Consider the following 88315-nt stretch of genomic DNA (forward strand, 5'->3'; position numbering starts at 1 on the left):
CGACGAGTCGCCGCAGGACGCACTGCTCGACCGGCTGGCCGGCTTGGCGCCGCGCGAGATGCGGCGGGCGCTGATGGTCGCCTTCGGCAATGCGCGGCTCGACGGCCGGCCGGAACTGCGGGTGGACGACCTGCCGCGCGCGGCCCAGGGGCGGGGACGGGTCGGATTTATTCAGTAGCCCCCCGGCTTTTCACGCCGCTGCCCCGGCGTGAAAAGCCACCCCCGGAGGGGGAGGCTGCCCCGGGCCTTGGGGCGGCCCGGCGGCCGGGGCGGCTGGAACAGGCGCTGCGCTGAATAGGCGGGGTAAGGCGCCGACGCTGCGCTTGGCGCTGGCGCTGGCGCTGGCGCTGGCGCTGGCGCTTAGTGTGCGGAGATTGCGGTTGGCGTTTGGCATATGAGCCTCGGGTGGAGCCGCCGCGCGTAAAAGCCGCTCACCGACGCACCGCAGCGCCCGGCGAGAATCGTGCGGCCATGTCCCTGCCTTCCAGTCTTTTCCTCATCGCGCTGCTGATCGCGGCGAGTGCGTTCTTCTCGGTGTCCGAGATCTCGCTGGCCGCCTCGCGCCGGCTGCGGCTGCGGCAGCTGGCCGACGAGGGCGAGGCGCGGGCCGAGCGGGTGATGCGCCTGCAGGAGCAGCCGGGCCCCTACTTCACCGTGGTGCAGGTCGGGCAGAACGCGATCGCGATCCTGGGCGGCATCGTCGGCGAAGGCGCGCTCAGCCCGTTCTTTGAATCCGCCTTCGCGCTCTGGCCGGCCGCGGCGCCGCGGGCGGCGACCTGGGGCTTTCTCTGCTCGTTCGTGCTGGTCACCTCGCTCTTCATCCTGTTCGCCGACCTGGTGCCGAAGCGGCTCGGCATGAGCGATCCCGAACGCATCGCCGTGCGGGTGGCGCGGCCGATGCTCGCGCTGATGCGCATCCTGCAGCCGCTCGCCTGGATCTACGGACGCGCCGCCGACGGCCTGTTCCGCCTGTTCGGCCTACCGACCCAGCGCGACGACCGCATCACCTCCGAGGACATCCTCGCGATGACCGAGGCCGGAGCGCTCGCCGGCGTGCTGGCCGCGAGCGAGCAGCAGGTGATCGCCAACGTGTTCTCGCTCGATACCCGGACCATCGCCAGCGCCATGACGCAGCGCGACCGGATCGCCTATTTCCTGCAGGACGACCCCGACAGCGTGGTGCGGGCCCGCATCGCGGCCGAGCCGTTCTCGACCTATCCGGTCTGCGACGGCGACATCGACCATGTGCTCGGATACGTCGATGCCAAGGACCTGTTCCAGCGCGCGCTCAACGACCAGCCGATCGCCCTGTCCGACCCGGGCCTGGTGCACAAGGCGCTGATCGTGCCCGACCGGCTGACGCTCGCCGAGGTGCTGGACCAGTTCCGGCTGGTCGGCGAGGACTTCGCCGTCATCGTCAACGAATACAGCCTCGTCGTCGGCGTGGTGACGCTCAACGACGTGATGAGCACGGTGATGGGCGACCTGATCTCGCCGCTCGACGAGGACCAGATCGTGCGGCGCGACGCGGATTCCTGGCTGATCGACGGCGTGACGCCGATCCAGGACGTGCGCCACGCGCTCGGCCTGGAGGATCTGCCGCATCCCGACGACTATGAGACGCTCGCCGGCTTCCTGATGGTGATGCTGCGCCGGGTGCCGCGCCGCACCGACAGCGTGACCTGGGGCGGCTACAAGTTCGAGGTGATGGACGTGGACAGCTACCGGATCGACCAGGTGCTGGTCTCGCGCACGACCGCCGGCGCGACCGCGGTGCCGCCCGCGCCCTGACCGGCGGCGCCCTGCGCCCTCATCCAGGCGTCGATGGCCTCCGGCTCGGTCTCGGTGCGCAGCCGCTGGAAGGCGGCCTCTGCCTCGGGGTGGCGGCGGCGCAGCAGGTTGAGCCACTGCTTCAGCCGGCCGACCCGCTGGCGCCCGGGAAACGCGGCGCTCACCAGCGCCCAGAAGTTCTGCAGCTGCGGCAGCACCGCCTCCCATCCGGTCGCCGCCGGCACGCCGGCCTCGCCGTCGGCCGCCCGGATCGCCCAGGCCAGACCGGGGTCGGCGACGATGCCGCGGCCGAGCATCAGCGCGGTGCCTTCGGATCGCTCGCGGCAGAGCTGCGCATCGGCCACGGTCCAGATCTCGCCGTTGGCGACCACCGGCACCGCGACGGCGGCGCGGATCGCGGGGATCTGCTCCCAGTACGCCGGCGGCCGGTAGCCGTCGGTCTTGGTGCGGGCATGCACCACGATCTCGCAGGCGCCGGCCTCGGCCAGCGCCTGGGCGCATTCCACCGCCCGGCGGCCGTCGCGTACGCCGAGCCGCATCTTGGCCGAGACCGGCAGCGCGTCCGGCACGGCACGGCGGACCGCCGACACGATGGCCGACAGGGCTTCCGGCGTGTCGAGCAGCGCCGCGCCGCCGCCGTGGCGGTTGACGACGTTGGCGGGGCAGCCGAAGTTCAGGTCGATCCCTTCGGGCTGCAGCCGCGCGAGCGCCGCCGCGTTGTCGGCGATGCAGGCCGGGTCGGAGCCGAGCAGCTGCGGCCGCACCGGCGTGCCGGCCGTGGTCCGGCTGCCATTGCGCAACTCGGGCACGTAGCGGTAGAACACCCGGTCGGGCAGGACGGTGTCGGTGATCCGGATGAATTCCGAGACGCACCGGTCCACGCCGCCTACGCGGGTCAGGATGTCGCGCAGGACGAAATCGAGCAACCCCTCCATCGGGGCGAGCAGCAGGGGCGCGCGGGTATGCATCGGGCCGCCATTGTGCCCGGCCGCCTTCGCTATCCTTTTGATAGCTTCATGCGCAGGCGGCACCTGCGCGAAACACCGATTTACGCCTGAAACCGGCCCTCAGCCCTTGCGGTGCCGCGAGCGTGCGCGGCGGCTGCGGTGGTGGCGGGTGGACTTGTTGCGGGGCTTGGCGGTCTTCGCCGACTGCTCGAATGCCTTTTCGCTCGGCGCGCCTTCGCTGCCGGGCTTGCGCATCTTCTCGCCGCTGCCGCGGGCGATGCGATGGCGCTTGGCCTGGATGTTGGCGTACAGCCCGGGGCGGGAGGATTTGGATTTCTTGGAGCCGGAAGATTGGCGGGCCATGGCGGTGGTCGTGCAGTGTGCGTGGATGAAGCCTGCAGTCTGCGCGGGTGCGCCCGGCGGCCTGTCAGCCTGCGTCATCCCGCACGGTCGGCGAATGCCCAGTTCCGCTGCGCCGCGAAGACGCTGTTCGGATACGGCGCGCGGCCCCGGCTGCCGTTGTACCGGCCGAGCGCCATGAACGCATCGCCGCGCTCGCGCTCCAGGTAGTGCCGCAGGATCACGCAGCCGAAGCGCAGGTTGGTCTGCAGGTGGAACAGCCGTTCCGGCTCGCCCTGGCCGATGGTGCGCATCCAGAACGGCATCACCTGCATATAGCCGCGCGCGCCGACGCTGGAGACGGCGAACTTGCGGAAGGCGCTCTCGACCTGGATCAGCCCAAGCACCATCGACACGTCGAGCCCGGCGCGGCGCGACTCGTACCAGACGGTGCGCAGGAATTCGACCCGGCTGTCGCGGTCCGGCATGCGGCGCCGCAGCCGTTCGGCCATCTCCGAGAGCCAGCGCATGTGCTGAATGCGCGAGGCGGTATCGGCGAATTCGGGGATCGGTGGTGCGCTGGCGGCGATCGCGGCACTGAGCGCGGTGCGGACCGCGTCGGCCAGCGGCTCCTCCAGCTGGGCGCCGGCATGGGCGATCCCGGGCAGGCCGAGCCACGGCACGGCGCCCGTGACAGCCGCGGTCGTCGATGCCAGCCACGCGCGGCGCGGCACACCGGCCGCGCGCCCGTTCATGCGGCGAGCCGGCCCTTCAGATGGGCCAGGATGTCGGCGGCCGCGACCTTGGTGGCGGCGGTGTCGCGGCGGTGCTGGTATTCGACCTGGCCTTCCTTCAAGCCGCGGTCCGACAGCACCACCCGGTGCGGCACGCCGATCAGCTCCCAGTCGGCGAACATGGCGCCCGGCCGCTCGCCGCGGTCGTCCAGCAGCACGTCCACCCCGGCGGCCAGCAGGTCCGCGTACAGCGATTCGGCGGCGGCCTTCACCGCCTCGCTGCGGTCCATGCCGATCGGGCAGACGACCACGGTGAAGGGCGCGATCGCGTCGGGCCAGATGATCCCGCGCTCGTCATGGTTCTGCTCGATGGCCGCAGCCGGCAGGCGGGTGATGCCGATGCCGTAGCAGCCCATCTCGAAGTGGCGCGGCTTGCCGTCCTCGTCGAGGAAGGTCGCGTTCATCGCCCGGCTGTACTTGGTGCCGAGGTAGAACACGTGTCCGACCTCGATGCCCCGCTCGATCGCCAGCACGCCGCGGCCGTCCGGCGACGGGTCGCCCGCCACCACGTTGCGGATGTCGGCCACCAGGTCCGGCTCGGGCAGGTCCCGGCCCCAGTTGACGCCGGTGATGTGCGCATCGGGCTCGTTGGCGCCGCAGATCCAGTCGGCCATCAGCGCGACCTCGCGGTCGGCCACGATCTTCAGCGGCTGGCGCAGCCCGACCGGGCCGAGGTAGCCCGGCTTGCAGCCGAAATGCGCGTCGATCTCGCCGGCGGTCGCGAAGCGGAAGCCTCCCTCGAAGCCCGGCAGCTTGCCGACCTTGACTTCGTTCAGGTCGTGGTCGCCGCGCAGCAGCAGCAGCCAGACCTGGATCTTGGCCACTTCGCCCGGCTCGTTCAGGGTGTCGGTCGCCAGCACCAGGGACTTGACGGTGGTGGCCAGCGGCACGCCGAGCAGGGCCGCGACGTCGGCGCAGGTGCTCTTGCCGGGCGTCCGCACGCGGGCGAGCGGCTGCGAGGCAGCGCTGCGCCCGCCGGTGGGCGCCAGCGCTTCAGCTTTCTCCATGTTGGCCGCGTAGTCGCTGTCGGGCGCGTAGACGATCGCGTCCTCGCCGGTGGCGGCGATCACCTGGAATTCCTGGCTCAGGTCGCCGCCGATCGCGCCGCTGTCCGCCGCCACCGCGCGGTAGCGCAAGCCGAAGCGGTCGAAGATGCGGCGGTAGGCGTCCGTCATCACCTGGTAGCTCGCCTGGGCCGCCTCGGGGCTGCGGTCGAAGCTGTAGGCGTCCTTCATCGTGAACTCGCGGCCGCGCATCAGCCCGAAGCGCGGACGGCGCTCGTCGCGGAACTTGGTCTGGATCTGGTAGAGGTTCTTCGGCAGCTGCTTGTAGCTGCGCAGCTCCTGGCGGGCGATGTCGGTCACCACCTCCTCGCTGGTCGGCTGCACGACGAAGTCCCGGCCGTGGCGGTCGCGGATGCGCAGCAGTTCCGGACCCATCTTGTCGAAGCGGCCGGTTTCCTGCCAGAGCTCGGCCGGCTGGACGACGGGCATCGTGATCTCGACCGCACCGGCGCGGTCCATCTCCTCGCGCACGATCGCCTCGACCTTGCGGATCACCCGCAGCCCCATCGGCATGTAGCTGTAGATGCCGGCGCCGAGCTTCTTGATCATGCCGGCGCGCATCATCAGCCGGTGGCTCGCCACCTCGGCGTCGGCGGGTGCTTCCTTGAGGGTGGAGACGAAGAATCGGGACGCTTTCATGGGCGGCAGCAACAGGGTTCGAAGGGGGGCGCACCGGGGGTGCGGAACGCCTGGAAACCGCGCGGAATCAGGGGATTCCCGGCCTTGCAGGCGGTGTCCTTGCCGGGCCGAAAGCCGCGTGCATAATGGACTCAGTTCAAAAAATTGGGGTTTGATTATGCTCGACCGGGACGGCTTCAGGCCCAACGTCGGCATCGTCCTGCTCAACCAGAGAAATCAGGTGTTCTGGGGCAAGCGCATCCGGACCCACAGCTGGCAGTTTCCGCAAGGCGGCATAGACCGCGGAGAAACGCCCGAGCAGGCGATGTTCCGCGAGCTCCACGAGGAAGTGGGCTTGCAACCGGACCATGTGCGCATCGTCGCGCGCACCCGGGACTGGTTGCGCTACGAGGTGCCCGACCGCTACATCCGGCGCGACGCGCGCGGCCATTACAAGGGCCAGAAGCAGATCTGGTATCTGCTGCAGCTCACCGGCCACGACTGGGACCTGAACCTGCGCGCGACCAACCATCCCGAATTCGACGCCTGGCGCTGGAACGACTACTGGGTGCCGCTCGACGTGGTCGTGGAATTCAAGCGCGGCGTCTACGAGATGGCGCTGACCGAACTCGCCCGCTTCCTGCCGCGCCCCGAACAGCGCAACCGCTACCTGCGCAGCAGCATGCGACCGCCGCGCGACAACGACGCGCCCGGACACGCCCACCACGCGCAGCCGATCGGCCCGCTAGAACTGCCGCCGGGCGCCACCTTCGATCCCGATCCGTCCACGGCCACCGCGTCGATCCTGAAAGACCAGCCGCATGCGTCTCGCTGACAACCGGCACCGGCTCCTGCGCCGCGCCGCCTGTACCGCCGCCGGCCTGCTGCTCGCCGGCAGCGCCCTCGCCGCCAACATGCTCGTCCCGCCGCCCGAGGGCGGCTATCCCGAGGATGCGGCCCCGCCGCCGCCCGCCTTCGACATCGGCCGCGCAATCGTCGTCGGCCTGCCCAACGCCACGTCGGTGGTGATCGCGGTCGATCCCGACACCATCACCCTCGGCCGCGATGGCGTGGTGCGCTATGTGGCCATCGCCCGCAGCGTGACCGGCGGCGCGGTCACCGCGATGTACGAAGGCGTGCGCTGCGCGACGGCCGAAGTGAAGGTCTATGCGCGGCATTTCGCCGACGGCGGCTGGAAGCCGATCGGGGAGCCGACCTGGCAATCGCTCCACGATGCCGGCCCGTCGCGCTATTCGCTGCCGATCGCCAAGGCCGGCGTCTGTCGCGAGTCCGCCCCCAACGGCAGCCCGCGGCAGATCGCCGCCGACCTGCGCAATCCGCTCACCCTCCGGTCGCCCTGACGGCGGCCGGGCCGGCCATCACCGCACCACGATCAGGTTGTCGCGGTGCACCATCTCCGGCTCGGCGGCATAGCCGAGCAGCTTCTCGATATCGGCGGAGGCGCGCCGGCACAGCAGACGAGCTTCGGCGCTCGCGTAGTTCGCGAGGCCGCGGGCGATCTCGGTGCCCGCCGGATCGCGCACCGCGATCACCTCGCCGCGCGAGAAATCGCCCTCCACCGCCACCATGCCGATCGGCAGCAGGCTCTTGCCCTCGTCGCGCAGCTTGGCGACGGCGCCGGTGTCCACCGTGACTGCGCCGCGCAGCTGCAGGTGGTCGGCGATCCACTGCTTGCGGGCCTGCTGCTTCTGCGTCGGCGCGACCAGCAGCGTGCCGATCGACTCGCCCGCCACCAGGCGCAGCAGCGCGTTCGGCTCGCGCCCCCAGGCGATGACCGTGGAGGCGCCCGAGCCTGCCGCCCGCTTGGCGGCCAGGATCTTGGTCAGCATGCCGCCGCGCCCGATCGAGGAGCCGGCGCCGCCGGCCATCGCCTCCAGCGCCGGATCGCCGGCGCGGGCCTGATGCACAAATTCCGCTGCCGGGTCCTTGCGCGGGTCGGCGGTGTAGAGGCCGCGCTGGTCGGTCAGGATGATCAGCACGTCGGCCTCGACCAGGTTGGCGACGAGCGCGCCCAGCGTGTCGTTGTCGCCGAACTTGATCTCGTCGTTGACGACCGTGTCGTTCTCGTTGATGACCGGCACCACGCCCATCCGCAGCAGCGTCAGCAGCGTGGAGCGCGCATTCAGGTAGCGCTCTCGGTCGGCCAGGTCGGCGTGGGTCAGCAGCACCTGGGCGCTGCCGATGCCGCAGGCGCTGAGCTGCGACTCGTACATCTGCGCCAGGCCCATCTGGCCGACGGCGGCCGCCGCCTGCAGTTCGTGCACCGCATGCGGCCGGGTGCTCCAGCCGAGCCGCTTCATGCCCTCGGCGATGGCGCCGCTCGACACCATCACCATCTCGCGCCGCTCGCCGTCCGCCGTGCCGCCGACCAGCGCGGCCAGCTGCCGGCACCATTCGCCGATCGCCGCGGCATCGAGCCCGCGGCCCTCGTTGGTCACCAGACTGGACCCGACCTTGACGACGATGCGCCGTGCGGAGCGCAGCGCGGAAACAGCGTTTTCATTCAGCATATCGGCCTTCGGCGCCCGTCCCTCGGGCACAGACAGCTATGAAATTAGGAGCATTACCGGCACCGTCCGGCAGCGTCAGCCCGCGTCGGTCCCGCCGGCGAAGCGCGGATCGATTTCGGCCGGCGGCTGCTCGGCCACCTGCTCGGCCTGCACGTGGCGGAAGATCGCCTGGATCAGCGGCTCGCAGCCCTCGCGCGTGAGCGCCGAGATCTCGAACACCGGACCCTTCCAGCGGAAGCGCTTGACGAAGTCCTTGACCTTCGTCGCACGCTCCTCGGCCGGCACCATGTCGAGCTTGTTCAGCACCAGCCACCGCGGCTTGTCGTACAGAGCCGCGTCGTATTTCTTCAGCTCGCCGACGATCGCCTTGGCCTGCGCGACCGGGTCCACGCCCTCGTCGAACGGCGCCAGGTCGACGATGTGCAGCAGCAGCCGGGTGCGCTGCAGATGGCGCAGAAACTGGTGGCCGAGCCCGGCGCCTTCGGAGGCGCCCTCGATCAGCCCGGGAATGTCGGCGATCACGAAGCTCTGCTCCGGACCCACCCGCACCACGCCCAGGTTGGGATGCAGCGTCGTGAACGGATAGTCGGCGATCTTCGGACGGGCGTTCGATACCGCGCTGATGAAGGTCGACTTGCCCGCGTTGGGCATGCCCAGCAGGCCGACGTCGGCCAGCACCTTCAGTTCGAGTTTCAGACTCTTGCGCTCGCCCGGCCAGCCCGGTGTCTTCTGGCGGGGCGCGCGGTTGATCGCACTCTTGAAGCGCAGGTTGCCGAAGCCGCCGTCGCCGCCCTTGGCGATCGTGACGATCTCGCCCGGGACCAGCATCTCGTAGAGCACGTCGCCAGTTTCCGCGTCGGTGATGATCGTGCCGACCGGCATCTTGAGCGTGATGTCGTCGCCCGCGGCGCCGAACATGTCCGAGCCCATGCCGTGCTGGCCGCGCTTGGCCTCGTGGCGGCGGGAGAAGCGAAAGTCGACCAGCGTGTTCAGGCTCGGGTCCGCCACCGCGAATACATGACCGCCCCGGCCACCGTCGCCGCCGTTGGGTCCGCCAAATTCCTTATATTTTTCGTGCCGGAACGACACGCAGCCGTTGCCGCCGTCGCCCGCGGCGATGTCGATATAGGCCTCGTCTACGAATTTCATGGTCGTTCCAGTCTACCGAAGGGGCCGCCGAACGGCCGGCCCGAAAAGCACGAAGCCCCGACCAGGCGGGGCTTCGCGGATCGATCGGGGTGCGGCGTCAGGCCGGGGTCACCGTGATCGTGTGCTTGTTCATCGCACCCTTCACGCCGAACGACACGCGGCCGTCGACCAGTGCGAAGATCGTGTGGTCCTTGCCCACGCCGGTGTTCGGGCCGGCATGGAAGCGCGTACCGCGCTGGCGCACGATGATCGAGCCGGCGGTGATCAGTTCACCACCGAAAGCCTTCACGCCGAGCATCTTGGGCTTGGAATCGCGCCCGTTTCGCGTAGAGCCGCCGCCTTTTTTCTGTGCCATGACCTGTGCTCCTTAACCGGCGATCGCGCCGATTTGCAGTTCGGTGAACTGCTGGCGATGGCCTTGACGTTTCTGGTAGTGCTTGCGACGGCGCATCTTGAAGATGCGAACCTTGTCGTGCTTGCCGTGCGACAGCACGGTAACCGTCACAGATGCGCCGGACACCAGGGGCGTGCCGACCTTGAGTTCCGAGCCGTTGCCGACTGCCAGAACCTGGTCGATCACGATTTCCTGGCCTACGTCCGCAGCAATCTGTTCTACTTTGATTTTTTCGCCGGAAGCAACGCGATACTGCTTGCCACCGGTTTTTATGACCGCGTACATGTAAACCTCTTGAAATGAGTCCTGCAGACGGATTTCCGCAGAGCCTGCGATTATAGCATTCTGTCTCCACCTGCGCCGTCCAGCGCCCCGCCCTTCAGGGTCGTTTCTATAATTTGCGCGGTCCCAGACCCGCCCCTGCCTCCCTTGACCGTCCTCACCGCACCTCCGGCCGAACCGACCACTGCCGACATCCTCGCCCTGATCGCCGACGACATGCGGGAGGTCGACGCCGTCATCGCGCAGCGCCTGGACTCCAGCGTCCCGCTCGTCGGCGAAGTGGCCCGCTACATCATCGCCGCCGGGGGCAAGCGGCTCCGCCCCGCCCTGCTGCTGCTCACCTGCGGCGCCCTCGGGTGCCGCGACGGTCAGCGCTTCCAACTCGCCGCCGTCGTCGAGTTCATCCACACCGCGACCCTGCTGCACGACGACGTCGTCGACGATTCCACGCTGCGCCGCGGCCGCGCCACCGCCAACGAGGTGTTCGGCAATCCCGCGAGCGTGCTGGTCGGCGACTTCCTCTATTCGCGTGCATTCCAGATGATGGTCGACACCGGCCGCATGCCGGTCATGCAGATCCTGTCGGAAGCCACGAACGTCATCGCCGAGGGCGAAGTGCTGCAGCTGATGAACATGCACGACGCCGGCCTCGACCAGGAAGGCTATCTGCGCGTCATCCGCTCCAAGACCGCCAAGCTGTTCGAGGCCAGCGCCCGGCTCGGCGCGATCGTCGCCGACGCGCCGCCTTCCCTGGAAGGCGCTTGCGCCGCCTACGGCCAGGCGCTCGGGACCGCCTTCCAGGTGATCGACGATGTGCTCGACTACGACGGCACGTCGGAAGAACTGGGCAAGAACCTGGGAGACGACTTGCGCGAAGGCAAGGTGACATTGCCGCTGATCATCGCGATGCAGCGCGGCACCCCCGCACAGTCCGCCCTGATCCGCAGTGCCATCGAAAACGGAGAAGGATCGCTCGACGACGTGCTGTCCATCGTGCGCGACACCGGCGCGATCGACGCCACGCGCGAAGCGGCGGCGGCAGAGGCTCAACGCGCGATCGATGCGATTGCAGATCTGCCGTCCAATCCACACACAAAAGGTTTGCTACAATTAGCGGCTCAGCTGCTGACGCGCCGCTCCTGATCACGGGAACGACGATGACAGCCAGCCACAATCACACGGGGTGTAGCTTAGCCTGGTAGAGCGCTACGTTCGGGACGTAGAGGCCGGAGGTTCGAATCCTCTCACCCCGACCAGATTTCAGAGCAGAAATCCGGTCATCCTGCCGCCATGCAGCGTGCGCAGGGGCCACACAGCGGGCAGCGCGCCCGATGGTAGGATGCACCTCCCCAAGCTCCTCCCGCACTCTCCTCTTCATGGCTGCAGCCGATCCTGCCTCGCGCGATTCCGGCACTCTGGCACTTCCGGGTCTGGGCAGAACCTTGGTGGCGGCCGGTGTCATTGCACAAAAGACCGCCGAAGATCTGTTCCGGAAATCGCAGGGCGCACGCACCAGCTTCATCGCTGAACTCACCGGCTCCGGCGTCGTGTCCCCTCCGGACCTAGCGCACGCGATGTCGGTCGCATTCGGTGCACCGCTGCTGGATCTGTCGGCGATCGATCCGATGCGATTGCCCAAGGACCTGCTGGATCCGAAGATCTGCCAGAACTACCGTGTGGTAGTGCTCAGCAAGCGCAACAACCGGCTGATCGTCGCGACCGCCGATCCGACCGACCAGGAAGCTGCCGAAAAGATCAAGTTTTCCACTCAGCTCGGCATCGACTGGGTGATCGCCGAGTTCGACAAGCTGACACGGCTGCTCGAAGCCAGCGGCCCCTCATCGGCAGAACAGCTCGACTCGATGCTGGCTTCGGAATTCCAGTTCGACCTGGAGCCTACCCCGGAAGAAACGCCCGACACGCTCGCAGCCGAAGTCGAAGACGCGCCGATCGTCAAGTTCCTGCAGAAGATGCTGCTCGACGCCTTCGCGCTGCGGGCGTCCGACCTGCATTTCGAGCCCTACGAACACAACTACCGCGTCCGTTTCCGCATCGACGGCGAACTGCGCGAGTTCGCCTCGCCGCCAGTCGCGATCAAGGACAAGCTCGCTTCGCGCATCAAGGTGATTTCCCGTCTGGACATTTCCGAGAAGCGGGTGCCGCAGGACGGCCGGATGAAGCTGAAGATCGGCGACCGCGTGATCGACTTCCGAGTCAGCACCTTGCCCACGCTGTTCGGCGAAAAGATCGTGATCCGGATCCTGGACCCGAGCAGCGCGCAGATGGGCATCGAGGCCCTCGGCTACGAGCCCGAGGAGAAGGAACGCCTGCTCAACGCGATCTCGCGGCCGTACGGCATGATCCTAGTGACCGGGCCGACCGGTTCCGGCAAGACCGTTTCGCTCTACACCTGCCTGAACCTGCTCAACAAGCCGGGCGTGAACATCGCGACCGCGGAAGACCCGTCGGAAATCAATCTGCCGGGCGTCAACCAGGTCAACGTGAACGAGAAGGCCGGCCTGAACTTCGCCGCTGCGCTGCGTTCGTTCCTGCGGCAGGATCCCGACATCATCATGGTCGGCGAAATCCGCGACATCGAAACCGCCGACATCTCGATCAAGGCAGCCCAGACCGGTCACCTGGTGCTGTCCACGCTGCACACCAACGATGCGCCGACGACACTGACCCGGATGCGCAACATGGGCATCGCGCCGTTCAACATCGCGTCGAGCGTGATCCTCATCACGGCGCAGCGGCTGACGCGACGGCTGTGTCCGCAGTGCAAGCAGCCTGCCGACATCCCCGACAAGGCCCTCCGCCAGGCAGGCTTCACGGCCGAGCAGCTCGACGGCACCTGGAAGCCCTACAAGCCGGTGGGCTGCAGTGCCTGCAACAACGGCTACAAGGGCCGGGTCGGCATCTACCAGGTCATGCCGATTTCCGAAGCGATCCAGGCGATCATCCTGCGCGACGGCAATGCGACGGAGATCGCGGCACAGGCGCGGGCCGAAGGCATCCGCTCGCTGCGGGAAGCAGGGCTGCACAAGGTACGGCAGGGCGTGACCTCGCTCGAGGAAATCCTGGCGGTCACCAACGAATAGCCCTCGGGGCAGTCACACAGGACGGATCATGGCAACGGCTGCGGCACGAGGCATCAAGGAATACGTCTTCGAGTGGGAAGGCAAGGACCGGCAGGGCAAGCCGGTGCGCGGCGAACTGCGCGCCAGCGGCGAGAACCAGGTCACCGCGACCCTGCGCCGGCAGGGCGTCTTCCCGACCAAGATCAAGAAGCGGCGAACCCGTTCGGGCAAAAAGATCAAGCCGGCCCACATCGCCGTCTTCACCCGTCAGCTCGCGACGATGATGAAGGCCGGGGTGCCGCTGCTGCAGTCCTTCGACATCGTCGGCCGCGGCAATGCGAATCCCAACGTGACGCGGCTGCTGAACGACATCCGGGCCGACGTCGAGACCGGCACCTCCCTCTCCAGCGCTTTTCGCAAGCATCCGCTGTACTTCGACAGCTTGTACTGCAACCTGGTCGAGGCCGGCGAATCGGCCGGTATTCTGGAATCACTGCTCGACCGCCTGGCCACCTACATGGAGAAGACCGAGGCGATCAAGGCGAAGATCAAGTCGGCCCTGATGTATCCGACCTCGGTGCTGATCGTCGCCTTTGTCGTGGTGGCGATCATCATGATCTTCGTGATCCCGGCATTCAAGGAGGTGTTCTCCTCCTTTGGTGCGGACCTGCCGGCCCCCACGCTGTTCGTGATCGCGATGAGCGAATTCTTCGTCAGCTACTGGTGGCTGATCTTCGGATCGATCGGCGGCGGCCTGTACTTCTTCTTCCAGGCCTGGAAGCGCAACGCGAAGATGCAGCGCACCATGGACCGGCTGTTGCTGAAGGTACCGATCTTCGGCGCGCTGATTGAGAAGGCCTGCGTGGCGCGGTGGACCCGCACGCTGTCGACGATGTTCGCGGCCGGCGTGCCGCTGGTCGAGGCGCTCGACTCCGTAGGCGGGGCGGCCGGCAACTCGATCTACGAGGATGCGACCGAGAAGATCCAGCAGGAAGTCTCCACCGGCGTCAGCCTGACGGCTGCGATGAGCAACGTCAACCTGTTTCCCAACATGGTGCTGCAGATGTGCGCGATCGGCGAGGAATCGGGCTCGATTGACCACATGCTCGGCAAGGCGGCGGACATCTACGAAGGCGAGGTCGACGAGATGGTCGCGGGCCTGTCCAGCCTGATGGAGCCGATCATCATCGTGTTCCTCGGCACCCTGATCGGCGGCATCGTCGTGTCGATGTACCTGCCGATCTTCAAGCTCGGGCAGGTGGTGTAGTGGTGCTGATCTCGCCTGCCGCGGATATCGCGGTCGCCGCCCTGTTCGGCCTGCTGCTGGGCAGTTTTCTCAATGTGGTGGTGCACCGGCTACCGGCGATGATGGAACGCCAGTGGCGCGCCGAGTGCATCGCCTTCATGGCGGACAAGGGCATCGGCACCGCTCCGGCGCCGACGGAGACCGCGCCCGCACCGCCGGCGGAGCGTTTCGACCTGATCGCACCGCGCTCGCGCTGCCCGTCCTGCGGCCATGCGATCCGCTGGTACGAGAACCTGCCGGTGGTGAGCTGGATCGCGCTGCGCGGCAAATGCTCGCAGTGCCGTGCCCCGATCGGCCTGCGCTATCCGGCGGTCGAGCTGGCGACGGCCGGCCTTTTCGCCTTCTGCGCCTACCGCTGGGGCATCACGCCGGCCGGTGTCGCCTGGAGCGGCTTCGCAGCCGCCCTGCTCACGCTCGCGCTGATCGATTGGGACACGACGCTGCTGCCCGACGACATCACGCTGCCGCTGCTCTGGGCGGGGCTGATCGCCGCAGCGCTGCATTGGACGCCGGTGCCGTTGCTGGCAGCCCTGTGGGGCGCCGTGGCCGGCTATCTGTCGCTTTGGAGCATCTACTGGGTCTTCAAGCTGCTGACCGGCAAGGAAGGCATGGGCTACGGCGATTTCAAGCTGTTCGCCGCCCTCGGTGCCTGGTTCGGCTGGGAGGCGCTGGTTCCGCTCATCCTCGTGGCGTCGATCGTCGGCGCGGTGGTGGGCATCGGCATGAAGCTGCGCAGTTCGCTGCGCGAAGGCGGCTACGTGCCTTTCGGCCCGTTCCTCGCGGCAGCCGGCCTGGCCGGCATGGCTTTCGAGCCGGCCTGGGTGCTGCGGATCGCGGGCTTCTGACGCACCGCATGCGTACGCTGGGCCTGACGGGCGGCATCGGCAGCGGCAAGAGCACGGTCGCCGGCCTGCTCGCCGAACACGGTGCCGCGGTGGTGGATGCCGACGCCCTGTCGCGCGGCCTGACGGCACCCGGCGGCGCGGCGATCGATGCGATCCGCACCGTGTTCGGCCCGGCGTTCATCACGCCCGACGGCGCCCTGGACCGCGATCGGATGCGGCAGACGATCTTCGCCGAGCCTGCCGCCCGCCAGCGGCTCGAGGCCATCGTGCATCCGCTGGTACGCCAAGCCACCGAACAGCGGCTCGACGCAGCCCGCCGCCAGGGCGCTGCCTGCGCGGTGTTGGACATTCCGCTGCTGGTCGAGTCCGGGCAATGGGCGGCGCGGGTCGACCGGGTGCTGGTGGTCGACTGCAGCGTCGCCACCCAGGTCGAGCGGGTGCAGCGCCGCAGCGGGCTCGACGAGGCGGCGGTCCTGCGCATCGTCGCCGCACAGGCGAGCCGCGCGCAGCGCCGCGCCGCGGCCGATGCGGTGGTCTTCAACGATGGCTGCACCCTGGCACAACTCCGGTGCATGCTGTCCCGGATCGCCCGGTACTTGGGACTATGATGACCAGCGTGATTCTGTACGAGTACCCCTTCAACGAGCGCATCCGGACTTACCTGCGGCTGGAGCAGCTGTTCCGCCGCCTCGGCGAACTGGCATCGCGCGAACATCCGCTGGACCACCACTTCGCGCTGGTCTCGATCTTCGAGATCATGGACGTATCGGCCCGTGCCGACCTGCGCTCGGACGTGCTCAAGGACCTGGAAAAGCAGAAGCAGTTGCTCGACGGCTACCGCGGCAATCCGTCGATTTCCGAGAAGGTGCTCGACGGCGTGATCGCGCAGATCACCCACTGCTTTGACACGCTCAACCAGCAGACCGGGCGTGCCGGACAGGCGCTCACCGAGAACGATTTCCTGATGGGTATCCGCAGCCGGATCGGGATTCCCGGCGGCACCTGCGGCTTCGACCTGCCGGCCTACTACGCCTGGCAGCACCGCAGCGGCGCCCAGCGGCGCCACGACATCGGCGAATGGGCCTCGACACTCGCGCCGCTGGCCGAATCGATCTATCTGCTGCTGAAGATGCTGCGCGACACCGGCATGCCGCAGAAGGTGATGACCCAGAACGGCCAGTTCCAGCAGACCCTGCCGCAGGGCCGCAGCTTCCAGCTGCTGCGCCTCAGGCTCGACCCGGCGACCGGTTTCGTGCCGGAGATCAGCGGCAACCGGCTGATGGTGTCGGTCCGCCTGATGCGGCCGGAAGAAGACGGCCGGCTGCATGCCGCCACCGAAGACGCGGGCTTCGAACTCACGCTCTGCGCCTGACCGGCCGGCGCGCGACAATCCGCGCCATGTCTGCCGGATCCGACCCGCGGGGCGACGCGCCCCCTCCCCTCACACCGCGCACCGTCGCCTGCCCCGCCTGCGGCGGCGACAGCGTCTACAGCCTCGACAACCCGCACCGACCGTTCTGCAGCGCCCGCTGCCGCGGCATCGATTTCGGCCAATGGGCCAGCGAGGAATTTCGGGTACCGACCGAAGGGCCGCCCGACGACGAACCGTTCGGCGACCCTCGGCATCAGCACTGAATAGGGCTTTTGCGCCCGCCCTGCCTGCCTAGCCAGCTACAGAATGTGTAGCACCGCGGAAACCCTGCTCCTCGGCCATCCAGGCCAGGACCGGGAAGGCGCCGGGCAGCACCGGCGTGACCTGCAGCGGTAGCGTCTGCCAGGCCATCGACTGGCCTTCGCGCATCTCGAAATCGCCGTCCCATGTGCGGACCTTGCACCAGTGCAGCCGGACCAGCGCATGCGGGTAGTCGTGCTCGGTCACCTTCCAGACCTCGGCCGCACCGATGGTGATGCCGAGCTCTTCCTGCAGTTCGCGGCGCAGCGCCTGCTCGACCGTTTCGCCCGCCTCCAGCTTGCCGCCCGGAAACTCCCAATACCCGGCGTAGGGCTTGCCTTCGGGCCGGCTGGTCAGCAACAAGGCACCGTCGGCGCGGATCAGGATGCCGACGGCGACCTCGGTGTGCCGGCGCGATTCGGGCGTCGCCTCAGGCATCGCGACGCCCGGTGTGGTCGCGCGCGAACTGGTAGGCGACCCGGCCGCTACGCGACCCGCGTTCCAGCGCCCAGACCAGCGCTTCCGGCCGGGCGGCTGCGATCTGCTCCGGCGTGGCGCCGAAGGCCGCCAGCCACTGCGCGGCGATGGCGAGGTACTCGTCCTGGCTGAACGGATAGAAGCTGACCCACAGACCGAAGCGTTCGGACAGCGAGATCTTCTCCTCGACTACCTCGCCCGGATGGATCTCGCCATCGTCCGACGTCGTGTAGCCCAGGTTGTCCTTCATGTGCTCGGGCAGCAGGTGCCGGCGGTTGCTGGTCGCATAGACCAGCACGTTCGGCGTGGCGGCGGCGACCGATCCGTCGAGGATCGACTTCATCGCCTTGTAACCCGGCTCGCCGTCCTCGAAGCTCAGGTCGTCGCAGTAGACGATGAATTTCTCCGGCCGGCCCGACACCGCCTCCACGATGTCCGGCAGGTCGGTCAGGTCGGCCTTGTCGACCTCGACCAGCCGCAGACCCTGCGGGGCGAAGGTATGCAGGCAGGCGCGGATCAGCGAGGACTTGCCGGTGCCGCGGGCGCCGGTCAGCAGCACGTTGTTGGCCGGCCGGCCCTCGACGAACTGACGGGTGTTGCGCTCGATCTTTTCCTTCTGCGCATCGATCTCGCGCAGGTCCGCCAGCCGCATCTCCGCGACATGCCGGACCGGCTCCAGCCGGCCGACACCGGTCCCGCGCTTGCGGTAGCGCCAGGCGATCGAGGCGCCCCAGTCGGGCGGCGACAGCGGCTGCGGCAGCACCGCTTCCAGCCGGGTCAGCACCCGTTCGGCCTGGGCGAGCAGTTGTTCGAATCGGTCGTTCATCGGCGGGCGGTGCGGCGTAGCAGCATCAGGACCGGTAGTCGGCGTTGATCGTCACGTAGTCGTGGCTGAAGTCGCAGGTCCAGACCGTGTCGGCCGCATCGCCGCGGCCGAGCCCGACGCGTACCGTGATCTCGGCCTGCTTCATCACGCGCTGGCCGTCTTCCTCGCGGTAGTCCGGATGCCGGCCGCCGCGGGTCGCGACATGCACGTCGTCCAGATGCAGTTCGATGCCGGCCTGGTCCAGATCCGCGATGCCGGCGTAGCCGACCGCCGCCAGGATGCGGCCGAGGTTCGGGTCGCTGGCGTAGAAGGCCGTCTTCACCAGCGGCGAATGGGCGATGGCATAGGCCACCGTGCGGCATTCCTCGGCCGTGCGGCCGCCCTCGACCTGTACCGTGATGAACTTGGTGGCGCCCTCGCCGTCGCGCACGATCGCCTGCGCCAGTTGCCGCGCCACGCCGAGCAGCGCCTGCTGCAGCGCGCGCCCGTCGGGGCTGTCGAGCGATTCGACCACCGGGTGATCGGCTTTGTGCGTCGCGATGACGATGAACGAGTCGTTGGTCGACGTGTCGCCATCCACCGTCACCCGGTTGAACGAGCCTTCGGCCAGTTCGCGGGCGAGCCGCTGCAGCACGGCCGGCGCCACGCGGGCGTCGGTGGCGAGAAAGCCCAGCATCGTCGCCATGTTCGGCCGGATCATGCCGGCGCCCTTGCTGATGCCGGTGATGCGGACCGTGGCGCCGCCGACGGTCGCCTGGGCGCTGAACGCCTTCGGCACCGTGTCGGTGGTCATGATGCCTTCGGCGGCACGGCCCCAGTGGTCGGGCTGCGCGTCGGCGATCGCGGCGGGCAGGCCGGCGGCGATGCGGTCGACCGGCAGCGGCTCCATGATCACGCCGGTCGAGAACGGCAGCACCGCGACGGACGGCACGCCCAGCAGCGTTGCCGCCGCGTCGCAGGTCGCGCGGGCGCGGGCCAGACCGTCGGCGCCGGTGCCGGCGTTGGCATTGCCGGTGTTGATGACCAGCGCGCGGATCGGTGTGCCCGCCGCGAGGTGCTCGCGCCCAACCTGCACCGGTGCCGCGCAGAAACGGTTCTGGGTGAACACGCCGGCGACGCTCGCGCCGTCGTCCAGCAGGAAGACGGTCAGGTCCTTGCGGCCGGCCTTGCGGACGCCGGCCTCGGTCACGCCGATGCGCACACCGTCGATCGCCAGCAGGGACGCCGCATCGGGCGCCGACAGATTCACGGGCATGGAAGCTCCTTGGATGACGGCGCCGCGCTCAAACGAGCTGGCCGTGGCAGTTCTTGTACTTCTTGCCGCTGCCGCAGGGGCAGGGGTCGTTGCGGCCGACCCGCGGCACCTCGTCCGCCAGCGCGTGGCGGTCGCCACCCGTGGCCGATTCGACCTCCACGTCGCCGCTGTCGGAGGGCGCCTGGTAGGTCACATGGCTGATGTTTTCCGCGCGGCTTTCCATCGCCTCGGCGGCTTCGCCGATCTGTTCGGACGACTGCACCTGCACGGTCATCAGCACGCGCGTGACCTCGGCCTTGACCGCATCGAGCAGCTGCCCGAAGAGTTCGAAGGCTTCGCGCTTGTACTCCTGCTTCGGCTGCTTCTGCGCATAGCCGCGCAGGTGGATGCCCTGGCGCAGGTAGTCCAGCGCCGCCAGATGCTCGCGCCAGTGCGAGTCGATGCTCTGCAGCAGGATCACCCGCTCGAACTGGGTGAACTGCTCGCCGCCGACCATCGCGATCTTGGCGCGGAAGGCTTCGTCAGCCGCGGCCAGCACCTTCTCCAGGATGTCCTCGTCGCTGATGGCGCTCGATGCCTCCACCTGCTTGCGCAGCTGCAGCGCCAGCTGCCACTCTTCGGCCAGCGTCTTCTCCAGGCCCGCCAGGTCCCACTGCTCTTCGACCGACTCGGCCGGCACGTACTGGCGCACGACGTCGGTGAAGGTGCTGGTGCGCAGGCCGTCGATCTGCGCCGTTAGGTCCTGCGCGTCGAGGATCTCGTTGCGCTGCTGGTAGATCACCTTGCGCTGGTCGTTGGAGACGTCGTCGTACTCGAGCAGCTGCTTGCGCATGTCGAAGTTGCGGGCTTCCACCTTGCGCTGCGCGCTCTCGATGCTGCGGGTGACGATGCCGGCCTCGATCGCCTCGCCGTCGGGCATCTTGAGCCGCTCCATGATGGACCGCACCCGGTCGCCGGCGAAGATGCGCATCAGCGCATCGTCCAGGCTCAGGTAGAAGCGCGAGGAGCCCGGATCGCCCTGCCGGCCCGACCGGCCGCGCAGCTGGTTGTCGATGCGCCGGCTCTCGTGGCGTTCGGTCGCGATGATGCGCAGGCCGCCCTGTGCGGTGACGAACGCATGGTCCTTCTCCCACTGCGCGCGCGCTTCGGCGAGGCGCTGCTGCTTCGTCGCGTCGTCGAGGGTCTCGTCGGCCTCGATCGCCTTGGTGGTGTTCTCCAGGCTGCCGCCCAGCACGATGTCGGTGCCGCGACCGGCCATGTTGGTCGCGATCGTGATCATCTTCGGCCGGCCGGCCTGGGCCACGATGTCGGCTTCGCGGGCGTGTTGCTTGGCGTTGAGCACCTGGTGCGGCAGCCCTTCCTTGTTGAGCAGCTCGTCGATGATTTCGGAGTTCTCGATCGAGGTCGTGCCCACCAGCACCGGCTGGCCACGTTCATAGCATTCGCGGATGTCCTGGATCGCCGCCTCGTACTTCTCCCGCGTGGTCTTGTAGACGCGGTCGAGCTGATCCTGGCGCTTGCTCGGCCGATTCGGCGGGATGACGATGGTCTCCAGGCCGTAGATTTCCTGGAACTCGTAGGCCTCGGTATCGGCGGTGCCGGTCATGCCGGCGAGCTTGCCATACAGGCGGAAATAGTTCTGGAAGGTGATCGAGGCGAGCGTCTGGTTCTCGGCCTGAATCTGCACGCCTTCCTTGGCTTCGACGGCCTGGTGCAGCCCTTCGCTCCAGCGGCGGCCGGCCATCAGGCGACCGGTGAATTCGTCGACGATGACGATCTCGCCGCCCTGCACCACGTAGTGCTGGTCGCGGTGGTACAGGTGGTGCGCCCGCAGCGATGCGTACAGGTGGTGCATCAGGGAGATGTTGGACGGATCGTAGAGCGACGCGCCTTCCGGCAGCAGGCCCTGCGCCGCGAGGATGCGCTCGGCGGTCTCGTGGCCCTGTTCGGTGAGGAAGACCTGGCGGGTCTTCTCGTCGAGCGTGAAGTCGCCGGGCTTGGTCACGCCTTCCCCGGTGCGCGGATCGGCCTCGCCTTCCTGGCGGGTCAGCAGCGGCGCGACGGCGTTCATCGCGATGTAGGTGGCGGTGTGGTCCTCGGCCTGGCCGCTGATGATCAGGGGCGTGCGGGCCTCGTCGATCAGGATCGAGTCCACTTCGTCGACGATCGCGTACGACAGGCCGCGCTGCACCCGGTCGCCGGTCTCGTAGACCATGTTGTCGCGTAGGTAGTCGAAGCCGTATTCGTTGTTGGTACCGTAGGTGATGTCGGCGCCGTACGCGGCCTGCTTTTCCTCGCGCGGGATGTGCGGCAGGTTGATGCCGACGGTCAGGCCGAGGAAGTTGTAGAGCCGGGCCATCCACTGCGCATCGCGCTGGGCGAGGTAGTCGTTGACCGTGACGACGTGCACGCCCTTGCCGGTGAGGGCGTTCAGGTACACCGGCAGCGTCGCGGTGAGGGTCTTGCCTTCGCCGGTCCGCATCTCGGCGATCTTGCCGTTGTGCAGCGCCATGCCGCCGAGCATCTGCACGTCGAAATGGCGCATCTTCATTACGCGCTTGGAGCCCTCGCGCACCACCGCGAAGGCCTCGGGCAACAGCTTGTCCAGGGTTTCGCCCTTGGCCAGGCGCTGCCGGAACTCTTCCGTCTTGGCCCGCAGCTGCGTGTCGTCGAGCTTCTCGAGCGCGGGCTCCATCGCATTGATGCGCGACACGACACCGCGGTACTGCTTGAGCAGACGATCGTTGCGGCTGCCGAAGAGGGAAGTGAGAAAGTTGGCCATGCATACGGAGCGCCCGGCCGCGATCGCTGCGCGCGGAGCACTCCATCCTCAGAAGGTAAAAGGAATCCGGTCACCACCCGGCGCACCATGCGCCGACAGGACGCACGGCCCGGCCGTACTGCCGCCGAACAAACCCCAAATTTTAGCGCCCGTCCATACGGCCGCCCGGGTGCGGAATAATCGTGGACCGGGGCGCCGCCCTCGTTGCGCCATGTATCGCCGTCACCATCCCGTCACTCTCCTGCAGGCCAGCCGCGCGTCGCCCGGGCTCTCGCGTCTGCTCGACCTCGCACGCGAGTCAGGGGAGCGGCTGCGGGAAGCGGAAACCTTGATCCCGCCGATGCTGCGGCCATCCGTGCAGGCCGGCCCGATCGAAGGCCAGGTGTGGTGCCTGCTGGTGGATACCCCGTCGGCCGCGGCGAAGCTGCGCCAGCTGCTGCCGGCATTGCAGGCGCATCTGCGGACACGGGGACGGGATGTGGAGACGATCCGGCTCAAGGTGCAGGGCCGGCGGCGCTGACGGTGGACGTCGCGCAGGAATGGTGCCGCTTGTCGGAATCGAACTGACGACCTACCGCTTACAAGGCGGGTGCTCTACCAACTGAGCTAAAGCGGCACGGGAAAAACGTATTCTAGCGACGATGCTGGGGGCCTATTTGACGCGCTTGAGCGCCGGGCGCGCACCGCCGGGCGACGGCGGACGCGGCGGCTGGGTGTCGTCCCCGGCCTCGTCCAGGGCTTCGGCGGGCACCGGCGCCGCATCGTCGTCCGCCGGCAGCAGCGAGACGACGCGGTTGTCCGCACCAGCGTCCGCGGCCGGTGCCCTCGCGGCGGCAACAGGCGCATTGCCCGGGACCGCCGCTTCGGCATCGAACAGCGGAAAAGCCATGCCCTGCCCGTTTTCACGCGCATAGATGGCCATGACCCGCCCGATAGGGACCAGGATGTCGCGCGGCGTGCCGCCGAAGCGGGCCTTGAACTCGATGAAGTCGTTGCCGATCTGCAGCGCGCTCGTCGCGTCGTAGCTCACGTTCAGCACGATCTCGCCGTTCTTCACGTATTCGCGCGGCACCTGGACCGAGTCGTCCACCCGCACGGCCACGTACGGGGTGAGTCCGTTGTCCGTGCACCATTCGTACAGGGCACGGATCAGGTACGGCCGGGTCGAGGTCGATTCGAGTGCGTTCATGCCAACCGCCGGGGGGTTACTTGCGCATCACCTTCTCGGACGGCGTCAGCGCCTCGATGTAGGCCGGACGCGAGAAGATGCGTTCGGCGTACTTCAGGAGCGGCGCTGCGTTCTTGCTGAGGTCGATGCCGTAGTAGTCGAGGCGCCAGAGCAGCGGCGCGATCGCGACGTCGAGCATCGAGAAGTTGTCGCCCAGCATGAACTTGTTTTTCAGGAAGACGGGAGCGAGCTGCGTCAGGCGGTCGCGGATGTGGGCGCGGGCCTTCTCCAGCGTCTTCTCGTTGCCCTTGGTGACACGCGATTCCAGTGCGTTGACGTGCACGAAGAGTTCCTTCTCGAAGTTGAGCAGGAACAGGCGCACGCGGGCGCGGTCGACCGGGTCGCCCGGCATCAGCTGCGGATGCGGGAAACGCTCGTCGATGTACTCGTTGATGATGTTCGACTCGTACAGGATCAGGTCACGTTCGACCAGGATCGGCACCTGGCCGTACGGGTTCATCACGTTGATGTCTTCGGGCTTGTTGTAGAGATCGACGTCGCGGATCTCGAAGTCCATGCCCTTCTCGAACAGCACGAAACGGCAGCGGTGGGAGAAGGGACAGGTCGTTCCCGAATAAAGCACCATCATGGCGAGAAGCTCCTAAAGTCAAAAAGAGCGGGCCGTGTCGTGCACACCCGCTCTGTCGAAAAATGCAGCGCGCGACCGCCGCCGCGCGCGATACGGCCGGACCCGTCGGTCAGCGGACGTTCTTCCAGTACGCCGCGTTCAGGCGCCAGGCGAAGATGGTCAGCACGCCGAGGAACAGCAGCACCATCACGCCGACACGGACCCGGGTGTTCTGCGCCGGCTCGGCCATCCACTGCAGGTAGTTGACCAGGTCGCCGATCGACTGCTCGTACTGCAGCGGCGTGAGCGTGCCCGGCGTGACCTGCTGCCAACCGGTGAAGACCTGGGTCTTGTGGCCGTGCGATTCGCGCTCTTCGAACACCGGGCGGCGGTCGCCCTGCAGTTCCCAGAACGGGTTGGGCATACCGACGCTGGGGAACGCGAGGTTATTCCAGCCGGTGGCCTTTGTGTCGTCGCGGTAGAACGTGCGCAGGAAGGTGTAGAGGTAGTCCGGTCCGGTGCCGCCGTGGCCGGCGCGCGAGCGCGAGATCACGGTCAGGTCCGGCGGGTTGGCGCCGAACCATTCCTTGGCCTGGCGCGGGTCGATCGACGACTTCATCGTCTCGCCGACCTTGTCGGTGGTGAACAGCAGGTTGTCCTTGATCTGCTGCTCGGTCAGGCCGATGTCGGTCAGGCGGTTGTAGCGCATGAAGGCAGCCGAATGGCAGCCGATGCAGTAGTTGACGAACAGCTTGGCGCCGTTCTGCAGCGACGCCATGTCGTTGGTGCTGTTCGGCGCCTTGTCCCAGGCGATACCGCCTTCGGCCGCATGGCCCGCGCCCGCCAGCAGGCCGGCGGCTGCGGCCAGGGCCAGCAGCATCTTCTTGATGGTTCCCGTGGTGTTCATCGTGGTTCTTTCTCGGCCGGACTCAGTGCGCGGAGAAGGTGACGCGGTCGGGGACCGGCTTGAACCGGCCTATCCGGCTCCACCAGGGCATCAGCAGGAAGAAGCCGAAGTAGAACAGCGTGCCGACCTGCGAGATGCGCTCGCCGATGGGCGACGGCGGCTGCACGCCCAGATAGGCGAGCACGACGAAGTTCACGACGAAGATGCCGTACATGTACCAGTGCCAATCCGGGCGGTAGCGGATCGAGCGTACCGGGCTGTGGTCCAGCCACGGCAGGAAGAACAGGATCACGACCGCGCCGCCCATGACGACCACGCCCCAGAACTTGGCATCGATCGACAGCATCATGGCGGTCACGCCGAGCGCGACCAGCACGATCAGGCCCTTCAGGAAACCGGCCAGACGGCTCTTGACCGCGGCGAAGACGGCGGCACCCAGCACGCAGGCGATCAGGGCGTACATCATCTCGCTGGTGATCGCGCGCAGCATCGAATAGAACGGCGTGAAGTACCAGACCGGCGCGATGTGGTTCGGCGTCTTCAGCGGATCGGCCGGGATGAAGTTGTTGTACTCGAGGAAGTAGCCGCCGGCTTCCGGTGCGAAGAAGATGACCGCGGTGAAGGCCATCAGGAACACGCAGACGCCGAAGAAGTCGTGCACCGAGTAATACGGGTGGAACGGGATGCCGTCGCGCGGGATGCCGTTGGCGTCCAGGTCCTTCTTGATCTCGACGCCGTCGGGGTTGTTGGAGCCGACTTCGTGCAGCGCGATGATGTGCGCGACCACCAGGCCGAGCAGGACCAGCGGCACGGCGATGACGTGGAAGCTGAAGAAGCGGTTGAGCGTCGCGTCGGACACCACGTAGTCGCCGCGGATCAGCAGGGCCAGGTCCGGACCGACGAAGGGGATGGCCGCGAACAGGTTCACGATCACCTGGGCGCCCCAATAGGACATCTGGCCCCAGGGCAGCAGGTAGCCCATGAAGGCTTCGGCCATCAGGCACAGGAAGATCGCGCAGCCGAACACCCAGACCAGTTCGCGCGGCTTGCGGTAGCTGCCGTAGATCAGGCCGCGGAACATGTGCAGGTACACCACCACGAAGAACGCCGAGGCGCCGGTGGAGTGCATGTAGCGGATCAGCCAGCCCCAGGGCACGTCGCGCATGATGTACTCGACCGACGCGAACGCGAGGTTGGCGTCGGGCTTGTAGTGCATCACCAGGAAGATGCCGGTGACGATCTGGATGACCAGCACCAGCAGCGCGAGCGATCCGAAGATGTACCAGATGTTGAAGTTCTTCGGAGCGTAGTACTCGCTCATGTGCTCCCGGTAGAGCTTCGATGCCGGGAACCGGTTGTTCACCCAGTTGCCGAGCTTCGCGCCCATCGGCGCGTTCGGCGAGATTTCCTTGAATTCGGCCATGTCCGTCGTCTCCTCAGGCGCTCTTCTTGTCTTCGCCGATCAGCAGGCGGGTATCGGAGAGGTACATGTGCGGCGGAACCGGCAGGTTGTCCGGCGCGGGCTTGTTCTTGAAGACGCGGCCGGCCATGTCGAAGGTCGAGCCGTGGCACGGGCAGAGGAAGCCGCCCTGCCAGTCGTCCGGCAGCGAGGGCTGAGGGCCGGCGACGAACTTGTCGATCGGGGAGCAGCCAAGGTGGGTGCAGATGCCGACCACGACCAGCACGTCCTTCTTGATGGAACGGCCTTCGTTGCGGGCGTATTCGGGGGTGAACTCGTCCGGATGGCGCTCGGACTTCGGATCGGCGAGCTGGCCGTCGAGCTTGGGCAGTTCGGCGATCTGGGCGGCGGTGCGCTTCAGGATCCAGACGGGCTTGCCCCGCCATTCCACGGTGATCTTCTCGCCCGGCTGCAGCGCCGAGATGTCGACCTCCACCGCAGCACCGGCGGCCTTGGCGCGTTCGGACGGCTGGAAGGTACTGACGAACGGGATGGCGGTCGCCACGCCGCCGACTGCGCCCGCACAGCTCGACGCGATGAGCCACGTTCTTTTGCTGCTGTCGATGCGGGAAGCGCCGACTAGAGATTCACTCATGGAAATCCTCGATGATCATCGCTTGATTGGGGTCAACCGGCGATTGTAGCGGACCGTATCCGGCGCCTCCAAGGGTCTCGGGGCGGGCGGCAGGCGCGATACTGCGGACCCTTCATCACTCGATCCGGGACCGTCCATGGGCATGCTGCAGGAATTCAAGACCTTCGCCATGAAGGGCAACGTCATCGACCTGGCGGTCGGCGTGATCATCGGCGGCGCCTTCGGCAAGATCGTCGATTCGCTGGTGAACGACGTGATCATGCCGGTGGTGGGACTGGTGTTCGGCAAGCTGGATTTCTCCAGCCTGTTCCTCGTGCTCGGCACGATCCCGGCCGGCGTGCCGCGCACGCTGGCGGACCTGAAGAAGGCCGGCGTCCCGGTGCTGGCGTACGGCAACTTCATCACCGTCGCAGTCAATTTCGCGATCCTGGCGTTCGTGATCTTCCTGATGGTGAAGCAGATCAACCGGCTGCGGCGCAAGGACGATGCGGCACCGCCGCCCGCCCCGGCGGCGACGCCCGAGGACATCGTGCTGCTGCGCGAGATCCGCGACAGCCTGCAGAAGCCGCGCGTGCTCTGACGCTCCTCTTTTCATAGCTGCCAGCGCAGGCGGGACGGGCGCTGGCGCCCGAAAACCTCACGCACCTGCCAGCCGGCGCGCCATCTTCACCGCCGCCAGCAGGCTCGCCGGATCGGCGCGACCGCTGCCGGCGAGGTCGAACGCAGTGCCGTGGTCCGGACTGGTGCGGACCAGCGGCAGGCCGAGCGTCACGTTCACGCCCTGCTCCACGCCCAGGTACTTGACCGGGATCAGCCCCTGGTCGTGGTACATCGCGATCACCGCGTCGAAGGCGCCGGGCAGACCGCCGGCTGGCGCGCGGGCCCGCATGAAGACCGTGTCGGGCGCATAGGGGCCGCGGGCGTCGATGCCCTCGGCCTGCGCCGCGGCGATCGCCGGCGCGATGACCTCGATCTCCTCGCGACCGAACAGGCCGCCCTCCCCCGCATGCGGATTGAGCCCGGCCACCGCCAGCCGCGGCGGGTGGCCGAGCAGCGGGGTGAGCGCGGCATGCGCGATGCGCAGCGTGCCCAGCAGCCGCGGCACGGTCAGCGCGTCGATCGCGTCGCGCAGCGCCATGTGGATGCTGACCAGCACGGTGCGCAGTTCGTCGTTGGCCAGCATCATGCGGACCGGCACCTCCGCCACCGGCCGGCCGAGGAAGGCCGCCGCCTCGGCCTGCAGCAGTTCGGTGTGGCCGGGAAAGTCGACGCCGGCGGCGGCCAGCGCCTCCTTGTGCAGCGGCGCGGTGACCACCGCCGCCACCTCCCGGCGCAGCGCGGCACGCGCGGCCCAAACCACCGCCTCAGCCGCCTGCCGGCCGCCTTCGGCCGAAATCCGGCCCCAGGGCACCTCTTCGCGGGCCTGTACCACCGGCAGCACCGGGATACAGCGCGGCGGCACGTCCGCCGCCTCGGCGGGCGCGCCGAGCACCGCGACCGGGATCGACGGCCCGCGCCCGGCGATGCAGGCGGCCGCGCGGCGCATCACCGCCACGTCGCCGACCACTACGCAGTGGCGCAGGTCGTCGGGCGCGTCGCGGAACAGGCGGGCGACGATCTCGGGGCCGATGCCGGCCGGATCGCCGGCGGTGATCGCCAGCGGCAGCGGAGCGGGTGCGCGGCTCATGCCGGGTTGTCGATGTCGACGAAGGTATGCCGCAGCCCGCAGTCGGCCGCCACCCGGCCCGCCACTGCCGGCGCGCCGTAGCGTTCGCTGGCATGGTGGCCGCAGGCGACGAAGGCGACGCCCAGTTCGCGGGCGTAGTGGGCCTGCGGCTCCGAGATTTCGCCGGTGACGAACGCATCGGCACCGGCCGCGATCGCGGCCTCGAAGAAGCCCTGTGCGCCGCCGGTGCACCACGCTACTCTTTTAATAGCACCTCGCGCAGGATCCACCAGCGTCACCGGCCGATCCACGCCCGATTCGACATGCCGCGCGAGCGCCGCCGCATCGGGAAAGTCGGCGTCGCCGATGCAGCCCAGGTCCTGCTCGCCGAAATGCGCGTCGGCGGTCCAGCCCAGGCGGGCGCCGAGCTGTGCGTTGTTGCCCAGCTCGGGGTGCGCGTCCAGCGGCAGGTGGTAGGCGAACAGGCTGATGTCGTGCGCCAGCAGCAGCGCGAGCCGCTGCTTGAGCCAGCCGGTGACGCGCCCGTCGTGGCCGCGCCAGAACAGGCCGTGGTGGACGAACAGCGCATCGGCCCGCAGGTCGATCGCCGCCTCGATCAGCGCGCGGCTGGCGGTGACGCCGGAGACGATGTGGCCGATGCGCTCGCGCCCCTCCACCTGCAGGCCGTTCGGGCCGTAGTCCTTGAAGCGGGCGGGCGACAGCAGCGCGTCGAAGCGGCGCAGCAGCGCATCGCGGTCGGTGGTGGGAGGGGTGGCGACATCCATGTGTCGATTGTTGTCCAGCTGCCGCGCGGCGCGGACGCTGGGGGACAATCGTCCGCATCTCCCCACGATACCTGCCCGCCCCCTCATGAAGCGCACCTGGCTGCTGTTCTCGCAAACCGTCACCGTCGTCCTCGCGGCGTATTTCGTCGTCGCCGTGCTCAAGCCCGACTGGGTCGGCCGGCCGAGCTTCCGCGGCGGCGTGGTGTCGCTGCTGGAGGCGCCGTCCACGCCGGCGGCCGTGCCGGAGCCGGGCAGCCTGTCGGGCGCGGCGAAGAAGGCTTCGCCCGCGGTGGTGAGCATCACGACCAGCAAGGCCGCGCCGCGCCATCCGCGCAGCAACGACCCGTGGTTCCGCTTCTTCTTCGGCGACCAAGACCAGGCCCAGCCGCAGGCCGGCCTCGGCAGCGGCGTGATCGTCAGCCCCGACGGCTACATCCTGACCAACAACCACGTCGTGGAGGGTGCCGACGAGATCGAGGTGCTGCTCAACGACAGCCGCCGCGCCCAGGCCAAGGTGATCGGCACCGACCCGGAAACCGACTTGGCGATCCTGCGCATCCAGCTCGACAAGCTACCGATCATCGTGCTGGGCGACTCCGACAAGATCGAGGTCGGCGACAAGGTGCTCGCGATCGGCAACCCGTTCGGCGTCGGCCAGACGGTGACCAGCGGCATCGTCAGCGCGCTCGGCCGCAACCAGCTCGGCATCAACACCTTCGAGAACTTCATCCAGACCGACGCGGCGATCAACCCGGGCAATTCGGGCGGCGCGCTGGTGGACGTGCACGGCAACCTGCTGGGCATCAACACCGCGATCTATTCGCGCTCGGGCGGCAGCATGGGCATCGGCTTCGCGATTCCCGTCTCCACCGCCAAGCGGGTGCTGGAGAGCATCGTGCAGGACGGCCGCGTCACCTACGGCTGGATCGGCGTCGAGCCGGGCGAGCTGACGCCCGAGCTGGCCGAGACCTTCGGGGTGAAGGCGACGCAGGGCGTAATCATCACCGGTGTGCTGCAGTCGGGCCCGGCCGCGCAGGCCGGCATCCGGCCGGGCGACGTGATCGTGCAGGTCGGCGACAAGAAGACGACCAACGTGTCGGAGCTGCTGTCGGCGGTCGCGGCGCTGAAGCCGGGCACGCCGGCACCGTTCTCGCTGGTGCGCGGCGACGGCCCGCTGACGGTACAGCTCACCCCCGGTGTGCGGCCGCCGCGGGCGCGCACTCCGCGGATGCAGCAGGAGTGACAAGCGCGTGCCCCGCGCCCCGAATAAAATCCGCGGCACTTCAGCTCTCGTGTCCAAGGATTTTTTCGTCATGAACGCATTTCCCTTCCAGCGCCGCGCCCTCGTCGCCCTGATGGCCGCCGCCGGCTTCGCCACCGCCGCCCAGGCCGCCGACGTCAAGATCGGCGTCGCCGAAGCCCTGTCCGGCGGTGCCGCGCAGTACGGCGTCGCGATCCGCAACGGCTTCCAGCTGGCGGCCGACGAGATCAATGCCGCCGGCGGTATCAACGGCGACAAGATCGCGCTGGTGATCGAGGACGAGCAGGGCAAGAAGGAAGAGGCGATCAACGTCTTCAAGAAGCTGATCTTCCAGGACAAGGTGCTGATGGTCTTCGGCCCGACGCTGTCGAACTCCGCCCAGGCCGCCGACCCGGTCGCCCAGGCCGCCAAGACGGTCGCCTTCGGTACATCCAACACCGCCGACGGCATCACCTCGATCGGCGACTACGTGTTCCGCAATTCCGTCACCGAGGCCGACGTGCTGCCCGAGACGATCAAGATGGCGGTGAAGAAGGCCGGCGTGAAGAAGGTCGCGGTGCTCTACGGCAACGACGACGTGTTCACCAAGAGCGGCTACGACAACTTCAAGAAGGCCCTCGATGACCTGAAGATCCCGGTCACCACGACCGAGACCTTCGCCAAGGGCGACGTGGACTTCAAGGCCCAGCTGACCAAGATCAAGGCCACCAACCCGGACGCGATCGTGCTGTCGGCCCTGCTCGCCGAAGGCGCGCCGATCATGGTGCAGGCCCGCCAGGTCGGCCTGAACGTGCCGGTGATCGGCGGCAACGGCATGAACTCGACCAAGATCTTCGATCTGGCCAAGGACAAGTCCGACGGCCTGTACGTCGGCAGCCCCTGGTCGGCCTCCAACGACACGCCCGAGAACACCAAGTTCATCAAGGCCTACAGCGCCAAGTACAACATCGCGCCCGACCAGTTCGCCGCCCAGGCCTACGACGCGCTCTACATCGCGGCCCAGGCGATGAAGACGGTGAAGTTCACCGGCAAGCTGCCGGCCGACCGCACCGCGCTGCGCGACGCGCTGCCGAAGGTCAAGTGGACCGGCGCCACCGGCGCGTTCGAGTTCCGCCGCGCCAACGACAAGGCCGGCAAGCCCGCCGGCTACGACGCGCAGCAGAAGCCGATCGTCAGCGTGACGAAGGGCAACCAGTTCGTCATCGAGAAGTAAGCAGGCTCTCGCCATCGCAGGCGGCGCGGTTCTCCGCGCCGCCTTTTGTCTTTTTGCCGGAGCCCCTTCGTGCTTGAACAGCAACTCTTCAATGCCCTGTCGCTCGGGTGCGTCTACGCACTCTTCGCGCTCGGCTTCACCCTCATCTTCGGCGTGCTCGGCGTCATCAACCTGTCGCACGGCGCGGTCTTCATGGTCGGCGCCTACGCGGCGGTCGAGGCGATCACGCTGCTGTCGCTGCCGCTCTGGGCCGGCCTGCTCTTCGCCTTCGTCTTCTGCGGCCTGCTCGGGCTGCTGATCGACGTGCTGGTGCTGCGGCCGCTGCGGGCCCGCAACGCGCCCCACCTGATCCCGATGATCGCGACGATCGGCGTGGCGATCATCCTGAACAACGGCGTGCAGGGCATCTTCGGTGCGCAGAACCTGCGCTTCCCGTCGGGCACCGTGTCGGACGACGCGATCACCTTCGCCGGCCTGCACCTGACCTCGATCGAGCTCGGCATCATCCTGCTGTCGTTCGCGATGATGGCGGTGCTCATGGTGGCGCTGAAGCGCACCCAGCTCGGCCGGGCGCTGCGCGCCATCGCCGAGTCGCCGAAGGCGGCCTACCTGCTGGGCATCAACGTCGAAGGGCTGTTCTTCCTGACCTCGTTCGTCGCGGCGGGCCTCGGCGGCGTGGCGGGCGTGCTGATCGGGCTGTATTCCAACGCGGTGTTCCCGCTGATGGGCCAGCCGATCCTGCACAAGGGCATCGCCGTGATCATCCTGGGCGGCATGGGCGACATCCGCGGCGCGATGCTGGGTGGCCTGTTCCTGGGCTTCGCCGAAGTGCTGTCGGTCGCATACATCGGCTCCAACATGCGCGACGCGGTGGCCTTCGGCCTGCTGTTCCTGGTGCTGCTGGTGCGGCCGAAGGGGCTGTTCGGCACGCTGCAAGAGCGGAAAGTCTGAGGCGCGCCGACATGGAATGGTTCGACAACTTCTGGTCGGTCTACAGCAACCTGGTGCTGACGCTCGGCACCAACGCGCTGCTGGCGCTTTCGATCTGGCTGACGCTCTCCTGCGGCATGCTGGCGATGGCCAACGCCGCCTTCATGGGCATCGGTGCCTATACCTCGGCGCTCGTCACGATGAACGCCGGCCTGCCCTATCCCGTAGCGCTCGTGGTCGGCATGGCGGCCCCGGCGGCGATGGCCTTCGTCATCGGCAAGCCGACGCTGCGGCTGTCGGGCGTGTACCTAGCGATGGCGACGCTCGCCTTCGGCGAGGTGGTGCGCATCGTCGTGCTGAACGCCGAGACCTGGACCGGCGGCGCACTGGGCCTGAACGGCATTCCGCAATCGACCGAGTGGTGGCACGTCGGCCTGGCGCTGGTGCTGGTGCTGGCACTGCTCTGGCGGCTGCGGCATTCGCGCGTCGGCCGCGCCTTCGAGGCGATCAAGGAAGACGAGACCGCCGCCGGCTTGATGGGCATCGACGTGGGCGCGCACAAGATGCTGGCCTTCGTGCTGGGCGCGGCGATCGCCGGCCTGGCGGGCACGCTCAACGCCCACCTGACCTTCTTCATCGGCCCGAACGAATACGGCTTCGACCGCGGCGTGGACATCCTGACGATGGCGATCCTGGGCGGCATCAACAGCCTGTTCGGCCCGGTGCTGGGCGGCATCATCCTGACGGTGCTGCCCGAAGTGCTGCGCGGCTTCAAGGACTTCCGCCTGGTGGTCAACGGCTTCATCCTGGTGCTGATCGTGCTGTTCCTGCCCAAGGGCATCTGGGATCCGGCGCGGGTGCGCCAGTGGTTCAGCGGCGCACGTTCCGCGCAGAAGGGAGCCGCGGCATGAGCGCATCCCTGCAACTGCAATCCGTCTCCCGCCACTTCGGCGGCCTGAAGGTGCTGCAGGACGTCAACCTGACGATCCCGCAGGGCGGCATCTTCGGCCTGATTGGGCCGAACGGCGCCGGCAAGACGACGGTGTTCAACCTGATCACCGGTCTGCTGCCGGTCTCGGGCGGCACCATCACCTTCGACGGGCAGGACCTGGCCGGCCGCAAGCCGCACGAGATCACCCGGCTCGGGCTCGGCCGCACCTTCCAGAACATCCGGCTCTTCAAGGAAATGAGCCTGCTGCAGAACGTGATGGTCGGCATGCACGCCCACCTGCGCTACGGCGCGGGCGGCCTGCTGGCGAGCAGCGGCCGGTTCCGGTCCGAGGAGCAGCGGGCCCGCGACCGGGCACGCGAACTGCTGTCGTGGATGAAGCTCGACCACAAGGCCGAGGAGACCGCCGACAACCTGTCGTACGGCGAGCAGCGCAAGCTGGAGCTCGCGCGGGCGCTGGCCACCGAGCCGAAGCTGCTGCTGCTCGACGAGCCGGTGGCCGGCATGAACAGCAGCGAGAAGACCGAGCTGATGCGCGAGATCCAGGCGATCAGTGCACGCGGCTACACCATTTTCATGATCGAGCACGACATGCGATTCGTCATGGGCCTGTGCCAGGAGATAGCCGTGCTGAACTTCGGCCGCATCATCGCGCAGGGCGGACCCGACGCGATCCGCAACGACCCGCAGGTGATCGAGGCCTACCTGGGCCGCGAGGACGACGAGCCGGAGGCCGCCGGCCCGCACGGCATCGTCACCGACGGCCAGCCGTCGGCGGTGGCGGCCGGCACGGTGCCGACCTCGGTGCCGCAACCGGGAGCGCCGTCATGAGCACTACCCCGTTGCTGAAGGTCGAGGGTCTGCAGGTCAATTTCGGCCATGTCCAGGCGGTCAAGGGCATCGACTTCGCCCTGCACGAAGGCCGGATCACCACGCTGGTCGGGGCCAACGGCGCCGGCAAGTCGACCACGCTGCTGGCGCTGTCGGGCCTGGTGAAGAAGGCGGCCGGCACGGTCACCTTCGACGGCCGCGACCTCACCGGCCTGGCGCCGCACCGCATCGTGCAGAGCGGCGTGGTGCAGGTCGCCGAGGGCCGCGCCACGCTCACTACCCTCACGGTGCGCGAGAACCTGGAGCTCGGCGCCTACACCCGCAGCGACCGCGGCGAGCGGGCGAAGGACCTGGACTATGTCTACGGCCTGTTCCCACGGCTCGCCGAACGGGCCGACGGCCTGGCCGGCAACCTGTCGGGCGGCGAGCAGCAGATGCTCGCGATCGGCCGGGCGCTGATGGCGCGGCCGCGGGTGCTGCTGCTCGACGAGCCGTCGATGGGCCTGGCGCCGATCATCGTGCAGGACATCTTCCGCACGCTGCGCACCATCAACCAGGCCGGCCTGACGATCTTCCTGGTCGAGCAGAACGTACGGCAGGCGCTGAAGATCGCCGACTACGGCTACGTGATCGAGACCGGCAGGATCGTGCTGGCCGACAGCGGTGCGGCCCTGCTCGGCAATCCGAAGGTGCAGGAGGCGTACCTGGGCAGCGGCCACTGACGCTCCCAAAACCATAGCGGCTCACGCAGGTCCCGCCTGCGTGAGCCGCTTTTTTTATGCCTGGAATTAGGTTCAGGAAGCGCTGTCGGCCGGTGCCGCCGCGTCCTCGGGCGCCTTGGTGTGCTTGATGAAGATCCGCGCCGCCCAGATGCCCACCTCGTACAGGATGCACATCGGGATCGCCAGCGACAGCTGCGACACCACGTCCGGCGGCGTGACGATCGCCGCGATGATGAAGGCGCCGACGATGAAATAGCCGCGGAACGCCTTCAGCTTCTCGATGCTGACGATGCCGAGTCGTGCCAGCACCACCACCGCGATCGGCACCTCGAACGCGATGCCGAAGGCGAGGAACATGGTCAGCACGAAGCTCAGGTATTCCTCGATGTCCGGCGCCGGCGTGATGCTCTTGGGCGCGAAGCTCTGGATGAAGGCGAACACCTTGCCGAAGACGAAGAAGTAGCAGAACGCCACGCCGATGAAGAACAGCACGGTGGACGACACCACCAGCGGCATCACCAGCTTCTTCTCGTGCGAATACAGGCCCGGCGCGACGAAGGCCCAGACCTGGTAGAGCACCACCGGCAGCGCCATCAGGAAGGCCGCCATGAACAGGATCTTCAGCGGCACCATGAACGGCGAGATCACCGAGGTGGCGATCAGCGTGGCGCCGGCTGGCAGGTGCTGGACCAGCGGTGCGGCCAGCAGGTCGTAGAGCGGCCCGGGGCCGGGGTAGAAGAACAGGGCACCGGCGCAGACGGCCACGGCGATCAGCGCCTTGACCAGCCGGTCGCGCAGCTCCATGAGGTGCTCGACGAAAGGCTGTTCGGTGCCGGCGAGTTCGTCGTCGCGTGAGGATTCGGACATGGGGCGGGAGGTGCGCGCGGCGTGGCCACGGGGCCCGCGCCGATGGGAAAAAGGATCAGGAGGCCTTGCGGGGGCGGTAGCGGGCCACGCGGGCGGCGCCCGACAGGGCCTTGGTGCGGATGCCGTTGCGGGCCTTGTACCACTGCGGCGTGGCGCCCTGCTTCAGCCGCCAATTCTTCCGCGGATGGCGGTATTCAGGATAGGTCACCGGCGCCACGAAGGATTCGCCGGCCGTCGTGGTCGATTCCGAAGCGCCAACGTCGGTGGACGACCAGCTCTTCTCGAAGTCGCTCGCATGGGTCTGGACCGAGGCGTGCACGTCGCGTGCGGCGCCTTCCATCGTGTCCTTCATCTTGCGCAGCTCGTCGAGCTCCATCGACCGGTTGACTTCGGCCTTGACGTCGGCGACGTAGCGCTGCGCCTTGCCAAGCAGCGTGCCGACCGTGCGGGCGACCTTCGGCAGCTTCTCCGGGCCGATGACGATCAGCGCCACCGCGCCGATCAGCGCCATCTTCGAGAGACCGATGTCGATCACGTGCCGGACTCCGCCTGGGTCTGCCGCATCACGAGCGGTTCTTGGCCTCGACGTCGATCGGCGCCTTGTCCACCGTCGCCTGCGTGTGGGCGACCGGTGCGACCGGCACTTCGGGCTTGGCATCGGCCGAACCGTCCTTCATGCCGTCCTTGAAGCCCTTCACGGCGCCGCCCAGGTCGGAACCCATGTTCTTGAGCTTCTTGGTGCCGAACACCATGACCACGATCAGCAGCACGATCAGCCAGTGCCAGATGGAAAACGAACCCATGGATCTCTCCTAACGTAGGGGTGGTGATTCTAGGGCGCCGCCATGCCGCGGCCGCCCGTCCGGGCAGTATTACCCCTTGGCCCAGGGGCGCGGGCCGCCCATGACATGCACATGGAGATGGTGGACCTCCTGCCCGCCCTCGTCGCCGGTGTTCACCACGACCCGGAAGCCGCCGTGGGGATAGGGGTTGCAGCCCTGCTCCAGCGCCAGCTTCGGCGCCAGCACCAGGATGCGGCCGAGCAGCGCCTGGTGCGCCTCGGTCGCCTGCGCGAGGGACGGGATGTGCGCCTTCGGCACGATCAGGAAATGCACCGGCGCATGCGGGTGGATGTCGTGGAAGGCGTAGAGCTCGTCGTCCTCGTAGACCTTGCGCGACGGGATCTGCCCCGCTATGAGCTTGCAGAAGATGCAGTTCGGATCAGAGGACACGCGACGCCTCCACGGGCTGGTGGCGGTTCATCCGCACCATGCCGAGCACGATGCGATAGAGGAACCAGATCGAGATGACCCCCCAGGCGATCCAGCCGGGGGCGATGAGCAGCAGCCACAGCGGCGCGGTCAGGATGTAGAGCACCGCGGCCCAGAGCACCGACCGGATCCGCCAGCGGAAGTGCGAGGCCTGCCAAGTGCCTTCGGCATCGCCGCGCTTGACCAGGTCGAGCACCAGCGCCACCAGCAGCACCGCGATGGAGACCTGTGCACCCGGAATGACGGCTGCGACGGCCACGACGAGGTGCAGCAGGTAGCTGATCCAGCCGACGGTCAGCAGCGACTGGTCGGCAGCGGCATAGGGCGGCGGCACCTGCGGCGGTGCGGCGAGCGGCGGGCGGTCGTCGGGGTGCATCGGTGCGGGCTCCTTTCGGCGGTTGATCAAGCGCTGAGGCGGGATGTGCGGATTCAGCGCGGCGTTTCGGCGGCGGCACGCTCCTGCGCCTTGCGCAGGGCCTTTTCCTCGATGCCGCTGGTGCCGGCACGGCGCTCCAGTTCGGCGATCACGTCGGCCGGCGACAGCCCGTAATGGGCCAGCGCGACCATCGAGTGGAACCACAGGTCGGCGACCTCGTAGACGATCTTGCCGGCGTCGCCGCCGTGGTCGGCGTCCTTGGCGGCCATCACCACCTCGGTCGCCTCCTCGCCGATCTTCTTCAGGAACGCGTCCGGGCCCTTGTGCAGCAGGCGGGCGACATAGCTGCTGTCGGGGTCGCCGCCGCGGCCGGGCTTGCGGCTCTCGATCGTCGCGGCCAAGCGCGCCAGCGCATCCTGGGACAGGGGGGAAACATCGCTCATGCCGGTCATTTGTAGATGGATTCGGGATCTTTCAACACCGGATCGACCGGCGTCCAGGCGCCATCCTGCAGCACGCTGTAGAAACAGCTGTGACGGCCGGTATGGCAGGCGATGCCGGGCGTGTGCCCCTGCTGGGTCACTTTGAGCAGCACCACGTCGTTGTCGCAGTCGAGCCGGATCTCGTGCACCGTCTGCACATGGCCCGAGTCCTCGCCCTTGAACCACAGCCGGTTGCGCGACCGGCTGAAATAAACCGCCCGCTGCAGCTCCGCGGTCTTCGCGAGCGCCTCGCGGTTCATCCAGGCGAACATCAGGACATCGTTGCTGCCCTGCTCCTGCGCGATCACGGGCACCAGCCCCTGCGCATCCCATTTCACGTCGTCGAGCCAAGTCATGCGGCGATTGTCCGCGAACTGGAACAGGCGGCCCGCTGACCCTGCCTTCCCGCGAGATGCCGCGGATCCGGCTGTGCCGGGCCGCCCCGGCCGGGGGCGAGTTAAAGCCTGACGGGGATGCCCCGCTCCGCCATGCGGGCCTTGGCCTCGCCGACCGTGTGCTGGCCATAGTGGAAGATGCTGGCCGCCAGCACCGCGTCGGCGCCGCCCTGCTGCACGCCGTCGGCCAGATGGTCGACGTTGCCGACGCCGCCGGAGGCGATCACCGGCACCGGCACCGCATCGGCCACCGCCCGGGTGAGGGCCAGGTCGAAGCCGATCTTGGTGCCGTCGCGGTCCATGCTGGTTAGCAGGATCTCGCCGGCGCCCATCTGCGCCATGCGCGTGGCCCAGGCGACCGCATCGAGGCCGGTGTTCTTGCGGCCGCCGTGGCTGTAGACGTCCCAGCCCGCGCCGCGGGCTTCGGCATCCTCGCCGGTGCGGCGCTTGGCGTCGATCGCGACGACGATGCACTGCGCGCCGTAGCGGGCCGATGCGTCGGCGATCACCTGCGGGTTCGCGATCGCGGCCGAATTGAAGCGGGTCTTGTCGGCGCCGGCGTTCAGCAGCCGGCGCACGTCCTCGACCGTGCGCACGCCGCCGGCGACGGTCAGCGGGATGAACACTTTCGACGCGACCGCCTCGATGATCGGCAGGATCAGGTCGCGCTCGTCGCTGGTGGCGGTGATGTCGAGGAAGGTGAGTTCGTCGGCGCCCTGGTCGTTGTAGCGGGCGGCGATCTCCACCGGATCGCCGGCGTCGCGCAGTTCGAGGAAGTTGACGCCCTTGACGACGCGGCCGCCGGTGACGTCGAGGCAGGGAATGATGCGTTTGGCGAGCATGGCGGTCGGGCCGGAGGGCCGGTCGGTGTCGGTGGAAAAGAAAAGGAACGCGCCGCGGCCGGCGTCAGGCGGGCAGCACCCGCAGCCGCTGGGCGCCCTGCCAGGCGTCGCCGGGTGCGAGCCGGGCCGGCGTGTCGATCGCCGCGGCCTCGACGCAAAGCATGTCCCGCCAGCCGTCGGGCGGCATGTCGGCCAGGCGCGCGCAGAGGTCGGGGCCGGGATTCCAGACGACGGTTTCGGTGAAGACCGGGTCCTGCGCGATCTCCAGCGTGCCACGCGGCTCGGCCATGCGCAGCGGTGCGCGGCGGGCAGCGTGGACGCGGTCGGTCTCGGTGCCGAAGCCGAGCGGCTCGGCGGCGCGGGCCGGTTCGGCCGCATGGCGCACGTCGCGCACCGCATCCCAGAAGGCTGCGCCGCCCAGGCCGTGCAGCCGGGTTGCGCAGACGTCGGCGGTGCGCAGGTAGCTGTGCAGCGCGAGGGTGAAATCGAACGCATCGGCGCCGGTGTTGCACACGTGGAAGGCGATCTCGAGGCTGCTGGGCGCGAGCGTGACCGTCAGCCGAGCTGCGAAGCCGTGCGGCCACAGGGCGCGGGTGGCGTCGCTGTCGTGCAGGACGAAGACGGCGCGGGCGGCATCGTCCGGCAGGTCGGCCACCGCATCCTCGGGCGCCAGCGTCCACGGCAGGTTGCGTGCAAAGCCGTGCTTCGGCAGCGGGCCGCGCTGATTGAACTGCGGGAAGCACACCGGCACGCCGCCGCGGATCGCGGCCTGGCCGTCGAACACCGCGCGCGGGCTGAGGTACAGGCGCTCGGCGCCGTCGGCGGTGGTCCAGGACAGCACCTGGGCGCCGTGCAATGCGACGGTGGCGGTGTCGCCTGCGGGCAGCGCGAGCCGGATGCAGGGCTGGCCGTGCAGCGTGACGGCCGTCGGGGTCGTCGAGGGGGGCGGCACCGACGCCGCCTAGCCGGCGAGTTCGTCGGCGCGCGCCTGGGCGGCCGCGAAATCCAGGTCGCCCGAGTAGATCGCGCGGCCGCAGATCACGCCTTCGACGCCTTCCGATTCGACCGCGCACAGGCCGTCGATGTCGGCCATGTTGGACAGGCCGCCCGAGGCGATCACCGGAATGGTGAGTGCCTGCGCGAGCTTGACGGTCGCGTCGATGTTGATGCCCGACAGCATGCCGTCGCGGCCGATGTCGGTGTAGATGATCGACTCGACGCCCCAGTCCTCGAACTTCTTGGCCAGGTCGACCACCTCGTGGCCGGTGAGCTTGCTCCAGCCGTCGGTGGCGACCTTGCCGTCCTTGGCGTCGAGGCCGACGATGATGTGGCCGCCGAAGGCGCTGCAGGCGTCCTTCAGGAAGCCGGGGTTCTTCACCGCGGCGGTGCCGATGATCACGTAGCGCAGGCCGCCGTCGATGTACTTCTCGATCGTGTCGAGGTCGCGGATGCCGCCGCCGAGCTGTACCGGGATGTCGTCGCCGACGGCCTTCAGGATCGACTTGATCGCCGCGGCGTTCTGGGGCTTGCCGGCGAAGGCGCCGTTCAGGTCCACCAGGTGCAGGCGGCGGGCGCCCTGCTCCACCCACTTCAGGGCCATCGCGGCCGGGTCTTCGCCGAAGGTGGTCGATTGGTCCATGTCGCCTTGCTTGAGGCGGACGCAGTGACCGTCTTTCAGGTCGATCGCAGGAATGAGGAGCATGGTTGCCGAAGCCAGCAGTGGAACGGGTGGGGAGAAAGAATCAGGGATTCCAGGAGAGGAAATTGCGGTAGAGCGCGAGGCCCTGCGCGGCGCTCTTTTCCGGGTGGAACTGCGTCGCAAAAATGTTATCGCGGGCGATGGCCGCGGTAAAGCGCGCACCGTAGTCGGCTTCGCCCACGCTGTGGCGGGTGTGGGTCGGGCGCGCGTAGAAGCTGTGCACGAAATAGAAGTACGCGTCGTCGGGCACGCCCTGCCAGACCGGGTGGGGCTGCGCCTGGCGCACCTGGTTCCAGCCCATCTGCGGCACCTTGAACCGGCTGCCGTCGGCCTGCGTGCGGCCGGCGAGGTCGAACTTCACCACCTCGCCGGGGATCAGGCCGAGGCCGTCGGTCGGGCCTTCGGCGCTGCGGTCGAGCAGCATCTGCATGCCGACGCAGACGCCGAAGAGCGGCTTCTGCGCCGCGGCTTCCAGCACCGAGGCCTGCAGGCCGGAGTCGGCCAGCTCGCGCATGCAGTCGGGCATGGCGCCCTGGCCGGGCAGCACCACGCGGTCGGCGGCGCGCACGTCCTCGGGATTGCCGGTGACGACCACGGTCCAGCCGGTGCCGGCGGCAGCGGCCTGCACCGCCTGCGAGACCGAGCGCAGGTTGCCCATGCCGTAGTCGACCACGGCGACGATCTTTGCTCCGTTATTCATAGCTGACTGCGCAGGCGGGACGGGCGCTGGAGACGTTTTTTCGCATGATCTCTACAGCGAGCCCTTGGTGGACGGGATCACCCCGGCCGAACGCGGGTCGCGCTCCAGCGCGGCGCGCAGCGCGCGGGCAAAGGCCTTGAACACCGTCTCGCACTGGTGGTGGGCGTTGATGCCCTTCAGGTTGTCGATGTGCAGCGTCACGCCGGCGTGGTTGGAGAAGCCCTGGAAGAACTTGTAGACCAGCTGGGTGTCCAGCGTGCCGATCATCCCGGCGGTGAACGGGATGTGCAGGTGCAGGCCGGGCCGGCCGGAGAAGTCGATCACCACCCGCGACAGCGCCTCGTCGAGCGGCACGTAGGCATGGCCGTAGCGGCGGATGCCCTTCTTGTCGCCGACCGCCTTGGCGAAGGCCTGGCCGAGCGTGATGCCGACATCTTCCACCGTGTGGTGGCCGTCGATGTAGAGGTCGCCGTCGGCGCGGATGTCGAGGTCGATCAGCCCGTGGCGGGCGATCTGGTCGAGCATGTGGTCGAAGAACCCGATGCCGGTCGCGAGCGTCGCGCGGCCGGTGCCGTCCAAGTTGATCCGGACGGTGATCTTGGTTTCGGCGGTGTTGCGGCTGACCTCGGCGGTGCGGTCGGCGTTCGGGTCAGCCGGGGCATCGCTGCCGGCGGGAAGGGCGGTGGTCATGCGGCGGTGGGGGCGGCGGGAACGGGGGAAGCGGCGAGGACATCGGCCAGCGCGGCGAGCATCTGCGCGTTCTCGGCGGCGGTGCCGACCGTCAGGCGCAGGCATCCGGCCAGCAAGGGATGCATTGTAGAAACGTTCTTGACAAGCACCTTGCGGGTGCGCAGCGCATCGAACGCCGCCTTCGCGCCGGCGGTGCCGCCCGGCAGCCGCACCAGCACCATGTTGGCGTCGCTAGGGAACGGCTCGGCGCCCGGCAGTTCGGCCAAGGCGGCCAGCAGCCGGTCACGTTCGGCGCGGATGTCGGCGGCCTGCGCTTCGAACACCGGAGCGTGCTCCAGCGCGAACAGCGCACATTCGGTGTTCAGGCTGCTGATGTTGTAGGGCGGGCGGACCTTGTCGATCTCGGCGATCAGGGCGGCCGGCCCCATCAGGTAGCCGATGCGGGCGCCGGCGAGGCCGAACTTGCTTAGGGTGCGCAGCAGCAGCACGTGGCCATGGCGCGCCGGCTCGGCACGGATGCGGCCCTGCCAGCTGCGGGAGGCGAACGGCTGGTAGGCCTCGTCCACCACCACCAGGCCGCCGGCCTCGGCCGCGGCGGCGATGACACGGTCCATCGCCGCGTCGTCCCAGAGGTTGGCGGTCGGGTTGTTGGGGAACGCGAGGTAGGTGACGGCCGGCCGTTCGCGGGCGATGGCGGCGCACATCGCCTCGGCGTCGAGCGCGAAGTCGGCCGCGAGCGGCACGCCGACGAAGCGTAGGCCCTGCAGCTGGGCGCTCATCGCGTACATCACGAAGCCCGGCAGCGGCGCGAGGATCGCGGGCGCGCGGCCGTCGGGCGTCTCGTCGGCCGGCACGTCGCAGGCCATCGCGACCAGCGAAATCAGCTCGTCCGAGCCGTTGCCGACGATCAGCGCATGCCCGTCGGGCAGGCCGGCATGCGCGGCGAGGGCCGCCCGCAGGTCGTCGATGCGCGGGCCGGGATAGCGGTGCAGCGCGACCGCGCCGAGCCGCGCGCCGAGCGCCGCCTGCAGGTCCGCCGGCAACGGATGCGGGTTCTCCATCGCGTCGAGCTTCAGCATGCCGGCGGCGTCCTGCACCGCGTAGGCATGCATGGAGCGCACGTCGCGCCGGATGCGGTCGAGCGGGGACGGTGCGGCCGCGGTCACGGTGCGGGCTTCAGGCGCAGCTCGGCCGCCCGGGCGTGGGCCTGCAGGCCCTCGCCGTAGGCCAGCGTGGCGGCGATGGTGCCGAGGGTCTGGGCGCCCTGCTCGCTCACCTCGATCAGGCTGCTGCGCTTCTGGAAGTCGTACACGCCGAGCGGCGACGAGAAGCGCGCGGTACCGCTGGTCGGCAGCACGTGGTTCGGCCCGGCGCAGTAGTCGCCCAGGCTCTCGGAGGTGAAGGCGCCGAGGAAGATCGCGCCGGCGTGTCGCAGCAGCGGCTCCCAGCGGTGCGGGTCGCGGCTGGAGACTTCCAGGTGCTCGGGCGCGATCCGGTTGCTGATGTCGCAGGCCTCTTCCATGCTGCGGGTCAGGATCAGCGCGCCGCGGCCGGTGAGGCTCTTGGCGATGATCGCGGCGCGCGGCATCGTCGGCAGCAGCCGGTCGATGGCATCCTGCACTGCGTCGAGGTAGGCGGCGTCGGGGCACAGCAGGATCGACTGCGCCAGCTCGTCGTGCTCGGCCTGGCTGAACAGGTCCATCGCCACCCAGTCGGCCGGCGTGCTGCCGTCGGCCAGCACCAGGATCTCGCTCGGGCCGGCGATCATGTCGATGCCGACGGTGCCGAAGACCCGCTTCTTGGCGCTCGCCACATAGGCGTTGCCGGGGCCGGTGATCTTGTCCACCTTCGGCACCGTGGCCGTCCCGTAGGCGAGCGCCGCCACCGCCTGCGCGCCGCCGATGGTGAAGGCGCGGGTGACGCCTGCCACGTGGGCCGCCGCCAGCACCAACGGGTTCTTCTCGCCCTTCGGTGTGGGCACCACCATCACGATCTCGCCGACGCCCGCGACGTGGGCCGGAATCGCGTTCATCAGCACCGACGACGGGTAGGCCGCCTTGCCGCCCGGCACGTAGATGCCGACCCGGTCGAGCGGCGTCACCTTCTGGCCGAGCAGCGTGCCGTCTTCGTCGCGGTAGCTCCAGCTCTCGCCGCTCGCCCGCTTCTGGGCCTCGTGGTAGGTGCGCACCCGGCGTGCAGCGGCTTCGAGCGCCTCGCGCTGCACGGCGGGCAACCCGTCGAAGGCGGCTTTCAATTCGGCCTGGGTCAGTTCCAGTTCCGCCACGCCGGCCGCGGCCAAGCCGTCGAACCGGGCGGTGTAGTCGAGGACCGCCGCATCGCCGCGCGCCTGCACGTCGGCCAGGATGTCGGCCACGCGCTGCTCGATGCCGGCGTCGGTCTCGGCCGACCAGTGCAGCCGGGCCTGGAAATCGGCCTCGAAAGTGGCATCTGCGCAGGACAGGCGGGCGGGTCTAGCTATCAAATCCATAGTATCGGGTGCAAAACCGTCAGGCGGGGCGGACGGCCGAGGCGAAGGCATCGACGATGCGGCGGATCGGCTCGCGCTTGAGTTTCATCGCGGCCTGGTTGACCACCAGCCGCGAGCTGATGTCCATGATCCGCTCGACCTCGACCAGCTGGTTGGCCTTCAGCGTGTTGCCGGTGGAGACCAGATCGACGATCGCGTCGGCCAGGCCGGTGAGCGGCGCGAGCTCCATGCTGCCGTAGAGCTTGATCAGGTCCACGTGCACGCCCTTGGCGGCGAAGAACTCGCGGGCGATGCCGACGTACTTGGTCGCGACCTTCAGCCGGGCGCCCTGGCGCACCGCCTGGGCGTAATCGAAGTCGGCACGCACCGCGACGCTGACCCGGCAGCGGGCGATCTGCAGGTCCAGCGGCTGGTAGAGCCGGCTGCCGCCGCCCGCATGGTCCATGTTGTGCTCGATCAACGTATCGAAGCCGGTCACGCCGAGATCGGCGCCGCCGTATTCGACATAGGTCGGCACGTCGCTCGCGCGGACCAGCACCACCCGCACCTCGGGCCGGTTGGTCGGCAGGATCAGCTTGCGGGACTTCTCGGGATCCTCCAGCACCTCGATACCGGCGGCCGCGAGCAGCGGCAGGGTCTCGTCGAAGATGCGGCCCTTGGACAAAGCAAGCGTGATCACGATTGCGACTCCTGTTTATCGAGCGTGATCACCGCGCACCTCCCTGCGCCGCCCACTCGGCCGGCGTGAAGGTCTTCATCGACAGCGCATGCACCTCGTCGGTCTGCATCCGGCTGCCCAGCGTCGCGTAGACACGCTGGTGGCGCTGGATCGGGCGCTTGCCCTCGAATTCAGGGGACACGATGGTCGCGTACCAGTGGCGGCCGTCGCCTTCGAGCCCGATGTGCTCGCAGGGAAGGCCGGCGCGGATGATGGAGATCAGCTCGTCGGCGGTCATGGCAGGTGGGATGCAGGAATTCAGTGGCGGATCTTGTAGCCGATGCGCAGCAGGTGCAGCGCCAGCGCGCTGGTCGCCGCCCAGGCGCCGCCGACGATCGCCAGGCTCAGCCAGGGCGAGGCATCGCTGATACCGAAGAAGCCGTAGCGGAAGCCGTCGATCATGTAGAAGAACGGGTTGAGGTGGCTCACCGCCTGCCACACCGGCGGCAGCGAGCCGATCGAATAGAACACGCCGGAGAGGAACGTCATCGGCATGATCAGGAAGTTCTGGAACAGCGCCATCTGGTCGAACTTCTCGGCCCAGAGCCCGGCGATCAGCCCGAGCGTGCCGAGCAGCGCCGCGCCCAGAAAAGCAAAGACGAAGATCCACAGCGGTGCGACGAAGCTCAGCTTCGCGAAGAACAGCGCCGTGACCGCGAACACGCCGAGCCCGACCGCCAGCCCGCGCACCACCGACGACCCGACGTAGGCTAGGAACAGCCCGCGGTGCGACAGCGGCGTGAGCAGCACGAAGACCAGGCTGCCCATGATCTTGCTCTGGATGATCGAGGACGAGCTGTTGGCGAAGGCGTTCTGCAGCACGCTCATCATCACCAGGCCCGGCACCAAGAACGCGGTGTAGGCGACCTGGCCGTAGACCTTCACATGGTCTTCCAGCGTGTGGCCGAAGACCAGCAGATAGAGCACCGCCGTCAGCACCGGTGCGCCGACGGTCTGGAAGCCGACCTTCCAGAACCGCAGGACTTCTTTGTAGAACAGCGCGCGCCAGCCGAGAAGATTCGTCATACCGCCATCTGCCACTTGTGGCCCTGTTCTGCTGCCATCACCTCGAGGAACACGTCCTCCAGGTCGGCCTTGCGGATCTCCACGTCCTCGACGGTCAGACCGGCCTGCCGCACCGCGGCGAGGTAGTTCTCGATCTCCAGCGCGCCGTGGGCCGGCAGCTGCACGATGCGGCCGGTGACCCGCGCCTCGGCGGCCAGCGCCGGCGGCAGCTCGCCGTCGATCTTGAAGCGCAGCACGTTGCCCGACGCCATGCGGATCAGGTCGCTGGTGCGGTTGAGCGCGACCAGCTTGCCGCGCTTGAGCATCGCGATGCGGTGGCAGAGCGCTTCCGCCTCTTCCAGGTAATGCGTGGTCAGCAGCACGGTGCTGCCTTCGCGGTTGAGCCGGGCGATGAACTGCCAGAGCGTCTGGCGCAGTTCCACGTCCACGCCGGCGGTCGGCTCGTCGAGCACGATGATCGGCGGCTTGTGCACCAGCGCCTGCGCCACCAGCACCCGGCGCTTCATGCCGCCCGACAGCTGCCGCATGTTGGCGGTCGCTTTGTCGGCGAGGCCGAGGCTTTCGAGCAGTTCGTCGATCCAGGCCTCGTTGCCGCGCACGCCGAAGTAGCCGGACTGGATGCGCAGCGTCTCGCGCACGTTGAAGAAGGGGTCGAACACCAGCTCCTGCGGCACCACGCCCAGCTTGCGGCGGGCGGCGGCGAAGTCGGCCTGCACGTCGCTGCCGTCGACCAGCACCCGGCCGCCGGTGGCACGGGCCAGGCCTGCGAGGATACTGATCAGGGTGGTCTTGCCGGCGCCGTTCGGGCCGAGCAGCCCGAAGAATTCGCCCGGCTGGATGTCGAAGCCGACACCATCGAGTGCCTGGAAGGGCCCGCGCGGTGTGGAGTAGGTCTTGGAGACGGACTGGAAGGAAATGGCGGGCATGAGCCCGCGATTTTAAGTCGGCGCCTGTCGCCGCGTCGGGCGGGGGCCTCAGGCGGCCGGCAGCAGGCCGGCCACGCCGTAGAGGCCGGCCAGCCCCCGCAGCCGCGGATGCAACCCGCGCACCGCGAACGCACGCCCCAGCGCCACCGCTTCGCGGCGGCAGGCGAGCAGGACCGCGAGTGCGGAGGAGTCGAAGCGCTCCAGCGCACTCGCATCGGCCACCACCGGCTCCCGGCTGGTGGCGAGCCCCTGGGTCAGCATGCGCAGGCAGGTGCGCGCCTGGGCATGGGTGAGTTCGGCGGGCAGCACCAGCACCTGCGCGGCGGCGCCTTCCGACGGGATCACGGCGGTGTCGGTGGCGCCCATCCGGTCAGCTCCGCTGGCCGCTGTTGGAGCGGTTGCGCGCGGCGAGCGTCGCGATCAGGCCGTCCACGCCCTTCGCGTTGATTTCCTGCGCGAACTGGCTGCGGTAGGTCTCGACCAGCCAGACGCCCAACACGTTGAGGTTGTAGATCTTCCAGCCGGCGCCCTGACCCGGCGTCTTCTCAAGCCGGTAGTCGAGCTGGATCGGGTCGCCGCGGCCAACGACCTCGGTGCGGACCACGACTTCCTTGTCGTCGGGCGACGCACGCAGCGGCTTCACGTTGACACTCTGGTCGCTGACCTGCGCCAGCGCGCCGGAGTAGGTGCGCACCAGCAGCGTCTTGAATTCGTCTTGCAGCCGCTTCTGCTGGTCGGGTGTGGCCTGGCGCCACTGCGGGCCGACCGCCGCCGCGGTCATGCGCGGGAAGTCGACGTTCGGGATGATGCGGGTGTCGACCAGCTGCATCACCTTGTTGACGTCGCCGCCGCGCAGCGCCGGATCGGCCTTGATCGCGTCGAGCGTCTCGGCCGACAGCCGCTTGATGAAGGCGTCGGGCGCTTCGTCGGCCGCGTGCGAGGCCAGGGGCAGCGCCAATGCGCCGAGCGCCGCGAGACCGAGTGCCCAATGGGCGAGGAATCGTCTTTTCATATCGTGTCCTTGGATGGTGCCGGACGGCCGGAACTGGCCGCCCCTCTTGGCAGATTGGAGTCGCAGGCGGGATTCAGTTCCAGCCGGGTCTGTTGCCGATGCAACAGGCTGCAACCCCTGTCAACGGAAGCGCCCGATCGGCGGCACGCCGATGGGGTTCTGGTTGCCCTCGTCACTGTCGTTGAGGTCGCCATCGCTATCGCCTGCATTTCGCGGCTGGTTCCGCCGGAGCTGCAGATAGGAGTCGCGCGTGAAGCTGTACTTGTCGAGCGCAGCCTGTTCGATGACCGATGTCGCACCCAGGAGGCTGGCACGGATATCGACCACGCGCAGCGCGAACAACGAGTTGCGCACGCTGTTGTCGTCGATCTCGGACAACAGGTTGCCCTTGAAATCGACGGGCAACGCAGCGGTGTCGCGTACCGTGGAAGGACCGAGGATCGGCAGCACCACGTACGGACCGGTCGGCACGCCATAGTGTGCGAGCGTCTGGCCGAAGTCCTGGCGACGGTACGGGATGCGGGCGGCGCCGGCGATGTCGATCAGCCCGCCGAAGCCCAGGAACGTGTTTACGCCGAACCGGATCGCGGTTTCCCCGGCGGCCTGCGGCTTCAACTGCAGGACGTGGTTCACGAAGGACCATGGCTCGGTCAGATTGCGGAAGAAATTGCCGACACCCGCCCGCACCGGATAGGGCGTCGCATCGCGATAGACGGTCGCGACGGGCCTGAGCACCGCGCGGTCCACCGCTTCGTTGAACTCGAACACCCCTCGGTTGAAGGGCTCGAACGGGTCGCGGGGATTGCGGTCCGGTCCCGTCGCGCAGCCGCCGAGCAGTGCCGCCGTCGCGATCAGCCCGGCGGAGGTGGAGATGCGGAGGAATGTCGTTGTCATTTCTTGGTTCCCGGTGCCGGGGTCGTCGGGCCCTCGGCCGCCTTGTTGTAGAGGAATTGGCTGATCAGGTTCTCGAGCACCACCGCCGACTGGGTGGTGGTGATCAGGTCGCCGGCCGCGAGGTTCTTCGCGTCGGCGCCGGCTTCGATGCCGATGTACTGTTCGCCGAGCAGGCCGCTGGTCAGGATCTTGAGCGAGCTGTCTTTCGGGAACTGGAAGCGGTCCTGCAGCGACAGGCCGACGGAAGCCTGGAAGGTCTTGTCGTCGAAGGTGATCGATTCCACCCGGCCGACCACCACGCCGGCGCTCTTCACCGCAGCCTGCGGCTTAAGCCCGCCGATGTTGTCGAAGCGCGCCGTGACGCGGTAGGTCGACTGGAAATTCAGCCGCAGCAGGTTGGCCGACTGCAGCGCGAGGAACAGCACCGCCGCTGCCCCGAGCAGCACGAACAGGCCGACCCACACATCGCTTCTGGAACGTTCCATGGCGCGCTTTCCTTCTCTCTTGTCTATCTTGGTCAGATGCTGAACATCATCGCGGTCAGGATGAAATCCAGGCCGAGCACGGCGAGCGACGACACCACGACGGTGCGGGTGGTCGCACGCGATACGCCCTCGGGCGTCGGCCGGGCGGTGTAGCCCTGCAGCAGCGCGACGAACGACACGGTGAAGCCGAAGACGATGCTCTTGACCACGCCGTTACCGACGTCGCGCAGCACGTCGACGCCGCCCTGCATCTGGCTCCAGAAGGCGCCGCCGTCGATTCCGATCATCACCACGCCGACCAGCCAGCCGCCGACGATGCCGACGGCGCTGAACACCGCCGACAGCAGCGGCAGCGCGATCACGCCGGCCCAGAAGCGCGGCGCCAGGATGCGGCGCACCGGGTCGATCGCCATCATCTCCATCGCGCTGATCTGCTCGCCGGCCCGCATCAGACCGATCTCGGCGGTGAGCGAGGTGCCGGCGCGGCCGGCGAAGAGCAGCGCGCTCACCACCGGCCCGAGTTCGCGCACCAGCGACAGCGCCACCAGCAGCCCCAGCGCGTCCGACGCGCCGTAGCGCTGCAGCGTATAGTAGCCCTGCAGGCCGAGCACGAAGCCGACGAACAGGCCCGAGACGGCGATGATCGCGAGCGAATAGTTGCCGAGGAAGTGGATCTGTTCCGACACCAGCCGGAACCGCCGCAACACCGGTCCGGCCAGCAGCACCAGCCGCGCGAACAGCCGTGCGCCCATGCCCAGGTCGGACAGCTTGCCGCGCACCGCGAAGCCGATGTCGGCCGGATGCCACCATCTCATGGGTTCGCCCCCGGCAGGGCACCGCCGAAGTCGGCATCGACCGGCGGCGCGGGATAGTGGAACCGCACCGGGCCGTCGGCCTCGGCGTGGATGAACTGGTGCACCAGCGGGTCGGTGCTGGCGCGGATCGTGTCGGGCGGGCCTTCGGCGGCGATGCGGCCGTTGGCGAGCACGATCACGTGGTCGGCGATCTGTAGCGTCTCTTCGACGTCGTGCGACACCACGATGCTGGTGAGCCCCATCGCATCGTTCAACTGGCGGATCAGCCGGGCCGCGATGCCGAGCGAGATCGGGTCGAGCCCGGCGAAGGGCTCGTCGTACATGACGAGTTCCGGGTCCAGCGCGATCGCACGGGCCAGCGCCACCCGGCGGCTCATCCCGCCGGAAATCTCGCTGGTGCGCAGATCGCGCGCGCCGCGCAGGCCGACCGCGTCGAGCTTCATCAGCACGATGTCGCGGATGAGTTCGTCCGGCAGGTCGGTGTGCTCGCGCAGCGGGAAGGCCACGTTCTCGAACACATCGAGGTCGGTGAACAGCGCGCCGAACTGGAACAGCATGCCCATGCGCCGCCGCGCGGCGAACAGGCCGGCCGCGTCCAGCGTGCCGATGTCGCTGCCGTCGAACAGCACCGCGCCGCGCTGCGCCCGCACCTGGCCACCGATCAGCCGCAGCACGGTGGTCTTGCCGCCGCCGGACGCGCCCATCAGCGCAGTGACCTTGCCGCGCGGCACCGCGAGCGTCACGCCTTCGAGGATCGACCGCCCGCCATAGCCGAAGGTGACGTCGCGCAGTTCGACGAACGCGGCAGGCGGAGCGGCGGGAAGGTCGTGATCGATGTTGCCCATGGAAACGAAAAAAGCCGGACGGCGCCCGGCTCTTTCGATGATAAGGGATGCAGGGATTACCCGATCCGGCGGCGCTTCATCGGGGAAGATCGCTGAAGCCCATCAGGAACTCGTCGACCGCGCGCGCGGCCTGCCGGCCTTCGCGGATCGCCCACACCACCAGCGACTGGCCGCGGCGCACGTCGCCGGCGGCGAACACCTTCGGCACGTTGGTGGCGTAGCCGCCGGTGAAATCGGTCGTGGCCTTGGCGTTGCCGCGGGCGTCCTTGTCGATACCGAAGGCGTCGAGCAGCGGCGAAACCGGGCTCACGAAGCCCATCGCCAGCAGCACCAGGTCGGCCTTCAGCACTTGCTCGGAGCCGGCGACCTCGACCATCTTGCCGTCCTTCCATTCGACCCGCACCGTCTTCAGGCCGGTCACCTTGCCGCCTTCGCCGATGAATTCCTTGGTCGAGATGGCGAACTCGCGGTCGCAGCCTTCCTCGTGGCTGGAGCTGGTGCGCAGCTTGTACGGCCAGTAGGGCCAGGTCATCGGCCGGTTTTCCTCTTCCGGCGGCTGCGGCATCAGCTCGAACTGGGTGACGCTGACTGCACCGTGCCGGTTGCTGGTGCCGACGCAGTCGCTGCCGGTGTCGCCGCCGCCGATCACGATGACGTGCTTGCCGTCGGCGCGCAGCTGGCTCTTCAGCTTGTCGCCGGCGTTGACCTTGTTCTGCTGCGGCAGGAACTCCATCGCGAAATGCACGCCGTCTAGCTCCCGGCCGGACACCGGCAGGTCGCGCGACTGCTCGGCGCCGGCGGTCAGCAGCACCGCGTCGAATTCCTTCTGCAGCTGCTCGGGCGTCACGCTCTCCTTGGCCCAGTTGGTGACCTTCGAGCCCTTGCCCAGCGGGTCCTTGGCGGCGCCGACGACGACGCCGGTGCGGATCGTCACGCCTTCGGCCTTCATCTGCTCGGCGCGGCGGTCGATGTGGGTCTTCTCCATCTTGAAGTCGGGAATGCCGTAGCGCAGCAGGCCGCCGACCCGGTCGTTCTTCTCGAACAGCGTCACGTCATGGCCGGCGCGGGCCAGCTGCTGGGCGGCCGCCAGACCGGCGGGGCCGGAGCCGACCACCGCGACCTTCTTGCCGGTCTTGTGCTTGGCGACGCGCGGCTTGACCCAGCCTTCCTTCCAGGCGCGATCGATGATCGCGTGCTCGATCGACTTGATGCCGACCGCGTCGTCGTTCACGTTGAGCACGCAGGCCGCCTCGCAGGGCGCGGGGCAGATGCGGCCGGTGAACTCGGGGAAGTTGTTGGTCGAATCCAGCACCGCCCAGGCGTTCTTCCAGTCCTGCTGGTACACCAGGTCGTTGAAGTCCGGGATGATGTTGTTGACCGGGCAGCCGCTGTTGCAGAACGGCGTGCCGCAGTCCATGCAGCGCGCGCCCTGCACCTTCGCCTGCTGGTCGTCGAGGCCGACGACGAATTCCTTGTAGTGCTTCAGGCGCTCGTCGACCGGGCGGTAGCCCTCCTCGAGGCGCTCGAATTCCATGAAGCCGGTGGTCTTTCCCATAGCCGTGTTCCTTGCGATGTCGTGGGTTTCCGGACAGGCCTTACTTGGCCGGGACCGCTTCTTTTTTCATAGCAGTCGGCGCAGGCGTGTCGGGCGCCATCACCGCTTTCTTGTCGAAAATCTCGGCCAGGGCACGCTTGTACTCGGTCGGGAAGACCTTGACGAACTTGCCGCGGGCCTCGGCCCAGTTGTCGAGCAGTTCGCGGGCGCGCTTGCTGCCGGTCCAGCGGTTGTGGTCCTCCAGCAGCTTCTTCAGCGTGGCCTCGTCGGTCTGGTCGCGGTGCCAGGTCTTGCGGTCGCCCGCGGCGGTCTGCTCGGCGGTGGTCGCGATCTTCTCGAGCGTGACCATCGACAGGTTGCAGCGCGAGGCGAACTGGCCGTCCTCGTCGTAGACATAGGCGATGCCGCCCGACATGCCGGCCGCGAAGTTGCGGCCGGTCTTGCCGAGCACCGCCACCGTGCCGCCGGTCATGTATTCGCAGCCGTGGTCGCCGGTGCCTTCCACCACGGTGGTGGCGCCCGACAGGCGGACCGCGAAGCGCTCGCCGGCGACGCCGGCGAAGTAGGACTCGCCGGCCGTCGCGCCGTACATCACCGTGTTGCCGACGATGATGTTCTTCGCCGCCTCGCCGCGGAAGTCCAGGCTCGGGCGCACCACGATCCGGCCGCCCGACAGGCCCTTGCCGGTGTAGTCGTTGGCTTCGCCGATCAGGTACAGCGTGATGCCGTTGGTCAGGAACGCGCCGAACGACTGGCCGCCGGTGCCTTCGAGCTGGATGTGGATCGTGTCGTCCGGCAGGCCCTCGGGATGCACCCGCGTCACCGCGCCCGACAGCATCGCGCCGACGGTGCGGTTGACGTTCTTCGCGGCTTCCATGAAGCGCACCCGCTCGCCGCGCTCGATCGCGGCCTTCGACTTCTCGATCAGCCGGCGGTCGAGCGTGTCGCCCAGGCCGTGGTCCTGCTGGTCCATGTGGCGGCGGGCCACGTCGGCCGGCACCTGCGGGTAGGCGAACAGCCGGCCGAAGTCCAGACCGCGGGCCTTCCAGTGCTCCACGCCCTGCTTCATGTCGAGCAGGTCCGCGCGGCCGACCATGTCGTCGAACTTGCGGATGCCCAGCTGGGCCATGATCTGGCGCACTTCCTCGGCAATGAAGAAGAAGAAGTTGACGACGTGCTCGGGCTTGCCCGAGAACTTCTTGCGCAGCACCGGGTCCTGCGTGGCCACGCCCACCGGGCAGGTGTTCAGGTGGCACTTGCGCATCATGATGCAGCCCTCGACCACCAGCGGCGCAGTGGCGAAGCCGAACTCGTCGGCGCCCAGCAGCGCGCCGATGGCGACGTCGCGGCCGGTCTTCATCTGGCCGTCGGCCTGCACCCGGATGCGGCTGCGCAGCCGGTTGAGCACCAGCGTCTGCTGGGTCTCGGCCAGGCCGATCTCCCACGGGCCGCCGGCATGCTTGATCGACGACCACGGCGATGCGCCGGTGCCGCCGTCGTGGCCGGCGATCACCACATGGTCGCTCTTGCACTTGGCGACGCCCGCGGCGATGGTGCCCACGCCCACCTCGGACACCAGCTTGACGCTGATGCCGGCGTGGGGCGCGACGTTCTTCAGGTCGTGGATCAGCTGGGCCAGATCCTCGATCGAGTAGATGTCGTGGTGCGGCGGTGGGCTGATCAGGCCGACGCCCGGCACGCTATGGCGGAGCTTGCCGATGTAGTCGGACACCTTGCCGCCCGGCAGCTGGCCGCCCTCGCCGGGCTTGGCGCCCTGGGCCATCTTGATCTGGATCTGGTCCGCGCTGCTCAGGTACTCGGCGGTGACACCGAAGCGGCCCGAGGCGACCTGCTTGATCTTGGAGCGCAGCGAGTCGCCGTCCTGCAGCGGCAGGTCGACTTCCACGTTGGCCGCGCCGATCACGCTCTTGAGCGTGTCGCCCTGCTTGATCGGGATGCCCTTCAGCTCGTTGCGGTAGCGGTGCTCGTCCTCGCCGCCCTCGCCGGTGTTGCTCTTGCCGCCGATGCGGTTCATCGCGACGGCGAGCGTGGCGTGCGCTTCGGTCGAGATCGAGCCGAGCGACATCGCGCCGGTGGCGAAGCGCTTGACGATCTCCTTGGCCGGCTCGACTTCCTCGACGGGAATCGCCTTCGACGGGTCGATCCTGAATTCGAACAGGCCGCGCAGCGTCATGTGGCGGCGGCTCTGGTCGTTGATCAGCTGGGCGTACTCCTTGTACGTGTTCCAGTTGTTCGCGCGGGTCGAGTGCTGCAGCTTCGCGATCGCGTCGGGCGTCCACATGTGCTCTTCGCCGCGGGTGCGCCAGGCGTATTCGCCGCCGGCGTCCAGCATGTTCTCGAGCACCGGGTCGTCGCCGAAGGCGGCCTTGTGCATGCGCAGCGCTTCCTCGGCGATCTCGAACACGCCGATGCCTTCCACGCGGCTGGCGGTGCCGGTGAAGTACTTCTGCACCGTGGCGCTGTTCAGGCCGATCGCCTCGAACAGCTGGGCGCCGCAGTAGCTCATGTACGTCGACACGCCCATCTTGGACATGATCTTCGACAGGCCCTTGCCGATCGCCTTGACGTAGTTGTAGATCGCCTTGTCGGCCGACAGGTCCGACGGCATGTCCTTGTGCATCGCTGCCAGGGTTTCCATCGCCAGATAGGGATGAACCGCCTCGGCGCCGTAGCCGGCGAGCACCGCGAAGTGGTGCACCTCGCGGGCGGTACCGGTCTCGACCACCAGGCCGGCGGTCGTGCGCAGGCCCTCGCGCACCAGATGCTGGTGGATCGCCGACAGCGCCAGCAGCGCGGGGATCGCGACCTTCTCGGCACTGACGCCGCGGTCGCTGATGATCAGGATGTTGTGTCCGCCCTTGATCGCGTCCACCGCTTCGGCGCAAAGCGAGGCGAGCTTGGCTTCGACACCCTCGCGGCCCCAGGCGAACGGATAGGTGATGTCGAGCGTGGCGCTGCGGAACTTGCCCTGGGTGAACTGCGCGATGTCGCGCAGCTTGACCATGTCGTTGAAGTCGAGCACCGGCTGGCTCAGTTCCAGCCGCATCGGCGGGTTGACCTGGTTGATGTCGAGCAGGTTCGGCTTCGGGCCGACGAAGCTCACCAGCGACATGACGATCGCCTCGCGGATCGGATCGATCGGCGGGTTCGTCACCTGGGCGAACATCTGCTTGAAGTAGTTGTAGAGCGGCTTGTCCTTGGACGACAGCACGGCCAGCGGGCTGTCGTTGCCCATCGAGCCGATGCCCTCCTCGCCGTTCTTGGCCATCGGCTGCATCAGGAACTTGATGTCTTCCTGGGTGTAGCCGAAGGCCTGCTGGCGGTCGAGCAGCGCCACGTCGCTGGCGGGCGCCTCGCCGCTGCCTTCGACGTCGTCGAGCTTGATGCGCAGGTTCTCGATCCACTGCTTGTACGGCTTGCTGTTGGCGAGGTTCGCCTTCAGCTCGTCGTCGTCGATCATGCGGCCCTGCTCGAGGTCGATCAGCAGCATCTTGCCGGGCTGCAGACGCCACTTGCGGATGATCTTGTTCTCGGGCACCGGCAGCACGCCGGCTTCGGAACCCAGGATCACGATGTCGTCGTCGGTCACGCAGAAGCGCGAGGGGCGCAGGCCGTTGCGGTCGAGCGTGGCGCCGATCTGGCGGCCGTCGGTGAAGACCAGCGACGCCGGGCCGTCCCACGGCTCCATCATCGCGGCGTGGTATTCGTAGAAGGCCTTGCGGCGGCCGTCCATCGTGGTGTGCTGCTCCCACGGCTCGGGGATCATCATCATCACCGCGTGGCTGATCGGGTAGCCGGCCATCGTAAGCAGCTCGAGGCAGTTGTCGAAGGTTGCGGTGTCGGACTGGCCGGCGAAGCTGATCGGATAGAGCTTCTGCAGGTCGGCGCCGAGCACCGGGGACGACATCACGCCCTCGCGCGCCAGCATCCAGTTGTAGTTGCCGCGCACCGTGTTGATCTCGCCGTTGTGGGCGACGTAGCGGTACGGGTGGGCCAGCGGCCACTCGGGGAAGGTGTTGGTCGAGAAGCGCTGGTGCACCAGGCCGATCGCCGAGACGCAGCGGGTGTCCTGCAGGTCGAAGTAGTAGGTGCCGACCTGGTCGGCCAGCAGCAGGCCCTTGTAGACCACCGTGCGGCTCGACATGCTCGGAACGTAGTATTCCTTGCTGTGCTTCAGGCCGAGCGCCTGGATGTTGGCGCTGGCGGTTTTGCGGATGACGTAGAGCTTGCGTTCCAGCGCGTCCTGCACGATCACGTCGGCGCCGCGGCCGATGAAGACCTGGCGCAGGATCGGCTCGGTCTTCTTCACCTGCGGCGACATCGGCATCTCGCGGTTGACCGGCACGTCGCGCCAGCCGAGCACCACCTGGCCTTCGGCCTTGATCGCACGCTCCAGCTCCTGCTCGCAGGCGAGGCGCGAGGCATGCTCCTTCGGCAGGAATACCATGCCGACGCCGTACTCGCCCGCGGGCGGCAGGGCGACGCCCTGCTTCGCCATTTCCTCGCGGTAGAGCGCATCCGGGATCTGGATCAGGATACCGGCGCCGTCGCCCATCAGCTTGTCGGCTCCCACCGCGCCCCGGTGGTCGATGTTCTCCAGGATCTTGAGCGCGTTGGTCACGATGTCGTGACGCTTCTCGCCCTTGATGTGAGCGACGAAGCCGAGGCCGCAGGCGTCGTGCTCGTTGCTCTTGGAATACAGACCGTGTTGTTGGAGATACTCGATCTCGGCAGCCGTCGTCATGGCGTGCTCCTTCATGTCGCAGGGATTCGCGGGGAACCGGAGCATAGTTCACAGCAACTCCGGTGCCAAGATGAACAATAGGGGTCAGATTCCCATTAATCGCCGACTGAATTTATCGGGATTAAAAAGGGGACATATCAGAAACGATAGCGCACAGTGCAGGTACGGCGGGCACTAGAGAGCTAAACGGTGCTAAACCGATTGCGATTTTCGCGGTCGCCCCGCTTTCACGCGGTGGAGCCGCCGCTCCGTCTGCCCCTGCAGCGTCTGCAAAAACGCTTCCGAACCCAGCGCCCAACCGTTCCGCGTGGCATCCACCAGAGCGGCTTCGGTCGCTCCGCCGATGCCCCGGTGCACCAGTTCGGCGTATGCCGCCTCGCGGGCGAACGGCGTGTTGCCCAGCGCCCAGTACTCCGCCGGCGGCGTCACCAGCCGGTCGAAGGCGGCGCCCGCGTAGTGGGCATGGCTCGACCAGCGATGGTCTGCCGGCCGCGCCACCAAGCCGGAAGCCACCGGCTGCAGGTCCATGTGGACCATGCAGGCGAGCAGATACCGTTCGCGCTCCAGCACGGTCGAGCGGTAGCGCCCTTCCCAGAGCGTGCCGGTGCGGCCGTGGCGGTCATTGAAATAACGCACATAGCGACGGCCGATCGCCTGCACCCACTGCGACAGCGCATCATCCTCGGGCGTGGCGAGCAGCTGCACCTGGTCGTCCAGCAGCACCCAGGCGTGCAGCGCCACCCGGTACGCCTGCGCATATTCGCCCCACAGTTGCAGCAGCAGCGACCGGTCGGCATCGTCGCGCACGATCGGCTGGCCGGCGTTGCCGCGCAGCAGGATGTGGTGGGGATGGCCGGGAACGGCGAGGCGCGGAAGGCGGGCCATGGTCGGTGGGATGCGCCGTGCGCGGTGGGCCTAACGGGCGGTGCGGGGAAGCGGCGATGCTATCCGCTCGCGCGGCCGGCGGACGCGTGTCAGGCAGCGACGACGGCCGCCGGCAGGCCGGGGAAGCGGGTCGCCTCCAGGTCCTGCAGTCCGAACTCCGCCAGGATCGCCCGCAACCGCTCAGCGGCGCTGCGCTTCTTCTGGCCGGTGCGGCGCGCCACGATCAGCTCGTTCTTTAGGCTGTGCTCCCAGCCGACCAGCTCGGTCACGGTCACCTGGTAGCCGCAGGCCTCTAGGTATAGGCAGCGCAATACGTTGGTGAGCTGGCTGCCCATCTCGCGGGTGTGCAGCGGATGGCGCCAGAGTTCGGCCAGCGGCGTGCGCGACAGCGCCAGCGCCTTGTGCTGGCGCAGGCAGGCGGCGACCTCGGCCTGGCAGCAGGGCACCAGCACCATGCAGCGCGCCTCCTTCTGCAGGCCGAAGGCGATCGCGTCGTCGGTCGCGGTGTCGCAGGCATGCAACGCGGTGACGATGTCGATCTGCGCCGGCAGCGCCTCGGACCGGGCCGATTCGGCGACCGACAGGTTCAGGAACGACATGCGGTCGAAGCCGAGCCGCTCGGCCAGCGCACGCGACTTCTCCACCAGTTCCGGCCGGGTCTCGATGCCGTAGATGTGGCCGCCCGGCAGCGCCTTGAAGAACAGGTCGTAGACGATGAAGCCGAGGTACGACTTGCCCGCGCCGTGGTCGGCCAGAGTCGCGTGCGCACCGCCCTCGGGCAGTTCGCGCAGCAGCGTCTCGATGAAATGGAACAGGTGGTAGACCTGCTTCAGCTTGCGGCGCGAATCCTGGTTGAGCTTGCCGTCGCGGGTCAGGATGTGCAGTTCCTGCAGTAGCGCGACCGACTGGCCCGGCCGGATCTCGGGCGCCTGGATGGCGGCGGGCGCCGGAGCCGGCGTGGCGGTCTTGGATTTTTTCATGGGTCGGTCGGCGGATGGCGCCGTGCGCTGCCCGGTCCGACGTCGAGCGCGGCCCAGCCGGCGGCGCCCAGGTCTTCGAGCAGCGCCATGTTGCGGCCGAAGATGTCCTCGGCATCGGGGAAAGCCTCGACCGCCCGGTCGATGCTCGCCTCGCGCAGCAGGTGCAGCGTCGGCCAGGGCGCGCGGTTGGTGGCGTTGGTGATGTCGTCCGCCTCGGTGCCGGCGAACTGGTAGCGCGGATGGAAGCTCGCGAGCTGCAGTTCGCCGTCGTAGCCGAGGCGGGACAGGCGCTTCTCCGCGCGGGCGGCAAAGGCGTGGAAGTCGAGGAAATCGCCGAGCAGCCGCGTTGCTATCAAAAGCGTAGTGTCTCGCGCAGACGGGGCGTGCGCCAGCAGCGTTTTCGCTTCGGATTCCAGCGCGTCGAGCAGATCCTGCTCCTCCTCCGCATCGCAGACGGCGTAGTGCACCTGGCCCTTGACCTGCACCGCCTTGGCGAAAGGGCAGAGGTTGAGCCCGATCACCGCCCGGTCGACCCAGCGGCGGGTGTCGGCGATGGCCTGGGCGGCGGTGTCGTCCGGGAAAAGGGAATGGGCGGGCATGCGGTGCGACGCCGGCGGGCGGCGAAGGGGCGCGATTCTACCGACGCCCCCTGTCTCCCTCGCTTTTCAGGGCCACGCCGGCATCGTCCGCTCCGCCGGCGGGCACCCGCTGCAGCGGACCCGCGGCGTGCATCAGGCCCGGGCCGGGTGCCCCGGGCTCAGCCGAACACGCGCTGGCCGGTCAGCCGCTCGTGCTCCCGGGCGGCGAAGCGGTCGGTCATGCCGGCGATGTAGTCCGCCACCACCCGGTGCGGCGACGGCCCCGTGCCATCGCCCGCAGCGGCAGCGGCGGCCTTGTCGGCATAGCCGCCGCGCATTTCGGCAGGCGCCGCGCGGTAAGCATCGAACAGTTCGCGCACCACCCGGCGGGCCCGGCCGGTCATGTCCATCACCTGCGGATGGCGGTACAGGTTGTGCATGAGGAAACGCTTGAGCACCGCCGATTCGGCGCGCATCGTGTCGCCGAAGCACACCAGCGCCGGGCCGCGGCGGGCGGCGTCGGCATCCTGCGGCGCGGCGGCCGCGAGGCGCGCGCCGGTCGCGGCGATCACGTCGTAGACCTGCGCACTCAGCATCCGGCGGATCGCCTCGTGCAGCAGGCGGCGCGGGCCGCGGCCTTGCGCCAGTCCGGGATGGTCGGCGAGCGCCTCGCGCCGGTAGCGGTCGAACAGCGGCACCGCCTCCATCTGCTCCAGCGTCACCAGGCCGGAGCGCACGCCGTCGTCGATGTCATGGGCGTTGTAGGCGATCTCGTCGGCCAGGTTGCAGAGCTGCGCCTCCAGGCTCGGCTGGGTGCGGTCCAGGAAGCGCCGCCCTACTCCGCCCGGCTCGGCCGCCTCCAGCGCGACGGCGTGGGCGCGCGAGCAGTGTTTCAGGATGCCCTCGCGCGTCTCGAAGGTCAGGTTCAGGCCGTCGTACTGCGGATAGCGCTCTTCCAGCCGGTCCACCACCCGCAGGCTCTGCAGGTTGTGCTCGAAGCCGCCGTGCGCCGCCATGCAGGCGTGCAGTTCGTCCTGTCCGGCATGGCCGAACGGCGTGTGGCCCAGGTCGTGCGCCAGCGCGATCGCCTCGACCAGGTCCTCCTCCAGCTCGAGCGAGCGCGCGATCGATCGGCCGAGCTGCGCCACCTCCAGCGAATGCGTCAGCCGCGTGCGGAACAGGTCGCCCTCGTGATTCAGGAACACCTGGGTCTTGTAGACCAGGCGCCGGAACGCGGTGGAATGGACGATCCGGTCGCGGTCGCGCTGGTAGTCGCTGCGGGTCGGCGCCGGCGACTCGGGATGGCGGCGGCCCCGGGTGCGCTGCGGATCGCAGGCATAGGCCGCACGAGGCGTGGAATTCACAAGGAAAAGCGGGTTCTGCGCCGGTGCAGCGAGCGCCGGCAGCTATGCATTAAATAGCATCACCCCGGCAGCAGGCGTCGATCACCGTGCGCACCAGCGCGTCGGGCGCCGCCCGCACCACCGCCCGGCCGGGCCCGTCGATCAGCACGAAGCGGATCTCGCCGCCTTCGGACTTCTTGTCCACCCGCATCAGCTGCAGGTAGCGGCCCGCGTTGTCGGCAGTGTCCAGCACCGGCCCGACCACCGGCAGGCCGGCGCGGCGCACCAGCGCGGTCAGCCGCGCGACGAAGGCCGCGTCGACCAGGCCCAGCCGCTGCGACAGCGTCGCCGCCATGACCATGCCGCAGCCGACCCCCTCGCCGTGCAGCCAAGCACCGTACCCCAGGCCCGCCTCGATCGCATGGCCGAAGGTGTGGCCGAAGTTCAGGATCGCGCGCAGGCCGGCCTCGCGCTCGTCGGCACCGACCACCTCGGCCTTGATCTCGCAGCTGCGGCGCACCGCATGGGCCAGCGCCGCGACGTCGCCGGCACGCAGGGCGTCGATGTGCTCCTCGATCCAGCCGAGGAAGGCCATGTCGTGGATCGGGCCGTACTTGATGATCTCGGCCAGCCCCGCGCTCACCTCGCGCGGCGGCAGCGTGGCGATGGTGCCGAGGTCGCACACCACCAGCCTCGGCTGGTAGAACGCGCCGATCATGTTCTTGCCGAGCGGATGGTTGATCGCGGTCTTGCCGCCGACCGAGGAATCGACCTGCGCCAGCAGCGTCGTCGGCACCTGCACGAACGGTACGCCGCGCATGTAGCTGGCGGCGGCGAACCCGGTCATGTCGCCCACCACGCCGCCGCCAAGCGCGAACAGCACGGTCTTGCGGTCGCAGCCGTTCTCTAGCAGCACGTCGAAGATGCGGTTGAGCGTCGCCCAGTCCTTGTGCGCCTCGCCGTCGGGCAGGACGACGGTGTGCACACTGCGAAAGCGCACGGCCAGCGCGGCGCGCAGACGGTCGCCGCAGAGCGGATCGACGGTAGTGTTGGTGACGACGACCGCGGCGGCGGCAGACGGCAGGTCGGCGTAGGTGGTGGGGTCGGCCAGCAGGTTCTGGCCGATGGTGATCGGGTAGCTGCGGTCGCCGAAGGCGATGGGGACCTGTGTGGCGGGTGCGAAAGCAGAAGAGGGTGCCATGAGCGAAAGAGCCAAAGCGGCCCAGGTGAAGTGGGCGTGGGACGGGACGATGCACGTTGCCCGCGTGGCCCGGGGCAGGCGGGTGCGACGGCGAGTGTATTGCCCACCGCATGGTGCCAGGCACGCCGCCGCCGCCGATCAGCGCAGCGATGGCTTCTCATCGACCGTCGCCGCCGCAGAGTCTTGGGTAGCGGCGTCGGTGCCGATCAGGCCGGCGAGTTCCAGTTGCATCAGCACCGTGCCGACCAGCATCGGAACCGACCGTCGGGCGTTCTCGACGACGAAGTCCGCCACCTCGCGGTAGAGCGGATCGCGGACCGCATGCAGCTCACGCAGTTTGGCAAGCGGATCCTGCACCTGCAGCAGCGGCCGCTGCACGTCGTGGCGCAGGCGACGCGCCAGCTCCTCCGGTGCGGACCGCAGGTAGACCACCCAGCCGGTCGCACGCAGCACGTTGCGATTGGCCTCCCGCAGCACGATGCCGCCGCCGGTGGCGAGCACACCTCGCGGACGGCGGCACAGCTCCGCAAGCACCGCCTGCTCGACGTCGCGGAAAGCCGCTTCGCCTTCGCGGTCGAAATAGTCGCGGATGCTGCAGCCGAGGTGCTGCTCAATGACTTGGTCCGAATCGAGAAAGGGCTGCTGCAGCCGGCGCGCCAGATGGCGACCGACCGTCGACTTGCCCGAACCCGGAAGGCCGACCAGGATCACTTGGCCCGCCCGACCGGTAATCGGGGCAGTCGCGTCTGCAGACGGTGCCATGAAGGGAGACCGCGACCTGGCCGTCACTGGATCGTCTTGATGACGGTCTTGGCGATGGTGTCGGACTTGAAGGTGATTTCGATAGGGACCCTGACCGCCGAACAGTCGGCCGCCGTGCCTTTGGCGTTCGTCGCGTCGACGGACAGCACCAGCGGGGTGCGCAATCCGATCGGACGTGCATCGAGGACCGGCGTACCGGAGACTACGGTCACCGTCGCATCGGAGTTCAAGGACTTCACTTCGACCGTGGTGTTGGCGGGCGCCGCGAAGCCGGCGGGAGTTCCGACGTAGACGATGCCTAAGGTCTGTTTGCACACGCCACCCAGACTGAATCCGTTGACAATTTGGCCTCCGGTACGAGCGTTGTAGAGATCGAGCCGGCTCGGCGCCGTGACGGCCAATTGCAAGGAACCGCTGATCTGCGTCCCGTCGCCCAGGCGGGTCGATGCCGCAACGGTGGCAGGCGTGCCGTCCGCAGGCCGCGGCTCCTGCACGATGTACGGCACGGTACAGCCGCCGCCCGACGTCACACAACCGCCGCGGCTGGATGTGCCGACGGCACCGTAGTCAGTAGTGAACACTACAGGGACGCCGTCGGCGACAGGATTTCCATTGCTATCGACGATCCGAACCGTCAGGTCGCTACGATCGCCCGTGATTTCGGAATTCAAGTTGAACTTGGTCGCAGCCAAGTCGAAACCGCGCTGCGTGGCCTGTCCGGTGGTCACGGTCAATTGATCGGACTGCGACGTGATCGCACGTCCCTCGACCTGCGCGCGGATCACCACGGTGGTCGCGACCGACTTGGACGACACGCTGGTCACCACTACTCCGTCACTGTCGCTCGTTGCCTTGACGATGTTGAGCGCCACGTCGCCGCTGCCGGTGCTCACGTCACTGGACCGGACCGCACTGAAGACGACACTTACACCCTTGACGGGTGTATTGGCCGCATCCACCACGCGAAAGCGTAGCGCAGCCGATTCCGACCGACCGTTGCCTCCGGAACCGGCGATGACGATTGAACGGTCCGCCGGCACCACGTCCAGGAAATTGAGTGCTGTTGCCAACGTCTGCGGGTCGATCTGCGCGGCAGGGGGTGCACTGGTGATTGCCAAATTGGCCGTACCGGTGATCGTTTGCGCCGTCGTCCCGTTCGCGGGGGTGAGGCTGACGCTGCCCTGCACGGCGGTAGCGCCGGTCGCGCTCGTGCTGGTCGCACGCGCTTCGACGACTGCACGCCCGGAAGCATCGGTCAGGGCCGTAGCTGCCGCAGGTGAAATCGTGAGCAACGAACCGCCGGCTTCGCTGAACCTGACGATGCTGCCTGCTACCGGCGCGCCAGCAGCGTTGCGCACAGTAGCGCGCAGTTGGGCTACCTCGGAAGCGGTGATTGCATTGGTTGCGGCGCCGGAGCCATTGAGCACTTCGACCGTCAACGTTCCGGCAACCTGCGTAGCCGCTCCGCTGCCGGGCCCCGCTATCGGCGTGCCCGCACCACCGCCGCCGCCGCCGCAGGCAGCCACCAATCCCACGGTGCAACTTAATACCAAACTCTTCAAAAAACGCATCGTATTTCCTTCTCGAACGTCACTTCAGCGGGTGGCAGTTGCCCGGTCCGCAATCATCTTCGGCGTGATGAATACCAGCATCTCCTGCTTGTTCGAGATCCGGTTGCGGCTTTTGAACAGGTTGCCCGCGACGGGGATGTCGCCCAGGAAAGGCACCTTGTTCTCGTCGTTGGTCTCGGTCAGTTCGAAGATGCCGCCGATCACCACGGTGCCGCCGTTCTCGACCAGAACCTGCGTCTTGATGTGCTTGGTGTTGATCGCGATGCCGGCGATCGTAGTTTCGCCGCGCGAGTCCTTGTTGATGTCCAGGTCCAGGATGATGTTGCCTTCCGGCGTGATCTGCGGCGTGACTTCCAGCTTGAGGTTGGCTTTCCGGAAGGCGATCGAGGTGGCGCCGCTGGCCGTCGCCTGCTGGTAGGGAAACTCGGTGCCCTGCTCGATCAACGCCTTGGTCTGGTCGGCCGTCACGATACGCGGACTTGATACCAGCTTGCCCTTGCCGTCGGCTTCGAGGGCGGAGAGTTCGAGGTTCAGGAAACGGTTGGCCGACGCGTTGAAGATCGACAGCGCAAATGTGGCAGCACTGACCCCCGTCGGTGTAGTGGCCGGCAGATTGACGAAGTTGCTGGTTGTGTCGATCACGCCGCCGGCACCGGTCGTTGCCACCGCATTGCTGTAGTTGGTACCGAGCGCCAAGCGGTTGTTGCCGCTGAGCGTATAGCCTGCGTTGCCCCCCTGCTGCGTACGCAGATCGACGCCCCCGAGCCTGACGCCCAAAGACCGGCTGAAGGTATCGGAAGCTTCGACGATCCGCGCTTCGATCAGCACCTGCCGCACCGCCCGGTCGAGCCGTGCGATCAGTTCCTGAACCTGGGCCAGCTTGGCAGGGGTGTCGGTCACGAACAGTTGGTTGGTCCGCGGCTCGGCGATCGCACTGCCGCGCGGAGACAGGAAACGTGCGTTGTTCACGCCACCCGGCACGACAGGCAGGGCTCCGACGCCTCCGGCTCCCGGCAACGCGACGCCCAGCAACTGGCCGACGATCTCGTTGGCTTTCGCATAGTTCAGCTGGAATGCCTGCGTACGTGTCGGCTCGAGCAGTTGCAGTGCCGCCTCGGCCTCCAGATCCTTCTTGGTACGCGCATCGATCTCGTCCTTGGGCGCGATCCACAGCACCGAGCCGTTCTTGCGCATGCCCAGGCCCTTGGCATCCATGATGATCTGCAATGCTTGGTCCCACGGCACGTCTTTCAGCCGCAGGGTGAGCGATCCATTGACCGTATCGGAGGTGACGATATTGAAGTTGGTGAAGTCGGCGATCACCTGCAGCAGAGACCGCACGTCGATGCTCTGGAAATTGAGCGACAGCCGTTCGCCGGAATAACCCGGGCCCTGCGACAGCTTGTTGAGATCGACTTTCTTCGGCCGCACCTCGACCACGAACTGGTTGTCGCTCTGGTAGGCCGAATGCTCCCACTCGCCCCGGGGCTCGATCGTCATGCGGACGCGGTCCCCGACCTGGGTCGAGGTGATGGTCTGCACCGGTGTACCGAAGTCCGCGACGTCGAGACGGCGACGCAGCCCTTCCGGAAGCGACGACTTGAGGAACTCGACCACCAGAGCCGGCCCCTGCTGACGCAGGTCCACGCCGACCTGATTGCTGGGCAGGGACACGATGACGCGGCCTGCCGCGTCTCCGGCCCGCCGAAAGTCGATATCGCGCAAGGCAGCGACATCGGACGTCGTGCTTTCGGCAAACACGGGCCGCGCCGCCGTGGTCGGCGCAGTGACCGGCGCGGGGTCCAGCGTCACGACGACCGATCGACCGTCGATCCGGGTCCGATAGGCCGTCGGCTGTCGCAGATTGAGCACCACCCGCGTACGGTCGCCCGCCTCCACCACGGTGGCTGAACGAAGGTTGCCTTGATTGAGCTCGACCGACGGCCGGCTCAAGGTACTGCTGGTCGCGGGAAAGTCCAACGCGATCCGCGCAGGAGACTGGATGGTGAAGCCGGTCGGAAGCGCCGTCGGCGCCTGGCTGAAATCGATGCGCAGAACCTCGGCACCACCCTGGGTGAATCCGCTCACCGCCTCGATCGCACCCTGCGCCCAACCCGCAGCCGACACCATCAGGCCTGCTGCCAATGCCACGACGCGGGCGGCGGCGCGTGCGGGAAAACCGTCGCACTTGATCATTTCGTTGTTTCCTGGAGCTGCAGGCTGGTCGAACGCTCGACCCAGTCGCCCGACGGGTCTTCGACGATCTCGCGCAGCGTGATTTCGGTTTCGGTGATGCGCATGACCCGCCCAAAATTCTGCCCAAGGTGGTCGCCGACCCGGACCTGGTAGAGCAACGTGCCGACACGCACCAGCGCCACCGGTTGCCCCGCCTTGACCAGGCTGCCGACCATGCTCATCGTATCTAGGGGGAAGGCTTCCAACGGCTCCTTGCGCCGCGCCATTTCCGGCGCGATCAGCGCCGCATTGGACGACACACGCGACGAGTCGCGGCGAAGCGCCTGGGTGAGTTTCTCGGCGGTATAGGGATCCACCGCGCTTTGCTGCAGGTAATCCTGCGGTACGAACTGCTTGGGCTCCGTCAGCGGGACGATCTTCGGCCGGACCTGACTGCGTTGTTCCGTCATCCAGGTCCGCAATTCGTCGTCACGCGCATTGTCGCAGCCGAGCAGCATCAGTAGCGGCAGCGCGACGATCCATATCGAGGGCCTTCGACTCATTTCTTGGCCCCTGCAGCCGCCTTGCGTTGCGCAGCGATCTCGTCGGCATCCAGGTAGCGGAAGGTGCGGGCGGTGGCATCCATCACCAGATTGCCGTCCTTGTTTGGCGCGATGGCAATGTTGTTCAACGTCACGATACGCGACAGGTGTGCGACATCGGCCACGAAGGCCCCCATGTCGTGGTACCGACCCGTCACGCGCACCGCGATCGGCAATTCGGCGTAGTAATCACGGACCTGCACATCGCCGGGCCGGAACAGTTCGAACTGCAAGCTGCGGCCCAGACCGGCCTGATTCACGTCCGACAACAGCGCAGCCATCTCGGCTTTGCTCGGCAGCTGCTTTTCCAGCTGGGTAACGTAGAGTTGCACCTGCTCGCGCTGCTTTTTCAACGCCTGCAGGTTGGTGGCCTTGATCACCTTGGCCTGGTAGTCAGCTTTCAGGGTCACTTCTCGATCGGTTTCCGTCACCAGTTCGGTGTCCACATCGCTCAACCATACGTACCAGAGCACACCCAAAACCATCAATGCCGCCAACAGGCACAGGCCGATCCGAGGCACCGTAGGCCAAAGGGACGGATCTTTCGGGTCGAGACCTTGGAACTGCCGGTTCAACCGGCTTTGCAGATCGGCGAAATCGATCTTGCGTCGCGCTTTGCGGGTGGCCATCTTCGAAGTCCTCAACGCGCGGCCGCGGGAGCCGCGACCACCGGTACCGGATTGGCGGACGACGTGGCCGGTGTGGCGGCCTGCAGGTCGCTCGACCGCTGCAGGCGCAGGGTGATCGTGAAACTGGCGACGCGGCGCTGGTCGCGGGGCGACAGGTTGACCGTCGCGGTCACGATTTCCACCAGTTGCGGCCTAGTGAACCAAGGCGTGTTGTTGCCGAGATTGCGCAACAGTTCGGACACCCGCTCGTTGGACTGCGCCATGCCCTTGAGCGTGACCGTCTGGTCGGTCTGGCGCATGTCCGTCAGATAGACGCCGTCGGGCAGCTGGCGTACCAGTTCATTGAGCAGGTGGACCGGCAGATTGCGGTCGGACTGCAGGTCTTCGACGGCCTTCTGGCGTGCGCGCAGCGAGGCGATCTCGGTCTCGATCGTGGCGATCTCCTTGATCTGGGATTCCAGCTGGGTGATCTCCGACTGCAGCATCTGGTTGCGACCGCGCTGCGACTCCAGCTCGCCCTGGTACCAGAGGTAGATGACGCCCGCGATCAGGCCGCCGGCCAGCGCGGACGCCACCAGAGCGACATTGAAGGCCTCGCGACGCTTCTTGCGGGCCGCCTCACGGTGCGGCAGCAGGTTGATCAGGATCACTGCAGGAACCTCCGCATCGCCAGTCCGCACGCCGTCAGGTAGGACGGTGCATCGCGCGCGATGCGCGTCGCGCGGACACTGGAGGCCAGCGTCATGCCCTGAAAAGGATTGGCCAGCACACACGGGAATCCGGCTTGTCGCGCCACGGCCTCCGCCAGCCCTTGCAAGGAGGCCGAGCCACCCGCCAGGAGGATCTGGTCGACCCGGTTGTAGGGTGTGCTGGTGAAGAAGAACTGCAGCGACCGACTGACTTCGGCCGCCATGCTGTCGACGAACGGGGCCAGCACCGCCGTAGCGTAGTCCTCAGGCAGTTCGCCGCTGCGCTTCTTGGATTCGGCCTCTTCCGCCGAAAAACCGTATTGCCGCACGATCAGTTGGGTCAGTTGGCCACCGCCGAAGGCTTGGTCGCGCTCGTATAGCACTTCGTCGTGGCGGATCACCTGGAGACTGCTGGTCACCGCACCGATCTTCAGCAGGGCGACCATCGCATCGTCGCCGAGGCGCGGCAGGCCCTCGATGATCCGGCCGGCCGCCACGCGGGCCGCGTACGACTCGACATCCACCACCACCGGTCGCAGGCCTGCGGCTTCCGCCAGACCCTGCCGGTCCTGCACCTTTTCTTTCCGCGAGGCAGCGATCAGCACGTCGACATCCTCCGACGACTGCGCACTCGGACCGATCACGCAGAAATCGAGGCTGACCTCGTCGAGCGAAAACGGGATGTACTGGCTGGCCTCGGATTCCACCTGCACTTCCAGTTCCAGTTCGGACAGCCCGGCCGGCAGCATGATCCGCTTGGTGATCACCGCCGATGGCGGCAGCGCCATCGCGACATTGCGGGTACGCGTGCCGCTTTTCTTGACCAGCCGGCGCATCGCCTCGGCGACTTCGTCGAATTTCTCGATGTTGCCGTCGACGATCCAGCCGCGCTCGATCAACTCGATCGCGCAGTGCTCCAGCACCAGGGTGCCGTCCTTGGCGCGGCCGAGTTCCACCAACTTCACGCTCGACGTGCTCACATCAATGCCCAGCAGGGGTGCGGACTGGCGGCTGAACAAGGACCGCGGCGACATCGGGCTCTCCCTGGGGTTGGACAAACGACGGATATGTGCGCAACAAAAGCTAACACTTCGTGGGATGCTATCAGGACCGGCAAATCCACCGTAGGCGGAAAAGCCCCTGCATTGCCCGTCTCGTTGCCAAAACGACACGCCACGGCACTTGCAGCCGAAGTGGACGCCCACGCATGTAACGCACTTCAGTAAACGCCGGGTTTTTATAATGGTGGGTTGCCTCGACGCGAGCCCTGCCGCCATGCCTGCCCACTCTTCTTCACCCGACCCGTCCTCCCCGAAGCCTGGACGGAAAACGCCGGCACGTCCTGCGTGGTGGGCCTGGACTCTGCGGATCCTGCTCGGCCTGGTGGGCGTAGTCGTCGCGGCGGTGGTGGCCGGCGTGCTGACTGTCTGTGTTGCACTGGCCGTCGCTTATCCCAACCTGCCCGATATTTCCGATCTGGCCGACTACCGGCCCAAGCTCCCGCTGCGGGTGTTCTCGACCGAAGGTGCGCTTCTGGGCGAGTTCGGCGAGGAGCGACGCAACCTGACGCCGATCCGGGAGATCCCCAAGGTCATGAAGGACGCCGTGCTGGCGGCAGAGGATACGAGCTTCTACAGCCACGGCGGCGTCGACTACAAGGGCGTGGTGCGGGCGGGCCTCGCCAACCTGAACCGCGCCAAGAGCCAGGGTGCCTCGACCATCACGATGCAGGTGGCCCGCAACGTCTACCTGTCGTCCGAGAAGACCTTCACCCGCAAGATCTACGAGATTCTGCTGACCTTCAAGCTGGAGCACCTGCTGTCGAAGGACCAGATCCTCGAGATCTACATGAACCAGATTTACCTGGGCAACCGGGCCTACGGCTTCGCGGCTGCATCGGAGACTTATTTCGGCAAGCCGCTGCAGAAGATCAGCATCGCCGAGGCCGCCATGCTCGCCGGCCTGCCGAAGGCGCCGACGGCCAACAATCCGATCAGCAATCCGCGCCGCGCACGCGCGCGCCAGCTCTACATCATCGACCGGATGGAGGAAGCCGGCTTCATCACGCACGAGCAGGCAGCGGCCGCCAAGGCGGAGGATTTAAAGCTGCGCACCGGGCCCGACACCACCCGGGTGCATGCGGAATACATCGCCGAGATGGTACGCCAGCTTGTGTTCGCCCAGTACGGCAACGAGGCCTACACCCGCGGCCTGAACGTGTACACCACGGTAAACGCCGGCGACCAGGACGCCGCATACAAGGCGCTGCGCAAGGGCCTGATGGACTACGAGCGCCGGCAGATCTACCGAGGTCCGGAGAAATTCATCGACCTGCCCAGCGATCCGAAGGAGCTCGACGAGGCGGTGGACAACGCCCTCGGCGAGCACCCGGACAACGGCGACGTACTGTCGGCGGTGGTGCTGGAGGCCAGCGCCAAGCGCATCGTCGCGATCCGCGCAGACGGCGACCGGGTCGAGATCACCGGCGAAGGCCTGCGGCCGGCGCAGTCGGGCCTGATCGACAAGGCATCGCCTAACGTGCGCATCCGCCGCGGCGCGGTGATCCGGGTGGTGCGCACGACCAAGGGAACCTGGGAGATCACGCAGATCCCGGAGATCGAGGGCGCGTTCGTCGCGGTCGATCCACGCAGCGGCGCGATCAAGGCACTGGTCGGCGGCTTCGACTTCGGCAAGAACAAGTTCAACCACGTGACCCAGGCATGGCGCCAGCCGGGCTCGAGCTTCAAGCCGTTCATCTACTCGGCGGCGCTCGAGAAGGGTTTCACGCCCGCCACGGTGGTCAACGACGGACCGCTGTTCTTCGACGCCGGCACCACCGGCGGCCAGCCCTGGGAACCGAAGAACTATGACGGCCGTTTCGAGGGCCCGATGTCGCTGCGCCGTGCGCTGGCGGCGTCGAAGAACATGGTGTCGATCCGCATCCTGCAGTCGATCGGCACCAAGTACGCGCAGGACTGGATAACCCGCTTCGGCTTCGAGGCCGACAAGCACCCCGCCTACCTGCCGATGGCGCTGGGCGCAGGCTCGGTCACGCCGATGCAGATGGCAACCGCTTACGCCGTGTTCGCCAACGGCGGCCACCGGCTCAACCCCTGGCTGATCGCCAAGGTGGTCGACCAGAAGGGCCGCGTCCTGCTGGAAACCAAGCCGCCGGTGCCCGACGCCTCCAACCAGGTGATCGACCCGCGCAACGCCTTCATCATGGACAGCCTGTTGCAGACGATCACCCGGTCGGGCACTGCCGCCAAGGCGCAGGCGATGCTCAAGCGCACCGATGTCTACGGCAAGACCGGCACCACCAACGATTCGATGGATGCCTGGTTCGCCGGCTTCCAGCCGACGCTCGCAGCCGTGACCTGGATCGGCTACGACACGCCGAAAAACATGGGCGACCGCGAAACCGGCGGCGGCCTGAGCCTGCCGGTGTGGATCAGCTTCATGGACTACGCGCTGAAGGGCGTGCCGGTGCAGGAGTACGAACCGCCAGCCGGCATCGTCAACAACGGCGGCGAATGGTTCTACGAGGAGTACGCCCGCTCGGGCGGCATCCCGAGCCTGGGCGGCGAATCCGCGGCGCCGGCCGGCACCAATGCGCCCGACGCGGTCACGCCGCAGGCACCGCCGCCGGCCGAAGAACGCAACCGGATCCTGGACCTGTTCCGGAACTGAGGCGGCCGACGCAGCGGGCGGCACGGGGGAGGTGCCTGCCCTGTCCCGGACCCTGCATCGCCTCAGGCGCCGAAGCGCAGCGGCATCCCGGCCTGCGCCGACGCTTCCCGCGACAACAGCACCAGCAGTTCGCCGGCACCCTTGGTGTCCTGCCAGGCACCGTCCTGGTACTTGAAGTGGTAGCCGCCCGACTTGGTGGCCAGCCAGAGTTCGTGCAGCGGCTTCTGCTGGTTCAGCACGATCTGCGTGCGGTTGGGGAACGTCAGCGTCACCATGCCGCCCGAGCGCTGCGCGTCGATGTCGGCATCGGTGTCCTCGTCGATGCGGTCGCAGCTTTCCTCCACCGTCTGCAGCAGGCGCTCGGCCAGGTCGAGGAATTCGATGTCGGTCATTACTACAATCCGCGGATGTTGAACGTCCCGCAAATTCTAGTCAGGGCGATCGCCCTCGGCGGGAGTGTGGCGGTGCTCGCCGGTTGCGGCCAGAAGGGTCCGCTCTTCCTGCCGACCGGCCAGGCCGCGGTCGGCCGGGCGACCCTGCCGCAGACGCTGCGACCGCGCCTGCCGGGCAGCGCCCCGGCAACGCCGGCTGCGGCGGCGGGCGCGACCGCCCCGACGCCTGCCTCGCCCCCCCAGGCCATCCCGAGCGGCAGCGGCGGACCGTTCCTGTCGCCGGCCGAACTGGTGCCGGAATCGACCTTCGAACCGGTCACCTCCTCCCCCTCTTCTCCCGTCATTCCATGATGCCTTCCTCCCTGCCGGGACAGCCGCACGTCGGCTACCGGGGCGATGCCCTGTTCGTCGAAGACGTGGCGCTCGCCGACCTGGCGGCCGCCCACGGGACGCCGCTCTATGTGTATTCGCGCGGCGCGATGCTCGCGGCGCTCGATGCCTACCGGCGCGGCTTCGCCGGCCGGCAGGTGCAGATCTGCTATGCGATGAAGGCCAATTCGACGCTGGCCGTGCTGCAGGTGTTCGCCCAGGCGGGCTGCGGTTTCGACATCGTCTCGGGCGGCGAACTGCAGCGGGTGCTGGCCGCCGGCGGCGATCCGAAGAAGGTGATCTTCTCGGGCGTCGGCAAGACGCCGGCGGAGATGCGCGACGCCCTCGCGTCAGGCATCGGCTGCTTCAACGTCGAGAGCGATGCCGAACTGGACGTGCTGAACGCCGTCGCCGTGGCCGGCGGATGGCGGGCGCCGGTGAGCATCCGGGTCAATCCGAACGTCGATCCGAAGACCCATCCCTACATCTCCACCGGCCTCAAGGGCAACAAGTTCGGCATCGCCCACGAACACGCGGTCGCTGCCTATCGCCATGCGGCCAGCCTGCCCGGCTTGGAAGTTGTCGGCATCGACTGCCACATCGGCTCGCAGATCACCGAAGAGACGCCTTATCTCGACGCGATGGATCGCGTGCTCGACATGGTGGAAGCGATTGAAGCCGCCGGCATCCGGCTGCACCACATCGACTTCGGCGGCGGCCTGGGCATCGACTACCAGGGCGACACGCCGCCCGCGGCCGACGACCTGTGGAAACAACTGCTCGCGAAGATCGACGCCCGCGGTTTCGGCGACCGGCAGCTGATGGTCGAGCCCGGCCGGTCGCTGGTCGGCAACGCCGGCGTCTGCCTGACCGAAGTGCTGTACCTCAAGCCGGGCGAGCAGAAGAACTTCTGCATCGTCGACGCCGCGATGAACGACCTGCCCCGGCCGGCGATGTACCAGGCCTTCCATGCGATCGTGCCGCTCGACCGCAGCCGGCCGACGGACGACGCACCGATCTACGACGTGGTGGGCCCGGTCTGCGAGAGCGGCGACTGGATCGGCCGCGACCGCACGCTGGCGGTGGAGGCGGGCGACCGGCTGGCGGTGCTGTCCGCCGGTGCCTACTGCATGAGCATGGCGAGCAACTACAACACCCGCGGCCGGGCGGCCGAGGTGCTGGTGGACGGTGCCACGGCCCACCTGGTGCGCGAGCGCGAGACGGCTGCCGACCAGATGCGGGCCGAACGGCTCGTCGGCTGACCCGCTCCTTTTTCGATAGCTAGTTGCGCCCGCCGGGCGGGCGCACAATCGGCTTTTTCGTCGCAAACCGCCGCCACACCCGCCAGCCGAGCAGCACGGCGATGATGGCGGCGTAGACGTACACCTCAGCAAAATTATTCTTGCCGGCGCGCATCCAGAAGAAGTGCAGCAGGCCCAGTCCGGCGATCAGGTACACCAGCCGGTGCAGCGCCTGCCAGCGCTTCGCTCCCAGCGCCTTGATCGCGCGGTTGAACGAGGTCGCGGCCAGCGGCGTCAGCAGCACGAAGGCCGCGAAGCCGACGAGGATGAACGGCCGCTTGGCGATGTCGCGGGCGATCTCCGCCACGTCGAATCCCATGTCGAACCAGGCGTAGCACAGCAGGTGCACCACCACGTAGAAGTAGGCGAACAGGCCCAGCATGCGGCGGTAGCGGGCGAGGCCTGTCCAGCCGGTGGCGGTGCGCAGCGGCGTGACCGCCAGCACGATGCAGAGGAAGCGCAGCGTCCAGTCGCCGGTAGCGCGGATCAGCGTCTCGGCCGGATTGGCCCCCAGCGTGTTGGCGAAGGCGCCGTAGAAGAGCGAGGCGAAGGGCGCCAGGCACAGCAGGAACACCGCCGGCTTCGCCGCCGGGTGCAGCAGCAGGCGGTTGACCGGCGATCCGGCGGTCGTGGCCACCTCAGTAGTTCTTCTTCAGGTCCATGCCGGCGTAGAGCTGGCCGACCTGGGCTTCGTAGCCGTTGAACATCTCGGTCTTGCGCCGCTTGGCGAACAGGCCGCCCGGGTCGCCGATGCGGCGCTCGGTCGCCTGGCTCCAGCGCGGATGGTCCACGTTCGGGTTGACGTTGGAATAGAAGCCGTATTCGTTGGCCGCCGACTTGTTCCAGGCGGTGGCCGGTTGCTTGTCGGTGAAGCGGATCTTCACCAGCGACTTGGCCGACTTGAAGCCGTACTTCCAGGGCACCACCAGCCGCACCGGCGCGCCGTTCTGGTTGGGCAGCACCTCGCCGTACATGCCGAAGGTCAGCAGCGTGAGCGGATGCATCGCCTCGTCCATCCGCAGGCCCTCGGTGTAGGGCCAGTCCAGCACGCCGGAGCCGACGAAGGGCATCGTCTTCTTGTCGGCGAGCGTCACGAACTCGACGAACTTGGCACCCGGCTGCGGCTCGACCTTATTGATCAGGTCGGACAGCGAATAGCCGACCCAGGGGATGACCATCGACCAGCCCTCGACGCAGCGCAGGCGGTAGATGCGCTCCTCCATCGCGGAGAGCTTCAGCAGGTCCTCGATCGCGTACTTGCCGGGCTTCTTCACCAGCCCCTCGACCTCGACCGTCCAGGGCCGGGTCTGCAGCGTGTGGGCGTTCTTCGCCGGGTCGGACTTGTCGGTGCCGAACTCGTAGAAGTTGTTGTAGGTGCTCGCGTCCTTGTAGTCGGTCGGCTTGTCCATCGCGATGGCGCCGGGCACGGCGCTCTTCGCACCGGGCAGGGCCGCCAGCTTGTTCGGCCGGGCCGTCTGGGCGAACGCCTCGCGGCCGGCCCAGGTGGCGAGCGCCGCACCGGCCGCGCCGGTCGCCATCCACTGCAGGATGGCACGGCGGTCCTCGTAGACCGCGCGGGGCGTGATCTCGCTGGAGTGGGGATGGATGAAGCCACGGTCGCGGGGGGTAATCGGCATGGTCGGTCCTTCTACGGGAGGGGGGACTGTCGCCCGGATCGGGCGGCACGATGGTTACGCGGCGTGAACGGCTCCGGTTTCAGCCGCGGGCGGCTACAGCGTCCCGTAGCTGTGCAGGCCGCTCAGGAACATGTTGACGCCCAGGAAGGCGAAGGTGGTGACGGCCAGACCCACCAGCGCCCACCAGGCGGAGATCGCCCCGCGCAGGCCCTTCATCAGCCGCATGTGCAGCCAGGCCGCGTAGTTGAGCCAGACGATCAGTGCCCAAGTCTCCTTCGGGTCCCAGCTCCAGTAGCCGCCCCAGGCCTCGGCGGCCCAGAGCGCACCCAGGACCGTCGCGATGGTGAAGAAGGCGAAGCCGACGGCGATCGCCTTGTACATCACGTCGTCCAGCACCTCGAGCGGCGGCAGCTTGGCCGCGATACGGCGGCGGCCGAACAGGATGCCGCCGACGATCAGCGCCGACAGGCCGAAGTACACCGCCCAGTAGCCGCCGCCGGACTCGGCCGCACCCCGGCGGAAGACGATCGGCTCGAAGCACAGCACGATGCCGAGCAGCCAGAGCGGCGCGAGCTTCCACCAGCGGGTCTCGCCCGCCTGCTGCTTGATCAGGTAGGCGAAGGCCACCATCGCCGACAGCGCGAAGGTGCCGTAACCGATGAAGTTGGCGGGCACGTGCAGCTTCATCCACCAGCTTTTCAGCGCCGGCACCAGCGGCTGGATCTCGTGGGCCTCGCGCACCACGGTGTACCAGAGCAGGAAGCCGACCGCCGCGCTCACCACCAGCATCACGAAGGCGCCGAGCGCCCGGGTGCGGTATTGGTCTTCGTAGTAGAGGTAGAAGGTCGCGGTCATCCAGCAGAACAGCACGAACACCTCATAGAGGTTGCTGACCGGGATGTGGCCGATGTCCGGGCCGATCAAATAGCTCTCGTACCAGCGCACCAGGGTGCCGACCAGCGCCAGCGTCACCGCCACCCAGGCGATGCGCGAGCCGATCAACGACAGCGCGGTCCCTTCGCCGCGCGACAGCATGCCGAGCCAGTAGAAGATGGTGCTCATGAAGAACAGCATGCTCATCCAGAGGATGGCCGACTGGCTCGACAGGAAGTACTTGAGGCCGAATACCGTGTCGGCGCGGGCCAGGCTGCCCTGGCCGTCGACCTGGTAGCAGGCGATCGCCAGCAGCGACAGCGCGGCGACCGCGACCATCAGCGCGCGCAGCGGCCGCCAGAACCAGCCGATCCAGATCGCCGCGGGCACGCTGCCGACGAGGATCGCCTTCTCGTAGACGTCCATGAAGGCGCCGTAGCGCAGGAACGCGAAGACGCCGCCCGCGACGAGCAGCGCGGCGAAGGCCCAGTCGAGCGCGTTGCGGCGGGCGAAGTAGCCGGGCTGCAGGGCGACCGCGTGCACCACGCGGCGGGTGGTTGGATCGGGAGAGACAGCGGCGGTATTCATGGCGTGGGGGCTCCTTCACGGGGCGCTGCGGCATCTTGCGCGGCGATCAGCGTGGCGGCCAAGCGGGAAAACTCCCGGTCGCCGTCGAGGGTCTTGCGGTTGGACGACAGCGCCATCAGCGCATGGGCGCGGCCGCCCTCGCCCTGCGGCGCGAGCCAGACCCAGAGCCGGCGGTCGCGCACGTAGAGCATCGCGAAGATGCCGGCGATCAGCAGCGCGCATCCGAGGTAGACGATGGTCTTGCCGGGTGCACGGGCCACCTGGAACACGCTGGCCTGCACCTGCTGGAAATCCTGCAGCTCGAAGGCGATCGGCACCGGATACAGGGCCGCATCGGACAGCGACAGCACCGCCTGCGTCATGAACGCCTGGGCCTTGTCGTCGGTGGGCGCGAGCCGCGGCTGGCCGGCGGCGGTCCGGGTCTGCTGCACCAGCTCGAACAGCACGCCGTTCAGGATGCGGACCAGCACCTCGCCGGCGCGGGCGCGCTCGTCGGCCGGCACGTTGGCCTCCATGAAGTCCGAGATCGCCTGCAGGCCGCCGTTGCGCTCCACGCTGCCCTCGGCCGCGGCGGGGTTGCCGGCGAAGAGCTCGAGGGCGCGCGACGCCGATCCGGCGAGCTGTTCGGACAGGTCGGCGCGCGTCGGATCGACCGACTGCGCGGCATAGCGGCGCACCGCCGCCTCGCGCGCCGCCGGCTCGGCCAGCGCGGCGCGCAGCCGCAGGAAACCGTCGAGCCGGCCGTCGGCGTCGGCCGGCAGCCGCAGGTAGCGGAATTCCTCGGCCGGCGTGGCGCGCATGCCGAGCAGGAACACCGGCACGCCGTCGCCGGTATCGACCGGCAGCATGTAGTTGTGGAATTCGCGCGCCTGGCCGGCGGCGTCGCGCAGCCGGTAGGTGATGCTCGGGCCGACGTTGCGCAGTTCCTTCTTGGTGACCGTCTTGTTGGCCGCGCCCAGCCGGGCGTCGATCGCCTGGCGCAGGTCCACCTTGCGCACGTCGGCGCCGGAGCCCGACGCCGCGCCCGCACCGCCGAAGTTCTCGACATTGATCGTGCGCAGCGCGGTGAATTCGAGCGTCACCTTCTCGCCGCCCGCGCCGGTGTCGAGCACCGTCGAGCCGCCGATCGTGCCGTGCACGTCGAACGGCGCCACGTCGCCGTGCAGCGGCACCGCCCGCAGCGTGACCTGCGAGCCGCCGTCATCGAAGCTCGACTGGTAGATCTCCACGCCGCGCCAGCGGGCCGGATGGTTCACCTCGACCCGCGTCGGATGGGCTTCGCCGGTTTCCTTGTCATGGATCACGATCTCGCTGGCGAACAGCTTGGGCATGCCGGTCGAGTAGTGCTCGACCACGAACTTCTTCAGCTCGACCGCAAACGGCAGCTCCTGGATCAGCACGCCGTCGGACTGGGTGAGGATCGCGGTCGAGGATTGGGTGCCTTCGGACACCAGCAGGTTGCCGCGGAAGGTCGGATTGCGGTCGGACAGGCGGTGCTGCGGCGGCACGTCGGCGATCATGCCGCCGCCGTTGAAGGCGGTCTTGCCGTTCCAAAGCATCTGCGCCCGCACGATCAGGTCGCCGTCGAGCAGGCCGCCGATGCAGACCAGCACGATCGCGCTGTGCGCCGCGATGTAGCCGAACTTGTTGGCCGCGCCGGCCTTGGCCGCGACCATCCAGCCGGCGGGACGCTCCTGCAGCCGGACCTTCCAGCCGCCGCCGGCGAGCTGGGCGCCGATGCGCCGGGCGGCGGCTTCGGGCGTCTCGTCCACGTCCGCCTCGGCGCGCTGGCCGAAGGCCCGCAGGCTGCGCGCCTGGATGCCTTCCTTGTAGACCTTCAGGTCGGCCAGGATCTTCGGCGTGCTGCGCGCGATGCAGAGCGAGGTGCTCACCACCAGGAACGCCAGGATCAGCAGGAACCACCAGGCGCTGTAGACCCGGTAGAGCCCCGCCGCACCGAACAGCTCGGCCCAGAAAGGCCCGAACTGGTTGACGTAGTTGCCGTACGGCTGCTGCTGCTGCAGCACGGTGCCGATCACCGACGCGATGCAGATCACCGTCAGCAGCGAGATCGCGAAGCGCATCGACGACAGCAGCTCGATCGCCGCGCGCAGGGCGTGCGAGCCGCGGTGCAGGCGGATGCCGTGGGTGGTGACGGTCATGGAGAGGAAACGGGAACGGTCGGGCGGCGACGAAAAAAGAGCGGGCCCATCGCGTCGGATGGACCCGCCCTTCTTGGGTGTTGTTATCGGCGGTTAGTTCAGCACTGCGGCCACGTGGCCGCGAAAAAAGATCAGCGCAGGCCGGCGATGTAGTCGCCGAGCGCCTTGATCTCGCGGTCGTTGAGCTTGCTGGCGACGCCGGTCATCACCGGGTTGTTGGTGCGGATGCCGTCGCGGAACGCGGTCAGCTGCGTGGCGGTGTAGTCGGCATGCTGGGCGGCGATGCGCGGGTACATCGCGGGGATGCCGGCGCCGTTCGGGCTGTGGCAGCTGGCGCAGGCCGGCACCTGGCGGTCGGCAATGCCGCCGCGGTAGATCTTCTCGCCGAGCGCGACCATCGCCTTGTCCTTGGCGAAGCCGGGCTTGACCGGCTTGGAGGCGACCCACCAGGCGATGTTGCGCATGTCCTCGTCGGTCAGCTGGGCGGCGAAGCCCTGCATGATCGGGTTCTTGCGCTTGCCGGACTTGTATTCCTGCAGTTGCTTGACCAGGTATTCGGGATGCTGCTGCGACAGCTTCGGCTGGGCCGGCACGGCGGAATTGCCGTCGGCGCCGTGGCAGGCCGCGCAGACCGCGGTGAACTTGGCTTCCCCCTTGGCGAGATCGGGCTTGGCCGTCTTCGATGCTGCCGCTGCGGGCGCAGCGTCTGCGGCCGTGGCGGAAAACGCGGGTGCGGCCAGCGCGGCGGCCATCAGCAGGGAGGCAAGCAACTTCATATCGGGGGTGTATCTATAGGCGCAAAACCCCGGGATTCTACAATGGCGCCCCGCTACCGCTCCCCCGGCCGGCCCGTGCCGCGCCCCGCTCCATGACCGCTTCCCCTCCGCCCGCGCCCGCCGTCGGCACCCCGCATGCCGCCAGCACCGCCGACGCGAAGAAGGCCGCCCTGGGCTGGATGCACACCGCCCGCTTCCTGACGACGGCTGCGCAACTGCACCACCTGCCGGCCCTCGACCTGCCGGAGATCGCCTTCGTCGGCCGCTCCAACGCCGGCAAATCGACCTGCATCAACACGCTCACCCAGCAGAAGCAGCTCGCCTTCGCCTCGAAGAAGCCCGGCCGCACGCAGCACATCAACCTGTTCAGCCTGGGCCGCGGCGGCGTGCACGACGCGGTGCTGGCCGACCTGCCCGGCTACGGCTACGCCGCGGTGCCGAAGGACGACAAGATTCGCTGGCAACGGGTGATGGCCAACTACCTGGTGACCCGCGAGAACCTGGTCGGCGTGGTGCTGCTCTGCGACCCGCGGCTCGGTCTGACCGAGCTCGACGAGATCCTGCTCGACGTGATCCGTCCCCGCGTCGAGGAAGGGCTGAAGTTCCTGGTCCTGCTGACCAAGGCCGACAAGCTGACCCGGGTCGAGCAGAACAAGGCGCTGCAGATCGCCAAGCTCAACGCCGGCGGCGGCGAGGCGCAGATGTTCTCGGCGCTCAAGCGCCAGGGCGTGGACGAGGCCGCGCTGCGGCTCTGGAACTGGACGCACCCGGCCGCAGACGCAACAGCCCCGGATGCCGGCGAGGCGGCAGACGATTCCGCCGACGCTACCGAATAGATAGCACCTCGCGCAGGCGGGACGGGCGCCGGAGCCCGAAAACCTCAATAAACCGAGGGAGAGCCCGGCGGCCGCGTCTTGAACCGCTTGTGCACCCACCAGTACTGGTCGGGCATGGTGGCGATGTAGCCCTCCAGCCGCCGGTTCATCGCGGCGGTGTCGTCCGCCACGTCGGCGGTCGGGTAGTCCTGCCAGGCCGGCAGCAGCTCGATGGTGTAGCCGGTCGGCGTGAGCCGTGGCAGCACCGGCACCACCTTGGCGCGGCCGAGTCGGGCGAAGCGCGGCACCGACGGCAGCGTGGCGGCCGGCACGCCGAAGAACGGCACGAAGAGCGAATCCTGCGCGCCGAAGTCCATGTCGGGCAGCAGGTAGAACACCTCGCCGGCCCGCAGCGAGGCGACGATCTCCTTCACCCCGGTGCTGCGGTGGAACACCCGGCAGTCGCCGAAGCGCAGCCGGCCGGCCTTGATCCACTCGTCCACCACCGGATCGGCCTGAGGGGTATAGATCGAGGTGTAGCGGCGCGGGATGCGCAGCGCGATGCCGGTGGCCGCCGCGTCCAAGCCGAAGAAGTGCGGGCAGAAGAGGATGGTGGGGGCGTCGCCGTCGAGTTCCTGCACCGCACCCGCGAGCACCACGCGCCGGGCCACGACGTCGCGCGGTGCATGCCAGAGCCAGCCCCGGTCGAGCCAGCTCTGCGCGAAGCGCACGAAGGTGGCCCGCGCCAGCGCACGCCGGGCGGCCGCGTCCTGCTGCGGAAAGCAGAGCGCCAGATTCGTCTCCACCACCCGCCGCCGGCTGCGCACCAGCGCGTACAGCGCCCGGCCGAGCAGCCACCCCAGGCCGCGCACCCACGACAGCGGCAGCCACGCCAGCAGCCGCATGAACCATACGCCGAGGCGGCTCATGCCGGCGCCTCCATCCGGCGCGGCTGCTTGTAGCGCGCGTAGCCCCACAGGTACTGCGACGGGCAGCGGCGGATCAGCCGCTCCATGTCGGCATTGAGCGCATCCACCGCCGCATCGAGCGCGTCCGGCAGCGGGGCGGCGCGCTCCTCCACATGGATGACGAAACCGCGGCCGTGCGGCAGGCGCTCGGTCCAGGCAAGCAGCACCGCGGCGCCGGTCTGCTGGGCCAGCCGCGCGGCCAGCGTCATGGTGTAGGCCGGCCGGCCGAAGAACGGCGACCAGAGTCCGAGCCCGTCCGGCGGCACCTGGTCGGGCAGCAGCCCCACCGCCTCGCCGCGCCGCAGCGCGCGCACCAGCCCGCGCACGCCGGCCAGCGTCGTCGGCACGGTTTCCATGTGCGGCCGCAGCCGCGCCGAGGCCATCAGCCGCGCGAGCCAGGGCTGGCGGGCCGGCCGGTACAGCACCGTCATCGGCCCGTGTGCCGGCCCGTAGTCGGCGGCGAGCGCCTGCGGCGACAGCTCGAAGCCGCCCAGGTGCGGCGTGAGGAACAGGATGCCGCGGCCGGCGGCGTAGGCCCGTGCGATCGCACCGCCGTCGTCCCAGCTCCAGCGCGGCGGACGGCCGAACCACAGCCGCGGCAGCTCCGCGACCATGCGCCCGGCGTGCCCGACCGCTGCCGCCACCGCGCCGAAGGCGTAGCCCGCGCCGGCCGCGTGGGCACGGAAGCGCCGGCGGTAGGTACCCGACAGCAGGAAGGCGCACCAGCCGAGCGCCGCGCCGAGCGGATGCAGCAGCCAGAGCGGCGCGCGGGACAGGAGCCTGAGCACGGGGGAGGAAGGAAACAGGTGGGCGACGACGGCGCCGCTAGAATGGCCCGGTCGCCGAGTTAAATGAGCAACTTGCAGGGCGACGTTAAACACAACTGCTAAAGCGTTCGCCACAGCTCCGAAAGGCCTGGGCAACGCCCCACAGCCGCAACCTCCGGAGTTTATTCAAATGGCGAACGACTTTCTCTTCACCTCGGAATCGGTATCCGAAGGCCATCCCGACAAGGTGGCCGACCAGATCTCCGACGCGATCCTCGACGCGATCTTCGAACAGGACCCACGCAGCCGCGTCGCCGCCGAGACCCTGACCAACACCGGTCTGGTGGTGCTTGCCGGCGAGATCACCACCAACGCGCACGTCGACTACATCCAGGTCGCCCGCGACACGATCAAGCGCATCGGCTACGACAACACCGACTACGGCATCGACTACAAGGGCTGCGCGGTGATGGTCGCGTACGACAAGCAGTCCAACGACATCGCCCAGGGCGTGGATCAGGCAAGCGACGACCACCTGAACACCGGCGCCGGCGACCAGGGCCTGATGTTCGGCTACGCCTGCGACGAGACACCGGAGCTGATGCCCGCACCGATCTACTACGCGCACCGGCTGGTCGAGCGCCAGGCCCAGCTGCGCAAGGACGGCCGTCTGCCCTTCCTGCGCCCGGACGCGAAGAGCCAGGTGACGATGCGCTACGTCGACGGCAAGCCGCACTCGATCGACACCGTCGTGCTGTCCACCCAGCACAGTCCCGACCAGTCCGAGACGCCCAAGACGATGAAGGCCAGCTTCATCGAGGCGGTGATCGAGGAGATCATCAAGCCGGTGCTGCCGAAAGAGTGGCTGCAGGACACCAAGTACCTGATCAACCCGACCGGCCGCTTCGTCGTCGGCGGACCGCAGGGCGACTGCGGCCTGACCGGCCGCAAGATCATCGTCGACACCTACGGCGGCGCCTGCCTGCACGGCGGCGGCGCCTTCAGCGGCAAGGACCCGACGAAGGTCGACCGCTCGGCCGCCTACGCCGCCCGCTATGTGGCGAAGAACATCGTCGCCGCCGGCCTGGCGCGCCAGTGCCAGATCCAGGTCGCCTATGCGATTGGCGTGGCGCGGCCGATGAACGTCACGGTCTACACCGAAGGCACCGGCGTGATCCCCGACGACCGGATCGCCGCACTGGTGCTGGAGCATTTCGACCTGCGGCCCAAGGGCATCATCCAGATGCTCGACCTGCTGCGTCCGATCTACCAGAAGACCGCCGCCTACGGCCACTTCGGCCGCGAGGAGCCGGAGTTCAGCTGGGAGAAGACGGACAAGGCAGCCGAACTGCGCGCCGCCGCAGGCCTATAAGGTCGCGGGTTCCGGCGCGGCCCGCGCTTCCCGCCGCGCCGGACACCGCCCCCGGCCGGGCGCGCCCTAGTCCCACAGCGCACCGGCGGTCACTTCAGGCATGGTCGACTTATCCAACAGGAGAGCAACACCATGGCTGAAAACGAGAACATCGACTCCACTCCCCGTCCTGCTCTGCAGGGCGCCGTTCACGGCAAACCGGACGATGCGGTGCCCGACGCGATCGGCCCGTCCGACGATGCCCAGCAGCCCGGCGGCCAAGTCGATGGCGGCTCCGCCGGCGACCGGATGCAGATCGACTTCGACGACGACGAGATCTACTCCGGCCGCGGCAAGAACGTCCGGATGGGCGGCACGCAGCAGGCCGAGGGCGGCGACAGCGGCGAGCTGGGGACACCTGCCGAACAGTTGTCCGACCGGATCGGGCCGAGCGACAAGGGCGACTGAGCCCGCCTCGCCGACCGCTTTTTCTCCTCATCCCCCGCCGACACCCGGCGTTGCATCGTGCAACGCCGGGTGTCGGCGTTCCTCTTGAAACCCGGAGGAAAGCCTATATGATTAGCACTCGCAGGACCTGAGTGCTAGCAGCATCCGCATTGCATGGCAGGCAGGTCCCCGCAGTCAGCAAAACACCGCGTCCGGCGGTGTTTTTACGAGCCCCAACCGCTTCCATTCCTAGGAGATGCAATGAACCTTCGTCCTCTGCACGATCGCGTGATCGTCAAGCGTATCGACAGCGAAACCAAGACCGCTTCCGGCATCGTGATCCCCGACGCCGCCGCAGAGAAGCCCGACCAGGGCGAAGTGCTGGCCGTGGGCCCGGGCAAGAAGAACGACAAGGGTGAAGTCTCGGCCGTCGGCGTCAAGGTCGGCGACCGCGTGCTGTTCGGCAAGTACTCGGGCCAGACCGTCAAGGTCAACGGCGACGAGCTGCTGGTCATGAAGGAAGAAGATCTCTTCGCCGTTGTCGAGAAGTAAGCCCTCTCGCGCACCCACATCTCTCAACCGCATTCTGGAGTAATCAAACATGGCAGCAAAAGACGTAGTCTTCGGCGGCGAAGCCCGCGCACGCATGGTCGAAGGCGTGAACATCCTGGCCAATGCAGTCAAGGTCACCCTGGGTCCCAAGGGCCGCAACGTGGTGCTCGAGCGCTCCTTCGGCGCCCCCACCGTGACCAAGGACGGCGTGTCCGTCGCCAAGGAAATCGAACTCAAGGACAAGCTGCAGAACATGGGCGCCCAGCTCGTGAAGGAAGTGGCCTCCAAGACCTCCGACAACGCCGGTGACGGCACCACCACCGCGACCGTGCTGGCCCAGGCCATCGTGCGCGAAGGTTCCAAGTACGTGGCCGCCGGCCTGAACCCGATGGATCTCAAGCGCGGTATCGACCGTGCCGTGACGGCCCTGGTGGAGCAGCTGAAGTCCGCTTCCAAGGCCACCACCACCTCCAAGGAAATCGCGCAGGTCGGCTCGATCTCGGCCAACAGCGACGAATCCATCGGCAAGATCATCGCGGACGCGATGGACAAGGTCGGCAAGGAAGGCGTGATCACCGTCGAAGACGGCAAGTCGCTGGACAACGAACTCGACGTCGTCGAAGGCATGCAGTTCGACCGCGGCTACCTGTCGCCCTACTTCATCAACAACCCGGAAAAGCAGGCCGCGATTCTGGACAACCCCTTCGTGCTGCTCTACGACAAGAAGATCAGCAACATCCGTGACCTGCTGCCCACGCTGGAGCAGGTCGCCAAGGCCGGTCGTCCGCTGCTGATCATCGCCGAGGAAGTCGAGGGCGAAGCCCTGGCGACCCTGGTGGTCAACACGATCCGCGGCATTCTGAAGGTCGTCGCCGTCAAGGCTCCGGGCTTCGGCGACCGCCGCAAGGCCATGCTGGAAGACATCGCCATCCTGACGGGCGGCAAGGTCATCGCTGAAGAAGTGGGCCTGACGCTCGAGAAGGTCACGCTGGCCGACCTGGGCTCTGCCAAGACCATCGAAGTGGGCAAGGAAAACACCACGATCATCGACGGCGCCGGCGAAGCAGGCGACATCGAGGCCCGCGTCAAGCAAGTCCGCATCCAGATCGAGGAAGCCACCTCCGACTACGACCGCGAGAAGCTGCAGGAACGCGTGGCGAAGCTCGCCGGCGGCGTGGCCGTGATCAAGGTCGGCGCAGCCACCGAAGTCGAGATGAAGGAAAAGAAGGCCCGTGTCGAAGACGCCCTGCACGCCACCCGCGCGGCAGTGGAAGAAGGCATCGTGGCCGGCGGCGGCGTCGCGCTGCTGCGTGCCAAGCAGGCCGCCGGCGAGATCAAGGGCGACAACGCCGACCAGGATGCCGGCATCAAGCTGATCCTGAAGGCGATCGAAGCCCCGCTGCGCGAAATCGTCTACAACGCCGGCGGCGAGCCGAGCGTGGTGGTCAACAAGGTGCTGGAAGGCAACGGCAACTTCGGTTTCAACGCTGCCAACGACACCTACGGCGACATGATCGAGATGGGCATTCTGGACCCGACCAAGGTGACCCGCACCGCGCTGCAGAACGCCGCATCGGTCGCTTCGCTGCTGCTGACGACCGAAGCCATGGTCGCCGAGGCTCCGAAGGACGACGCACCGGCCGGCGGCATGCCGGGCGGCATGGGCGGCATGGGTGGCATGGGCGACATGGGGATGTGATCCCGCTACCCGGCTTCGCACGGCGCTGCCGCGCCGTGTCGTTCGCCACCCCCTGGGAGGGGGAGGCCCCGCCGGTCCTAGGGAAACCCTAGGACGGCGGGTGCTGGTGAAGGCAGGGGCATTGCGCTTGCCGGCCGGGAATGTAAAAAAGCCCGCGGATCGTGAGATCCGCGGGCTTTTTACGTTGGGTGCAGCTAGTCGCTGGCGCAGCTGCCGGCCGATGCCGCCGCATCGACCGTCGTGCGGCGGCCCTGCAGGCCGAGCTTCGCCAGCAGCGCGGCATCGGCTTCGACGTCGGGGTTGCCGGTGACCAGCAGCTTCTCGCCGTAGAAGATCGAGTTGGCGCCGGCCAGGAAACACAGCGCCTGCACCGCCTCGCCCATCTGCTGGCGGCCG

General features: G+C 68.0%; 90 protein-coding genes, 2 tRNA genes and 2 pseudogenes. 27 read left to right on the top strand and 67 right to left on the bottom strand.

Annotated elements, in window-relative coordinates; genetic code table 11:
• Positions 1 to 471 precede the first annotated feature (471 nt).
• On the top strand, positions 472 to 1791 hold the full coding sequence (locus QZ500_RS12450) for a hemolysin family protein (RefSeq protein WP_295855729.1): 1320 nt from the start codon (positions 472 to 474) through the stop codon (positions 1789 to 1791).
• Here QZ500_RS12450 and QZ500_RS12455 read toward each other — a convergent pair.
• The 4 genes from QZ500_RS12455 to QZ500_RS12470 all read right to left on the bottom strand — a co-directional run bounded on the left by QZ500_RS12455 (position 1722) and on the right by QZ500_RS12470 (position 5574).
• Complete coding sequence (locus QZ500_RS12455; protein ID WP_295855730.1) at positions 1722 to 2759, bottom strand: tRNA-dihydrouridine synthase; 1038 nt, start codon at positions 2757 to 2759, stop codon at positions 1722 to 1724. The genes QZ500_RS12450 and QZ500_RS12455 overlap by 70 nt on opposite strands.
• A gap of 99 nt (positions 2760 to 2858) precedes the next feature.
• Positions 2859 to 3101, bottom strand: coding sequence for a hypothetical protein (locus QZ500_RS12460; RefSeq protein ID WP_295855731.1), 243 nt, complete (start codon positions 3099 to 3101; stop codon positions 2859 to 2861).
• A 74-nt stretch (positions 3102 to 3175) separates the two neighbouring features.
• Positions 3176 to 3832: a lytic transglycosylase domain-containing protein gene (locus tag QZ500_RS12465; protein WP_295855732.1), complete on the bottom strand. Its 657-nt coding sequence runs from the start codon at positions 3830 to 3832 to the stop codon at positions 3176 to 3178.
• Positions 3829 to 5574: a proline--tRNA ligase gene (locus QZ500_RS12470; protein ID WP_295855733.1), complete on the bottom strand. Its 1746-nt coding sequence runs from the start codon at positions 5572 to 5574 to the stop codon at positions 3829 to 3831. The genes QZ500_RS12465 and QZ500_RS12470 overlap by 4 nt, the downstream gene beginning before the upstream one ends.
• A 157-nt stretch (positions 5575 to 5731) precedes the next feature.
• Here QZ500_RS12470 and QZ500_RS12475 point away from each other — a divergent pair, with 157 nt between their 5' ends.
• Both QZ500_RS12475 and QZ500_RS12480 read left to right on the top strand, forming a co-directional pair.
• Positions 5732 to 6388 carry an RNA pyrophosphohydrolase gene (locus QZ500_RS12475; RefSeq protein WP_295855734.1) on the top strand — a complete coding sequence of 219 codons (657 nt, stop codon included), beginning with the start codon at positions 5732 to 5734 and terminating at the stop codon, positions 6386 to 6388.
• Positions 6375 to 6914, top strand: a complete 540-nt coding sequence (locus QZ500_RS12480) for a CNP1-like family protein (RefSeq protein WP_295855735.1) — start codon at positions 6375 to 6377, stop codon at positions 6912 to 6914. Before QZ500_RS12475 ends, QZ500_RS12480 begins: the two co-directional genes overlap by 14 nt.
• An 18-nt stretch (positions 6915 to 6932) precedes the next feature.
• On the opposite strand, the gene proB is transcribed toward QZ500_RS12480, so the two are convergent.
• The 4 genes from proB to rplU all read right to left on the bottom strand — a co-directional run bounded on the left by proB (position 6933) and on the right by rplU (position 9912).
• Positions 6933 to 8084 carry a glutamate 5-kinase gene (gene proB, locus QZ500_RS12485; RefSeq protein ID WP_295855736.1) on the bottom strand — a complete coding sequence of 384 codons (1152 nt, stop codon included), beginning with the start codon at positions 8082 to 8084 and terminating at the stop codon, positions 6933 to 6935.
• Between the two features lie 75 nt (positions 8085 to 8159).
• A complete protein-coding gene (cgtA, locus tag QZ500_RS12490) occupies positions 8160 to 9233 on the bottom strand; it encodes an Obg family GTPase CgtA (protein ID WP_295855737.1) in 1074 nt (357 codons plus the stop codon).
• A 97-nt stretch (positions 9234 to 9330) separates the two neighbouring features.
• Complete coding sequence (rpmA, locus tag QZ500_RS12495) at positions 9331 to 9588, bottom strand: 50S ribosomal protein L27 (protein WP_295855738.1); 258 nt, start codon at positions 9586 to 9588, stop codon at positions 9331 to 9333.
• Positions 9589 to 9600: 12 nt separating this feature from the next.
• Positions 9601 to 9912: a 50S ribosomal protein L21 gene (gene rplU, locus QZ500_RS12500; RefSeq protein ID WP_288535058.1), complete on the bottom strand. Its 312-nt coding sequence runs from the start codon at positions 9910 to 9912 to the stop codon at positions 9601 to 9603.
• A gap of 213 nt (positions 9913 to 10125) precedes the next feature.
• On the opposite strand from rplU, the gene QZ500_RS12505 reads away from it, so the two are divergent.
• From QZ500_RS12505 to QZ500_RS12540, 8 genes are all read left to right on the top strand, one after another.
• Positions 10126 to 11052 (top strand): polyprenyl synthetase family protein, encoded by a 927-nt coding sequence (locus QZ500_RS12505; protein ID WP_295855812.1) that lies wholly within the window; start codon positions 10126 to 10128, stop codon positions 11050 to 11052.
• Between the two features lie 36 nt (positions 11053 to 11088).
• Positions 11089 to 11165, top strand: a tRNA-Pro gene (locus QZ500_RS12510).
• Between the two features lie 120 nt (positions 11166 to 11285).
• Entirely contained in the window at positions 11286 to 13010 is a 1725-nt protein-coding gene (pilB, locus tag QZ500_RS12515) for a type IV-A pilus assembly ATPase PilB (protein WP_295855739.1), read from the top strand.
• Positions 13011 to 13038: 28 nt separating this feature from the next.
• Positions 13039 to 14256, top strand: a complete 1218-nt coding sequence (locus tag QZ500_RS12520) for a type II secretion system F family protein (RefSeq protein WP_295855740.1) — start codon at positions 13039 to 13041, stop codon at positions 14254 to 14256.
• 2 nt (positions 14257 to 14258) lie between these two features.
• Positions 14259 to 15140, top strand: coding sequence for an A24 family peptidase (locus tag QZ500_RS12525; RefSeq protein WP_295855741.1), 882 nt, complete (start codon positions 14259 to 14261; stop codon positions 15138 to 15140).
• An 8-nt stretch (positions 15141 to 15148) separates the two neighbouring features.
• A complete protein-coding gene (gene coaE / locus QZ500_RS12530) occupies positions 15149 to 15748 on the top strand; it encodes a dephospho-CoA kinase (protein ID WP_295855742.1) in 600 nt (199 codons plus the stop codon).
• Positions 15749 to 15756: 8 nt separating this feature from the next.
• Positions 15757 to 16512, top strand: a complete 756-nt coding sequence (zapD, locus tag QZ500_RS12535) for a cell division protein ZapD (RefSeq protein WP_295855813.1) — start codon at positions 15757 to 15759, stop codon at positions 16510 to 16512.
• Between the two features lie 26 nt (positions 16513 to 16538).
• On the top strand, positions 16539 to 16775 hold the full coding sequence (locus QZ500_RS12540) for a DNA gyrase inhibitor YacG (RefSeq protein ID WP_295855743.1): 237 nt from the start codon (positions 16539 to 16541) through the stop codon (positions 16773 to 16775).
• Between the two features lie 28 nt (positions 16776 to 16803).
• Here QZ500_RS12540 and QZ500_RS12545 read toward each other — a convergent pair whose 3' ends face one another.
• Genes QZ500_RS12545 through secA form a run of 4 tightly spaced genes read right to left on the bottom strand, consistent with a single transcriptional unit; the run spans position 16804 to position 22152 of the window.
• Positions 16804 to 17250, bottom strand: a complete 447-nt coding sequence (locus QZ500_RS12545; protein ID WP_295855744.1) for an NUDIX domain-containing protein — start codon at positions 17248 to 17250, stop codon at positions 16804 to 16806.
• On the bottom strand, positions 17243 to 18115 hold the full coding sequence (locus QZ500_RS12550) for an ATP-binding protein (RefSeq protein ID WP_295855745.1): 873 nt from the start codon (positions 18113 to 18115) through the stop codon (positions 17243 to 17245). Before QZ500_RS12550 ends, QZ500_RS12545 begins: the two co-directional genes overlap by 8 nt.
• A gap of 25 nt (positions 18116 to 18140) precedes the next feature.
• Positions 18141 to 19370 (bottom strand): bifunctional glutamate N-acetyltransferase/amino-acid acetyltransferase ArgJ, encoded by a 1230-nt coding sequence (argJ, locus tag QZ500_RS12555; RefSeq protein ID WP_295855746.1) that lies wholly within the window; start codon positions 19368 to 19370, stop codon positions 18141 to 18143.
• A 28-nt stretch (positions 19371 to 19398) separates the two neighbouring features.
• Positions 19399 to 22152 carry a preprotein translocase subunit SecA gene (gene secA, locus QZ500_RS12560; protein ID WP_295855747.1) on the bottom strand — a complete coding sequence of 918 codons (2754 nt, stop codon included), beginning with the start codon at positions 22150 to 22152 and terminating at the stop codon, positions 19399 to 19401.
• A 211-nt stretch (positions 22153 to 22363) separates the two neighbouring features.
• Between secA and QZ500_RS12565 the strand changes: the two genes are divergently transcribed.
• Positions 22364 to 22672, top strand: coding sequence for a DciA family protein (locus QZ500_RS12565; RefSeq protein WP_295855748.1), 309 nt, complete (start codon positions 22364 to 22366; stop codon positions 22670 to 22672).
• A 20-nt stretch (positions 22673 to 22692) separates the two neighbouring features.
• Here the strand turns inward: QZ500_RS12565 and QZ500_RS12570 are convergent.
• The 6 genes from QZ500_RS12570 to petA form a co-directional block, all read right to left on the bottom strand.
• Positions 22693 to 22768, bottom strand: a tRNA-Thr gene (locus QZ500_RS12570).
• Positions 22769 to 22804: 36 nt separating this feature from the next.
• A complete protein-coding gene (locus QZ500_RS12575) occupies positions 22805 to 23341 on the bottom strand; it encodes a ClpXP protease specificity-enhancing factor (protein WP_295855749.1) in 537 nt (178 codons plus the stop codon).
• A 16-nt stretch (positions 23342 to 23357) separates the two neighbouring features.
• The gene (locus QZ500_RS12580) at positions 23358 to 23969 is read right to left on the bottom strand and encodes a glutathione S-transferase N-terminal domain-containing protein (protein WP_295855750.1); all 612 of its coding nucleotides are present in this window, start codon (positions 23967 to 23969) and stop codon (positions 23358 to 23360) included.
• A 109-nt stretch (positions 23970 to 24078) separates the two neighbouring features.
• On the bottom strand, positions 24079 to 24837 hold the full coding sequence (locus QZ500_RS12585) for a cytochrome c1 (protein ID WP_295855814.1): 759 nt from the start codon (positions 24835 to 24837) through the stop codon (positions 24079 to 24081).
• 40 nt (positions 24838 to 24877) lie between these two features.
• Positions 24878 to 26278, bottom strand: a complete 1401-nt coding sequence (locus QZ500_RS12590; RefSeq protein WP_295855751.1) for a cytochrome bc complex cytochrome b subunit — start codon at positions 26276 to 26278, stop codon at positions 24878 to 24880.
• A 13-nt stretch (positions 26279 to 26291) separates the two neighbouring features.
• On the bottom strand, positions 26292 to 26909 hold the full coding sequence (gene petA / locus QZ500_RS12595) for a ubiquinol-cytochrome c reductase iron-sulfur subunit (RefSeq protein ID WP_295855752.1): 618 nt from the start codon (positions 26907 to 26909) through the stop codon (positions 26292 to 26294).
• 136 nt (positions 26910 to 27045) lie between these two features.
• Here petA and mscL point away from each other — a divergent pair, with 136 nt between their 5' ends.
• Positions 27046 to 27489 (top strand): large conductance mechanosensitive channel protein MscL, encoded by a 444-nt coding sequence (mscL, locus tag QZ500_RS12600; protein ID WP_295855753.1) that lies wholly within the window; start codon positions 27046 to 27048, stop codon positions 27487 to 27489.
• A 57-nt stretch (positions 27490 to 27546) separates the two neighbouring features.
• On the opposite strand, the gene pdxA is transcribed toward mscL, so the two are convergent.
• Together pdxA and QZ500_RS12610 are read right to left on the bottom strand one after the other, a co-directional pair.
• Positions 27547 to 28596: a 4-hydroxythreonine-4-phosphate dehydrogenase PdxA gene (gene pdxA / locus QZ500_RS12605; RefSeq protein ID WP_295855754.1), complete on the bottom strand. Its 1050-nt coding sequence runs from the start codon at positions 28594 to 28596 to the stop codon at positions 27547 to 27549.
• Positions 28593 to 29360 (bottom strand): Nif3-like dinuclear metal center hexameric protein, encoded by a 768-nt coding sequence (locus tag QZ500_RS12610; RefSeq protein WP_295855755.1) that lies wholly within the window; start codon positions 29358 to 29360, stop codon positions 28593 to 28595. Before QZ500_RS12610 ends, pdxA begins: the two co-directional genes overlap by 4 nt.
• An 85-nt stretch (positions 29361 to 29445) precedes the next feature.
• Here QZ500_RS12610 and QZ500_RS12615 point away from each other — a divergent pair, with 85 nt between their 5' ends.
• The 6 genes and pseudogenes from QZ500_RS12615 to QZ500_RS12640 all read left to right on the top strand — a co-directional run bounded on the left by QZ500_RS12615 (position 29446) and on the right by QZ500_RS12640 (position 35266).
• A complete protein-coding gene (locus tag QZ500_RS12615) occupies positions 29446 to 30603 on the top strand; it encodes a trypsin-like peptidase domain-containing protein (RefSeq protein WP_295855756.1) in 1158 nt (385 codons plus the stop codon).
• A 112-nt stretch (positions 30604 to 30715) separates the two neighbouring features.
• On the top strand, positions 30716 to 31834 hold the full coding sequence (locus QZ500_RS12620) for an ABC transporter substrate-binding protein (protein ID WP_295855815.1): 1119 nt from the start codon (positions 30716 to 30718) through the stop codon (positions 31832 to 31834).
• Between the two features lie 69 nt (positions 31835 to 31903).
• A complete protein-coding gene (locus QZ500_RS12625; RefSeq protein ID WP_295855757.1) occupies positions 31904 to 32785 on the top strand; it encodes a branched-chain amino acid ABC transporter permease in 882 nt (293 codons plus the stop codon).
• An 11-nt stretch (positions 32786 to 32796) separates the two neighbouring features.
• On the top strand, positions 32797 to 33675 hold the full coding sequence (locus tag QZ500_RS12630; RefSeq protein ID WP_295855758.1) for a branched-chain amino acid ABC transporter permease: 879 nt from the start codon (positions 32797 to 32799) through the stop codon (positions 33673 to 33675).
• Positions 33672 to 34439 (top strand): annotated as a pseudogene (locus QZ500_RS12635) (ABC transporter ATP-binding protein); the annotation flags it as partial. The gene QZ500_RS12630 and the pseudogene QZ500_RS12635, both read left to right, overlap by 4 nt.
• Before the next feature lie 101 nt (positions 34440 to 34540).
• Positions 34541 to 35266 (top strand): ABC transporter ATP-binding protein, encoded by a 726-nt coding sequence (locus QZ500_RS12640; protein WP_295855760.1) that lies wholly within the window; start codon positions 34541 to 34543, stop codon positions 35264 to 35266.
• A 72-nt stretch (positions 35267 to 35338) separates the two neighbouring features.
• On the opposite strand, the gene tatC is transcribed toward QZ500_RS12640, so the two are convergent.
• The 38 genes from tatC to QZ500_RS12830 all read right to left on the bottom strand — a co-directional run bounded on the left by tatC (position 35339) and on the right by QZ500_RS12830 (position 70566).
• The gene (gene tatC / locus QZ500_RS12645) at positions 35339 to 36133 is read right to left on the bottom strand and encodes a twin-arginine translocase subunit TatC (RefSeq protein WP_295855761.1); all 795 of its coding nucleotides are present in this window, start codon (positions 36131 to 36133) and stop codon (positions 35339 to 35341) included.
• 55 nt (positions 36134 to 36188) lie between these two features.
• The gene (gene tatB / locus QZ500_RS12650; RefSeq protein WP_295855762.1) at positions 36189 to 36668 is read right to left on the bottom strand and encodes a Sec-independent protein translocase protein TatB; all 480 of its coding nucleotides are present in this window, start codon (positions 36666 to 36668) and stop codon (positions 36189 to 36191) included.
• A 28-nt stretch (positions 36669 to 36696) separates the two neighbouring features.
• The gene (gene tatA, locus QZ500_RS12655; RefSeq protein ID WP_295855763.1) at positions 36697 to 36936 is read right to left on the bottom strand and encodes a Sec-independent protein translocase subunit TatA; all 240 of its coding nucleotides are present in this window, start codon (positions 36934 to 36936) and stop codon (positions 36697 to 36699) included.
• Positions 36937 to 37005: 69 nt separating this feature from the next.
• The gene (locus QZ500_RS12660) at positions 37006 to 37365 is read right to left on the bottom strand and encodes a histidine triad nucleotide-binding protein (protein WP_295855764.1); all 360 of its coding nucleotides are present in this window, start codon (positions 37363 to 37365) and stop codon (positions 37006 to 37008) included.
• A complete protein-coding gene (locus QZ500_RS12665; RefSeq protein WP_295855765.1) occupies positions 37355 to 37780 on the bottom strand; it encodes a hypothetical protein in 426 nt (141 codons plus the stop codon). Before QZ500_RS12665 ends, QZ500_RS12660 begins: the two co-directional genes overlap by 11 nt.
• Positions 37781 to 37833: 53 nt before the next feature.
• Positions 37834 to 38223 carry a phosphoribosyl-ATP diphosphatase gene (locus QZ500_RS12670; RefSeq protein WP_295855766.1) on the bottom strand — a complete coding sequence of 130 codons (390 nt, stop codon included), beginning with the start codon at positions 38221 to 38223 and terminating at the stop codon, positions 37834 to 37836.
• A 5-nt stretch (positions 38224 to 38228) separates the two neighbouring features.
• A complete protein-coding gene (gene hisI / locus QZ500_RS12675) occupies positions 38229 to 38618 on the bottom strand; it encodes a phosphoribosyl-AMP cyclohydrolase (protein WP_295855767.1) in 390 nt (129 codons plus the stop codon).
• 101 nt (positions 38619 to 38719) lie between these two features.
• On the bottom strand, positions 38720 to 39499 hold the full coding sequence (hisF, locus tag QZ500_RS12680; protein ID WP_295855768.1) for an imidazole glycerol phosphate synthase subunit HisF: 780 nt from the start codon (positions 39497 to 39499) through the stop codon (positions 38720 to 38722).
• Between the two features lie 64 nt (positions 39500 to 39563).
• Entirely contained in the window at positions 39564 to 40451 is an 888-nt protein-coding gene (locus tag QZ500_RS12685; RefSeq protein WP_295855769.1) for a D-hexose-6-phosphate mutarotase, read from the bottom strand.
• Positions 40452 to 40460: 9 nt separating this feature from the next.
• Positions 40461 to 41201, bottom strand: a complete 741-nt coding sequence (hisA, locus tag QZ500_RS12690; RefSeq protein WP_295855770.1) for a 1-(5-phosphoribosyl)-5-[(5-phosphoribosylamino)methylideneamino]imidazole-4-carboxamide isomerase — start codon at positions 41199 to 41201, stop codon at positions 40461 to 40463.
• 40 nt (positions 41202 to 41241) lie between these two features.
• A complete protein-coding gene (hisH, locus tag QZ500_RS12695; protein WP_295855771.1) occupies positions 41242 to 41898 on the bottom strand; it encodes an imidazole glycerol phosphate synthase subunit HisH in 657 nt (218 codons plus the stop codon).
• Between the two features lie 51 nt (positions 41899 to 41949).
• Positions 41950 to 42588, bottom strand: a complete 639-nt coding sequence (hisB, locus tag QZ500_RS12700; RefSeq protein ID WP_295855772.1) for an imidazoleglycerol-phosphate dehydratase HisB — start codon at positions 42586 to 42588, stop codon at positions 41950 to 41952.
• Complete coding sequence (locus QZ500_RS12705; RefSeq protein WP_295855816.1) at positions 42585 to 43700, bottom strand: aminotransferase class I/II-fold pyridoxal phosphate-dependent enzyme; 1116 nt, start codon at positions 43698 to 43700, stop codon at positions 42585 to 42587. The genes hisB and QZ500_RS12705 overlap by 4 nt, the downstream gene beginning before the upstream one ends.
• 50 nt (positions 43701 to 43750) lie before the next feature.
• Entirely contained in the window at positions 43751 to 45076 is a 1326-nt protein-coding gene (hisD, locus tag QZ500_RS12710) for a histidinol dehydrogenase (protein ID WP_295855773.1), read from the bottom strand.
• A 19-nt stretch (positions 45077 to 45095) separates the two neighbouring features.
• Positions 45096 to 45755: an ATP phosphoribosyltransferase gene (gene hisG / locus QZ500_RS12715; RefSeq protein ID WP_295855774.1), complete on the bottom strand. Its 660-nt coding sequence runs from the start codon at positions 45753 to 45755 to the stop codon at positions 45096 to 45098.
• A 28-nt stretch (positions 45756 to 45783) separates the two neighbouring features.
• Positions 45784 to 46032, bottom strand: a complete 249-nt coding sequence (locus tag QZ500_RS12720) for a BolA family protein (protein ID WP_295855775.1) — start codon at positions 46030 to 46032, stop codon at positions 45784 to 45786.
• A gap of 20 nt (positions 46033 to 46052) precedes the next feature.
• Positions 46053 to 46820, bottom strand: a complete 768-nt coding sequence (locus QZ500_RS12725) for an ABC transporter permease (RefSeq protein WP_295855776.1) — start codon at positions 46818 to 46820, stop codon at positions 46053 to 46055.
• On the bottom strand, positions 46817 to 47746 hold the full coding sequence (locus QZ500_RS12730) for an ABC transporter ATP-binding protein (RefSeq protein ID WP_295855777.1): 930 nt from the start codon (positions 47744 to 47746) through the stop codon (positions 46817 to 46819). The genes QZ500_RS12725 and QZ500_RS12730 overlap by 4 nt, the downstream gene beginning before the upstream one ends.
• A gap of 48 nt (positions 47747 to 47794) precedes the next feature.
• Entirely contained in the window at positions 47795 to 48061 is a 267-nt protein-coding gene (locus QZ500_RS12735) for an STAS domain-containing protein (protein WP_295855817.1), read from the bottom strand.
• Between the two features lie 55 nt (positions 48062 to 48116).
• Positions 48117 to 48758, bottom strand: a complete 642-nt coding sequence (locus QZ500_RS12740; protein ID WP_295855778.1) for a phospholipid-binding protein MlaC — start codon at positions 48756 to 48758, stop codon at positions 48117 to 48119.
• Between the two features lie 120 nt (positions 48759 to 48878).
• The gene (locus tag QZ500_RS12745; protein WP_295855779.1) at positions 48879 to 49652 is read right to left on the bottom strand and encodes a VacJ family lipoprotein; all 774 of its coding nucleotides are present in this window, start codon (positions 49650 to 49652) and stop codon (positions 48879 to 48881) included.
• Complete coding sequence (gene mlaD / locus QZ500_RS12750; RefSeq protein ID WP_295855780.1) at positions 49649 to 50137, bottom strand: outer membrane lipid asymmetry maintenance protein MlaD; 489 nt, start codon at positions 50135 to 50137, stop codon at positions 49649 to 49651. Before mlaD ends, QZ500_RS12745 begins: the two co-directional genes overlap by 4 nt.
• Positions 50138 to 50169: 32 nt before the next feature.
• Entirely contained in the window at positions 50170 to 50952 is a 783-nt protein-coding gene (gene mlaE / locus QZ500_RS12755; RefSeq protein WP_295855781.1) for a lipid asymmetry maintenance ABC transporter permease subunit MlaE, read from the bottom strand.
• A complete protein-coding gene (locus QZ500_RS12760) occupies positions 50949 to 51797 on the bottom strand; it encodes an ABC transporter ATP-binding protein (protein WP_295855782.1) in 849 nt (282 codons plus the stop codon). The genes mlaE and QZ500_RS12760 overlap by 4 nt, the downstream gene beginning before the upstream one ends.
• 76 nt (positions 51798 to 51873) lie before the next feature.
• Entirely contained in the window at positions 51874 to 53352 is a 1479-nt protein-coding gene (locus QZ500_RS12765; RefSeq protein ID WP_295855783.1) for a glutamate synthase subunit beta, read from the bottom strand.
• A gap of 40 nt (positions 53353 to 53392) precedes the next feature.
• The gene (locus QZ500_RS12770; protein ID WP_295855784.1) at positions 53393 to 58117 is read right to left on the bottom strand and encodes a glutamate synthase-related protein; all 4725 of its coding nucleotides are present in this window, start codon (positions 58115 to 58117) and stop codon (positions 53393 to 53395) included.
• Between the two features lie 192 nt (positions 58118 to 58309).
• The gene (locus QZ500_RS12775; protein WP_295855785.1) at positions 58310 to 59002 is read right to left on the bottom strand and encodes a transposase; all 693 of its coding nucleotides are present in this window, start codon (positions 59000 to 59002) and stop codon (positions 58310 to 58312) included.
• An 89-nt stretch (positions 59003 to 59091) separates the two neighbouring features.
• Complete coding sequence (locus tag QZ500_RS12780) at positions 59092 to 59982, bottom strand: SAM-dependent methyltransferase (protein ID WP_295855786.1); 891 nt, start codon at positions 59980 to 59982, stop codon at positions 59092 to 59094.
• Positions 59979 to 60581: a DUF1415 domain-containing protein gene (locus tag QZ500_RS12785; RefSeq protein ID WP_295855787.1), complete on the bottom strand. Its 603-nt coding sequence runs from the start codon at positions 60579 to 60581 to the stop codon at positions 59979 to 59981. The genes QZ500_RS12780 and QZ500_RS12785 overlap by 4 nt, the downstream gene beginning before the upstream one ends.
• A 158-nt stretch (positions 60582 to 60739) precedes the next feature.
• Positions 60740 to 61924 (bottom strand): deoxyguanosinetriphosphate triphosphohydrolase, encoded by a 1185-nt coding sequence (locus QZ500_RS12790; RefSeq protein WP_295855788.1) that lies wholly within the window; start codon positions 61922 to 61924, stop codon positions 60740 to 60742.
• Between the two features lie 49 nt (positions 61925 to 61973).
• The gene (gene aroB, locus QZ500_RS12795; protein WP_295855789.1) at positions 61974 to 63104 is read right to left on the bottom strand and encodes a 3-dehydroquinate synthase; all 1131 of its coding nucleotides are present in this window, start codon (positions 63102 to 63104) and stop codon (positions 61974 to 61976) included.
• Positions 63105 to 63242: 138 nt separating this feature from the next.
• A complete protein-coding gene (locus tag QZ500_RS12800; protein ID WP_295855790.1) occupies positions 63243 to 63866 on the bottom strand; it encodes a shikimate kinase in 624 nt (207 codons plus the stop codon).
• Between the two features lie 23 nt (positions 63867 to 63889).
• Positions 63890 to 65437: a hypothetical protein gene (locus QZ500_RS12805; RefSeq protein ID WP_295855791.1), complete on the bottom strand. Its 1548-nt coding sequence runs from the start codon at positions 65435 to 65437 to the stop codon at positions 63890 to 63892.
• 24 nt (positions 65438 to 65461) lie between these two features.
• Positions 65462 to 67567, bottom strand: coding sequence for a type IV pilus secretin PilQ (locus tag QZ500_RS12810; RefSeq protein WP_366763118.1), 2106 nt, complete (start codon positions 67565 to 67567; stop codon positions 65462 to 65464).
• Between the two features lie 62 nt (positions 67568 to 67629).
• Entirely contained in the window at positions 67630 to 68175 is a 546-nt protein-coding gene (locus QZ500_RS12815; RefSeq protein ID WP_295855793.1) for a pilus assembly protein PilP, read from the bottom strand.
• A complete protein-coding gene (locus QZ500_RS12820) occupies positions 68172 to 68843 on the bottom strand; it encodes a type 4a pilus biogenesis protein PilO (protein ID WP_295855794.1) in 672 nt (223 codons plus the stop codon). Before QZ500_RS12820 ends, QZ500_RS12815 begins: the two co-directional genes overlap by 4 nt.
• A gap of 11 nt (positions 68844 to 68854) precedes the next feature.
• Positions 68855 to 69493 carry a PilN domain-containing protein gene (locus QZ500_RS12825; RefSeq protein WP_295855795.1) on the bottom strand — a complete coding sequence of 213 codons (639 nt, stop codon included), beginning with the start codon at positions 69491 to 69493 and terminating at the stop codon, positions 68855 to 68857.
• Positions 69490 to 70566: a pilus assembly protein PilM gene (locus QZ500_RS12830; RefSeq protein ID WP_295855796.1), complete on the bottom strand. Its 1077-nt coding sequence runs from the start codon at positions 70564 to 70566 to the stop codon at positions 69490 to 69492. The genes QZ500_RS12825 and QZ500_RS12830 overlap by 4 nt, the downstream gene beginning before the upstream one ends.
• 241 nt (positions 70567 to 70807) lie before the next feature.
• On the opposite strand from QZ500_RS12830, the gene QZ500_RS12835 reads away from it, so the two are divergent.
• On the top strand, positions 70808 to 73222 hold the full coding sequence (locus QZ500_RS12835; RefSeq protein ID WP_295855797.1) for a penicillin-binding protein 1A: 2415 nt from the start codon (positions 70808 to 70810) through the stop codon (positions 73220 to 73222).
• Between the two features lie 62 nt (positions 73223 to 73284).
• Here the strand turns inward: QZ500_RS12835 and cyaY are convergent, their stop codons facing one another.
• Positions 73285 to 73614 (bottom strand): iron donor protein CyaY, encoded by a 330-nt coding sequence (cyaY, locus tag QZ500_RS12840; RefSeq protein WP_295855798.1) that lies wholly within the window; start codon positions 73612 to 73614, stop codon positions 73285 to 73287.
• Positions 73615 to 73629: 15 nt separating this feature from the next.
• On the opposite strand from cyaY, the gene QZ500_RS12845 reads away from it, so the two are divergent.
• Together QZ500_RS12845 and lysA are read left to right on the top strand one after the other, a co-directional pair.
• Entirely contained in the window at positions 73630 to 73965 is a 336-nt protein-coding gene (locus QZ500_RS12845) for a lipoprotein (protein ID WP_295855799.1), read from the top strand.
• Positions 73962 to 75245, top strand: coding sequence for a diaminopimelate decarboxylase (lysA, locus tag QZ500_RS12850; RefSeq protein ID WP_295855800.1), 1284 nt, complete (start codon positions 73962 to 73964; stop codon positions 75243 to 75245). Before QZ500_RS12845 ends, lysA begins: the two co-directional genes overlap by 4 nt.
• 19 nt (positions 75246 to 75264) lie before the next feature.
• On the opposite strand, the gene QZ500_RS12855 is transcribed toward lysA, so the two are convergent.
• The 5 genes from QZ500_RS12855 to QZ500_RS12875 form a co-directional block, all read right to left on the bottom strand.
• Entirely contained in the window at positions 75265 to 75921 is a 657-nt protein-coding gene (locus tag QZ500_RS12855) for a protein-methionine-sulfoxide reductase heme-binding subunit MsrQ (protein WP_295855801.1), read from the bottom strand.
• A 1-nt stretch (position 75922) separates the two neighbouring features.
• A complete protein-coding gene (gene msrP / locus QZ500_RS12860) occupies positions 75923 to 76921 on the bottom strand; it encodes a protein-methionine-sulfoxide reductase catalytic subunit MsrP (protein ID WP_295855802.1) in 999 nt (332 codons plus the stop codon).
• Between the two features lie 93 nt (positions 76922 to 77014).
• Positions 77015 to 78382 (bottom strand): c-type cytochrome biogenesis protein CcsB, encoded by a 1368-nt coding sequence (gene ccsB / locus QZ500_RS12865; protein WP_295855803.1) that lies wholly within the window; start codon positions 78380 to 78382, stop codon positions 77015 to 77017.
• Positions 78379 to 80544 carry a cytochrome c biogenesis protein ResB gene (locus tag QZ500_RS12870; protein WP_295855804.1) on the bottom strand — a complete coding sequence of 722 codons (2166 nt, stop codon included), beginning with the start codon at positions 80542 to 80544 and terminating at the stop codon, positions 78379 to 78381. The genes ccsB and QZ500_RS12870 overlap by 4 nt, the downstream gene beginning before the upstream one ends.
• A 131-nt stretch (positions 80545 to 80675) precedes the next feature.
• Positions 80676 to 81320 carry a cytochrome c gene (locus QZ500_RS12875; protein WP_295855805.1) on the bottom strand — a complete coding sequence of 215 codons (645 nt, stop codon included), beginning with the start codon at positions 81318 to 81320 and terminating at the stop codon, positions 80676 to 80678.
• Positions 81321 to 81412: 92 nt separating this feature from the next.
• Here QZ500_RS12875 and yihA point away from each other — a divergent pair, with 92 nt between their 5' ends.
• Entirely contained in the window at positions 81413 to 82156 is a 744-nt protein-coding gene (gene yihA / locus QZ500_RS12880) for a ribosome biogenesis GTP-binding protein YihA/YsxC (RefSeq protein WP_295855806.1), read from the top strand.
• Between the two features lie 44 nt (positions 82157 to 82200).
• On the opposite strand, the gene QZ500_RS12885 is transcribed toward yihA, so the two are convergent.
• Together QZ500_RS12885 and QZ500_RS12890 are read right to left on the bottom strand one after the other, a co-directional pair.
• Positions 82201 to 83064, bottom strand: a complete 864-nt coding sequence (locus QZ500_RS12885) for a lipid A biosynthesis acyltransferase (protein WP_295855807.1) — start codon at positions 83062 to 83064, stop codon at positions 82201 to 82203.
• Positions 83061 to 83891, bottom strand: a complete 831-nt coding sequence (locus QZ500_RS12890; protein ID WP_295855808.1) for a lysophospholipid acyltransferase family protein — start codon at positions 83889 to 83891, stop codon at positions 83061 to 83063. Before QZ500_RS12890 ends, QZ500_RS12885 begins: the two co-directional genes overlap by 4 nt.
• 169 nt (positions 83892 to 84060) lie before the next feature.
• Between QZ500_RS12890 and metK the strand changes: the two genes are divergently transcribed.
• From metK to groL, 4 genes are all read left to right on the top strand, one after another.
• Positions 84061 to 85242: a methionine adenosyltransferase gene (gene metK, locus QZ500_RS12895; RefSeq protein ID WP_295855809.1), complete on the top strand. Its 1182-nt coding sequence runs from the start codon at positions 84061 to 84063 to the stop codon at positions 85240 to 85242.
• A 132-nt stretch (positions 85243 to 85374) separates the two neighbouring features.
• The gene (locus tag QZ500_RS12900; RefSeq protein ID WP_295855810.1) at positions 85375 to 85689 is read left to right on the top strand and encodes a hypothetical protein; all 315 of its coding nucleotides are present in this window, start codon (positions 85375 to 85377) and stop codon (positions 85687 to 85689) included.
• Between the two features lie 240 nt (positions 85690 to 85929).
• The gene (locus QZ500_RS12905; protein WP_198972103.1) at positions 85930 to 86220 is read left to right on the top strand and encodes a co-chaperone GroES; all 291 of its coding nucleotides are present in this window, start codon (positions 85930 to 85932) and stop codon (positions 86218 to 86220) included.
• 49 nt (positions 86221 to 86269) lie between these two features.
• Positions 86270 to 87919: a chaperonin GroEL gene (groL, locus tag QZ500_RS12910; RefSeq protein WP_295855811.1), complete on the top strand. Its 1650-nt coding sequence runs from the start codon at positions 86270 to 86272 to the stop codon at positions 87917 to 87919.
• A 194-nt stretch (positions 87920 to 88113) separates the two neighbouring features.
• On the opposite strand, the pseudogene QZ500_RS12915 reads toward groL, so the two are convergent.
• A pseudogene (locus QZ500_RS12915) lies at positions 88114 to 88315 on the bottom strand (biotin synthase BioB); the annotation flags it as partial.

The sequence above is a fragment of the uncultured Xylophilus sp. genome (assembly GCA_913776965.1).
Lineage (GTDB): Bacteria > Pseudomonadota > Gammaproteobacteria > Burkholderiales > Burkholderiaceae_C > Xylophilus.

Excerpts from the sequence above, each read along its gene's own strand:
- QZ500_RS12450 (WP_295855729.1), top strand. The coding sequence starts at position 472 with ATGTCCCTGCCTTCCAGTCTTTTCCTCATCGCGCTGCTGATCGCGGCG.
- QZ500_RS12455 (WP_295855730.1), bottom strand. The coding sequence starts at position 2,759 with ATGCATACCCGCGCGCCCCTGCTGCTCGCCCCGATGGAGGGGTTGCTC.
- QZ500_RS12460 (WP_295855731.1), bottom strand. The coding sequence starts at position 3,101 with ATGGCCCGCCAATCTTCCGGCTCCAAGAAATCCAAATCCTCCCGCCCC.
- QZ500_RS12465 (WP_295855732.1), bottom strand. The coding sequence starts at position 3,832 with ATGAACGGGCGCGCGGCCGGTGTGCCGCGCCGCGCGTGGCTGGCATCG.
- QZ500_RS12470 (WP_295855733.1), bottom strand. The coding sequence starts at position 5,574 with ATGAAAGCGTCCCGATTCTTCGTCTCCACCCTCAAGGAAGCACCCGCC.
- QZ500_RS12475 (WP_295855734.1), top strand. The coding sequence starts at position 5,732 with ATGCTCGACCGGGACGGCTTCAGGCCCAACGTCGGCATCGTCCTGCTC.
- QZ500_RS12480 (WP_295855735.1), top strand. The coding sequence starts at position 6,375 with ATGCGTCTCGCTGACAACCGGCACCGGCTCCTGCGCCGCGCCGCCTGT.
- proB (WP_295855736.1), bottom strand. The coding sequence starts at position 8,084 with ATGCTGAATGAAAACGCTGTTTCCGCGCTGCGCTCCGCACGGCGCATC.
- cgtA (WP_295855737.1), bottom strand. The coding sequence starts at position 9,233 with ATGAAATTCGTAGACGAGGCCTATATCGACATCGCCGCGGGCGACGGC.
- rpmA (WP_295855738.1), bottom strand. The coding sequence starts at position 9,588 with ATGGCACAGAAAAAAGGCGGCGGCTCTACGCGAAACGGGCGCGATTCC.
- rplU (WP_288535058.1), bottom strand. The coding sequence starts at position 9,912 with ATGTACGCGGTCATAAAAACCGGTGGCAAGCAGTATCGCGTTGCTTCC.
- QZ500_RS12505 (WP_295855812.1), top strand. The coding sequence starts at position 10,126 with ATGCGGGAGGTCGACGCCGTCATCGCGCAGCGCCTGGACTCCAGCGTC.
- pilB (WP_295855739.1), top strand. The coding sequence starts at position 11,286 with ATGGCTGCAGCCGATCCTGCCTCGCGCGATTCCGGCACTCTGGCACTT.
- QZ500_RS12520 (WP_295855740.1), top strand. The coding sequence starts at position 13,039 with ATGGCAACGGCTGCGGCACGAGGCATCAAGGAATACGTCTTCGAGTGG.
- coaE (WP_295855742.1), top strand. The coding sequence starts at position 15,149 with ATGCGTACGCTGGGCCTGACGGGCGGCATCGGCAGCGGCAAGAGCACG.
- QZ500_RS12540 (WP_295855743.1), top strand. The coding sequence starts at position 16,539 with ATGTCTGCCGGATCCGACCCGCGGGGCGACGCGCCCCCTCCCCTCACA.
- QZ500_RS12545 (WP_295855744.1), bottom strand. The coding sequence starts at position 17,250 with ATGCCTGAGGCGACGCCCGAATCGCGCCGGCACACCGAGGTCGCCGTC.
- QZ500_RS12550 (WP_295855745.1), bottom strand. The coding sequence starts at position 18,115 with ATGAACGACCGATTCGAACAACTGCTCGCCCAGGCCGAACGGGTGCTG.
- argJ (WP_295855746.1), bottom strand. The coding sequence starts at position 19,370 with ATGCCCGTGAATCTGTCGGCGCCCGATGCGGCGTCCCTGCTGGCGATC.
- secA (WP_295855747.1), bottom strand. The coding sequence starts at position 22,152 with ATGGCCAACTTTCTCACTTCCCTCTTCGGCAGCCGCAACGATCGTCTG.
- QZ500_RS12565 (WP_295855748.1), top strand. The coding sequence starts at position 22,364 with ATGTATCGCCGTCACCATCCCGTCACTCTCCTGCAGGCCAGCCGCGCG.
- QZ500_RS12575 (WP_295855749.1), bottom strand. The coding sequence starts at position 23,341 with ATGAACGCACTCGAATCGACCTCGACCCGGCCGTACCTGATCCGTGCC.
- QZ500_RS12580 (WP_295855750.1), bottom strand. The coding sequence starts at position 23,969 with ATGATGGTGCTTTATTCGGGAACGACCTGTCCCTTCTCCCACCGCTGC.
- QZ500_RS12590 (WP_295855751.1), bottom strand. The coding sequence starts at position 26,278 with ATGGCCGAATTCAAGGAAATCTCGCCGAACGCGCCGATGGGCGCGAAG.
- petA (WP_295855752.1), bottom strand. The coding sequence starts at position 26,909 with ATGAGTGAATCTCTAGTCGGCGCTTCCCGCATCGACAGCAGCAAAAGA.
- mscL (WP_295855753.1), top strand. The coding sequence starts at position 27,046 with ATGGGCATGCTGCAGGAATTCAAGACCTTCGCCATGAAGGGCAACGTC.
- pdxA (WP_295855754.1), bottom strand. The coding sequence starts at position 28,596 with ATGAGCCGCGCACCCGCTCCGCTGCCGCTGGCGATCACCGCCGGCGAT.
- QZ500_RS12610 (WP_295855755.1), bottom strand. The coding sequence starts at position 29,360 with ATGGATGTCGCCACCCCTCCCACCACCGACCGCGATGCGCTGCTGCGC.
- QZ500_RS12615 (WP_295855756.1), top strand. The coding sequence starts at position 29,446 with ATGAAGCGCACCTGGCTGCTGTTCTCGCAAACCGTCACCGTCGTCCTC.
- QZ500_RS12620 (WP_295855815.1), top strand. The coding sequence starts at position 30,716 with ATGGCCGCCGCCGGCTTCGCCACCGCCGCCCAGGCCGCCGACGTCAAG.
- QZ500_RS12630 (WP_295855758.1), top strand. The coding sequence starts at position 32,797 with ATGGAATGGTTCGACAACTTCTGGTCGGTCTACAGCAACCTGGTGCTG.
- QZ500_RS12640 (WP_295855760.1), top strand. The coding sequence starts at position 34,541 with ATGAGCACTACCCCGTTGCTGAAGGTCGAGGGTCTGCAGGTCAATTTC.
- tatC (WP_295855761.1), bottom strand. The coding sequence starts at position 36,133 with ATGTCCGAATCCTCACGCGACGACGAACTCGCCGGCACCGAACAGCCT.
- tatA (WP_295855763.1), bottom strand. The coding sequence starts at position 36,936 with ATGGGTTCGTTTTCCATCTGGCACTGGCTGATCGTGCTGCTGATCGTG.
- QZ500_RS12665 (WP_295855765.1), bottom strand. The coding sequence starts at position 37,780 with ATGCACCCCGACGACCGCCCGCCGCTCGCCGCACCGCCGCAGGTGCCG.
- QZ500_RS12670 (WP_295855766.1), bottom strand. The coding sequence starts at position 38,223 with ATGAGCGATGTTTCCCCCCTGTCCCAGGATGCGCTGGCGCGCTTGGCC.
- hisI (WP_295855767.1), bottom strand. The coding sequence starts at position 38,618 with ATGACTTGGCTCGACGACGTGAAATGGGATGCGCAGGGGCTGGTGCCC.
- hisF (WP_295855768.1), bottom strand. The coding sequence starts at position 39,499 with ATGCTCGCCAAACGCATCATTCCCTGCCTCGACGTCACCGGCGGCCGC.
- hisA (WP_295855770.1), bottom strand. The coding sequence starts at position 41,201 with ATGCTCCTCATTCCTGCGATCGACCTGAAAGACGGTCACTGCGTCCGC.
- hisH (WP_295855771.1), bottom strand. The coding sequence starts at position 41,898 with ATGAATAACGGAGCAAAGATCGTCGCCGTGGTCGACTACGGCATGGGC.
- hisB (WP_295855772.1), bottom strand. The coding sequence starts at position 42,588 with ATGACCACCGCCCTTCCCGCCGGCAGCGATGCCCCGGCTGACCCGAAC.
- QZ500_RS12705 (WP_295855816.1), bottom strand. The coding sequence starts at position 43,700 with ATGCATGCCTACGCGGTGCAGGACGCCGCCGGCATGCTGAAGCTCGAC.
- hisD (WP_295855773.1), bottom strand. The coding sequence starts at position 45,076 with ATGGATTTGATAGCTAGACCCGCCCGCCTGTCCTGCGCAGATGCCACT.
- QZ500_RS12720 (WP_295855775.1), bottom strand. The coding sequence starts at position 46,032 with ATGACCGCCGACGAGCTGATCTCCATCATCCGCGCCGGCCTTCCCTGC.
- QZ500_RS12725 (WP_295855776.1), bottom strand. The coding sequence starts at position 46,820 with ATGACGAATCTTCTCGGCTGGCGCGCGCTGTTCTACAAAGAAGTCCTG.
- QZ500_RS12730 (WP_295855777.1), bottom strand. The coding sequence starts at position 47,746 with ATGCCCGCCATTTCCTTCCAGTCCGTCTCCAAGACCTACTCCACACCG.
- QZ500_RS12740 (WP_295855778.1), bottom strand. The coding sequence starts at position 48,758 with ATGAAAAGACGATTCCTCGCCCATTGGGCACTCGGTCTCGCGGCGCTC.
- QZ500_RS12745 (WP_295855779.1), bottom strand. The coding sequence starts at position 49,652 with ATGACAACGACATTCCTCCGCATCTCCACCTCCGCCGGGCTGATCGCG.
- mlaD (WP_295855780.1), bottom strand. The coding sequence starts at position 50,137 with ATGGAACGTTCCAGAAGCGATGTGTGGGTCGGCCTGTTCGTGCTGCTC.
- mlaE (WP_295855781.1), bottom strand. The coding sequence starts at position 50,952 with ATGAGATGGTGGCATCCGGCCGACATCGGCTTCGCGGTGCGCGGCAAG.
- QZ500_RS12760 (WP_295855782.1), bottom strand. The coding sequence starts at position 51,797 with ATGGGCAACATCGATCACGACCTTCCCGCCGCTCCGCCTGCCGCGTTC.
- QZ500_RS12765 (WP_295855783.1), bottom strand. The coding sequence starts at position 53,352 with ATGGGAAAGACCACCGGCTTCATGGAATTCGAGCGCCTCGAGGAGGGC.
- QZ500_RS12770 (WP_295855784.1), bottom strand. The coding sequence starts at position 58,117 with ATGACGACGGCTGCCGAGATCGAGTATCTCCAACAACACGGTCTGTAT.
- QZ500_RS12775 (WP_295855785.1), bottom strand. The coding sequence starts at position 59,002 with ATGGCCCGCCTTCCGCGCCTCGCCGTTCCCGGCCATCCCCACCACATC.
- QZ500_RS12780 (WP_295855786.1), bottom strand. The coding sequence starts at position 59,982 with ATGAAAAAATCCAAGACCGCCACGCCGGCTCCGGCGCCCGCCGCCATC.
- QZ500_RS12785 (WP_295855787.1), bottom strand. The coding sequence starts at position 60,581 with ATGCCCGCCCATTCCCTTTTCCCGGACGACACCGCCGCCCAGGCCATC.
- aroB (WP_295855789.1), bottom strand. The coding sequence starts at position 63,104 with ATGGCACCCTCTTCTGCTTTCGCACCCGCCACACAGGTCCCCATCGCC.
- QZ500_RS12800 (WP_295855790.1), bottom strand. The coding sequence starts at position 63,866 with ATGGCACCGTCTGCAGACGCGACTGCCCCGATTACCGGTCGGGCGGGC.
- QZ500_RS12805 (WP_295855791.1), bottom strand. The coding sequence starts at position 65,437 with ATGCGTTTTTTGAAGAGTTTGGTATTAAGTTGCACCGTGGGATTGGTG.
- QZ500_RS12810 (WP_366763118.1), bottom strand. The coding sequence starts at position 67,567 with ATGGTGTCGGCTGCGGGTTGGGCGCAGGGTGCGATCGAGGCGGTGAGC.
- QZ500_RS12815 (WP_295855793.1), bottom strand. The coding sequence starts at position 68,175 with ATGAGTCGAAGGCCCTCGATATGGATCGTCGCGCTGCCGCTACTGATG.
- QZ500_RS12820 (WP_295855794.1), bottom strand. The coding sequence starts at position 68,843 with ATGGCCACCCGCAAAGCGCGACGCAAGATCGATTTCGCCGATCTGCAA.
- QZ500_RS12830 (WP_295855796.1), bottom strand. The coding sequence starts at position 70,566 with ATGTCGCCGCGGTCCTTGTTCAGCCGCCAGTCCGCACCCCTGCTGGGC.
- QZ500_RS12835 (WP_295855797.1), top strand. The coding sequence starts at position 70,808 with ATGCCTGCCCACTCTTCTTCACCCGACCCGTCCTCCCCGAAGCCTGGA.
- cyaY (WP_295855798.1), bottom strand. The coding sequence starts at position 73,614 with ATGACCGACATCGAATTCCTCGACCTGGCCGAGCGCCTGCTGCAGACG.
- QZ500_RS12845 (WP_295855799.1), top strand. The coding sequence starts at position 73,630 with ATGTTGAACGTCCCGCAAATTCTAGTCAGGGCGATCGCCCTCGGCGGG.
- lysA (WP_295855800.1), top strand. The coding sequence starts at position 73,962 with ATGATGCCTTCCTCCCTGCCGGGACAGCCGCACGTCGGCTACCGGGGC.
- msrP (WP_295855802.1), bottom strand. The coding sequence starts at position 76,921 with ATGCCGATTACCCCCCGCGACCGTGGCTTCATCCATCCCCACTCCAGC.
- ccsB (WP_295855803.1), bottom strand. The coding sequence starts at position 78,382 with ATGAATACCGCCGCTGTCTCTCCCGATCCAACCACCCGCCGCGTGGTG.
- QZ500_RS12870 (WP_295855804.1), bottom strand. The coding sequence starts at position 80,544 with ATGACCGTCACCACCCACGGCATCCGCCTGCACCGCGGCTCGCACGCC.
- QZ500_RS12875 (WP_295855805.1), bottom strand. The coding sequence starts at position 81,320 with ATGAAGTTGCTTGCCTCCCTGCTGATGGCCGCCGCGCTGGCCGCACCC.
- yihA (WP_295855806.1), top strand. The coding sequence starts at position 81,413 with ATGACCGCTTCCCCTCCGCCCGCGCCCGCCGTCGGCACCCCGCATGCC.
- QZ500_RS12885 (WP_295855807.1), bottom strand. The coding sequence starts at position 83,064 with ATGAGCCGCCTCGGCGTATGGTTCATGCGGCTGCTGGCGTGGCTGCCG.
- metK (WP_295855809.1), top strand. The coding sequence starts at position 84,061 with ATGGCGAACGACTTTCTCTTCACCTCGGAATCGGTATCCGAAGGCCAT.
- QZ500_RS12900 (WP_295855810.1), top strand. The coding sequence starts at position 85,375 with ATGGCTGAAAACGAGAACATCGACTCCACTCCCCGTCCTGCTCTGCAG.
- QZ500_RS12905 (WP_198972103.1), top strand. The coding sequence starts at position 85,930 with ATGAACCTTCGTCCTCTGCACGATCGCGTGATCGTCAAGCGTATCGAC.
- groL (WP_295855811.1), top strand. The coding sequence starts at position 86,270 with ATGGCAGCAAAAGACGTAGTCTTCGGCGGCGAAGCCCGCGCACGCATG.